Raw genomic sequence first — 115,343 nt, 5'->3', positions numbered from 1 at the left:
TAAGATAACACTTAGCATTAATATAGGTTTGTATGCTCTCTTATGGGTTTCACCACAGATAGCACGAACGGTCGTTACAATATAACCATTATGCGGTAAAGAATCCAAACCACCTGAAGCTAATGCTGAAACACGGTGCATTGCTCCTGGATCTACTCCTTGCGCTAAATAAATGGGTGCAAGAATTGGTAGTGCAATTCCAAGTCCACCTGATGCAGACCCTGTAATACCACAAATAACGGTTACTCCAATTGCCAACCCTATTAAAGGGGGTCCTGGTATATTTACAAGACCATTAATTAGTGAATCGAAAGCGGAAACCTGTGCCGCTACACTTCCAAAACCAACTACTGCACACGTATTAGCTAATGCTACAAGTGCATTTTGCGCACCAGTTGCAAGTGCATCCCAAAACTCCTTAAGAAATCTCAACATGCTTAAACATGCAACAGCAATCCCAATAGTCAAAGCAATTAAGAGTGCTACAGTAGGGGTCAAAAACTGACCAAGAATATTAAGTATCACGATAACTAATACAAGAGGAAGAATAGCTAAAAGGGTATTGGGAAGATCACCTTTACTTTGTTCTGGCTGTTCTTCTGCAACTAAACTAGCTGCCGTTTCCTCATTTCCTTGCTTCGGTAAGGAGAAAACTTCACCATTAGCAGAAGCTTTTCTTACCATTGAACCTAACCATAATCCACCAACAATCATAATCAATAATGCACTTAAAACTCCAATCCAACCACCTGCAGTTGGAGTTGTCCCAAAGAACTCTGTTGGAATAATGTTTTGAATTTCTGGTGAACCAGGTGAAGTCATGGTAAAAGAAATAGATCCGAATACTAATGCTGCCGGGATGAATCGGTGTGGTAAATTAGCAGAACGGAATAAGGAAACTGCGATTGGATAAACAGCAAAACCAACTACGAATAAACTTACACCACCATAAGTCATAATTGCTGCAGCTGCCACTACCGCAAATACAGCACGTTTAGCCCCAAACTTATTTTTAATCCAATTTGCAATACTATCTGCAGACTTTGTTTCTTGCATCACTTTTCCAAAGATAGCCCCTAGCAAGAATACCAAGAACCATGAAGCAAAATACCCCGTAAACCCTGTCATATAATTGTCCATTAATGCTGTATCTAACCGTAGTCCCCCAGTAATAGCAACAACAACGGAACTAAGTAGGGCCGCGATAATAATATTAACGCCCTTCATCGTAAGGTAAATTAATAAAATAAGTGACCCTAACAGACCAATCATCCCAAGAAATGCCACTATTTTCTCCCCCCTTTTTTAGTTTAAGAATAAATTGATTTCTCAGATGAAAAATCATAGCTATAGCAAACCCGATATAATTCCTCTATCTCTTTCTTAGAAGGAACTCTTGGATTATTTTGTGGGCTTCCGCTATTTAAGGCATCATCAGCCATTTTGCTAATTGCTTGCTCAAATTTGTTTTCATCAATCCCAAACCCTTTTAAGTTAGGTATATTTAAATCTAAACAAAGTCTTTTCACGGAAGATACAGCCATTTCTGCGGCTTCTTCATTTGATAGACTGTTAGCGTCCTTGTTAAATAATCTTCCAAGGTCTGCTAATCTCTCGATGCATGCCTCTTTACTAAATTCAAGGACGGCAGGTAGTAACATAGCATTGGAGAATCCATGCGGAACATGAAATAATGCACCGATTGGTCTAGACATTCCATGCACTAAACATACAGAAGCATTCGTAAATGCCATTCCAGCTTGTAAAGCCCCCACTGCCATTTCTTCTCTTGCATCCATATTATTACCATCTTCATATGCTGGTTTTAAATTCCCAACTATCTTCTCCATCGCTGATAGAGCTAGCATATCTGTCATCGGCTGCTTCTTTCTTGAAATATAGGCTTCTATTGCATGACTTAGTGCATCCACACCAGTAGCAGCTGTCACTGATTTTGGTGAAGATACTGTCAATAACGGATCAACAATAGCAACATCAGGCATAAATGAAGGTTGTTTTATCATCATTTTGACATCATTACTTGTATTATTAATAACCGTAGCATCTGTAGCCTCAGAACCTGTGCCTGCTGTTGTTGGGATTGCAATATGGGGAATAGGTTTTTTCTCTGCTATTTTTTTGCCTCCCATATATTCTCCAATATAACCACCATTTGTTGCGACGACAGCGATTGCTTTAGCAGTGTCTATACAGCTTCCCCCACCAAGAGAAATAACAACATTACATTGTTCTTTTTGGAAAATCTCAAGCGCCTCTGCAACATATTGATCTGTAGGCTCAGACTTAACCCCTAAATAGACAGTACTTTCTATATTTTCCTTTTGTAATACATCACGACACTCACTTACGTAACCAAGGTCATTCATGATTTGATCACTAATGATAAGAGCTTTACTTCCTCGACTTTCCGTTTCCTTTCCTACTTCTCTAAACGCCCCTCTACCATAATGAATGGTTTGTGGGGTACTAAATGTAGCAAACCTTTCCAACTCTATCTACCCCTTCCTAATTACCTTCGATTCCACATACGAAAGTCGCGCCAACTTTCATACACACGTAATGTAAGCGTTTTATTAAATGCATAAGTATAGATTAGCACAAATTTTCTGATTATCCAACCAAAAAGTGTGACAGTATCAAATACTCGAAGCCCCATTAGAAAAACAAATAATTCACTGACCACTTCCAAGTCTTCCAATTAGACTAGCAGTATACTATCTGTAATTCTTTAATTTTTATCCCACCTCAAGCTTCTTGTAAAACAAAAAGGTAAGTGGGAGATCAACTGCCAATTAAGGTCCGATAAATGCAATAACCATTAGTTAGGAGATGAAGGAAAACCCCCACTGATGGAAGTCTTCTTTATAGTTAAATTTTCATATTGCAATGTAAGCTATTTCAGTGCTATGATTTTATTTATGATATGTAAATGAACTACTAGTCTAGATTGGAGGATAAAAATGAACCAAGAGTTTAATCATGAAGTACGTCCACCATATGGAATTATTGCAATATTAATGATCGGTGCTTTTATTTCTTTCTTAAACAATACATTATTAAATGTAGCCCTTCCTTCTATAATGGCAAATCTACAGGTTGATACAGCAACCGTCCAATGGTTAACTACGGGGTATATGCTAGTGAATGGTATTCTTATCCCAACAACAGCTTTTCTCATTCAGAAATTTTCTGTTCGTCGTTTATTTTTAATCGCAATGGGATTATTTTCGATAGGAACTATTATTGCAGGAACAGCAACGATATTTCCAGTTTTATTAGGGGCGAGAATGGTTCAAGCATCAGGTTCTGCGATTATGATGCCACTTCTTATGAACGTAATGCTTGTAAGCTTTCCGGTTGCCAAACGTGGTACAGCAATGGGAGTATTTGGTCTCATTCTAATGTTTGCACCAGCAATCGGACCAACTTTATCTGGCTGGATATTAGAACATTATGAATGGAGAATGCTTTTCCATTTCATTACTCCAATTGCTATTGTCGTATGGATTCTTGGATTTATTTTATTAAAAGATAAAAAGGAAAAAGTCGATATCCATCTTGATGCTATATCTGTTTTATTATCAAGTATAGGCTTCGGAGGCCTACTTTACGGGTTTAGCTCTGCTGGAAGTAATGGTTGGAATAGTCCATCCGTCTATATGACCATTATCATTGGTGTTCTTTCCCTAATCACTTTTATTGTAAGACAATCGAAGTTAAACGACCCTATGCTTAATTTCAATGTTTATCGATATCCTATGTTTTCATTAGCATCTGTTATTACTATGGTCGTAAATATGGCGCTTTTCTCTGGATTTATGTTACTTCCTATTTATGCTCAAACCATTTTAGGAATTTCTCCAATGAAAGCAGGCCTAATGCTACTTCCAGGGGCGATTGTCAATGCCTTCATGTCCCCTATAACTGGTCGTTTATTTGATAAATATGGTGGTCGCATACTTGCAGTTATTGGACTGATTATTGTAACAGGGACTACTTTCCAATTAAGTCATTTATCATTTGAAACAACCTACTATTATTTAATGTTTATCCATGCTGTTCGCATGTTTGGTTTATCCATGGTCATGATGCCAATCACAACGAATGGATTAAATCAATTACCTAAACAGCTTTATCCACATGGAACTGCAATGAACAATACGTTAAACCAAGTTTCCGGTGCGATTGGAACAGCTTTTATTATCACAATCATGTCAACTCGCGAAGCAATGTACGAAAAACAATTAACGGCACAAGTTATCGGTCAACCAACGGCGGAAGCAAAACAACATATAACTTTAGAAGCAATGCTTGGTGGAATTAATGATGCCTTTTTAATCTCCACATTTTTCATCATTCTAGCGTTAGCATTAGCCTTATTTATAAAAAGAGCAACCCCAATGGGAGATAAACCGAAAAAATCTAAAAACCTATCAAAAGTACCAGGAAATTCTCGTGCTTTGTAGTGTGATAAATAAATAAAAAACGTCCCATCTCATACGAGTTGGGGCGTTTTCTATTTTACAAAGAATCCTTAATTACCTTCTTATAATACAGTACCGATAAAAGTCCAAATATGGAATAAAGCAATGTATACAATACCATCACAATAATCATCGGTGTCCAAAGTTCCGTTCCAAAGAAAAACCAACCAGATTTTACTGCAAAATAACTGTGACATAAACCTACTACTAATGGAATTCCAAAGTTAAACAGTTGCTTCACTCTAATCCCATTTAACAAATCCTTATTGGTAAAGCCCAGTTTCCGTAAAATCGTATACGTTCCTTTTTCTTCTTCACTTTCATCCATTTGTTTGAAGTAGAGAATACATCCTGAAGTGATCAAAAAGGTGAGACCAAAAAATCCAACAAGGAACATGGCTAGCCCCATCGTTATTTTGCCGGTAGAACTTACATAAAGCCGTGAACTATATCCGAAGTTCTCTTGGAAACCTAATTCTTGAAAAATTTTGTCCGCTTCCTCTATTTCCCCTTTATCCTTCACATCGACTCCCACATAAACAGTAGATTCTTTTTGAATCGATTCATCCATATCCTCTTTTAATTGCTGGTAGACACCCTGGTCAACAACTGCTACAGGAAAACCGCCTAACGTCAGAAGTGACGGTAAAACATTCCTGTCTTCAAGTCCTTTATAATTTAAAGTAACCGTTTGAGCTTGGCCTTTTAATGAAATCTGACCAGTTTCTTTCAGAGACATAAATTGCTGCAATGTGTCTGGGAAATTCACGATAATACTTTCATTACGGGACAAATCAATCCCTTCTACTGCTTCATCACTAATCACAACCATTGTTGCATCTCCGGGATTAAAACTCCCATTTTCTTCATCATACGTCTCCATAATCCTAGATAAATCAGCATGTACTTGATGAAAGTCGACTTTTTTCTCTGTATATTCAATTTTTGCTGCTTCCAATTCATCCATGAAGCGAGCCGCATCTGCTTCATTTGGAATCGAAAAATGATTTGGAAGCGATTCTTCAGCCGTCTTTTCTGTTGAATAATAAGATATATAAGTTAAAGACAACAAACCAATGGCTAATGCGGATACGGTTGTAATAATCGTTAACAAGATGGAATTCGACTTCATACGAAACATGATGGATGACAGGGAAAGCACTTTATTTATCGAAAGGTAGCCATTGTCCTTTTTACGAATCATATTAAAGATAAAACTAACAGAACCTTTATAAAACAAATATGTTCCCACAATGACAGAACCTAGAATGGTAAGCATTGCAAAATATAATGCATTCAATTCTGTAAAGTCTCCACTAAACAATCTAGTGGATAAGTAATATCCAAAGGCAATTAATCCTATCCCCAAAACTCCTATCAACATCCCAATAACGGAAACTCGATTTACTTTACCTTCTGTTTTGGATGTTACCTGAAACAAATGAAGAATTCGTTGCCTCTTAATAAACAAGGCATTCATTGCCATAATCACTACATAGATACATACAAATACAACTGCAGTTTGGATAAGTGCTTCAACAGAAAAACGTAAAGTTGCTACTTCATTAATACCCATAATCTTAATTAAAATCATCATAAGCAATTTAGATACGGAAAATCCAACAAAAATCCCAATTAACATGGAACCAAAATACAACATCATATTTTCAACGCTGAGAATTTGAAAGATTTTCCCCTTTGTTAAACCAACTAGTTGGAGTAAACCAATTTCTTTACTTCTGCGTTTAGTAAATAAGTTATTCGCATAAATCAAAAACACAATAATAATGGCTATTAACATAACTGCCCCGGCACGTAATGCTGCAGCACCCTTAATGGATCCTTCTACCTCATCCATAGAAGGATCATATTGTAGGGTGACAAAAGCAAAATATAAAGCAACACTAAAGACTAATGCAAAAACATAAAGATAATAATTCGATAGATTCTTTTTCAAATTACGAAAAATAAGTTGTTTAAAGCTCATGTTGCACCCCACCTAAAACACCTTGCGTTTTAATAATGTCATTAAAAAATGTTTGTCTGCTTTCATCACCTTTATTTAACTGAGTAAAGATTTGACCATCTTTTATAAAGATAACCCTACTACAATAGCTTGCCGCTAACGGGTCATGTGTTACCATTACAATCGTTGCTTTTCTTTTTTCATTTAGATCCCCTAGTTTATTTAATAAATCCGAAGCAGATTTCGAATCTAATGCTCCTGTAGGTTCGTCTGCAAAGATAATGCTTGGATCATGGATGAATGCACGGGCTGCAGATGTACGCTGTTTCTGACCACCAGATATTTCCCCAGGATATTTATCTTTCACCTCTAAGATACCTAATTCCTTTGCTACAGTAGCAAATTTATTTTGGGCCTCTTTTTTTGTTACTTTTTTGATAGTAAGTGGCAGTAGGATATTTTCCTTAACGCTCAATGTATCTAATAAGTTATACTCCTGAAAAATAAAACCTAAATGATTTTTTCGAAACTCAGCCAGCTGTTTTTCTTTCATCTTGGTAAATTCTTGACCCTCAATTTTAATAGATCCGTTAGTAACTTTATCAATTGAAGATAATACATTTAATAATGTTGTTTTCCCAGAGCCGGAAGGACCCATAATACCGACAAATTCACCTTTTTCTACTTCAATATCAATCCCTCTTAATACTTCTTGTTTATTCCATTTATTGCCGTAACTTTTATGAATTTTTCGTGCTTCTAAAATGCTCATATCCGTTCAACCCCTTTTTCTATTAAATTTCGATTAGAATCTTTCTTCTAGTTTCCTACAGTATAAAAAATATCGTTCTATTTTTCCTTCGAATTACCTAACAAAATCAATAAGCATGTGACAATCATGTCACATGCTCGTTATTTCTAGAAACGTATTCTTTTTAGCAAATGTTAATGTAAACGTCGTGCCCTTTCCAACCTTTGATTCTACATCGATATTAATTTTTAACGCGTTAGCCACTTTCTTCGTTAAATAAAGTCCCATTCCTGTTGCTTTATAGTCTTGGTGGTTTCTCGTTGAGGTAAAACCTTTATCAAAAATACGAGATAAATCTTTCACAGGGATTCCCCTACCCGAATCCTTTATGATCAATTGGACGACACCATCATCATCAATACTACTTATGACTACATCTGAGTTTTCACTGTACTTTACAGCGTTTGTTAATAGCTGACGAATAATAAAACTGAACCACTTTGCATCTGTAAGAACTTCTGTTATTTCTAAATTCACATCAAATCCGATTCCCTTTTGCATACACCACGTTCGTAGGTCCTTTATTTCCCTATAGATTAAAGGCTTAAGAGCTACTTTTTCAATATAGAGGTCATTTTTCATAGAGGCCATACGCCTTTGATGTAATTGTTGGTCAAGAAGTAAATGAATTCTCAACCATTCGTACTGCAACTGGGATTTTAATTGATCATCTTCAAGCCTTTCTATCATAAGTTGCATAGCGGTGAGTGGTGTTTTTACTTCATGAATCCATGAAAGCAAATCATCCTTTTCCTGTTCTAACTGTTTTATATTATCATTTAATTCCCTTTTATAATGCTCTACTTGTTCCCTAACCACTTTTTCAGAAATCTTTTCAAACGGTTTGTCCGCTTCTTTTAAGTATCCAAGGTCATCACTCGGGTTCCAGTTCTTCAACACTCTATAATATGCCGACTCTTTTTGATATCGAATGATTATAAAAAGAATAAAAATCACAAAGGATAGAAATGTAACATATAAAACGGATTGAAAATTAATAGAAGCATCAAGATAGGCAACAAATAATACCAAAAATTGTAAAATGATGAATAAATAAATCCAACTTTGCCTTTCGCGTAAGTATTCCCTAATCATGGAGTTCTTCCTTCGCCACATAACCTTGTCCAACCTTTGTTTCAATCCACTTTCCTAAATCTAGTTCTCCTAGACTTTTTCTTAAACGATTAACATTAACTGTTAACGTATTATCACTTACAAAACGTTCATCATCCCAAAGACTTCTCATCATTTTCTCACGACTAACAATTTGATTTTTATTTTCAACTAAAGTCTTTAATATGAACATTTCATTTTTCGTCAGTTCCACTTCACCAGTCTTGGTACTAACGGTGTTTTTTAAAAAGTCAATTGTCGCCCCGTTCCACACTAGAATATTGGTTTGTTGTTCCGTACTATAATCATAAACCCGTCTTAATATCGCATGGATTTTAGCTATTAACACCTCAAAGTGAAATGGCTTTTGAATGAAATCATCAGCCCCTAGTTGCATGGACATAACCATATCCATCGGGTGATCACGAGAGGAAAGAAAAACAATTGGAACATTGGAATGCGAACGAATCAATCTGCACCAATGAAACCCATCAAACTTCGGTAATTGTATATCAATCACAACTAAATCTGGCATGACTTGTGTATATTCTTCCATCACTTTATTAAAATCATGAATACCATATACATCATAGGACCACTGTGAAAGTCGATCCTTTATCTCGTTAAATAATGTTTTGTCATCCTCAATTAATAAAATTTTAAACATCAAATCCACCCCGCCCCTTATGGTGTTTCCTTAGTATTTAAGTATATCACTTCAGTAAATTTATACCTATTCATTTTAGTATGGAAAGTTAACTTTACATACTTATTAGCATAGTATATAATAATGGAAAGTAAACTTTCCATCAAGGAGAAACATAAAAAGTGAAAAATAGATTAGAAGAAATACGAAAAAAACATGGAATTAAGCAAGAAGAACTAGCCAATGCATTAGAGGTAACGAGGCAAACCATTGGCTCCCTCGAAAATGGGAGATATAATCCATCCATCATTTTGGCATTTAAGATTGCAAGATATTTTGATATGAACATTGAAGATATTTTCATTTATGAGGAGGAGAATAATGAAAGGGAAAATTAGGTTACTACGATCTTTAGAAGTGGTTGGAATCTTACTTCTACTATTAGGTTTTTCCCTAGGTTTCATTGGTGTTGAATTTCTAAAAGTAGCATTTATTAGACCGGATCTAGTCCCCATTACGGTTGGATTTCTTGGAGTTTTATTATTTCTAGTTGCCAGTTCTGCAATTGGTTACGAAAAAAACAAGACAAGAGAACAACAAATTGAAGAAAAAGATGAACGAGTGATCCATATCTATGAAAATTCAAAATCGAAAGCATTTGATCTAATGACCACCATTATACCTTTAGGTCTTCTAACATTCGTTATGCTTGGTTATATGAATAAGGTATCCTTTTTCTTTCTTGCAGGGCTTTATCTTATTTGTATTTGTTACTACTATTATCATCTTCTATTAAATAAAAAGAAAATGTAAGGGGGAGTATCCATGATCAATAGACTGCTTACTACTTTAAGTGTTGCATTGTATGCGTTTGTCGTAAGTTATCTGGTAGCATCTGTATTTGATAAATATGGAATAGAAACGAATACTATATTAAATTCGGTTTTCATTCTTTTAACCACTATTGTTATTATTATATTAACCGTTATATTGATTGTAGCAATTAATCGATTTCTTGTTTCGAGGCAAGGAACGGATAATTAAACTTACCTGCCACCAATCCATTTCAACTACTTACACACATTAAAAAACGTCCTGCTTTTCAATCGCAGGACGTTACATCATTCATTGATTTCATTTTTTGTACTATATAATTTTTCGCGTGTTTGAATATTCCATGTTAAAACGTTTTATAGAATAAAAGGATGGTGTGCTGAACACACATTTCCTTACGGTAACTTCATCGCTCGAAACGAGAGTTGCTCTTATAGTTTGTGAGAAGAACTACCCTTGCTTTTGGTCGAGCATTCTCGGGTGGTCTTCTTTTTGGACTTTTTTTAGAAATATAAAGTACAATGTATAGCATACAGTATGTAGTTCTTTTCCACATTACTCCTTATGAGAAATGTCCCCTTCAACTAACAGCTTTCTTTCTCCATCTTTTATTTCTATGATGGTAAGGCTCGTCCCTTCAATTTCTGGTGGTTCCCATATTTTATCGATAGAATAGTTTTTACAAATCAACTGTAAAACTTTTATAACAACGCCATGTGTGATGATGAGGTGATTCCCAGTTTGATATTTTTCCTCTGTATCTTTCAAAAAATCTTTTACCCTTGTCACAACGTCTGTTAAATTTTCAGCCTCTTTTTCTTCACGATAATATTGATTAGGATGTTTTGCATAATTTTCAAACCTATCTGGGTCCATTTCCTTAATTTCCTCAAACGTTTTCCCTTGCCAACTTCCTAGATTTATTTCTTTCAACCGCTTATCCGTTTCAATCGCAAGCGTTTGGTTTCCTCTTATTATTCTAGCAGTGTGCATAGCCCTTTCACTTGGACTAGAAATAATGGAAGCAAAACAAGTAGATTTAAGTCTCTTACTCAATAATTCTGCATGATGGATTCCATTAACTGTTAAAGGGGAATCTAAATGTCCTTGTAATCTCTTTTGTGCGTTCCATTCTGTTTCACCATGTCTTACAACAAATAACTTCAAACTTCTCCCTCCCAAAGCCTATGGAAATTCTTATCTGCTACCTTTCGTAATTCGGATTCCTTCCCCTTAGAGTACTTCACTAAAATAGATGTAGATGGCCCACCTGACTTTTCTAAATCTAGTTTAGTGCAATTTTTTACCATGCCATTATCTAAGGAAGGTACCATTCTTCTTAATTCATGCAATACTCCCTTTGAACCAACAGGCCAAACTTGGACATCTCTCATTCTGCAAATATCTTTCACTACAGAAAGGGGAACAACATCATCTTCTTGTGTTATAACTTCTTCACCAACTAATGGCAAACCGATTAAAGCAACACGATTGGAATCGGAAGTCTTCATGTTCATTTCACTCAAGATTTGCCTCTTACTAATAATGGTAACTCCAATTGCAGATTGACTTAAAGAAAAATTACTTTCCGTACTTCCCATTAGTGTAATATTTTCCATTCCAAGTTCAGCTAATCCTCTCTGAATTCCAGTGTTTAAATTACTCCATGCTTCGTCCCCACAAAAGTTTTGCAGGACGATGGAGACTGGTATTGCACCTGAGGATAAGGCTTCTACTATAGCGACGCGAAAAGAATAGTAACTTACGATTTCGTATGGAACTTTTACAGCATCCGCTTCTTTTAATCCGATTGCACCACTATTGTCAGTCGTCATAACTAATTCTTCTTGTTCATTAAACGGAATAATTAGCGCATCTCTCATCCCTTCGCTTCTCCTCTCTGATATGCCCCTTGAAAAACAGTAACTAAGCGTGGAATCATCAACCAGGCAATTAGGACATTCAATAAAGATCCGACAAATAAGGAAGGGACTAATGCGATGTAGAATGCTATATCAAGAATAAATATAAAAGGTAATGGAGCAATGAATGTATTACCTAGAACGAATACGATATATGCCAATGTTCTTTTCCCATGTTGAAACAATTTGGCGAATATATAAATGAGCAAAGCCATGCTAATTGCCACGATAAAGTGAAGGGGACCAAGAGGCATTCCTCCAATAAGTGCGGATACCATATGACCAAAACCACCTACTATTGCCCCTGGTACCGCTCCAAAAAATGCTCCGGCAAGTATCGCGGGAAAGACATCTAATGCAATACTTCCGATAATAGCGGGGATTTTAATAGCCGCTCCGATAACAGATAGGGCAATAAATAAGGCAATTAAGCTCATTTTTCTTATATTCATTTCCCTCACTCCCCCATTTTAATAGTTTGATTTATTCCATACCAAATAACATCCACCCGTTTACTTCTTCTCGCTAAATCTTGATAAAACCAACCTGTCAAATCACGCCAATCTCTTTCTTCCTTTTGCATTGGAACGATTCCCTTCATGATGTCTGCTCCAATTATAATCATGCTTCTATTGGCCTTAGCATTTTCCCATTCCAACCATTGATCAAGACAATTTCTTAAATGCGCTCGGGCTTCATCGATAGTCATTTTCTCCAAGCTTTCTTTTGTCCAACGTTCCACTCCTTCAAACACAATACGTTGGCTAGAAGAATTTTCCAAAGTCTTTGGTAACTTGTCTCCATCATAGAAGGATATCCATTTAGCGCAAGCATAATTATCTTTTACCCAAGCCTTTTTCCCGTTAAAGGCACCTCCTGTAACGAAATGCATGGTTCTCCCCTCCTTAAATCTGTTTTACGAAACTTCAAAACATATCCGGTCCCATGTTCTATTTTCCAATCCCAAAATTCCTTCTTTTCTTCACTATAACGAGTCAGTAAATATCGAATGACCCCACCATGTGTAACGATAAATACATTTTTAGCATGATTTCTGAATATCATGTCCACAACTCGATTCCATCCTTTATCCACTCTATATGTAAACCATTGAAATGACTCCCCACCAGGAATGACTTCCTTAAACGGTTGATTTATCCATCGCTGATAATTCATGTCATCCTTTAAATCCGCATATGTTTTCCCTTCAAAGATACCAAAATTCATTTCTCTTAATTCGGCTAATTTGATAGGCTTTATGTTTGGAAATAATAGATTCATGGTAGTTACACAACGATTAAGGTCACTGGAAATAAATAAATCATAGTCCTTTGCCTGAAGTCTAATGGAAGATAGTGCCAGTCTCGCTTCTTCTGTTAGCACGGAATCGGTCCAACCTACGTAAGCTTGTCGCTTATTTTCTTCCGTTAAACCATGGCGAAATAATGTAATAGCCACAACGTCATCCATAATATATTTTCAGTCCCTTCTCCTGAAGCACCAAGAATATCACCTGTAATTCCCCCAAAATGTTTTACTGTCTTTTGGCGAATAAAGAAATAACATCCCACCGTAACTAGGACAAATAAAAGTACCGGGAGAATAAACGTAAGATCAATCATACATATAAGTGCAAATAAGACAATGATATAAATGGGATATATATATAATGTATTTTTCTTTGCCGCATTTTTAAAAAAAGAAGCCAAACCTTCCTTCTTCGCTGCTGGAATAAGCAGTAACACCAATCCCATCACTATTTTACTTAGAAAAGGAATAAGAATGATGAGAAGGAATGTGTATAGCTTTGCAAATTGGATCACTTCATAAATAAATAAAAGTCGACTGCTTAGTAAAACTAGTAGAGACATGACTCCAAATGCACCAGTCCTTGGATCTTTCATTATCTCTAGTCTTTTTTCTTTATCTTGATAAGAGAAATAGGCATCACTCATGTCCATCCAACCATCTAAATGAATACCACCAGTGATGAGGATGGTAGCAAGCCAAATAATAAAGGCAATTGCTAATGTTGAAAAAGGAGTCCATTCCAAAAGAAAATATAATAGAGCACTATAAAGGATTCCTTGAAATAACCCTAGCAATGGGAAGGACTGAATACTTTTTTCAATATAATCCTTCTCCATCGGTAATGATTTCTTTATTGGTAGAGCTGTTAAAAATTGAATCGTTATAAGAAAACCTGTAATAAATTTCCTCATTCCCCGTTCCATCCGTTCAAAATGTCTTTTACTTTTTCCCAATTAAGATGTCTTTTTACTTCGAATGCTAGAGAATCATATTGTTCTTCCTTAACCCGCACCGCTTGGTCCAGCCTTTGTGAAGCTAATGAATCTTCTTTAGGAATGCCATGATCCATCATGTATGGAAGGACACCAAGAACGGGAACCCCAGTCTTCTCTTCTAACCATTGTACACCATCTTCAAAAAGTGAAATGTCCCCGCGAAATTTATTAATCATAATCCCTTGTATACGTTTCCTTTCCATAGGGGAAAGTAGCTCTAATGTTCCTACAATATTAGCAAAGACTCCACCACGTTCAATGTCTGCTATTAAAAGTACGGGGACATCAGCTAATTCCGCAATCTTCATATTAACTAATTCTCGATCATTCAAGTTTATTTCCACCGGACTTCCTGCACCTTCAATTACGACAACATCAAATTCCCCTTGTAAATGGCTTAAAGAGGTTCGAACCGCTTCTAATCCCCTATCATAAAATTGATTTCGGTAATCCTTTCCGGAAAGTGTTTCTACTGTTTCTCCAAGTAATATGATTTCTGATTGTGTATCAGAGTTAGGTTTTAATAATATTGGATTCATCCAAATGGAAGCCTCTGTCCTTGCAGCCTCTGCTTGAACACCTTGAGCAAGTCCTATTTCCTTTCCACCCGGAAGTATATAGGAATAATTAGACATGTTTTGAGATTTAAATGGTGCAACCTTCAAACCCTCTTGTGCAAATAAACGGCAGAGAGCAGTAGTAATGAGGCTTTTTCCAACATCCGAAGCGGTTCCTTGTATCATGATTCCTTTCATACCTTTTTCTCCTTTCAATGGTTGTTTAAAAAGTCCGTTATTATCCTCCCTTTTGAACATGCATTTTCATTAGTAAAGGTACTCCTGCTTCTACTAAATAAGCACTTTCTGCGTAACGAACTATTTTTTGATGTAATTTCCCGAGTAGTTCACTATAGGTCACCAATAATTCATTGGGAAGGATAGGCTCATTTAATACTTCATTACTAACAAGGACCACTTGATTGCTATAATCTGCTATTTCCTTTATCCCTTGCCAAATTCTTTGGAAAACCTCTTTTTTCTCCAAACGCTGCTCCACCCAATCAGCTTCATGAGCAAATAATTCATTCGATAACATCGTCGTCAAACAATCTAACAAAATGACATCTTTCTTATTAAATTCTGTAGCTAGGGTGGAAATATTTGTTTCCTTTTCCCACGTTTTCCATGAATGACCACTTTTATTTCTATCTTCCTGATGTCGTTTAATTCTTAGTCTCATTTCAGAATCTGTTGCTCTACCGGTAGCGATATAATGTAAGGAACCGCCTATTTCCTCTGCCTTTTGAATGGCTATTCTTTCTGCAAAACTGCTTTTGCCACTTCGAACGCCACCGGTAATAAACGTTATGGAAGTTGTTGTTTCCATTCTTTTAGCGCCTCCATAAGTTGATTATTTTCCTCTATACTTTTAATCGCAAATCTTAGCCATTTTCCCTCTATTCCAGGAAAATTGCATGTATGTCTAGGTACAATCCCCTTTTTTAAAAGGTAAGCAAATAATTCCCCCATATAATCCTTCTTCGGTTCTTTCAATAAATAAAAGTTAACCTTAGAAGGTGAATATACAAAGCTTTCCTTGTCAAAAAACGCAAATAGTCTTGTTCGCTCTTTCTTTATATACTGAACCGTTCTATGTACAAATGATTCGTCTTGTAAACATAATTCCCCTGCTGTCATCGCTAATGCATTAACATTCCAGTGGGATTGGTAAACCGATATTTCCTCCACAACCGATGGATGAGCCATCATATATCCTAATCTCAGGCCCGGAATGGCAAACATTTTTGTCATGGAGCGAAGAATGACTAAATTTTTATAATCATTAATCAGAGCCGCAATTGGAGTATATTCCTCCACAAAATCGTAAAATGCCTCATCGACTATAAGTAACGCATTCGCCTTCTTGCATTCTTCTAATAATTGGACAATGGTGTCATAAGAATAAAAAACACCAGTTGGGTTCGTCGGATTACATAAGAATACAGCATCTATTGCCTCTAGCTTTTCCTTTATTTCATGGATATGTAATTCCCAATGAGGCTCTTTTAAGTAGTGGTAATAAATTCGACAATCATTGGCCTGACAAGCCTTTTCATATTCAGAAAATCCTGGCTCGGTAATAAGAACGTTTTTTTCCAATAACAATCTACCCACTAGAGAAATCAATTCAGCTCCGCCATTTCCTATTAAAACGGAGTCCATATTTATCTCATTTTTTTCCGAAATCATCGTCTTCAATGAAAGAGAGTAAGGATCTGGGTAATCATTAATCTTTTGAAAAAAACTCATCCAATTTTGCTCCAAATGCTTAGGTGGACCTAACGGATTAATATTTGCGCTTAAATCCATGATTTGATCCGGTTTTTCTATTCCCATTTCTTGATATACATATTGGGGATTAGAACCATGTTGCGGTAAGTTCAATGACGCCCCCTCCAATCCATAAAACAACTAAAAAAACAATAGTCGTTCGAGTTAAGATTTTATTGGTTTCTATAATATGATCTTTATGCAAAGGGATAATCGGCTCTCCCATTTTCGCTCTATTAGAAATGACACCCTTATAATAATTGATGCCGCCAAGTTGCACACCCAATAACGCAGCTACCGAGGCCTCAAGCCATCCACTATTTGGACTTGGGTGTTTTCTTGAATCACGAAATAGTATTTCCCATGCTTTTGTTACTTTCATATGTGCTGGTTGGTGAGCAATCAATATAAGAAAACCGGTCAACCGACTTGGTATCCAATTTACCACATCATCTAGTTTTGCTGACGCCCAACCGAACTCCCCGTATTTTTCATTTTTATAACCTACCATAGAATCACATGTATTGATAGCACGGTAAACTAGAGCGAGTGGTGCACCGCCAATTAATGCCCAGAACAATGGTGCAGTCACCCCATCACTTATGTTTTCTGCTACCGTCTCCACGGTACCTCTAACCATTTCTTCTTCTCCCAAAGTTTCCGTGTCTCTACCAACAATGTACGATAATTTTAATCTTGCTTCCTTAAAATTGCCCATTTTAAGAGGTACATAGACTTCTAAAGCCGCATCTTTCAACCCCTTTCGAGCAATTGTTGTGGAAATAAGAATACTTTCTAACAAAATACCGGCAATAACGTGAATATGATAGAAGCCCCAAACTAGTAGAAACGTTATAAAGAAATTCACTGTTATCATCATTAATACCATGATGATTCCTTTTAATTTTCGTGACTTCCCCCGGTTCCATTTCTTCTCCATTCTAGAAATTCCACTTCCCATCCATTTCACAGGATGTGGCCATGAGGGTGGATCACCTATAATGGAATCGATAAGAATTGCTAATGTTATGGCTATCAAATGATACACAATCATTCCTATTTCCTCTTTTGACTTTTTTGAATAGATTCTCTTGTACACCAATAAACTGCTTTACTAATTAACTTACCTAATGCGGTGATGGTACCTGCAAAGTCATGCTGTTCCCCTCTTTGGGTTGCAGCTATTAAAATACTATCTGTGGACGTTCCGGTTGCATAGGTTCCCGTAACAGAATCGATTACTTTTTGATCCTCAAGGGCCCTAACCTTTGCTTCCGTTGCCGTTACCATCCCTTGAATAAAGGCTTCTTCCGTTATTTTTGCGTTAATAAAAATCCATGTATTAATCGTTCCAGGAATAAACTCGGATGAATGGCTTTCACTATGTGTAGCATCCACCGCATTACCAACACCAGCAGTGACAACGACAAAAATGGATAGCCCACCGTGTTCCATCCATTTATAAGACACGTCATCTAAAACAACAGCAGTCATCATCCCTACTGTTTCAAGCGGATCAAAACCTTTTTCACGTAAATAATTCATCATTTCTTCTCGGTGATTACTACAACTGTAACCTTTGTCCACATGACGATTAACAAATGTCTGATTCCATCCTAATCCTGATCCAACTACACCAGATGACATGGTTTTTAGGGGAATTGGTGACCGGAGTACTATATGATGTTTACGATGTTGTAGCATGTCAGCAGTAATGTTCACTGCTTCTACTTCTTCCTTTTCCCATTTAGGGAGTAATGTAATTTGTGGAGCTGGTACTCTTGGGTGGGCGAATTTTTTAATATCTGTTTGATACACATCTTGGATTCGATCCTCTTTCAACACTTCATTTGTCTTATTCTGAATATTAATCATCCCTTTTTCAAGCAGCAAAAGACGATCACAATAAAGCCCAGCTAGATTTAAATCGTGGAAAATGGAAATAACCGTAAGCATTCCATCCCTTGTCCATGTTTTCAAAATATCTAATAATTCTTTTTGATAAGAAAGGTCTAGATGGTTCGTCGGCTCATCTAATAATAAAATTTCTGGTTCTTGCGCAAGAGCCTGAGCAAGATTGACCCTTTGACGCTCCCCCCCTGAAAGTTGCCCAAGATTTTTGTTTTGCAAAACATCTACCCCTGTTTGCTTCATTACTTCTTGAACAATTTTCTCATCGGTCTCTGTCCACATTTGAAGAAAACCACTTTGGTGTGCATAGCGCCCTAGAGAAACTGTCTCTTTAACCGTATAAGAAAAGGCATGTTCAGAATGCTGTGGAAGAACAGCAACAATTTTAGCCAATTCCTTTTGCGAATACTGTGATAGTTTCTTATCCTTTATAAAAATACTACCTTCTTTAAAAGGTAGTAATCCACTAATCATTTTAAGTAAAGTCGTTTTTCCACTTCCATTCGGTCCTAAGATGCCAAAGAGCTCCCCTTTAGCAACATGAAAAGATATATCTTTTAAAACCGATTCACTCGAATATCCACCTGATATTTGCTGTACTTCAAGCATTGTAACCCTTCTTTCTATCGTTGTCTCCGTTTGAGAAGTTGTTCAAAAAGTCCGGTGAAAATGACACTTCGCATTTCTTCGTTGGCTTGCTTTTCCGGTACTCACGTATTAACTGCATACGTTCCGTTCCTCAAAGCTAAGCCGCCTCGAACTACTCGGTCCTTTTCATCCTCCTTTTTGAACACGTCGTTTGATTAAAATAACAGCAAACGCTGGAGCGCCAATTAATGCTGTTATGACCCCTATTGGTAATTCCGTCGGGGAAATGATGGTCCTTGCAATCAAATCTGTCAAAATTAGAAAGCCGCTTCCTGTTAACATGGATAATGGAAGTAAGTGCGTATGATCAGGTCCCCATAAGCTCCGAGTTAAATGTGGAATGACTAACCCTACAAAACCAATTGTTCCTGATACGGCAACTGCTGCTCCTGTTAAAATCGATCCAGCCGTTAAAATTACTAGTTTTCTTTTCTTTACATCTACCCCTAGATATTGTGCTCGATCCTCACCGAATGACATCGCATTTAATTCTCTACCATTCGCCATTAATAACACAGAACCTAGTACAAAAAATGGCAAAATAATTTTAATATAATCCCATCCCCGCATGGAGACACTCCCTAAAAGCCAGCCAATAATTTGCTTTAATTCATTACCAGTGAGTGATATCATGAGCGAAATAAAGGCACCTAAAAAGGAACTAAAAATAACACCTGTTAATATAATCGTTTCCACTCTCATCGAACGATCAATTTTACGAGCAAATGTTAAAACGAGAAAAATAGTAATAAAGGCAAAAACAACGCTTAAAAATGGTAAGGTGAATGCTCCAATATATGGCAGGGAAATACCAAAAAAGATGGTGACAACTGCACCCACTGAGGCACCTGAAGAAACCCCTAATGTATAAGGATCTGCTAATGGGTTTCTAAGTAGACCTTGAAAGGCAGCACCAGCAATGGCTAGTGCCGCCCCAACAAGTCCTGCTAAGATGACTCTTGGCAATCGAATATTTAATACAATACTTTGATACATCGGGTCAATATGATCAATAGAATAATGAAAGATTTCTGCACCAATAATTTGAACGATGTCTACTATTGGTACAGAAACCGTACCGATAGATATCCCCAATAATAAAGAAAGAATCGTAAATATAGTTGCTAATGTATAGGCAAGAATCTTATTCTTCGCTAAATATTTCAGGGTAAACTGCTTTCGCAACTTCTTTAACTCCTTCAACAAGTCTTGGGCCTGGACGACTTACAAGATCAGTTTGGACATCAAATACTTGGTCTTCCTTAACTGCAGTGACATCTTCCCAACCTTTTCTTTCCTTCACTTGGTCTATAGCATCTTCTGTATACTCACCATACGTCGTAATGATGACATCAGGATTATAGCCTAACAATGTTTCTTCATCTACTTTAGGCCAACCTTCCTCCTCTATAGCGTTATCTGCATTTATTGTGGCTAATATCTCATCCATAAATGTATTTTTTCCACCTACATAAATTTCTGGCGCAGGGGAAATTTCAAAAATAACAGATTTCTTATCTGCCACTTCTTCTGCTTTTGCTTGAATATCATCAAATTCATTCTTCATATCGGTTATGATTGTTTCCGCTTCTTCCTCGGTACCAGTTACTTGACCAATCATTTGAATCGTATCATATACTTGATTGAAATTTGTTGCATCATTTACAACAAGAACTGGGATACCAGAATCTCTTAATTGTTGAAATCCCTCTTCAGAACTTCCCATACTAGAAGCATGTGCTAATACTAAATCAGGCTCTAAAGATATAATTTTTTCAATATTAAATTCCATTCCACCAATTTTTTCAATATCCGCAACTTCTTCCGGATAATTATCGTTGTCAGATACTCCAACTACCTTATCACCTAAGCCTAATGCAAAGGCAATTTCTGTATTACTTGGAATTAGAGAAACGATTTTTTCAGGCTCTTTCTCAATCGTTACTTCTTGGTCTGTTGCATCCGTAATGGTTACTGGGAATGCTTGATCTCCTGCTTGTTCCGCTTGTTCTGTATTTTCAGCATTATTATCAGTGTTTGCATCCTTTGGTTCTTCACTACCACAACCAGCAATCATTCCAATTGCGAAAAACATTAAAAATAAAAGCGACATTAACTTTTTCATTCTTTACAAATCCCCCTTAGAAAACTTGGCATTCTCCATACTTTTGGATGAATGCCTTAGTTGCACTCATGAAAATCTTTACGGTGGGGCGAGTAATCGGATCCCCAGATGGAAAAGATTTTTATGCTTTCCTAACTGCTAAATACTTTTGTAAAACAAAAAACATCTCTACAGATGAACGTAAAGATGCAGATAATTCCAGATAGTATAATCCTGTCACCACCTTCCTCCCATCCTCGTAGGTACTAGTGCGTTGAATTAGGCAGGTATCCTGGCTCATGATCATTGCTTACTACACCTTCCCATACATAACGTATAGTGGTATTTGTAGTTCGCTCCCATTTACAGTGGCGGGACCGCGTTGGGTTTGCACCAACTTCCCTTTTAAGAGGTTGTTCAAAAAGTCCGGTGAAAATGACACTTCGCATTTCGCATGAATGCTTGCTTTTCCGTTCCTCACGTATTTACTGCATACGTTCCGGTAACGAAAGCTACACCGCCTCGAACTGCGACGCACAGGACGTGCTAGTATCGGCGTTGCAAAAGGACGTTGCGCAGTTAGCCGACCTCGGTCCTTTTCATCTCCCTTTTTGAACACTCACTTTCAGTCTATATTAGACACCTAATTCCATTTCGTATATAATTTTCCATTACTATTTTATCATACTACTAAATACGCAAAATGAAAACAAAGCATACTCTTTTTATAGCAAATCATGCAGAATTATGACATATTAAGATTAATTTTGGAACGTGAATCAAATGGTTCGTATACTTTTTTCTCCAAATATAGAAAACTAATGATAAAATATTACTATTAATAGTTTCTTTACAGAAATAGGAGTGTTTGAATTGAATAAATCTAACTTTGCAAGCACAACCATGGAAACCGTTCAATGGTTCGTTTTCTTACTTGCAAGCTCTGTTGCTATGCCCATTGTAATTGGAGCCATTTACCAGATGGATTTTATCGAAGTATCTGGGTTAATGCAGCGTTCCTTTTTTGCCATAGGCGTTGCTTCTTTACTTCAAGTTTTATTTGGCCATAAACTTCCAATTATGGAGGGTCCAGCGGGAATTTGGATTAGTATTTTTTCTGTCATGGCCGTAACGGGGTTACAAAATGGAAACTCTTTAGCCGATACATTACGTTCATTAGAAACCCTTATGCTCTTAACAGGGCTCTTTTTATTTTTATTCGGTTTCTTAAAACTCGCACAGAAAATCTTACCTGTTTTCACACCGTTAGTTACAGGAACCTTTTTCCTACTATTAACGGTTCAATTAAGTGGTACCTTTTTGGGCGGGATGTTAGGCCTACAAGGGGATTCCAATACCATTCAGTTAACAGAAGCAATCCTTGCATTTATTACCTTCTTTACCATTCTAGGATTATCAACCTTCGCTAAAGGTTGGTTAAGCAGTTATGCAGTTTTCATTGGAATTGTTATTGGTTGGGTAGGCTATGCCATAGTTATCGGAACAGAAAACCATCCGGGAAATGTCTCATGGTTTTCATTCCCTGAACTATTTGCCTTTGGAACACCAATTTTCGATATAAGTCTAATTCCAATCGCCTTTTTTACAGCAGTCATTGTTATTTCTAATACAGTTGCTTCCATTGTGGCAGCCAATCAAATACTAGGTCGACAACCGAAAGACAGTAATACAGAAATAAACAAAGGAACAATGTTTTCTGGTATTAGTCATGGATTAGCTGGAGGGTTTGCCGGAATCGCAAATGTGCCATTAGCTACTACTTCTGGCTTTATGGCTTTAACCGGTCAAAAACGTAGGAAACCTTTTGTTTACGCTACGATACTGTTAATTATCTTTACGTTTTTCCCACCGGTCATTTCACTTATATCTAGCCTTCCGGGTCCGATTGCGAATGCAGCAATAATGGCCTCTTTCGTTCAATTAGTTGGGTTAGCAGTGAAAAATTTAACATCAGTAAAATTGGACTCAAGAAAAATAACTATACTTGGGGTCTCCTATTTAATCGGAATGGGAATTATGTTCTTACCAACTGAAGTATTTGCTGATTTACCAATGATCGTGCAAAACGTAATGGGTAACGGATTAATTGTCGGAACAGGTTTAGTCATCATTATTGAACAACTATGGAGAACGAAAAATAACGTGGATTAACATTTAGAATCCGCATTGCGTGAATGGGATATCAGTATTTAAAGAGAAATCCGAACTAACTCAAATTCTAATGGAAGATTTTTGATCATAGTTCGGATTTTTTCAGACTAATATTTTTTTTCTAGCTTCTCCATCATTTTATAGATACTTCTTTCATCGCTTCATTTACCTGTATATTAGCTTTTTCACTAATTATTTCTGTTAACTTATCTTTCATTTCATCTGACATGACAACACAACTTGTTGATCTGAACCTACCCTTTACCTTTAATTCATACCCGTTATTCACTTCCTTATTAAATCCATAAAATCTATGATTCATATCAATCGGAATGAATTGAACATCTTTTATTTTATTCCAGGAAATAAACCGGTTTCCTGATAATATGCCGTCATCCACGATTGCGAATAAATTCAAAATATCATCGGAGTATGTCAAAGGAAGTAAAAACATGACATTTAACAGCCAATTTATACTATCTTCTTCTCGGAAAAAAAATAATAAGAAAAACATGGTAACAATAAAAAGAAGCAAACAAGAATAGAAAATAATTCCTCTTTTTTGCCGAGAAAATATTGGATGATAAATTAGCTTATCTGGATGTTTTCGAATCCCTAATAGTTCCTTTTCCGATATAGGTAAAACAACGTGATGACCTAATCGAAATAACACTTGAACAAATTGATAAATATAGTATCCGATTGCTAGAAAAAATATCAGTTCTAAAAATAAGACCAAGTGACGTTCCTCCTTTATTACAGAATAATACTTGTTACCATCCTTACGGGTTTCATGAAGAAAAGTTTCAGTTATTTGATCATTTTTCTAGGCTTTGGCCCATATTTCTTACCTACCATAACTATAAAAGGTGTTCCAATGATGGTCGGTAAAAACCAGAAAATAAGAACAGGAAATTCATTTAAGTATGGAATCTTATGTATATTAACTACTAACGTTGCTGTAACTATTCCAATATAAGAACCTAGCATTCCACCTAAATGTATCGATAACCATTTTTTCGATTTCTTCTTTTTAACAGACAGGAAACCCATTAAAGCTAAACTATAAGAAAACAAAGCAATGTAGAATAGATACTGGCTCTCTTCCCAGTTTATTATAGACATGAAAATAGCTGTTAAAAATACACCGATGTAGGACAAATGATAAATTTGTCCAAATCTCGTATGTTTTCCTCTTCTTTTTTTAGCAATCATGGCGAATACACCCGTTATTAAACAAAGAATACCAGTTAGAATATGGATGACTAGTAAAGTATCCATCATGCACATCACTTCCGATCATCTCTTTTTAAGGTGCAAATGATTATTTTAAACAATCATATCCTCCCTTATCTAACTTCCCAGTATTAATCTTGATTAATATGTTTTAAATTCCAATGGAAGGCAAGCCTAATCAGAAAACCAAAATGAAACCTTACAACTATCTCTTTGTTTTTGCTCATTTCATTCATCCCATTCATATAATTCTTTATTCACTCTCCACTAACAACATTCTAAACTTATTCGTCATCTTAGGAGAAGTATGATACACAACATCATCTGCTATGTAAACGAACGTGCTTACTTCATCTTCCTTTCCTAACCATAAATGCAAACCATGAGTTGGGAATTCACCGTTAGATGACTTATATTCAACCATTACATCATACTCAGGTTCAGAAACAACCTTCTCTCCCGGCTGCTCTACTGCAGTTCGAATAGCCGTTTCAAAGATATTCAAAGATTTTTGATCCTTAAACGAATATATAATATCCTCGTTCATACCACCTAACCCTTTTGATTCTGAGACCTTAACTTCTACAACTTTTTCATCTAATAAAGTCATCGTCTCATCATGTTGTGAGCTGCATCCCATTAATGATAAAAAGGATATAAAAATGATTGAAAAGATTGGCTTCAACATGCTTCCCCCTTAGAATCCATAATATTGCTTTGTGTTATTTAATACTTTTTCTGCAACTTCTATTTCTGAAAGACTTTTTAATCTTGCTATAGTGGATATAGATTGTTTGATCATAGTTGGCTCTGTTTTCTTATCTACGAATGGGCCTTCGAATTTCCAAGGACCATCTGTCTCCACCATCATTTGATCAATGGGATAAATTTGAACTAGCCTCTGAATTTTTTCTTTATATACGACCTCTGGAGTAACGGAGATATAGTAGCCATTTTCAATCATTCTAGCAATAGTAGCTTCATCCCCTTTAAACCAATGAAAATGTGCTTTGGTTACAGAATACTTCTCTAAAAGATCACAAACAATCGGAGCGTCGTCGTAAACAGCATGTATAACCATTGGCTTATCCCACTCTTTTGCCAGTTTAACAAATACTTCAAGCAATTCAGCATATAACTGAAATTCTTTTTCGGAAACTTTTCCTTCCTTACTCAAGTAATATGGCAGGCCTACCTCACCAATTGCAATCATTACATCTTTATGCTTCTTCATCCATTTAATTAAGCTCTCCAATTCTTGCTCATTTGGTGGCCGTTGCTCTGGATGAAACCCAAATGCAGCTTTCACTTTCCGATTATTCAAAGATAACTGGAGATTTTTCTTACATGAGTTAAGATTAGTAGATACGGATACCAATGCCTCTAAAAACTCTAGATTAAGTATTTGATTTATTTCATATTGATTATAGAAATCTAAGTGAATATGAGCATCGATGATCTTCAAACGTTTCACTTCCTATTTTCCATATTGTACCTATTATAATACTTTTTGGAATACTATTTACAATAGTTATAAAATAAGTAATATACATATAAGAGAATTTAATAGTTAAAGGAGACAAATATGAAGAACAACAAAAAGGGGTTTATATGGTCAAGGTTATTTGCCTTTCTCGCATTTATATTCTTATTAATTACGATTTACGGAAACTGGTTAGAACATAAGGAATTCATGGAAGAAGCAAATAACAACATCGTTGAAGTGAAGGTCATACGAAAATTTGCAGTAGTTAATCTTTTAGAGGGGCCAGAATTTTCCATTCAAATAGAAGCAATCCCTGAAAGCCATGTTCCCACAAAATACAATTCCTCCATGATAAGAGTAAGTCAGGATTTTTTTGAAAGAGCAGAGGTTGGCGATTCCATTGCTGGCTTTGAAGCGGATGGGGAGTTTTATTTAGAAAGCCATTTAAAAGAAGAGATTCATATATTTTACATTTTATTAATGATCTTTAGCCTTTATCCAGCTGGCTATATTCTATATTGGATGATGAAAATTAAGCCCATTCGAGAAGGATTCGGGATAATAGCTAAAGTATTACACTTAGAAAAGGTTGGAAATTTTATAATAACCTTTGTTATATTTGGAGGAATCGTTGCAACTTTGTTTTACTTCTCCTTTACTGAAGGAAAAGATGCATTGGAAAATGGCTACGAAAGATTTTTCGGAGACAATCATGCAGAAGCTAATGCACTTATATTGGATAAAGATGTTGATTTAAATTCGTCTTTACATGGAGACCATGAATATTACATTTCGTTAATGTATCGACCAGCTAATCAGGATGAAAGCATATTTATCGCTAAGGGAGTTACTTGGCCCACTTATAACAGATATACAGATTCTATACCAATCATTTATAACGTGGATAACCCGTACCAAGTTTTCGTTAAAGACATAACCTTTTGGGATATCGTGGAAATAATGATGACGGATACTGTCCTTATAGGCACTATTGCTATAATATTGGGTATTTTATTAAGTCTTATCCCCTATTTTTTATGGAGAAAAAAGAAATACGGGCATTATTAGATTAAACGCATAGCCTATTGTATCATGAAATCGAGTAGGAGGAGGCGACTAACCTCCGACCTCTCACACCACCGTACGTACGGTTCCGTATACGGCGGTTTCATTTAAGTCCAACGTAATGTTTGATATCGATAATATAGACTCTTCAGCCCTTGGTTTGACCAGTATCGGTCACCAAGGGCTTTATGCAAGATTGGGCTATTGGCTATTCGCCAATAGGCTTTCCTTGTGTTTGCCCATTCCCACGCTTTTCCCTTATTGATTCCTTGTTTCATTAAGTTCTTATACTTTGTTTTGACTTTCTTCCACTCCTTCCAACGTATCATTCGCAGCCTTCTTCGAATCCAGCTATCTAGACCTTTAAATATAGAAGGTGTATCTGCCAGTTGATAATAACCAAGCCAGCCCACTAGGTATCGATTTAACTTCTCAATCCTATCCTTCATGTTCATAGACTTCCTTCTAGAAGTTAGTTCTCTAATACGTTGTTTGAAACGTTGGACACTTTCTTTAGAAACCCGAATCTTCGGTTTTTCCTTATGGACAGTGAAAGAAAAGCCAAGGAATTTGCGTTTCCATGGACGGTCTACTGCACTTTTCTGTTCATTTACTTTTAATTTAAGTTTTCCTTCGATGAATTTAGTAATACTTTTCATCACTCGCAAACCGGCTCTTTTGGAGCGTACATAGATATTACAATCGTCCGCATAGCGGACGAAATGAAGTCCTCTTTTCTCCAGTTCCTTGTCTAACTCATCTAGGACAATATTTGAAAGTAGTGGACTTAATGGGCCACCTTGCGGCGCTCCTTCTGTGTTTGGACGCACTATCCCGTCCTCCATTACACCTGCTTGTAGATATCTGCGAATTAGTTTAAGCACTCTGGAATCATTAATCCTTTGGCTCAATGTACGCATTAATCTATCGTGATTAACTTTATCAAAGAATTTCTCTAAATCCATGTCGACGACCCAACGATATCCTTGTTTAATATAGTTTCTTGCTTCTCTTACAGCGTCATGACCTCGCCTTTTAGGACGAAATCCATAGCTATGTTGAGAGAATGTTGGGTCATAAATATCTGTTAGGACTTGTGCAATTGCTTGTTGGAGGAATCGGTCCATCACAGTAGGAATCCCCAACTTCCTCTTCCCGCCGTTTGGTTTCGGGATTTCGACACGACGAACGGGTTGAGGATAGTAGGTTCCCTTTTCGAGTTGTCCTCGAATGGTAGTCCAGTGTTCCAAGATATGCGCTCGTAGGTTTTGTACGGGCATTTCATCTACACCGTGACTTCCTTTATTTCCTTCTACGCGTGTTAGCGCTTGTATTAAGTTTTCCCGTGATAGTATTCTCTCCAACATGGTATCTAACTCCTACGTGAATTGTCCGTCCTTCTTGTGTGGCAACTACTTTCAGCCCTTCTAATGTCCCCCACGGATTCACCGTTTCCTCCATTAGGAAGGAATAAATGTTTCTGCTTCATTAAGTGTTGCGTACGTAAAGTGGCAATTCTCCTTAAATGATTCAGCCCTTCCTAGATATTCTAGAAGTATCTAGTACTATGGCTTCTGCTGATTTCTGATAGTTCAGCGAACATTCGCATGTTCGGTTACGCAATGTGTTGCGCATTTCTAACAGACCTCCCCGGGTAAGGATGCAATCTTTCCTTCCACCTATCTGCTTCATTTACTCTGTATCACCTTCGACAGAAAGGACTTTGTTTTGTTTTGCAAACTCATCCAATGATACCTAGCCTTATATGAAGTTTGTGTTCCTCAGACCGGAAGTTTGCCGCCCGCTTCCTTCAGATTCCGCGTCACCACGGACACCCTTGCGTTGAGCTAACCGCTACTTCTGTCTTCACGGCTCGGGACTTTCACCCTAGAGATTGCACCCATGCCGGGCGCACAAATATTGTCGACATTTCCCGGGAAATGTCGACATTGGAATAAAAAAAGGTATTAGCTTTTATATCAGCTAACACCTTTTTTTATTCTTTATTGATTTCCTTTTTTAACCCATTCTGCAATAGTTACCGTACGCTTCGCTTGATGTTTAACAGCAGCTTCTACATCTTCCACCATTTTACCATCTTGATCGACTGTTACGCTTGTTCCGTATGGATTACCACCAGCACCAAACAATACAGGATCTGTATATCCAGGTGTCGCTATAATAGCTCCCCAATGCATCATAGAAGTGTAAAGAGATAGCAAGGTTGCTTCTTGACCACCATGTGGGTTCTGTGCAGAAGTCATCGCACTTACCACTTTATTTACTGTCTTCCCGTTTGCCCAAAGTCCGCCTTGAAGATCAATGAATTGTTTCATTTGAGATGCCATATTTCCAAATCGTGTAGGTACACTAAAGATGATTGCATCTGCCCATTCCAAGTCTTCTGAAGTTGCTACTGGCACATCTTTTGTAGCTTCTACTGTAGCTTTCCAACCTTCATTTGCTTCCACTACAGAATCTGGTGCTAACTCTTCAACTTTTAATAAACGAACTTCTGCACCTGTTGCTTCTGCTTCCTCTTTAGCCCATTTCGCCATTTGAAAGTTTGTTCCACCCATTGAATAAAATACTACTGCTAACTTAACATTTGACATATTTTCCATCTCCTTATCATTTTTTCTGAGAAATTTATCTAAAAATCCCATATTTACACCATCCTACCTATAATCAGATACGCTTTCGTTATCTTTAATTAACATATTATCATTTCATAAATACTTAATTCAACATATATGCTCATAAAAGAAGATTTCCATTAGTGGGGATTTATTCCTTCACTCCCACTGATGGTTATCGGACCTTTACAGGCAATAAGACTCCTACCTACCTTCTTTGTTTCCTCAGAAGCTTGAGGTGGGAGTATTCTTTCGATCCCCAACTCAAATATTCGTAGTGGAGAGCTCAAAGACTTTTCTTATTCTGTAGCTGCTTACGAAACTGGATAAGCCTAACCAATTTAATTGACGTACAAATTATTCTTGACCAGGGAAATAAATACCGATATAGTTATATACATAACTATATAACCATATTATCGTAAACAATAAGAAGGAATAGTAGGCGATAATCTTGAGAAAAACGTTTAATCAAGACAAACCAATTTATTTACAAGTGCGTGAACAAATTGAAGATCAAATTCTGAAACATCAACTAAAAGAAGGAGAACAAGCACCTTCAACCAATCAACTCGTTAACTTTTACAAAATTAACCACGTTACCGTATCAAAAGGTGTGAACCAGTTAGTTGATGAAGGTATTCTTTATAAAAAGAGAGGAATCGGTATGTTTGTAGCAGAAGGAGCGAGAGAAATGCTTATCCAAAAACGAAAAGAATCTTTTATGGAAGATTATGTGGTGAAGTTAGTTCATGAAGCGAATAAATTGGAAATCACAGAAAATGAAATCATTCAATTTATAAAAAATGTAAAGGAGCGTGAGGCGGAATGAATATAAAAGTGGATCAATTAAGTTTACATTTTGAAAATCATAAGGCATTGGAGGATATAACATTTGAAATAAATGAAAAGAAATTATACGGATTACTTGGTCGAAATGGTGCAGGTAAAACATCTCTTCTATCTATTATTGCTTCCTTTCGTGAACCAACATCGGGATCGGTTACAATCAATGGGGAAGTTCCTTTTGAAAATGCCAAAATCATGCAGCATGTTGCCTTTCTTTATGATAAGGATTATAAAGATGAATCAGACAATATAAAAGAGTTGTTACAAGGTATACAGCGATACCGACCTAATTTTGATATGCAATATGCAGAGTATTTAATCCAACAATTTAAACTTGATACGAAAAAGCCTATTAACAAGTTTTCCAAAGGTATGCAATCTGCTGTTAATGTCGTCGTCGGGTTAGCAAGTAGAACTCCAATAACGATATTTGATGAAGTCTACCTTGGTATGGATGCTCCGGCAAGAGATATCTTTTATAAGGAATTATTAAAAGACCAGGAAAATCATCCAAGAATTATTATCCTATCTACACACCTTGTCTCTGAAATGGATTACTTATTTGATGAAGTGATTTTCATAAACAAAGGAAAAATTTTATTACAAGAGGATTATGACTCACTCCTTTCAAAAGGGGCTACGATTACCGGAGATAGGGATTTAGTGGAGACATTTGTCCAATCGAAAATGCAACTTAACGAAGAACAATTAGGTCATACAAAGTCCGTCATGATATATGGTGAACTAACTAACCAGGAGAGAAAAATGGCAATGGAACAAGGTCTTGAAGTTGGACCAATATCCCTGCAAGATTTGTTCATTCATTTAACAGAGGAGGAAAACATCGATGAAAAACTTTCCTAAAGTGGCACGTGACATGTTTTGGGCGCAAATGATATGGACATTCGGATTTTTAGGTGTCATGTTTATCATTAACATTGTTAAAATCGTAATTAATCTTGTCCGGGGAACTGAAGCGGACGGCTATTATGCATCCGTGTTAATTGCTTCTAATATTTTTATGATTATCATTGGACTGCTAGCCATATACTTTCTTCCTTATTATGTAGAAAACGGGGTTACTAGAAAGGATTATTTTAAAGGGGCGCTTCTCGCTTCCGTTGGATTATCTCTTGCAATTCCGATTATCACAGCAATTATATCTATAGTTGAACAGTTTATTGTAACGACTTTACTAAACATAAACTTCCGTGGAATAGATATTATTAATGAAGTTGTATCGGATGTAGATGGTAATATTATTGGGGATTTGGTGCTGTCTGTTATTTTAACCCCATATGTAGATCCCGGAAGTAACTGGATTTTGGCTATAGGTGTTTTCAGTTTGCAACTCTTTATCTTTTACCTAATTGGTTGGTTCATTAGTGCAAGTTTCTACCGATTTGGTACCGTTACTGGTCTACTGTTTATTCTAGTAGCTATTATGATTAACTTGTTAAAAGATTATTTCCTTAGAATTTCACTAGGTTTACCTTTGTCTGATCGCTTTTCAACGTTGGACTCTCTTCCACAAGGGGTGACCGTCCTAGGATTATTGTTATTAATTGTTTTCACCGTCTGGATCATTCGTTTATTGACGAGAAAAGTTGCGATTAAAATGTAAGTCTTATTAGAAAAACAAATAGGAGCAACGAATACGTTGCTCCTTATTATTTGAACTTCTACCCTTTGATGGAAAACGTAATACAGCGTTTATTCCATTATATTACTACACAGAACAGACCCTAACTCCGCACAAAAATGATGAACGAAATCAGGGTCAGTCTATTAGAAATATAAAAAGTAAATAACAATTACTAAAATAATTCGATAAATCGCAAACGGAACTAATTTAACTTTATTAATTAATTTTAAGAAAAAGCGAATGGATACTAAGGCGAACACAAATGCACTAATAAACCCAACGATGAAAAATGGTAATGCCTCCAGTGTAAAGTATTCCCAGTTTTTTAATAATGACAAGAAACTTGCTCCAGCCATAATCGGAACAGCCATAATAAAAGTAAAATCAGATGCCGTACGGTGATTCATACCTAATAATACCCCACCAGAAATCGTTGCACCTGATCTAGAAAATCCAGGCCACAATGATAAACATTGAATCAACCCTACTGAAAAGGCTTGCTTATAACTAATTTGATCGACGGAAACGACCTTTGGATTTTTAGAACGAAATAAATCCGCTACAATCATAAAAATCGCACCGATAAGTAAACCAACTAAAACCGTTTTCGTCGTAAATAAATACTCATCAATGTAATCTTCAAATAGTAATCCAAAAATTCCTGCAGGTAACAAACCAACTATAATGTGTGTAAGTTTTAAATGTGGACCACTTTTAGCCTGTTCTTTTTTATTAAAAACCCGATTGAGTCCAAGTAAATCAATAAATCTATCTTTAAATACAACCACCACGGCTAAAATGGAACCGAGCTGGATAACAATTTTAAATGTATTAGCTGCATATTTCCCTAAAAAATCGGTAGACTTTAACCACATATCATCCACTAAAATCATATGACCGGTAGAGGACACTGGGGCAAATTCTGTTAATCCTTCCACCAACCCAAGTATGATGGCTTTTAGTAGTTCAATAAATTCCATGTTTAATCTCCTTACCTACATGTTTAATTCTTTAAATGCATGTTTCATAGTAAACGTTTATTCTAGTTTTGTAAATACCCTCTTCTTATACAATCTAAGTTACCAAATAGATTCCCTAAATTGTCTACCCGCTGCTTGCCTTCTATATGTTACTCAAATTAAGGTGCTCTCCAACGGGAGTAGCACCTTCATCCTCTACTTATTTTTTACTTCATTTGTCAATTCAATAAATTCCTCAACATCTTTTGCTGCTAGCTGAATTCCTGCTTCCCAGAAATCCCGTTTGGTTAGGTCAACACCCAAATGTTTTTCCGCCAAATCTTCCACCTTCATCGATCCTGTATCCCTTAATAAGGCGATATATTTATCCTCAAATCCTTCTGGTTGTTCTAAGTATTTCGCATAAATTCCCAAACTAAATAGATAACCAAATGTATACGGAAAATTGTAAAAAGGTACGTCATCAATAAAGAAGTGAAGCTTACTACACCAAAAATGGGGATGATAACTTGATAAACGATCACCATACGCTTCTTTTTGTGCTTGAACCATTAATTCATTTAGTCTTTTTTCAGAAACAATTCCTTTGGAGCGCTCCTCATAGAACGCATTTTCAAACAGGAACCTAGCATGGATATTCAAAAACATTGCCGTAGCATTTTCTAACTTAGAATTTAACAGGGAAATCTTTTCTACATCATTTTTGGCATTCTTTATCGTCGCATTCCCAATGATGGTTTCCGCAAATGTACTTGCCGTTTCTGCCACATTCATCGCATATTGACGATTTAAACTTGGAATATCCTTCATGACATCACTGTGGAAGGCATGTCCTAATTCATGAGCAAGGGTGCTCGTATCTGCTGGAGTCCCTGAGAATGTCATAAAAATCCGAGACTCTTCAAACTCTGGAAGACTCGTGCAATAACCTCCAGGACGTTTATTTGGCCTATCCTCTGCTTCTACCCAACGGCTTTCTAAAGCATGTTTCGCAAAACGAGATAGCTTAGGACCAAAGGATGCAAAGTTAGTAATAACAAACTCACATGCCTCATCATACGTAAAACGAGTTGGTTTCGCATCTTCAAGCGTAACCGGTGCATCCACATCCTGCCATCCTAATTTGTCCATCCCGAACAGAGTTGCCTTTTGGTTTAAAAAGTCGAGGAACGGTTGTTTATTATTAGCAACAGCAGACCACATCGCGTCTAAGGTTTCTTTAGACATCCGATTATACTCTAATGGCTCCTCTAGATGATCCTTTCGCCCATGTGCTTTTTGTAACGTTATTCGATAACCATCCAAATGATTAATCGTATCCGCAAAAATTGGAGCATACTTCGTCCAAGCAAGTTCCCATTCCTCGAAAATCTGCTTTCTTACTTGAGGATCGGGATCTGCATACATTCGATTCATAGCTTGTCCAACAGATAATTCCGTTACTTTTCCATCTTCATCTTTATAGGGAATTGTCATAATAGACACGGCCGTATCATAAAGACGACTCCAAGCTGCTAAACCATCTTTATTTAATTCAGCAATAATTTTTTCCTCTTCTTCTGATAAAAGGCGTTTTCCTTCATCACGCATTTCATTTAAGGTAAAGGATATTTCCTTTAACTCTTTATCATTCAAAAGCTTCTGCCAATCCTCATCTGAAATGTTTACCAGTTTTTTAGTAAAGGTTGTTGATAACTTTTGCACTTCACTAAACAAATCCATGATTTGTCCCATTACCACATTAGCATGTTCATCATCCATGTATGCGTCATGTGTCATTTGTACAAAGGTAGAAGATTGACCTAATCCCTTAGCAATCTTTTCACGTTTATTTAAAATATTTTTAAAGGTTGTAACGGACGGATCTTCTTGAAAATCCCAATCCCTTAATAACGTTTGATAAGCTTGAATATCTGTTTCAACCGATTTTATTTTTTTCTGCAATTCTTCTGATTTCGTACCACCAGGAAAAATACTTTCCAAATCCCATGTATCTGCGTATTTCATTTTTTCCTCTCCTTTCGTTTTATACCTTTGCCAGTTCATAAATAGCCTGTGCATAAATAGCTGTTGCTTTTAATAAATCATCCACGATGGCGTATTCATCTTTTTGGTGCATCACATCTTCACGTCCAGGAAATAATGCACCAAAGGCAACACCATGATCCAAGGCACGTGAATAAGTTCCTCCACCAATAGCAAGAAGTTCTGCTTTTTCCCCTGTTTGTTCCTCGTATACCCTCTGTAATGTTTGAATAAGTGGATCATCCTTCTTCACATAAGTTGGCTTAGAATCTGTAAAGTTTTCCATTTTTAGTTCATTTTTCTTTAAGGTTTCTTCTATTTTCGCTTTTCCTTTTTCTATATCAAATGTTACAGGATAGCGCATATTTAATCCAATATGGCCGCCCTTTTCTTTTGTATAATTCATGATTCCAACATTGATGGTTAACTCTCCCGATTCTTCATCTTGATAAGAAATGCCAAAAACTTCCCCACGCGATTGATTAAAGAAGGAAGAAATAGTTTCTACAAACTTTTTCCCTTGTGCGTCCAATCCTAAGCTTCGTAAAAATTTAGCCAAGAAAATACCAGCATTTTTCCCATTTCGTGGTTCAGCACCATGCGCACTTTTACCAACTAATGTCAAAGTGAGTTCATTCCCATTTGCAGAAACGTCTCCTTCTAACTCCCACTCCCTGAGATAGTTTCGATATTCCTGATCGATTTTTCCTAAATCAGAGTTCATTTGTACATGAACCTCTGCAAAATCTGGCACCATATTGTATCTACGGCCGGATTGAAATGATAGCAATTTAAAGTCGGCATTTGGAGTACTAGTACCGATATCTTGGACAATGTCATAATCAGAAATTCCCTTTTCCGCAAATATGATAGGAAAATCCGCATCAGGCACAAAGCCCATATCTGGCATTTCTTCTTCTGCAAAATAATGTTCCACACATCTCCAGTCACTTTCCTCATCTGTTCCAACAATTAAACGAACTCTTTTGTCCAGTGGCAGACCTAATTCTTTTACAATTTTCATTCCATAATATGCTGCAATCGTTGGTCCTTTATCATCACTAGAGCCTCGCGCATAAATCTTTCCATCTTTTATCACTGCACCATACGGATCGACACTCCAGCCATCTCCTTCTGGTACCACATCAACATGCCCTAAAATACCAATAAGTTTATCTCCTTGTCCCATTTCAAGATGACCTGCCAAATTGCCAACATTCTTTGTGATAAATCCATCTTTATTCCCCATATTCAGCATATATTCCAAAGCATCCTTAATCCCTTGCCCTAAAGGTGCTTCAGGGTTTTTATCGTTTTCATTCAACACACTTTTGATTCGTAAAAGTCCTTGTAAATCCTTTATAAAATCTTCTTTTCTTTTCAGCACTTCTTCCATCCAATTGATATGATTCATTTATCGTTCACTCCTTTGTTTCGACATTCAACTCCATTAGTTAAGTTTACCAAAAACAATGTTATTATAAGAGTTTACAATCTTCACTACTTTTTGTTAGAGAATAAGTTAAGTCATTCCGACCGTATCATTTATCAAGTTTCAGAACGTTGGTTATACTAAAATTATATATCAAAATAAGTTGAGGTAATGATAGTGAAATGGATAAAAAAACTATTCAAACTAGGAATCGCCCTTGTCATTCTTTTTGTAATAGCAATCGGTTTAATAGGTTACTTTCAATACAAAGAAGCTATTTCCGAAATACCTATCTCAGAAAAAGTAGAATCGGTTAAAAAAGTTGACAGCTTTGTACCATTGGGTGAAATTTCTCCTGATTTCACAGATGCGGTTGTCGCTGTAGAGGATCATCGTTTCTATGAACATGGTGCCTTTGATTTTATTTCACTCGTTCGCGCAGCCCTTGTCAATTTAAAAGCAAAGGAAATTAAAGAGGGTGGTAGCTCATTAACACAGCAAGTTGCTAAGAATCTTTACTTTAGTAATGAACAACATTTTATCCGTAAAGTAGCGGAACTTTTTGTTGCTTTTGACCTAGAAAGAATCTATAGCAAGGATGATATTTTAGAACTATACGTTAATATCATCTATTATGGAGAAGGTAATTACGGAATAAAAGAAGCAAGTACCTACTATTTTGGTAAATTACCTGTTGAACTTGATTATGATGAAGCAACTTTCTTGGCAGGTTTACCACAATCACCTAGTGTGTACGGTGCCAATATTAATTTGGCGAAACGGAGACAATCGGAAGTAATGGAGGCATTGTCTAATTATCGAATGGGAAAATAAGTGTTTCGTAAAAATACACTCATAATTTACTTCATTATAGTAGATAGTAAACATATCCTAACGCTTACAGGAGGATTTAAATGAATGGTGAAATGAATGCAAAGCTAACCTCTGCCGAAATTGCTTCACTTTGGACTGGGTACATGAATGATAGCATGGAAAAATGTATTTTAGGATTTATGCTAAAGCATATAGAAGATCCAGATATAAAACCTGTTGTTCAATATGCTTATGATATATCATCGAGTCATTTAAAACAGCTAGTTACCATTTTTAATAAAGAAGAATATGCTCTTCCTAATGGTTTTACCGAAGAAAAGGACGTTAACATGGATGCTCCTTGGCTCTATACTGGTTTATTTTGTTTAAGCTACGTGAACCATATGGCAAAAGTGGGCATGAAGGCTTATAGTGATTTTATTTCCTTGAGTTATAGAAAGGACATACGTAATTATTTTATAAAGGCATTATCAGAAATCACTACTCTCTTCGAACAATCGATTGATACTAGTCTTTTAAAAGGATTAAATGCTAGACATCCGTATATTCAAGTTCCAAAAGAAGTTGACTACATCGATAGTAAGAAGTATTTTAGTGGGTTAAATCCTTTTAGTGAAAAAAGGCCTCTAAATGCTGTTGAAATTACTTATTTGTATCAAAATGTTACAACTAACTCCGTAGGTATGAAACTATGCCTTTCTTTTGCTCAAACGTCGCCATTAAAAGAAGTACAGGATTTTATGATACGAGGAAGAGATATTTCGAAAAAACACATTAAGATTTTTGTAGATACATTAATGAAGGACGATATTGAAGCAGCACAGGTACCTGATGTAGGAATCAGCGACTCAACAACGCAAACATTCTCAGACAGATTAACGATGTTTCAAATGTCTCTTCTCATGTCTTCCGGAATAGGAAATTACGTCACTTCTACAGCCAAAAGCCAACGCAGTGACTTAGTGGTAAACTATGAACGTTTGTCCCTAGAAGTGTCTCGCTTTGCCAAAAGTGGAGCCGACATCATGATTGCAAACAATTGGTTAGAACAACCACCAGGAACTAAAAATAGAAATAAATTAGCAACCGACAAAGAATAAGGCTGTATCCATGATCAGTCTTATTTTTTGTTTAAATATGATGAGAACTTGCGTCTGGCCTCTAATATAAACGTCGAGTGCTGATATAATACCAGCTTTTGCTGATATCCCTCGCCGTGTGCTGATATAGTATCAAATTTTACTGATATCTCACGCCGTGTGCTGATATAGCTCCTACTTTTACTGATATCTCACGCCCGTGCTGATATAGCTCCTACTTTTACTGATATCTCTACCGAATACTGATATAGCTCCAACTTTTGCTGATATCCCATGCCATGTGCTGATATGGCTTCAACTTTTACTGATATCTCACGCCCGAGCGCTGATATAGCTCCAATTTTTGCTGATATCCCATGCCATGTGCTGATATAGCTTCAACTTTTACTGATATCTCACGCCCGAGCGCTGATATAGCTCCAATTTTTGCTGATATCCCATGCCATGTGCTGATATAGCTTCAACTTTTACTGATATCTCACGCCCGGGTGCTGATAAAACGCCCTCTCTATCTATGCGTAATATTAAACGCAGAAATCTTAGAGAACATTCACCCATTTGTCTAATGAATGACCATTCAAGATTAGAAATACTAGAGACCAAAAAGAGGTTGGAACATAACGAAATGTTTAACTCAAAAGACGAACAATCCCGCAGAATTTCCGGAGCAGTTTATCCACTCCAAACTTCTGCAAAGTTCGGATTTCCCTTTTGATAAACATTTTTGTCCCAACCTCTTTATTCTAATCATTAGCTAATATGCATCTTTGAAGTTTTTCCTCAACAAGTAACTACCATCAAAATTGGATACTTTTTATTATAAAGCAACAACTTATATAAACCTTTTTAGTCTTGATTAAACCAAAGTGGATCATTGTTATCAACTTCACCGTTATAATTGATTAGAATCTCGTCCCCTGCTTTTATATCTGTGTAAGCATAAAAATTAAATGTGTGGTTGTCAAAGTTAATCTCATAAGTTGCATTTGGTTCATAAGAATGGTTAAACAACATTCCATAACCAAGAAGGATAGCAGTGTGATTGATCCCATACTCAAAGGCGTAATCAGCTAGCAACGTTTTCTCAATGTGTTGATGCTGATCGTTTGGATAAGCGATAACAGGTGCTTCATGTAATAGCTCTCCTTTTTTGAAATCACATGTAGCAAATACCCCTCTATTAAATTCTCCATCACTTAGCGGAGATGTCTTTACTTCAATCATGTTGTTCACCTACTCACTTTTAAAATATTCTCTCCAACTGTAACATTAATTTCAACAAGAAGCACTCTTTATCTTTATTTGGATTGATTTCGTTCATCATGCAAATTTATCCACTCTGCATGCGTACTTGATAATTACTTTCATTTCTTTATTAGATTAGGCGTGATTATTAACGTTGCGTATTTAACTACAAATCACCTAATGCAACAATTTCTCCGTTTGATCCATTCACTCCATATTCACAGTCAATCTTTCCGCAAAGAACATACTGCTCGCAATCAAAGTCATAAACATAATAGGGATTTATTTCGAATTTATCTTTTATTTTCTCATACGCTTCTTCTCTTGTTATAGTAACCTCTTCTGGTGGGGAAAAATGATCAAACATCTCCAGCATCGGTTTGTTATCCACATAATTTACTGCTTGGAATGATTTTGGATCAATGATGATGACAAGTTTTCTTTTAAACACACGGTTAGTCTGATTACTCATTCTTAATATGGCGTTTATATATCCGTTTTCACGATGAAGTGTTTTAAGAATCCATTTTCCTGTATCTTTTGGATAGTCTTGTCGCAATAATTCCCGTACTGTTAATAGGCATTTCTCTTTTTCCACCTTTGTAATTGGAAAAGAATCAGGAGACGGCTCCAAGGTAAAGGCTTGTTCTACCGTGGCTTCCTCCAACCAATGAACCTCTTTCCGATCAAAAGGTTTATCAACCGGTTCATCCCAATGAATGGTTTCTCCTATTTTTTGATACGACCTTACATCTTCAATAAATTCAAAGGATATTAAAGATGTATTCTCATTTGCAACATAGACCTCTTCAACGGCATAAACAGGAAATAACTTCTCCTGTTCAAATGAAGGAAATTCAACCAATTTCAGTTGTTCCTTTGCTAGATGTTCGACACTTTCAAAAGTAAGTGTATATTTTTCAGCCTTTACCATTTCTTTAGAAGGAAATTGACCAAGTACGGAGAAAAAGGTTAACCTACCTTCATTATCTAATTTAATTTCAATGGACCCTGAAGGTGATACTGCGATACCATCCATACATTCATTGAAAAGAAGTCTGCCTTCCTCTTCTTTATGTAACTGAAATTGTTTACCATAGGTTAATCCGGTTTCCCGCTCAATCCATTTTATCATGTCGTTTCTATCCAAGCCTGCGAATGTAACCCCATTATTTACGTACGTCTTACCCATGACAAAGATAACACTTTCGTATTTTCGAGTAGTTACATTTATATCAATTACCGCTGTACCTTCTGGATTGGAATCATCATCTTCAGGTACGGTGACATGGTTTGGAAACCACTCCATCGATAATGTGTAAATCGTCTCATTAAAAATATTTACATTTCTTCTGAGACTATGTCTTTGTAAGAAGTAATTATCTAGGCCGAATTTCGTTTTCGTTAGATTAACTAATTCTGTTATTCTTCTATCCATCATTTTTTCTCCACACCTTTTAGTATAGCTTAATCAATACATGCTTCTAATTTTGAAACCAATTCTTTGTATTTAGCAAAAAAATCCCTAATCGGAATAACAGAAAAATAAGAAGTGATTTGGGAATTTGCCAATAGACATTCGTCATAAATTAAACTAATATTCAATAGCCTTTGTGGTTTTACTCCTTTTTGAATGAGCAAATTGGCCAATTCTGTATATAATTGTTGCCCTATTTCATCAACAGATTTTTCTACTGAAATATGACCCGCGAAGCTATGCCACCATACGTTGAATGATTTATATATTTGATTAAATGCCTTTGAACTATTTTCATTAATCACAAATAGCTTTTCATAATACAAATCTTTATCTTCATAAAATGGAATGACACCGTTTTTATTGTCTTCGGCTATTTGTTGAAATATTTCATTCCATAGTTCTTTAAACTTTATTTCAAAGTCATCTTTAAACACCACTGTTATTGGTAAATAAGGAAACCTTAATTTTTCTTCATTTTGATCTTGATTTAGATAAATGTTTTGTATGTAAATCAAAAAGTTCAAAGCAAAAGATGTATCAGTCCCAATCTCTAATGAATTTTTCATACGCCTGCTCCTTTTTACTTTTCTTCCGTTCATTCTTTATATTAAAGATCCCTATCGTTCCACAAACCAATACACCTAATACTAAAATACCTGTAAGAATCCAACTTTTACCCCAACTTGTAATTGCACTTAACAAACAACTTAACGCAATGACTAACACCCCATATTTTTCCCGCCATTTTGTAAACTTTGAAGTACCTTCATTACTCAAAAAACTCAACCCCTTAAGGTAGGTAACTTAGATTACCTTTGTCACCAATAATCATTCATCAATGTATCAGGGAATAGGTTGTACAATTCCAATGTTTTGCACCTGTCTTTCTTATCCCTTCCCATCTTTTTTTCTGTAATTCTTTTGCTATTAACATATTAAAAAAGCCATGTCCTACTAATACTACCGATTTATACCTTTCTGCATACTCAATTAATTGCTCTGAAGCCTTTACCGCCCTTATCTTTGCATCTCTTAAAGACTCGCATCCGTTAGAATAACCACAAAACCATAATAACCTTAAAAAAAAACGTCCAAGTGCTCGGTCTTAATTTCACATATTTTATGGATGCAATTGGTAATTCTACTTCTCGAAATAAGGAGTCGGAGATTGTTTGAACTTCCGGTTTTAGTAGTTTAGCTGACTGAACAGCCCTTTCTAAATTACTTGTCACAACTATTTTGGCGTTTTCTACTTTCTCTCTCGTCTCAAGAGGATAGGTTAACTCTTTAAATACACCATTGGAATCATATTTTTCTACCCATTTCTTAAACTCTGAACAAATCACCTTGTCATTTTCATTGAGTTGTGACCTTCCGTGTCTAATCAATGATATTTCCATAACTAATCTCCTTGAACTATCTATAATGGTTTATTTCTTCAAAATTTAATGTTCTCTTGTTTAATACACTGCTACAAATCATTTTTGAAATCTCTTCGCTAACGTTAAGAACAGAAATAAAAGAAGCAGTGAATAAATGATAATCCATAAAAATGGAAATAAAGAAAGATCCAAGATACTTTCACCATTCCAATTAAATAATATAGGTTGTGTACTAGCTGCCGGGGGAATTATCCAAGTTATGTTCTTAAGATATAATGGAAGGGCATCATATATTCCTAAAGCTGCTAAAGATATGACGATAGCAAGAGATAATCCCCCATAAGAATTAACGGCGCTTTCCGTTATCACTTTACTAAATAAACTTGCAACACTTATTCCTAGTATCGATAGAAAAACAAGGTTCACAATGGAAACTAGGCCAATTTTTAAAGTTACTGGTTCCTCAAACATACCAAAAATAATTGGATAGATAAATGCATAGAGAATTAGTATCAAAGAAATGATCCAAACGGCAATTAATTTGGATAGATAATATCGATTCCTACCACCTAGATGAAGAATCATCACTTGCCTTTGAACAGGTGAATCAAGTGATAAAACACTCATACATAACCAGGCGGATATAATATATACAATCAATGCCGATATAGCATAACTATCAATTACTGGATTTTGGGTGTAAGAATAATAGACAAAAATCAAAATAATGAATGTTGAAATAGGTGGAAAATACTTATGGGAACGAAGATAATCGTGTAAAGTATATTTTATTAATGCTTTCATAACGATCTCTCCATATCATTTAATGTTACCGTTGATACCGCCTCAATACTTCCATTTAATTGAAGAACTCTAGATAAAATAACATCGCTCTCTTTTACTGGAACATAAAGATATAATTGTTGGTCCTTTTCTTCCAACTCAAGTATCTCGCCCCACTCTTTAACAAATGATTTGTCTACATTTCGAACTACCAATAATTTTATAGATTGTTTTTCAATAGATTCCGTTACTGAAATACTTCCATTATGTAATAAAAAAGTGTTATCTACTATTGATTCAAAAATATGAGACTCATGATACGTTATCAATACGGTGGTTCCTTGCCTTTTCAATTCCCCTATGATTTTCACTAATTCTTCCTGCGATTCGAAATCAAGACCGGATAATGGCTCATCCAAAATTAATAGGTTGGGCTTCTGCATAATTGCCTGGATAAGTCCAACTTTTTGAATATTACCTTTTGATAGTTCCATGATTCGATGGTTATCCAGTCCTTCTAGCTGAAATCGGTGTAATAAGTTCTTGATTCTTTTCGTTAAGTAATCCTTTGAGATTCCACTCATCTCCCCCATGTAACGTAAATATTCACTTGGGGTGAATCGAATATTTTTAGGAAATCTTTCGGGCACATATCCGATTTTGATGTTTTTGTTAAGGTAATGGACCTTTCCAGAACTTGGTCGTTCAATACCCGCTAGGATCCGTAGTAAAGTGCTTTTTCCCGTCCCATTTCCACCTAAAATTGCAATGGCTTGATTCTCATTTATCGATAATGAAATATTACGTAAAACATTTTTATTCGTATAGATTTTACTAATATTTTCAAGTTCAACAAGTTTGTCCATAAAACGCTCCATTCTGAGTGATCAAGTATAACTACTTATACTTACGAAAAAATCACGTTGAAGTTTCAATATTTTCTTCATTTATTATAAGTTAAACTCTACTATAGATGGGAAAAAAATTTTATTTAGGTGTATACATTTATGATTACTTACTCGTTGTATAAGTATAGGGAGGACAAATTATGAAAAAGGAAGTCTTGTAGAACTTTTTGCTGCAAAGTAATTTCCAGTTTTATAAAGGATTCCTTATATCAAACCTGAGAAATAAGCGGACAAGAGACACAAGGATAGGTATCTCTCCACATGGTTTATACTTAGACTAGGAGAATAAACTGCCCTTGTGTCGCCCATATATGCTAAATTTGCGTTTCAGTTCAATTTATCCTCACCAAAATACCTTTTTCCTTTAAGTAAAACTCAATTTCTTACCAATACCATATCCTCCATTTTCAAATTTAACTAGTTGTTTATTTTTGAAAATTCAACAATAATGATGGAAATTGCAGATTAATCGAATATAATAAAGAAAAGAGGTATTTGGTGTGTCAAAAGTAAATAAATCGGGAAAGATTAATAACGAACATGATGTCGGATATAAATACTTATTAACCACAAAACAAGTATTTATCCAGTTGCTCCAATCGTTTGTAGACAAAGATTGGGTAGACCAAATTGATGAAGCAAATACGGAACTGATAGACAAATCGTTTATATTACCAGATTTCCAGGAAAAAGAAGCTGATTTGGTATATAAAATGAAACTTAAAGAGCAAGAAGTCATTTTTTACACGCTAATGGAATTACAATCAACCGTAGATCATCAAATGCCCTATCGCTTATTACTTTACATGGTTGAACTCTGGCGTGAAATTGTAAAAAGTAGTGATGACCGTAAAGTGAACCAAAAGGATTTTCACCTTCCTGTTATCGTACCAATTGTACTATACAATGGTGCGGGAAATTGGACGGTTCCACTGGAGTTCAAACAAACACTTGGCAAAGCAACTATGTTTGGAGACCAAACACTTAATTTTAAATACATTCTACTCGACGTGAATCGATATACTGATATTGAATTACTTGAGTTATCTAATTTAATTTCTTCTATATTTTATTTGGATCAAAAAAACAAGAATCCTAAAGAACTTTACAAAAAATTAAAAGCGCTGACTGGCGCATTACAAAACTTAACGCAAAAGGAATTCACATTATTTCAGAATTGGTTTAAACAGATTGTTATGAAACGTTTCCCCGAAGATCAACATATGAAAATGGAACAAACCATTGATAGAGCAAATCCAAAGGAGGTTAACCAAATGATTTCGAACTTGGGAGAAGACTTAAAACGGTTTTACGATGAAGCGCAGGCAAGGGGTTTAAAAAAAGGGATGGAAAAAGGATTGGAAAAGGGGATAGAGAAAGGTAACAAAGAAAAGGCAATCAAAGTAGCCGAACATCTACTATTAAAAGGAATGTCATTAGCAGACATTGCTGAAGTTACGGAATTAAGCATAGAGGAAGTAGAAGATTTAAAAAGCAATCGAAATTAATTGGATTAACTTAATCATAGCAACTATTCAGCACTGAAATCAGAAACATACCTAAGTAATCCTTTCTCTTTAGAAAGGGTTACTTTTTTGCACTATATAAGGAAGGTGAAAAGCTAGTTATATGGAGGGGTAAATACGAGATGAAGATTATTAAAAAAGGACAGGCCGATCCCGTTTCCTCCCTTTAAACGTATTTAATTACTAGTTCAAAGTTGGAAAACATAGTCTCATCGAATGTGTCATTTTTTAATAATCCTCATAAGTCAAATTAATGAATATTGTGCTTTTTAAAATTACCACCTTTAACTTCTGCCACATCATATACCGTAACAAAAGCAAATTTGTCAATTTCATAAATGATTTCTTTCATTTTACTGTCCTCTAAACGGTTAATAACACAAGTTATTTCCTTGAATTTCTCATTTGAATAACCGCCTTCAACTTCATTAAACGTAGCGCTTCGACCTAGGCGATCACGTATGGTTTCTACCATTAATTCAGGTTGATTGGTTATGATTTTAAAGGTTTTCGAGCCACTTAAACCTTCTTCAACGGTATGAATTACTTTTGAGGCAATAAAATAAGCGATTCCCGATAAGAAAGCTCCTTGTAGACCAAAGACCGTTGAAACAACAATAAACACAAACAAGTTTAAGAATAAAATTAAATCACTCGTTCCAAAAGGCAATTTCCGGGATAGTAATACGGCTAACATATCAATACCGTCTAATGCTCCGCCATTTCTTAATGCCAACCCCATACCAAAACCAATAATAATACCACCAATAACGGTTACTAGTAACGTATCTCCTTGAATAATGGTTGGTATATGGTGCATAATGCTAGTCCCAAATGCTAGTGAAGCAATACCTATAACGGAATAAATAGCGAAACTTTTCCCAATCTGTTTATATCCTAAAAATACAAATGGGATATTTAGTAGTGCAATTAGAACCCCTAAAGGTAATCCAATTAATTGTGAACCAACGATACTTAGACCTGTAACACCGCCATCTGATACGTTGTTTGGAATTAATATTGCCTCTAAACCATATGCAGTTATAAATGCCCCGATAATAATTGATAATCCTCGTAATACTATTCTAAGTTTACTGGTCTTTTTTTGCTTCGTAATTGTACTCATTTCATTCCTCTTTCCAACTATTTCTCTTGTTGTAAAACTCTCCATTATCCGGACTTCTGTCTTCCTGTTGCTAGTATTCTTCATTCAAAGAAAATAATACTTAATTTAGACGGGAAATAGCAGATTATGTCATCCTTCGATGGATTCTTATTGGCATTGCCTTTACCTTTAAATCCGAAAATATTCTTAGCAATCATTCCCTTCCATCCAAAATAATTAAATGACATCCTATCATTCAGTCTCTTCCCTGCAAATGTTAAAGTCCGTAATAATCAGCTCTATTGTCAAGGTAGCTAAATATTTTATTTTCTAATATAAAGGACAGGGACTTTCGTTCGATAGGTTGCTGTATAAAAAGGGTACAACAAATTGAAAAAAATAGGAAGTAAGATAAAATACTGTCCTAGATCTTGACTTACTATGACAGATATAGTAATTTATATTTACAGTAATTTATTTATAACAGTATTGTGAGTGGAGGTATCACGATGAAAGGAAAAGTATCCGCTGATTTACTTCGTGGTCATACAGATACAATTGTCCTCGGTATTTTAATGAAGAGCGATAGCTATGGGTATGAAATATATAATACTATTTTGGAAAAAACGGGAGGGCTCTATCAGTTAAAAGAAGCTACTCTTTATTCAAGTTATAAAAGACTGGAAAAGGAAGAATGCATTATCGGCTATTGGGGAGATGAGACACAAGGTGGGCGACGTAAATATTATAGAATCACTGACAAAGGAAAAAACCGTTACCGTCAAAATAAAGTAGATTGGGAATTTACTCAACAAATACTAAATCAGTTATTGGAGGAGGAGTAAAATGAATATAACTATTAAGAAGTATGTAGATGACCTATTCCACGGATATGAAGAAACGCCCGAGCTTAGAGATTTTAAAGAAGAGATTACTTCTAACTTACATGCTAGAATTTCTAATCTTGAGGAAAAGGGCATGCAGTCAAATGACGCTTTCACAAAGGCCGTGGCTGAACTAGGCGATATTACAACAATTGCCGATGAGATTAGCAAGCAGAAACGAAATGAATTGATCGGGGAAATGTATATACAACAAGGCAATAAAGTGGGGGTAAAACATGCAATTGGTTATACAGTTGCGGGAAGTGTTCTCTTATTTGGATTAATAACAAGCCTTATCACCTACTTCTCCACTAATAATATATTTTATGGAATCTCCGCCCTATTACCTTTTGTTGTTCCAACAGGAGCTGCTTTTGTTTTCCTTGGACTTACTCAGGAAACAGCAAGAAATTACCCAATGTCATGGATACGTGCACTGATTTACGCATTGGCGGTTGGATCTATTTTATTTGGTATTACTATTTCTACATCTCAATATTATCTAGATGGAAATACTTGGGTTGAAATACTTGGCATATTAATTCCGTTTGCTATCCCAGCACTGGCTATCCTTGCATTCTTACTTCTTACGGAGAAAAAGCGCTATAAACCTTGGGTTGTGGAAGAACAAAGAATCATAATGGAAGATTATTATCAAAGATATAGTGATCCTGAACTAACTGCAAAAAGAGGCTTGCTCTCCGGCGCTCTTTGGGTTGGAGCTTTGGGCCTTTTCGGTTTAATATGGCTATTAACTTCTGTAATATATGCACTATTCGTTATTATATTGGCTGTTGTTTGTGAAATGCTAATTGAATATAAGATGCATAAAAAAAGCAAAGTATGAGCAGCAATTTGTAACTTTAAAATAAAAGAGGACTAGTAAGCAATTTTCTAGTCCCCTTTTATTTTACCCACAACTTAATTAATTCATTTGATAATAGTCGTTTTTTGCTTGAACAAACTGTTTGGTATATTGATTAAATTGTTGTATAATCTCACCCATTTCTTGACTATGTTCATTTATATCATTAATCTGCTCATCTAGTTTTTTTAAATCAAAATTTTCATCTTCCATATATTCATAGAATCTGTGCTGTATTTCTAAATTTTCATGGTAGTCTTTAAAAAAGGTATCCATCAATTTTTTCCGTTCGTTCATAATCGTTATTAGCTTTGATGCTTGTTTTCTTTGCTTCTCGTCTTTGATCTTTTTAATATTTTCCTCAATGGTTACAGACTCCTTATAAGCCTTTTGAAAGTTTTCTTCCGCTTCCACTAATAGCGCTTGTTGTTTTTTCATGTATGTATTGGCTTCTTCTATCTTTTGCTTAATGATGTCCTTATCATTGATATCGAGACTAATCAAATCATTGTATACCAACTGTGCATTTTTTCTAGTTTCATTTAGTTCTTTTTCATTAGCGGCGAAATCTTTTTCAAACTCAGCAGATTCCTCCATTATTTTGTGGATGTTGGTAGCCTGTCTTTCATCGGAAGAACATCCAGTTAGAAAAAATGAGAAAAATAAAACAATCGTTAATACTATTAATCTATTCACCCAAAGTTACCTCCTGCTGCTAAACTGGAATTAGTGTATGGTATGACAACGTCCGTTACACGAAAATGTTAATGGTGCCATATCGTTAGTGAGTATTTCCGTTTGATAGCCTTGTTTCTTAATAAAAGATAATAGTTTGGGTAAATGTTTTATTGTCTCTTGTTTATCATGAAGAAGGACTACCGGAGTTTCACCTGCTTGCTCCATATTTTTTATTTCTTGGATTGTATGTTGAACATATCGTTCATTTTTAAATTTCCAGTCTAGACTATCTACATTCCAATCCCAAACCTTAAAATCATTTTGGTCTAATAAATAGCGCATAGCTTCCGTTAGATATGGAATACTTCCATAGGGTAAACGGACAATGTTAGAACGTACACCTATTATGTTTTCCAATATCTCCCGATTCTCTATCATTTCTTCTGACGGAGAGGATTTACTACTATAAACTTTACCTACATCATGAGTAATACTATGTAGTCCAAGTCCAAATCCCTCTTTATGCATTCGCTTTACAACTTCAGGATGTTCTTTTATCTTTAGACCCACCATGAAAAAGGTTGCCTTCATCTGATATTTGTCTAAGACATCAAGTAATTGGCCTGAAATATCTGATGGCCCATCATCAAATGTTAGATAGATGGCTTTTTCTTGTTGATCTATCTTATTTTGCTTCTCGACCTCTTTTTTTCGGGCTGATTCTCTTTTTTTATTTTCCCTATCAATGATAGATTGACTTAATGTAGAATCGGAAAAAGCTAATACTGGCTCAGAAGAAAATGATAACATTTCGTGTGAATTCTCTATATTCGTGTCATTTTCTTTTGCAGCATTCATTTTATCATTACCAACCAACCCAGTTAATAGTAGAATCATAATGGTTAATAGAATGAAAACCACAATCTTCCCTCTGGTGTTTAACCTTCTACGCCTAAACACTTTAATACCTCCCTTTGCTAGATTAAATTTTTCTACAAATAGAAACACACATCAACAAAATTCGCAATAACGACATATTTACACTAACTTATTTAAAAATCGTTTTACGTTCAAAAATCATTTTCTACTATATACGATAGCATAATTGGATGTTTATTTGAACAGAATATTTTAAGTAAAAAACTTTAATTTCCCTTTTTAAGCAATTCACTTTCTTCCGTTCAATTGTTAATGTTTATTTATATATTTTTTTGAGATAAAATATGCAATTGTAACAGAAATGAGTCCAATTAATAATGTTAATAACAATGAAGGATGACTACCTTTAATAACAACTTCTTGAGTTAGATTAGGACTAAGATTCCAAGCCTCCATCATGTCTGGAGTATATGTATATGTAAGAAGTATTCCTGACAGAACTTGGATTAATGAAAATACCAATAAAAAACTAACTACAAAAATAATATACTTTTTCACTTGCTACACTCCCTACCATTTTGTCTTTATACTTTACGTACGAATGGAAATGGAAAAAGTTCCATTATTCCACTAAAATAAAATGCCACATTATAATAATTAAGAGTGCCTTCCTTACTTTGGAAGGCGCCCTTAATGCAATAACTATTTCAAAACTTTTTTTCTCCTATCCATTATAAGAAATATAATATGGAAAACTGTAATTATTACTGCCATTTGAAGGGCCCTTTTCAAACCCACCCCTACAAAATACCTAGAAGTATACCAGCAAAAAAAATTGTAATATTTACAGTAAACCTACCCATAATTTCTACATCCCCTCCAACATCTTCGCCCCATCATACATAATGTTCATATTCATTATTTCCCCAATCAATCCCGCAAAAAACATACTGTGGATAAGTACAAAATGGTGGCAGTTTCCAATATATAAGCATAGTAGCATTGACTTGGCAAATAATAATCCTACTGAATATGTGGATGGTTATTTATGAAAAAAACACTTACCTTATTAATCTTTTTATTAAATAGCTAATTCATTTTAATTGGTATTCTGGAAATATGATTTTCTGATAAAAGATAATGAACATTGAATTTGCAGTATGGGGTGTTTTTGGAAAGCACCCTATACTGCATTAACTTGATTACCAAAATAAGTTTTTTAATAATAAGCGATACTCACTAACCATTATCCCAACAATGAACCTAATAAAAAAGGTGATACGATTAGTAATATAGAAATCGAAATTAATATGAAAGAAATATGCTTTGGAAGTTTTATTCCGCCTTTTCCTTTATACCAACCTGAGAATTGAAACTTATTTCTGTACAATACAAACAGTAATAATAAAATGGCTATTGCTCCTAGCCAAGAATAATTTTCAGTCGCTTCATTGACAGTATAAATATTTTCTTTAACTTCCTTTATCCCAGATATATAATTTGGATCGTCTTCACTTATCGTATGCCCCTTTACAAGAGAGATATCGTATTCTCCGTTAGAAAGCTTTATGTAATTTGAATCCTATTTATTCTTTTCGAAAAAAATGGTGTATTTATTCTTATCTCTTGTATTTAGCTCCCAACTAGCGCCTACCGTCATTGAAACATTGTCTGATATTCTACTTGCGTAATATCCCTCCTTGTCTTCTACTAATTCCCCAACAAAATATGTATTCTTGCTTGACTGAACTACTAATAACTGTTCATCTTTTTCCGTTGTAATTATTAACTCCTCGTATACTGGCATAATTTTTTGAACTCATTTTTACGTTTAGAACAATGGATCATTTCTGACTTAACCAATTAAAAATCCTTACCCCATTCATTATCTAAAATTTCACCACTTTCAGCGATATACTCTATAATAACCGAACCATGTTGCAATTTATCTTCGTTTCTTAAGAAAGATATGAATTCATCAACAAGTTTTTCATCACCGTCACTATTTTTACGTGGAACAGTAATACGGATGGTAGGTTTAACATCAAACTCTTTATAACTTGTAAGATTAATAGGATCAATACCCAGTTCTTGCCCAATTGTATCATTAAAGAAAATGAAGATATTAGTTGTTTCTCCAAAATTCTCTTTAATAAAAGGACGTATTTCAGATTCTAAATCCTTTGCCCATTTATCTGCAATATACGTATCCACCATTCGTTTTGTTTCATCATCATAATAAACTAAAAATTGCGTATTCGTTTTCTTATCCCTAACCTTAGCAGCATATTCAAATCCAAAGTTCCCCATATTATCATACAAAGTATCATATATCTCGAAATTATCATTAAAATTATCTTCTAAATACGCATCAGCTTGACTCCATATCTTTTCTTCTTCATCTTTATCAGGCTTCATTTCTAATATAAAGGTGACTACAAGTAATCCTATTGCTAACAATAGCGCACCGAGAACACCAAGTATGATTTTTAGATATTTATTCAAATCTGCCCCTCCCTCAATTAGTGATTCACCATAGAAAACCACATTCACTATATTAAAAAAACATTCGATTTGTAATATATGATAGTAAAGAAGAGTAGCTTAAAACTACTCCTGGTTGTCCTTATTTTGTTTTAAGAAAAAGTTAAATCCATACCAAAAAATGACGGCGATTGCGATAGTTATCAATGTACCTGGTCTTTTTCTTTTGATCTACCAAGAGGAACACCTCCTAATATATATTTTTTAATATAAAGAAGACTTTCATCAGTAGAGGTTTTCCTTCATTCCCCAATTATTACAATCCACACCCCATTTTTATCACATCATTTTGATTATAAACTTTTCTATTGCACAGGATAATGATAAATTATTCCTATTCAAAAAAGAAGGTGATGGAAATTCAACAGGAACTTACGTTGATTAGTATTGTTGTCGTCATTGCACTTGGTATGTTTTCACAATGGTTAGCGTGGAGGATTCAGTGGCCTTCTATCGTGATCATGACGATTGCTGGACTCTTGATTGGTCCAATATTTGGTTTAATCAATCCACAGGAAGGACTAGGAGAACTTTATAGTCCCATTATCTCCCTTGCCGTTGCATTGATTTTATTTGAAGGTAGTACAAGCCTTGATATCCGTGAATTGAAAGGTATCTCTAAGTCCGTCTTTCGTATCGTGACCTTTGGTGCCCTTATAGCTTGGATTGGTGGCTCATTAGCTGCACATTTTGTTGCTGGGCTTAGTCTCGAGATTTCTTTTATCATTGGTGGGTTATTTGTTGTGACAGGTCCTACTGTTATTATTCCACACTAGCGTTGCATAAAAAATAATTATAGAAGTCAACCATTTAATTTGTGTCTTTGATTTGAATGTTGAAATTTTCTGATATATATTATATTTAATTTATGAAAAAAAGATAACAGGGATCTAAAGGTAGTCCTTCATCCATTTTTTGAATATTATATAATATTTTTAAATAATCGGGTCATAGGTTAAATCGTCTAAGAGCAAAACATCTCCTAATTCGTATTGTGCAACAGTTACTTGAAAGACCTTTTCGTGATCAAGCCTTCGTCGGCCACGGGATGATCGCTCAGGTTCCTTGAATACTTTAGAGATAAGGGTTGTGATGGAGTGAGAACAGAAATCCCGTATCCAACGCAACATTTCCAGCAAGGTCCCTTTATAGCCAATTTTGTTTTTCATTAAAAGGGTTAAACAGAAAGAAATCATTGCCAAATAGATTTGATTATATACCGCATTTTCGCTTTTTCCATATAGTTTTTTAATAACCATATGCTGCTTGACCCATTTGAAAAATAATTCTATCTGCCAGCGGTTGCGGTAGAGATCACTCATTTCCTGTGCACTGACTTTAGCATCATTACACACAATTCGAATCTGATTTCCTTTACTGTCTACAGTTTCAACGAGTTGCAGCGGGTTCTTCATCTTTCCGATCTTTACTACCGCATGACGGGTGATCGGTGAAGAGGAATCAATCGGTAATTCCTCGATGACATGTACGACCGTGTTCGTTTTAATTCGTGTGACAAATCGAATACCTTCTGCACAGTAGGTATCAAACTTTTTAAAATTGAAATAGCCTCGGTCAAATACATGAAGAACGTTTTTATCTAATACGATTAATGAATCTAGCTGTGTTTCATCTGCAGGTCTTGCAGGTGTGAGAATGACTTCATTTGGGTAAGAAATGCCCTCGCAAAAAGTAATGGAAGTATGCATTTTCACACCCGATTTTGTATCTCGAAAATCTGCCCATTCATATTGACTAAGGCACATCGAAATCGTTGATGAATCAATCAGATGAAGCTTTCCAAGTGCTTTGCCTGCCGTTTTTGGTCCAAGTATATGGTGAAGTTTTTGAATTAAATGATGTAGGATAACCTGGAAAATCTCGGATGGTATATCCCCATTTTTTCGGGAAAGCTGTGATTTACTAATGCTTTCTATGCCAACTAATCTTTGGACAGTTTTCTTGCGTTTTATCGTGTCACTTATCCGCTGAAGGTTATCTAGTTGCTTCAACTGCGCATAAATAAATGTATTCATAAATGTAAGTACATCAAGCTTTTTGACATATTTATCAATTTGAGCGTGATCAAGCATTTTTTGTATTACTTTCGAATCTAATGGATGAATGTATTCCTTGAATACAGTTTTTATGGTATGATTGTCCATGTGAGCTCCTTATAGTTAGGGATTTGGACAGGACTACTATACCCTAATTATAAGGTTTTTTTATGGATTTTTATAGTGAAAATTCCTATTATTAATAATATTGACACAAAAGGTTTCGCTTGACTTTTTCCTGAAAACTTTATGCAACACTAGTGATTATTCCACTACTTAGGCAAGCAAAATTAACCCCTCGAGTCGCTTCGGTATTGAAATGGGAAGGCATTATTGTTGATCCAATTGGTCCGTTGCTAGCTCTATTTGCTTATGAGATTATCAAAATAACCTCGGAGGAATCGTTTCTACTTAGTGATTTCATTCCGTTTTTTGTAGAATCCATCTTGGCAATTTTAGTTGGCTATGCTATTGGTATGCTCGTTAGTCTTTTAGTTAGTAAAGGATTATTCCCTGAGTACTTAAAATCTCCAATTATTTTTTGCTTTGTCTTAATTTGTTTCGCATCTGGTGAAGTCATCATGCACGAAACGGGGATGCTTTCTGTAACCGTCATGGGGCTAACATTAGCTCGTTCCAAGAAATATGTCCATTCCATTGGAAGTATTGGTCATTTCATGGAAAATATTTCGGTTATGCTTACGTCTACCGTTTTTATTTTGTTGACGGCATCACTTACAAGGGATACGATTATGGATGTTTTCACTTGGCCGATTATTTTATTTGTCATCATCATGCTTTTCCTTGTACGCCCGTTGTCTATTTGGATATCAACAATTGGAACAGAACTGACTTTACAAGAAAAAACACTTGTAGGTTGGATTGCGCCAAGGGGAGTCGTTGCATTGACGGTTTCAGGGTATTTTGCCGGTTTATTAATAGAAGATGGCTATCCAAATGCCTCCATTTTAACACCACTTACGTTAGCTTTAGTTTTTATTACCGTTTGTGCTCATGGTTTTTCTATCGGTCCCATTGCTCGAAAGCTGGGTTTGGCTAATACCAACTCTTCAGGTGTTGTGATGGTGGGTGCTAGTAGTTTTTCGATTGCTTTTGCACAGCATTTAAAAGATATGGGGGCTTCGGTCTTGATTACCGATACATCCGATGATCAATTGTACCGGGCAAGAAAATTTGGTATTCCTACTTATCATGGAGAAATTCTCTCGGAGCATAGTGATTTCGAAGTAGACATGACCCCTTATGACACCATTTTAGCTATGAAGGGAGATGCAGCGTATAATGCACTTGTTTGCCAAACCTACATCCCTGAATTCGGTTATCACAACACGTTCTCCCTGCCAATTGGAACGAGTCAAGTCGAACATAGAGAAATCCCATCTGCTCTTAAAGCGAATTTGTTATTTGAAGAAGGTGCAACATTTACAGAGCTAAATAAAAAAGTCAACATTGGTTATACCTTTCATACTATTGAAATTAATAGCAAACAAACTCTACTGAAAGAAAAACGGAAGTCGAAAGGAATACCGTTATGTATTAAACGTAAAAACGGGAATCTGGTCTTTGTCACTTTTAAGGAAAAACCCTTACTTGACGAGGGAGATCAACTTGTGGTACTCGAGCTGGAGAAATAATTCTTCAGCTCTTTTAATTTTAATGGAGTATTATACTTTTAGCATGAATGCAGACTTTAAATACGGATTCGAAATACTTTTTTGGTAAATGGATATAAAAATTTAACCCCATTTTTCGTTAGCATATCTCCTACAATATGTGATAAATAAGCTATCGTGGAAATAAGAGCCAGGCCGTCTACTTCAATGTTAATTTCCAATAAATGTGACATATACCACCAGTAAATCAATGCCCAAATAGTGTGAGTTGGTCCTCGGTGTGCAAACCAACCAACTCCACCAATGTATAAGGCGAACATCACCAGCCACCACAACTCATTCGTTGCAGCATAATAAAGAAGGAATACACCTATGATACTCATAATTATATTTTTTAAAGTTTCCTGACTCCTGAAGGATAAACCTAAAATTACCGCTCCCCATCCAAAAAGTAGAAGCCTATTTTGTTGCTCAAACCATCTTTCGTCTAGGAAAGATAAGAATTCTACATCTACAAAGAATGTAACCAAAGACAGTACCATCATTGTCACAGCGACAAATACACCAATTTTTTTAATTAATTTAGCTGTTTTAGTTACACGTCTATTTAACAAATTATTACCATCTAAATCAGGAGCAAGGGAAGATATACCTGATGCAATTAAAACGACAGGTATCATTTCAAGCGATTGATTAACGGACGCCACTGCACCTATTCCTAGTCCCACTGTTAAATGCGTTCGACCTTTCATGTTGTCACCTCTTTTGTTGCTGTCTTTTGATTTATAATAGTGCCATTATACAACAAGTATATTATATTTTTCTGTAAAATTTGGTGAAAAGGGTATTAATCTATAGAGTAAAGTAAATAATAGTATCATAGCACAATGGAGGTTTTATCTATGGAAAATGATACCCATCAAGAGGAATTAACTGCAGCAGAGATTTCAGCCCTTTGGACATCGTATCTAAATGACACCATGATGGATTGTGGATTACGTCATTTTTTAACAAATGTTGCCGATGAAGATATCCGTTCCATACTTGAACAATACTTAGCAATATCAAAAAAACACCAAAAAAAGTTAACTGAAATTTTTAACGCTGAAAACTATCCAGTTCCTCAAGGATTTACGGAACAAGATGTTAATTTGGATGCACCGAGGCTTTTTTCTGATCGTATATACCTTGAATTAATGTTAAATGTAGCTAATTTTAGTTTAGCTATTTACGGATTAGCCTTGTCCCAGGTCGAACGAGATGATATTATTCAGTTTTATACTGAAGCTCTAGACGAGTCACAAAGAATGCACAAAATAACAAAAGATACAGCCAAAGCAAAAGGCTATTACATACGTTATCCGCAAATTCCTAAACCGAAGCAAGTCGACTTTGTAACGGATAATAGTTTTTTGGCGGGATGGTTTGGAAAGAGAAGACCATTACTAGGTGTTGAAATTGCAGCACTTGTGTTAAACACTAAGCGTAATGCACTTGGTCAAGCACTTATTACTGGATTCGCTCAGGTTGCACAGTCAAAAGAGGTTAAAAAGTATTTTGAACAAGGGCGTGACATTGCTGGAAAACAGTTAGATGTTTTTTCATCCATCTTAAAAGAAGAATATATCTCTGATGGAGCTCGTATTTTGACATCAGAAGTAACCGATTCAACGAACCCGCCTTTTTCAGATAAATTAATGATGTTTCTTGTTACAACACTTATTGCTTCTGGGATGAGCCAATACGGGACCTCTATGTCTATCAGTCCAAGACATGATTTAGGTGTTCATTATACCCGTTTAATGGCGGAGATAGGCAAGTATTCCAATCAGGGAGCGAATATTTTGATTAAAAATGCTTGGATGGAGCAACCGCCAATTGCAGCTGACAGAGAAAATCTAGGGAAATAGGGGCTATTTACAACTACCGATGTATTCTTATAAATAAAATAGTGGGGGGAATAGTCTTCTCTCCCACTATTTTATTTATTTCCCCACCGTATTGAATCAGTTTTTGGATATTTCCATGGATTGGTAGGGTAACCATTCACCGGAAACGACCTGCATAGCGTTCGCTTCGATAATAATAAATACATACTAAATACTCATAAAGAGTTAACTATGTATAAACATCTAAACAATATCAAAGGTTACTTGAAGGAAAATTATATGTAGTGGGTGAAAAGATTCGGGAAAAGAAAAATATTGACTGTGGATTAATTAAACTTCATCGCTCATTTATTGTCCCGCAATATCACGTTTCGTAAAGACAACCCCAAGAAATAATTAAAAATACAATGTAATAAGCAAGAATACGATGATAAAGAATGTTATGTCATCCCTTCCATAAAAGGTTCACTGCCTTTTGCATACTAGCTTAATTCGGTGAAATAATTCTGACTTTGTATAAATTTTTTATAACTGCAGAGTCTAAAAAATGGAAGGGAGGGATCAATAAGTGATTGTACGCTTGGTCCGAATAGGATTCATTTTATCATGGATAACTTTGTTTTTTATTCCGAAAAAATCGGTCAAAAGATATCTCCCTGCCTCTACATTGTCAGCATTATTAGTTATGACAACTGTTTTTATCGGGACTCATTTTAAATCATGGAAAGTAAAAGGTGGTAAAAAAACTCGAATCTATAACATTTTAAGTGTTATTTTAGGTCCTTTTTCAGTAGGGGACTTTATGGATTTTCCATTTAACTTACGGTAAGTTTTGGTTATATTTGTTAACAAATTTCCTGCAAAATTTAATTTACGCATTTCCAATATTAAATTTATTAGAGAAAATTAACTTTATAAAATATGTTAAATTCACACGAATCCATCATCTTATTGCATCAATGTCATTTGCCGTTATATATGGCTTCCAATCTTTTCTTGAAAAACCACTTTTAACTTGTATGCGATTGTGTAATAAACGAGGTCTCTAAATGAGAACTCGTTTATTTCATTAAAAGAAAGAAGCTGTCAATCGGTTTTTTATTGGACTATGGATTATTTTCCAGCTAATTCCTACTTACAAATGACTTTATGTATCATTTGCCGAATCAAAAAGACATTTGGCATTTATGTACTCCATTCCAATTCGGATGTATGGTGATCATAAAAGCCTTTTAGCTTTGATCATAAGTCCTTGCACTGGTAGAGGCTACGTATCTTATTTTATATTTACTGTCCAATTCTTGTTTAACTTTTTCCGCTAAAGCAAGTCCCCTTTGATTAAATCTTTCTTCCAGTTCAACCCCATTAGGAACCAATTTGTCTAAATCCCAATCAATCCATTCTCCATACTTTGCTTTCCAATAAGACAATTCCTCTACTAATCTAGCAGATATTGGAATGTCTTCTATGTTAAGATTACAACCGCACCTATTACACCAAATTGGATCTGCTCCTACATCACCTTCGATTTTTAAATCGTTTGTTTTTCCACTATCACAGCAACAGTTCAAAGATGTGCCTCCTTTTTGAATAAAGATTGGTGCTTTCTTAATCGTCAACAAACATCCTTCTTGTATCATTAGCTACTATTTACCTTATTATTTACCTTACTATTTACAACTACCAATGTATTCTTATAAATAAATGGGAGAAAATAGTCTTTTCCCATTTATTTATTTTCTCACTGTATATTTAAAACTAAGTGACCACAAATACCGAAGATAATTCCCCATAAACCGATATCAAAGGTTACCCAGATTACATAGTACTAGATATCATATACTGCATGGCTATACTTCTTATATCCATCCATACTTTTCACCTTATAACTTAATTATGGACATTAAAAGATAGGCCTAAAGCGGATACCGTTTAAAGACGGTGGAGTTAGACCACGCATTTGGAAATAAAGGATACTGTTACATTGTACTAAAAAGTTCAATCCACGCACTCATGTAGAGTGCGACCATGCGACAGATAATGCAGCAACGAGCCATGGTGATTTCAATCCACGCACTCATGTAGAGTGCGACTGGAAAATTTGGCATTTTACGAGATAGACTGAATATTTCAATCCACGCACTCATGTAGAGTGCGACAAGTATGGATGGAGTTTGGATGCATGATATAATGTATTTCAATCCACGCACTCATGTAGAGTGCGACGGGTGAATGCGAACCTTTCGACCTTTTAGTTTAATTTCAATCCACGCACTCATGTAGAGTGCGACTAAAATTTGAAGTGATGAGCGATAACAGAACTGAGATTTCAATCCACGCACTCATGTAGAGTGCGACAAAAAAGGCGATTGATCTAGGCGCTGAATTACAGATTTCAATCCACGCACTCATGTAGAGTGCGACCAATGTTGGATTTTTACCATGTGTTTTGATTTCAAATTTCAATCCACGCACTCATGTAGAGTGCGACATCCATATTGGTGTTCAATGCCTGCTAGTTTATAAATTTCAATCCACGCACTCATGTAGAGTGCGACCATTTGATTTCCTCCTATCTCATAAATAAATTTTCTAATTTCAATCCACGCACTCATGTAGAGTGCGACGATGTAATCCCCGCGCATAAAATGATCCATAGCTTGCATTTCAATCCACGCACTCATGTAGAGTGCGACCATGCACCTATTGAGTATCATACTTATAATGACAAATTTCAATCCACGCACTCATGTAGAGTGCGACCATTGCCATCCGTATTTAGGTTCAATGGATTCGGATTTCAATCCACGCACTCATGTAGAGTGCGACTTAATCCAGGAGATGACGTAATACTTGATGATGGCATTTCAATCCACGCACTCATGTAGAGTGCGACGGTGATAACAACGAATATCATTATATAATTACTATTTCAATCCACGCACTCATGTAGAGTGCGACTATATAAGGAGTGATAACACTATGTATAATTTAATTTCAATCCACGCACTCATGTAGAGTGCGACGTAAGGGATAATGATTCTCCCTCCGTCTCTAATATTTCAATCCACGCACTCATGTAGAGTGCGACAGAAAAGGAGGATTAACATGAATCATCCATTAATTATTTCAATCCACGCACTCATGTAGAGTGCGACGTAAAACGGCGATGAAATTTAAATTAGATTATATATTTCAATCCACGCACTCATGTAGAGTGCGACATTTTCATTCCGTGTTCGTCATACATCATTTTTGCATTTCAATCCACGCACTCATGTAGAGTGCGACTATTGCTGTTGAAGCCTTAAATAAAACTCAAATAAAATTTCAATCCACGCACTCATGTAGAGTGCGACTAAGAAAAGTAATTTTAAGGTTACTGTAGATTACATTTCAATCCACGCACTCATGTAGAGTGCGACCTTCTTCCGTTTCTGTGGTGTCTAAATATACTTCTTGATTTCAATCCACGCACTCATGTAGAGTGCGACAATAAGGTAGTTCGATATTTGTGCAAAACGAGTAATTTCAATCCACGCACTCATGTAGAGTGCGACAAGGCGTAACGTAATAACTCCATTAAAGCGAATGTTATTTCAATCCACGCACTCATGTAGAGTGCGACTATTAAAGAATACGGTCTTGTATGACTATCAAAAATTTCAATCCACGCACTCATGTAGAGTGCGACTCGCTTTTATTATTTGTGAGGTGACATAACATGGCATTTCAATCCACGCACTCATGTAGAGTGCGACACTTATACTAAGGGTTGGGAGTACAACCTAAACGATTTCAATCCACGCACTCATGTAGAGTGCGACGTCAATCCTACTGGGTTTAATAACACGACAAGAATTTCAATCCACGCACTCATGTAGAGTGCGACCGCCTATAGAGGGGTGGTTTTTAGTTTAAGTGGTATTTCAATCCACGCACTCATGTAGAGTGCGACAGTTCACTTATATATTTGACCATCCTGTTAAAGATTTCAATCCACGCACTCATGTAGAGTGCGACCGATTGTGCAGGAATTGGAAAGAAAACGGGGTTCTTATTTCAATCCACGCACTCATGTAGAGTGCGACTATTAGTACCACTCCCTTCGGATAATTTTTCTTAATTTCAATCCACGCACTCATGTAGAGTGCGACTAGTTGGTTAATGTTATCGGTGTAAGCGACCTGTATTTCAATCCACGCACTCATGTAGAGTGCGACTGTCATGTCTCTTTCTTACGTTATGTGGGCAATGATTTCAATCCACGCACTCATGTAGAGTGCGACTCGTTATCGCCTTAATGCCTCTAATATTGTTCAAATTTCAATCCACGCACTCATGTAGAGTGCGACGGTGGAGAGGATTGGAAAAACGCTAAGTTGATTGATATTTCAATCCACGCACTCATGTAGAGTGCGACTTTGCATCGGGCAATTCTTTAACTGTCGCTAAACATTTCAATCCACGCACTCATGTAGAGTGCGACTGTTCCAGCCAACATACTCCCTTGCCAATGGAAAATTTCAATCCACGCACTCATGTAGAGTGCGACGGTGACTTGCATACGAGACATATGCTTTATTTATTATTTCAATCCACGCACTCATGTAGAGTGCGACGACTTGATATAGCCGTAGAAGAGGTAATCCCTGCTATTTCAATCCACGCACTCATGTAGAGTGCGACAATCAACTGTTGCAAGAAGTAAATATATTCGGATTATTTCAATCCACGCACTCATGTAGAGTGCGACCATGATTCCGATTAGTCGCAAGGAATTGATCGAAGAATTTCAATCCACGCACTCATGTAGAGTGCGACCATTTGGAACTTTGTTCAATTGACGTTTTTTGGATTTCAATCCACGCACTCATGTAGAGTGCGACCTAACAGATTAGTTATATTACTAATAGCAGTTCGTATTTCAATCCACGCACTCATGTAGAGTGCGACGATATCTGCGTTTGGGTCAACCGCCCCGCGATAAAAATTTCAATCCACGCACTCATGTAGAGTGCGACCATGGAGAATCCAGCCTTCGCAATATCACCTATATTTCAATCCACGCACTCATGTAGAGTGCGACCCGTCTCACCAAAGTCAGCCACAGTAAATTCTGTATTTCAATCCACGCACTCATGTAGAGTGCGACATCTGATTTACAAGTGGCGGTTGAACAATTTAAATTTCAATCCACGCACTCATGTAGAGTGCGACGTACTTGGTTAATAATAGATCCCATTTCAGACATGATTTCAATCCACGCACTCATGTAGAGTGCGACTTTTTGAAGTAACTGCATTAATATTTTATTTTGTTATTTCAATCCACGCACTCATGTAGAGTGCGACATTATATAGAGACGGCGTTTACCATGGATTTGTTATTTCAATCCACGCACTCATGTAGAGTGCGACTTGTTCTGGTGGATCGTTTTTAATTTTAGGTACTATTTCAATCCACGCACTCATGTAGAGTGCGACAACATTATCTTGTCCTTTTTGTCGTGGCTTCAAGTATTTCAATCCACGCACTCATGTAGAGTGCGACATTGGAAGAAGGTAACACTAGCACGGATTACGAGATTTCAATCCACGCACTCATGTAGAGTGCGACAGCACCTACCCGTTTGAGTAAGTGCTTAACCGGAATTTCAATCCACGCACTCATGTAGAGTGCGACCTTCTTAGGGCGTATTCAAGATTAGAGCCACCGTATTTCAATCCACGCACTCATGTAGAGTGCGACCTTCTTAGGGCGTATTCAAGATTAGAGCCACCGTATTTCAATCCACGCACTCATGTAGAGTGCGACCGTCTAGGACATCATTTTTGGCTTTAATAACATAATTTCAATCCACGCACTCATGTAGAGTGCGACAGAAGCAGTGGATGGAGTTGGGAGGTATTTCGATTATTTCAATCCACGCACTCATGTAGAGTGCGACTATATAAGGGGGGCATAATTAAAACTTAAAGTTAATTTCAATCCACGCACTCATGTAGAGTGCGACGATGGAGGTGCGGTACTAATTAAAAAGGTTGAGGAGATTTCAATCCACGCACTCATGTAGAGTGCGACCGCAATATCAAGACATTACATTTGCTGATTTTGGTATTTCAATCCACGCACTCATGTAGAGTGCGACATTCCGTTGTTGTCTCCGATTCTTAGTGGTTCACTTATTTCAATCCACGCACTCATGTAGAGTGCGACCCCAACATTGTTTTCCCTAAATCACTACCAATAAATTTCAATCCACGCACTCATGTAGAGTGCGACATGGGAAGGTACTGTTACTATTGTAGCTGCACAAATTTCAATCCACGCACTCATGTAGAGTGCGACTTACAAAGTCGACAATAGCTTTTATTACGGTTTTATTTCAATCCACGCACTCATGTAGAGTGCGACCCCCTGGATGTCCTTTCGTCCCTTTCTTGTATTTAGATTTCAATCCACGCACTCATGTAGAGTGCGACATGAGTGCGTAAGGGATTCTCTACTTGTAATAGAATTTCAATCCACGCACTCATGTAGAGTGCGACTCGCAACCTTATTAATGATGTTCTGCATAGTTGGAATTTCAATCCACGCACTCATGTAGAGTGCGACTTCCCGTGGGTGCGGCGACTGAGCCGCCGTCAAAATTTCAATCCACGCACTCATGTAGAGTGCGACATAAAATGTCTAATAAACGTGGACTAAAAAACAATTTCAATCCACGCACTCATGTAGAGTGCGACCGTATTGGAGGAGGTATCCTTCAATCATTAAACGATTTCAATCCACGCACTCATGTAGAGTGCGACTTAGTTGGATTGTTGATTAAATCGGTTTATAAATTATTTCAATCCACGCACTCATGTAGAGTGCGACCCCTCCGGTATCGGCAAAGTGTGACCTTCTAATTATTTCAATCCACGCACTCATGTAGAGTGCGACTTGATAGGCGGAGCATGTCTTAAACCTACGGCTGATTTCAATCCACGCACTCATGTAGAGTGCGACTTTGATTCATGCATTTTTGGGGATATTCGGAAGGATTTCAATCCACGCACTCATGTAGAGTGCGACGGCAAATCCAATAGCGTATCGGTATCCGGTGATAAATTTCAATCCACGCACTCATGTAGAGTGCGACAGCGAATTCCTTTAAAAAACAAGAACATATATTCCAAAAGAATACTATTCTTCTAAAAATATACTATATCACATAACTTATTCTTACTATTTTCCAGTTTTTTATCTATTAGTAGTCTATTTTCTGGTGCTAACCCCCTATGCATTTCATGTGCGCTTAGGGTTAGCACCATTAACTAAAATAATAATGGCTCTTCTAAATCTATAGATTCTTTTATTCCAATATGATCCACTTTCGCTTTATGATTATTACCTAAATTATAAAATCGAAGACTATCTTTTGTAGGGTCAATAAGTTTCTCTAATTCATGTTTTAATATTGTATATTGTGTAGCGTCTACAATACATTCAAAAACAGAGTTTTGTACTCGTTGACCGTAATTTTGGCATGCCTTCGAAACTTTTCTAAGCCTTTTTGTTCCTCCATTGCTTGACGTACTAACATCATATGTGATTATTACTAGCATCACTTCACCTACTTCCATAAAAATGGTGGATATTCATCCAAATCACCACGTAAGTATCGAGCTAGTAATAATGCTTGTGCATAAGGTACCAGTCCCCATGTTATTTTTTCTGAGAGAAATGGATGTGTTATCTTTTCTTGTTTCTTTAATTGCCAGGCCTTTAAAAATTTCTTTCTTGCCTCATCTGTCATTAATACAGCACCATTTTCCTTTTTTAGAAAATCGTTCCTTGTTAGCTCTTTGCGATTTATTAGGGATAATACAAATTTATCAGCGAAAACTCCTCTTAATTCTTCCATCAAATCAAGGGCAAGGGAGACGCGACCTGGTCTATCCCGATGCATAAAACCAACATAAGCATCTAAACCGACAGTTTCCAATGCAGCTGCAGTATCATTTGCAAGAAGTGTATAGGCAAAAGAAAGCATTGCATTTACATTGTCTTTCGGTGGTCTTCTTGAGCGTTGAAGAAAGTAAAAATCATCTTTTTGTTGTAGAATCATAGAATTAAAGACTTTATTATAACTAATTGCAGCCTGTCCTTCCCATCCACGTAGGCTATCTAATTCTTCACACTTCCTTACTTCTTGGAGAATCGAAGTAAGGTGTTTAGATATTTCCTTAAATTGCTCTACATCAATACGCAATGGGTAATTTCTTGTCATTCGTTCAAGTATCCATTTATTATTATAAATTTTGCCAACAATAAAATTACGTGCTATTTTTGCTGATGTATGCTCATCATCTGATAGACGATATTGTTTCTTCCTTAAAGTTACATTTCCTCTACTTTGACCAATTACTCGTGCCAAAAATCTTCCGTTCTTTGTTAAAAAGGCAATTGATATATTCCGTTCAGCACAATATCCCATTAGCGCTGGACTAGCTCCTGTGTAACCAAAACTAACGATACTTTCTAAATTATGTAATGGAAGTCTCCCGAGTTGTTCCTGATCTTTACGCAACACAATATTATCCCCATCTAATGACAAGTAAACATCCGGTTGGGTAACAAATAACGTGTTTAACATTTTTTTCACTCGTTCAACCTTCCTTCTATATAACTTCTTACAGAACGCCTTTTCATAAGTTTTGGTAAACAAATATGTTGTAATGAACAGCTTTTACAATGTTGACCGGTTTTAACCTTAGGTGTCTGACGATTATCATAATAATGATGCATTTCCTTCGCCATTTCTATCACTTTATTTCTTAACGTTTCAGTTATAGGCACTTCCACACGATGTTTTATTTCATTGTAATAAAGAAATCCTTTATCTACTTCACATAGAAGCATTTCTTCCAAACACATTGCTTGAGCTACTAGTTGAATAACATCTTCATCACCTTTTTTAGGTTTACCACGTTTATATTCAACCGGATAGGCTAAATAACGACCATTAATCCCCGCTAATTCTATCCCATCTGGACTTTTTATAAACTCAACAACATCGCAGATACCAGTCAATTTTAATTGATGAGATTGTATTGGCATCGCTCGCACAATCAGCTTTTCTCCCCTTTTCTCACGGATAAATGGCTGATCGGCTTTTTGATGCAGATGCTGCCCTTCAATCGTTTTAACATTTTCTTCCCACTGTTGCTCAACGTGAATTAACGCCCATTGTCGGCGGCAAAACTGAAAATGCTGTAAGCCTGACAACATTAAATAATGTTCTTCATTATTGTCCATCGAATACTTCCACCGCTAACCCATCTAAGTCATGTAATTCAACGGTATAATTTTCTTCGTTAAAAGCTTTTGGAGCATCCGTTTTAGCTTCAATATTTAAAGATCGATGCACTTTTGCAGATGAATATTGGCCGAGTTTAGAAGAATGCTCCCACCAATACACTTTATGAACTTCCATACTGCCTTCAGGTCGCGCAGATGAACTATCATTCTCAAATAGTGTAATTAGAGCTTGCTTGATTTTTTCTGCATCTTCATTGGTAAATCCTGTTTTTTCAGCAAGTTGTGTATTGATACTTCCTTTGAACACGTAAACCCCAAAGTCTACACGGTGCTTCATCCCCATTGTGTCAGAACCTTTGGAATCACTAGTAACGGAGTTTACACTTTTAGTAATCTGTAAGCTCGTGATATCAATCGGATCAACACTGGTTGCCGTTTGAACAGACACAGGACCACGGACACCTACAGAAAGATTAGATCCTTTGAATGCAAACACTTGTCCAAAACTGCGGACATCCAACCATTTTTCACAAGCAATAGAGGCAAAATCATCACCTGAAGCTTTCTTATCCTTTAACATTTTGGCTAGAGTTTCATCGGATTCTGCCCTTTCTTTTAAACTTTTAAAACCATCTATTTTACGATCATCCGATTGAACAAAGATGTCTTCCCCCATGTCTTGCAATCGGTTACGAATTTTTCGTTTAATAGCAACGTCTGAAATTTCTCCATGTCCATCGTAATTCTGGCGTGGTCGGTTTCCATTTAGTGGATCCCCATTCGGATTAGCTTTTGAAACAGATAATACTACAGCAAAATCAATTTTGTGGTCAAGTATACTCATTTATTCGTCTCCTCACTCTCAATATTTATTTCTTTTTTCTTATAAAGTTCTCGACGTTGACTGTAAAAACCTAATAAATATTTTTCAGATAGTGGTTTATTGTTAAAATCCTCAACGGCAAATTGATCACTTATTTCATCTATTATTTTTGATAAATAGTTCGCTTTTGTTCCAAGCCTTGCTTGATATGGTTGTAAACTCGCTTGAAGAGTCATCCATGTACGACTTGGCTTTTGTGAAAAAGAATTCATATACCGTATAGCATTAGTAGCTCTCGTTTCTTCCTTACCAAGTGCGCCTCTTTCTAGCACATCTGCAACTGCTAACAATCTACCAAATAGATAACTACGATCAGTAATAGTTTTGTCTAATGCCACATCCCATTCCTCCTTTTTTTCAATTAATGATTTTCGTATCAATGCACAAGCGATACTAAGGGTTTTCTCCCACTCCCAGCGCTCCATCGCAACTGGATTAGATGCTCGCTGAAAGGCACTTTTCACAATATCCTTTGGAATAATTCGTCCATCTATAATACAAGGAAGCATTCTTTCCATTAATCCTTTTACAATTTTGTCACTCGCCCTAGGCCCATATGCTGCAAAAGCAATATCTCTCGTTGCAGGAGCACCATAAAATTTCACAAATTTCTCTTCGTTTTTACGGTACCGATGTTCCCAGCTGCACTGTGAATGCCAATCTTTCAAACTATTAAGATATATTTCTTTATTCATATTTCGGTAATAAAGGACAGCCATTCTTCCCGTTGTTGCTGAATCAAGCACAAGTATGTTAACTTCAGAGTCATAATTAATATCATTTCGATATCCATCAATGGCTCTTTTTACTTCTTCTGCAAAAGGCTTGTCTGTATCCGGTTCTTCTTCTATCTTTCGATTTGCATGATACAAAATATCCAATGCATCTTCCCCTGGGTCAGGGACATTTTTATCGTCATTCCCCCAAACTAGAAACACGCGATTATCAATTGTCTTCCCTTGACGATGAATCAACCATTTTAGTGCATTGTGCGCCTTTTGCGATACTTCATAGCTAATACCAGCAGCTTCCTTACTCGTCTTAAATCTTCCACGGAAAGTAAAACCAGAAGTATCATTCGCTGAAATTAACTTTGCCTTATCAGCTGCATGGCGAATTTTATTGGCATGTCGTTCCGTACTTGGAGCTAATTCACCAGTTATAAAGTCAACATCCTCATCACCTAATCTCTCATTATAAAAATCAATAAAAGATTGGTACATCTCCCTATCCTTCCACACATCTACAGTAGATGTTCGTGAATAAACATTAAATCGAACAAAAGCACTTACCTGATCTGTCGTACCACTAGAAAAGATTAGTGGCTTTTCACCTAGTGATTCTTCATATTTCTTATTCCATTTCTCAATTAATTGCTGATTTTCATCCAGCACAAGAACCTTATATTTAACCAAATCCTCAATCAATCTACCTTTGCTTAGATACTTATAAATGCTTTTTACTTTATCTATAGCATATGGTGATTCAGCCCATTCCTTCAAGTTCTGGATATATGCGTCAAAAGGAACATCATCTTGATTTTTTATCTTACCACCATATTTTACAAAATCACCTGCTACATAACTTAACTTGTCATGCAATGGATATGGTGCAATCTTTGATCCTGCGCGACTAGCTGATTCCTCAGTACAAGGGATAATAGTATTCTCTTTTTCTAGTACGGTTGCTTGCAAAATATCTCCATCTTCGTCAATTGTAACTTCGATATGAGCATTTTGTGTTGTATGAGAAATTGGTAATAATGTGTATTCCTTGTCATTACGTTTTTTTACTGTTTTTCCAATTTGCTCTGTATTCATTTCATAGGTTTTATATAAATTATACAACCAACTCAACTTATTCACCTCCTAATGAACGAGCTAATGCTTCAGCAGATTCAACATTGTCTTCATTAAAGAATTTTGCTTCCATTTCTTTAATCGGTCTTGTAATCCTACATTCTTCTGGTCTAGGAAACTTAATATATCCCTTTTCCATTACTGGACGCCATAACCTAACTTCTAATTGATTTCTTCCAGTCTCATCTGGATAATTAAAACCGTGTACCATTGTCCCTAATGGATAGTCTGCGTCTACTTCGTCATAGAATCCTTTACCACTTCCAAACTCGCAAGGTTCCACATACCCCTGACATTCTCTTGTACCAAGGAATATATCTCTCCTACCTCCAGCTTTCAATGATCGCTGAAGAATGCTAAAATGCTTTCCTTCATTCCGATCAAATTCCATATCAGGGCGGCTCATATTAAATTCAAAGTGGGCTTTTACCTGGTAATGCACATCCTTCAAATAGGTATAATTCGCAAGTGTATTTCCGCCGCCATACTCAATTGGCCGAATTCCTTTGGATTCCATCTGAATTGGTTTCATAACACGAAGTTCATCAATAATAAACATGATTGTTGGTTTCCAGTAAATAGATTCTACTATTCCTTTTAAAGCTTGGTAGGTTGGCACACTATAGGAAAGCTTCTCACCTCCAATTTTAGTAAGTGGGTCTGTGAAAAGGGCATAATCGCCAAATAACTCAAATTGGATTTCGTTTTTCATGGTTGGTTTCACCTCCTTTAAAGTGCATAGCTAGTCAATTTTCTATCTACTACTAAAATATGATTTATCAGTAGGATTTGTATAAATCCTACTGAAATATTTTTATTTAGGATTTCTATCCTTCCAAACTACTTGCCTTAATTGCATTAATTCAACTCTTATTAATCTAACTTGTTCTTCTAATCTTTGTAACTCCAATTTAGTACTCTCCAATATTTACGCACCCCTATCTTTTTTAGAATCATTGTAATTTATATAATACTCTAAAATCACTTTCAAATCAAGATTGGTTTTAATATTTTATATTATAATGAACTAATATTTTTCTTTAATATTTTGTTATAATATATATATATATATATATCGCTTTTTTAAGCGCGGATTGAAAAATTTGAATATACAATTGGAAACCTATCTGCAATAGATAGGTTTTTAATTCTAAAATGACATGAACCCCATCTCACCTTCCCCTTTCAAATCAACACCATAATCCTCACTGTACCAATTCTCCCTTAGCTCATAAATCATTCCTTCTAGATGCGGAACAATGGCATTATCCTGTTTTAATTGCCTTAATGCTTGTGAATATAAATTAACCGTGTATTGTTGCGCTTGCTTTAACAATTTTGATAAATCTTCTATTCTCTCAACACTATTTAACTTTGCGATAATTTCTTTTCCTTCGCCATAAGGTACAATTACAGAAGTTGTCTGTTGATCAATAACTTGGAAATGGTCAGCTGCCGTTTTATAACTTCCGGTTAAAGCTAATGGAAATTTTGTTTTATATTTCTTCTCATACGCTTTAAAGTAATCGCTTTCCCTTCGAGTAGTCATCAACAATTTCGTCATATCTTTTTCTACCTTAGGAATATAATAGTTTAAATCTGCTTCCATTTTTTTATAATAATGCTGAAAGTACTCATCCATCGCGGTTTGCGATAATAAGCTTTTGTCGTATTCATCAGCCTTCTTTTTATATCTCGCAAGAACATTACCTGTTATTTCCTTACCAGTTTTAATCTCTTTCAATTTCGAAAGTTTCTCATCAACATGATCAATCACATAAACATCTTGAACATCATCTTCTCCATGTCTATTACATCTTCCAGCTGCTTGAGCAATGGAATCAAGTCCTGCCAATGATCGAATCACACATTTAAAGCTTATATCAACACCAGCTTCAATCAATTGAGTTGTCACGCATATAAAAGGGGTTTTATTTTCCAGTAACTCCCTAATTTCGTTTAAAATATCTTTCCGATGTGCAGCACACATGGATGTACTTAAATGATAAACTGGCAATGGACTATTCTTTAATGCTTCGTATAGTTCCTTAACAACTGACTTTGTATTTAAAATAACAAGTGTACTTTGCCATGATTCTGCATTAGTATGAACCCAATCGGCTAACTGATTGTTATTCATCTGTTTACCTGTTCGATCAATAACTTCAACCCTTTTAAATGCTCTTGAAACCTCAGATAGATTTTGAACAATTTCTCCATCCCTATTTTTTAAAAGAAAATGATTTACATGCTCCAATGTTGGTTGAGTTGCAGTGCAAAGTAGAATGCTAGAGTGAGCATCTTTTTTTAAAAAGTTTAGCGCTTCATTAAAAAGAGATACACTTTTTGTCGGAACCTTTTGTACTTCGTCAAAGATAAGTACCGAATGACTTAAATTATGTAATCGTCGTGTATTTCTATTTCCTTTGGCATAAAATACATTTAAAAATTGGACCATTGTGGTAAAGATAACTGGACTATCCCAGTTATCACGTGCAAGCTTCAGTCTTTCCCTCTTTGTAATTAGACCATCTGAGAGTTCATCTTCTTCCTCTACTTCATCAATAACATTGGAATGATGCTCTAATATATGTATATCATCTTCCAATATCGTTCTAACTTCTTCCGCATTTTGTTCAATTATCGTTGTGAATGGTACAACATAGATAATCCGCTGCTTATTAAATTTTTGTGCATGTTTAAGCGCATATCGAAGGCTAGCTAGTGTTTTTCCTCCTCCTGTTGGAATTGACAAAGTATAAATACCAGAGGGTTTATCAGCAAATAAGTCACATTGCTCTGACATTTCTTGACGCAATTTGTTGATTTGCTCATTACTACTTTTATCCTTTTTAAAGGAATTGAGCTTATTCATTAATTTTTGATAGTATGAAGCAAACAAATTTTCGTTTTGTGAATCCTGTACTTCTCTTAATTTTTCTTCAAATTGCCTTGTATCTGTTCGATCGGCATCGACTAAACAGCTGAATATATATTTTGTTAGAAAGAAAATTTGTGTGGGGCTAGAATCCATAAAATGCATTAACTCATCCAAGGCATTGGATACATATTGTTTAAAGTCTTTCTCCGTTATGACCTCTTCGAAAAAGCGTTCAACAGCTAGTGAATATCCATCTAAATCTTTATCTCTTACACGTCTTAAAAAGTCAGAATTGATATCTGGGGAAATATAATCATGTAAGTTACTGTGGTGTGAAATAATAGCATTTCCGACTATTTCAGTTAATAGTTTTTCATATGGTGTATTTTTTTCATTATGGAACATGGAGAACAACAATTTTCCTCCGGCTGTCGAATGATCAACTTCTCCACGTTTTATTTCAGCGGTTTCTGGGTGAAAAGCTACTTGTTTTATGTATTTTTGAAAAATATCTGTATACTTTCCCAAGTCATGAAGCAGGCCTGCTAAACCAGCAACATGTGTAAGTCCTAACTTTCCGCCAAATACCTCAGCTAAATGTTTAACACCATTTAAATGCTCGGAAACGGTTTGAATTTCCTTATCACTTTCACGCACATGGGCAATATAGACCATTTTAAACCTCCTTTAATAATTCCATAAATAAATAGTACCACTAAATGGATAAATTAACAGTATTTGGTTACTAAATTTTCACATTATCGTATTTTAATCTATTCCTATGAAATGCTAATAGTATGTTTGTATAATTTTGCTAGGGAGGTCGTTATTATTTTAGTTATGGTGCTAACCCTAAGCACACATAAAATCATTAATAGGTTAGCACCAAAAATAGCCTCGTTATATGTATTTCTTTGTGATATGATGTGTTTATATTATAAAAAGTTACATATTTTTGTTTAGAATATGTCTTTTTCAAAATGCATGTTCGCATTTTGGGCGAAATTCGCTGTCGCACTCTATATGGGTGCGTGGATTGAAATATCAATGTTTCAACCAAGAAAAATTCATCTTCGAGTCGCACTCTATATGGGTGCGTGGATTGAAATCAAAACGGATAAAGGAATTAAGAAGGAACAAGAAAGGTCGCACTCTATATGGGTGCGTGGATTGAAATTCTTTTATATCCTGCAGGATCATAGTCACCGCCGTCGCACTCTATATGGGTGCGTGGATTGAAATAACGATGGTTCCGATTGGTTCACGGTCACATACGTCGCACTCTATATGGGTGCGTGGATTGAAATGCCGACTTCTCGAGGACAATCCCAATGTCCTTCATGTCGCACTCTATATGGGTGCGTGGATTGAAATCAATTCTAAGTTTTAATTATGCCCCCCTATATGCAGTCGCACTCTATATGGGTGCGTGGATTGAAATTATCTATTACAATACATCTTATCCGTATTATATCGTCGCACTCTATATGGGTGCGTGGATTGAAATTTATTATTAAGTGCCACACCTTCCAGTAATGGTTGTCGCACTCTATATGGGTGCGTGGATTGAAATAAGTCCCTTGTCGTAGGAGAACTTAATCCGAACTAGTCGCACTCTATATGGGTGCGTGGATTGAAATTTCCAAGCCAAGCAATACAACGCGGTCCTCAAGTGTCGCACTCTATATGGGTGCGTGGATTGAAATAGTAGGTGCATATACTTTACTAATCCCATTACCAAGTCGCACTCTATATGGGTGCGTGGATTGAAATTTCGATGCTCCACCAGAAAAAGTATTAGGTAAACCGTCGCACTCTATATGGGTGCGTGGATTGAAATTAGGGTGCAATTTTGAATGACCTAGTTCGTGGGCGTCGCACTCTATATGGGTGCGTGGATTGAAATTGCTATTGCGGGGTATTCACGGCCTGTTAAATCTGTCGCACTCTATATGGGTGCGTGGATTGAAATAGACGTACCGACTATCTTGGGTCTTAACAAATATGTCGCACTCTATATGGGTGCGTGGATTGAAATAGCATGTTCAATAGCATAAGTTAATCCACCATAAAGTCGCACTCTATATGGGTGCGTGGATTGAAATTCCATTTTTGTTGTCCCCGTCTACGTACCATTGAGTCGCACTCTATATGGGTGCGTGGATTGAAATTCCATTTTTGTTGTCCCCGTCTACGTACCATTGAGTCGCACTCTATATGGGTGCGTGGATTGAAATTTTAACTAAATGGATCCATTCGTTCATAGGTTTCGTCGCACTCTATATGGGTGCGTGGATTGAAATGATAATCATCTTAGGTGGCATGATGACGAACGGCTCGTCGCACTCTATATGGGTGCGTGGATTGAAATTACGGTCACATGACGTTCCGGAGGAGTTTCTAGGTCGCACTCTATATGGGTGCGTGGATTGAAATCGAACTCTAACGCCTTACCCAAATCCGACATGTAAAGTCGCACTCTATATGGGTGCGTGGATTGAAATACTAAGGAGATAGGTAGTAGAAATTTAGGGAATCGTCGCACTCTATATGGGTGCGTGGATTGAAATTCCAGATGATTTCCAAGCAGAAAACATTAATCAAGTCGCACTCTATATGGGTGCGTGGATTGAAATTAATTGTCGTTTCTAATGATTGTACTTCCGCTGTAGTCGCACTCTATATGGGTGCGTGGATTGAAATAGATTATAAAGAGCAAGATGAACTCAAAAAAATCTAGTCGCACTCTATATGGGTGCGTGGATTGAAATGGTCACTATCCTATTTTAATTTGGTACACTTTGTGTCGCACTCTATATGGGTGCGTGGATTGAAATTCGTTTCTAATGTTAAGCAAGGTTGGTCGAATATGGTCGCACTCTATATGGGTGCGTGGATTGAAATTCATCAAGCATGAGAAGTTCTACCACAAAGCGGGTCGCACTCTTTATGAGTGCGTGGATTGAAATGGCGTGTGCCCGATAGCAACGTATCGATAGATAAATATGATTTTTCAAAAAACGTCAATGGTATACTGAGGCCACTAAAAAGTGTCTTCCTTTAAAAACTACCTAACACTTTTTTAGTGGCCTTTGGTATTTGATATTCCTTTTCACAACATTCATCCTACAGACAGTATATTTTCATTATAAAAACCTCGTGTAACTCGGGATATAAGAGATAACTAAAAGCATATTATCCTTCATCAAAGGTTAAAAGTTGAAGAAATAATATTCACCTATTTGATTACTTTTATCGTGGATTCATAACCTAATATACTAAGCCAATAAACATATATAGCAAAAATTGACCGATGTAATGGGTCCATTTCATTACCGCATTCACATCAGCCAATTAACTACTTAATTAACCTCTAACTTTCTTACCTTAAATTTGAACAGTACTATTCCCTCGTCTCAACATTCCTTCCTTCAAAGTTATCAAGCAATGCACGCACTTCATCCGTTGTCTCTGTGCTCATTAATTGATTTCTTAATTCACCCGCTCCTCGTATCCCGCGAACATATATCTTAAAAAAGCGGCGAAGAGGTTTGAAGGAACGTGGTTCTAATTTTGAATATTTATCAAAAAGATCCAGATGCAACCTTAAGAGATCCAGTAATTCCTCACTACTGTGCTCTCTTGGCTCCTTTTCAAAAGCAAATGGATTTTTAAAAATACCACGACCAATCATCACGCCATCCACTCCAAATTCTTGAACGAGCTTCAAACCCGTTTGACGGTCAGGAATATCTCCATTAATTGTCAAAAGTGTATCTGGAGCTACCTCATCACGAAGTTTCTTAATTTCTGAGATTAACTCCCAATGAGCATCTACTTTACTCATTTCTTTTCTAGTACGCAGATGAATGGAAAGATTTGCAATATCTTGTTCGAATACATGTGTCAGCCAGTCGCGCCATTCTTCTATATTCGTGTAACCGAGCCTTGTCTTTACACTAACAGGCAATCCTCCTGCTTTTGCTGCTTGAATTAACTCCGCTGCAACTTCTGGACGACGAATAAGGCCACTTCCCTTTCCCTTTGTTGCCACATTAGGTACAGGGCATCCCATATTAATATCTACGCCCTGATAACCCATTTCAGCCATTCCAATACTCATTTGTCGAAAGTGTTCAGGCTTATCTCCCCATATATGAGCTACAATTGGTTGTTCATCCTCTGTAAAGGTCAAGCGCCCACGCACACTATATATTCCCTCTGGGTGGCAATAACTCTCCGTGTTTGTAAATTCTGTAAAAAACACATCAGGTCTGGCTGCTTCACTTACTACATGACGAAAAACAACATCCGTCACATCTTCCATTGGTGCCAATATAAAAAACGGTCGTGGTAAATCACGCCAAAAATTATCAGTCATAATCCAATCAAAATCCTTTCATAATGGGATAGCCTGTCCAAACCTTATCCCAAAATTAAAAAGCAAAATGTCCCTGCTTCCTTTACACTTATACCATGCTTAGGCACTTTTTATCAATGGATTGTTCATAAAAACTGGATATGAATCGGAAAAGTTTATTTTAATTAACATAATATAATAGTACACGGAAAAAGAACCATTTTAAGATCTTCCTTGTACACTTTCTATTAGCACAGCGTTCACCATATATTACTCCAATTTCATTAATATCATGTTTAGTTCAAAAAATGATTGAGGGAACTTATTGGGAGAAAAATGAAAAAATAGAAAGAGGGAAAGCACCTTGAAAAACTTTATCGATATAGGGATTGGAAGACTATTGAACAAAAGAAAACAGACTGAATCACTACTGGACCCAGTCGAAATTTTGATTGACTTTTGATTAGAAGAATACCTGGTATTATTTCTCACACCGTTCTATTCTCAGCAACATTTACTTCCACTTTACGTATGATAATCTCTGAAATCAACAAAAGAAACGGAAGAGCTATTAAGGAATATAGGAAAAATAATGGTAGATCCCCATTTACAAATTGAACAAATAATGTAATTGCATCCTTTTATATCTCCACCACGCTTCACTCCCCCAGAGATCAATAATTTAGATTTCCTCTTCAAAAGACAAGTTTAATGGTTCATCCAATAATTCCGATTGTATCTCCAAATTTGTTGTTTCCACATCTTTACCCACTTCTTCAAATGTAAACTGATCTACCCACACGTGACCACGACCCGATAAAATAATACCAAATGATATAGTAGAACTGCCTGAAGGAACATCTAAAACAATAGAGTAACGGTTCCAGTTCGTATCCCCTTTGATTGGGCGATTGCTCATGTTGTCGAACTGTAATACATCATCAAAAGCATTATCCACTCTCATCCACATACTAGAAAAGTACTCTACGTCTTTTGTCTTTAAAAAACAAGAAAGTCTGATTCGCTTCCCAATAAACTTGTCTGCTTTAAATTGCTGCATCATCGTGGCAAAGTTTGCGGAATCAAGCACGGTTTTAGACTTTAAATAACCTGATGCCTTCCCCTGATGAACTACCGCACGATCAATCCCCATTTCATAATTAAATAGATCTGAGCCACTTAAAAACCAACCTTTTACTTGTTTCTCCATATAAGATTCCTCCTTATTTTTTAGCATACCTGACATTAACCTTCGATATTGTCCAGGTGGCAAATGATAATATTTTTTGAATGCCCTTGTGAAAGCTTCCTGGGACTCAAAATGATAATAAAATGCAATATCAAGAATCCTTTTATTCGTATAGAGTAAAGCCGTTGAAGCATTTGCCAAACGTCTCATCCGAACATACTCGGTTATAGACATGCCAACTGCTGTACGGAAAATTCGATGGAAATGAAATTTAGAGAAGCCTGCTTGCTCCGCTATATCATCCATCGTTAGTGATTCATGCAGATGTTCTTCAATATAGTTTATCGTTTTATTAATTATCCCTTCATATTGAATGACTGCTTCCTCCCTTCATTAATAGAATATCAAATATCAAAAGGAGATTTTTTGATTATTCTTGCGGATATTTAATTTTTAATTAGGATGAATCTTAACCGGACGCCAAATGATATATATATCGACATAAAAAGATACATTTCTTTTTTATAGGCTATGATAGAATTGTCTTGCAATATAATTTCTTATCCTTTCCTTATTTACTGTTCCAACTGTTACACAGAAATAACCTCTTGCCCATTAATGCTGTCCAACATTTCTTCTTTAGTTTAGGAAATTGATTCAGAGGTAGATTTGGTATAAAATATTTGACAAAATAATTATTCTATGCTATAATTGACGAAATATATAGATTGAATTATAATGAGATTCTCCTGGCCAGGGGAATCTCATTTTTCTATTGAAGGAGGACACTTGCATGAAACAAGATAAGTCCAGTTTAACTTCATTAATATCTGCTTTTGGTCGTGCATATCATAGTCAATTTGATACACCAAAGATCTTTAACGACCATATCGCTAACGATTTAATAACGCAAAAAGAGTTTGATGACATTAAAACGAATATGGTTCAAGGGATAGGATTCTTCAACAAAGAAAAAGCACAACTTTTAAATGGAGATAAGGATGAAATATTAAAATGGATCACACAAGTCCAACTTTCACCAACCCCTTTAGCACGCGCTGCATTTTGTGAGAAAGTGTTGCTTCATGAAATTAAGTTAGGGGTGAAACAATACGTTATACTTGGAGCTGGACTAGATACCTTTTGTTTTCGTCACCCAGAACTGAAAAATAGCATCGAAATATTTGAAATCGATCATCCAGCGACACAAGCATTTAAGATAAAACGATTGTCAAACGCTCATTTAGAAATACCACACAATCTCCATTTTATTTCGATGGACTTCACCAAAGAATTTACTTACCGAAATCTAATAAATAAGGGTTTTAGCAACCATAAAACATTCTTTAGTCTTTTAGGAGTTTCCTATTATTTAACGAAAGAGGAAAACTCAAGATTACTGAAAAACTTATTTGCTGAAGTTCCAATAGGTAGTTCTATCGTTTTTGATTATGCTGATGAAACCCTATTTAATGTGAACGGAAAATCAAATAGGGTTTCAAACATGGTAAAAATGGCATCAGCAAGTGGGGAACCAATGAAGTCTGGTTTTTCATATAATGAAGTTGAAAATATGTTAGAAAGAGCAGGATTACTTATTTATGAACATTTATCGCCAAGCGAAATTGATAAAACATACTTCGCCAATCGAAGCGACTACCTTTCTGCCTTTGAAACGATTCATTATATACATGCTGTAAAGAAATAACTTATCGTAAAGCTGCCGTCCACTTAATCGTTAAAGTCCGGACGGCTTTTTTATTACTAATGGAAATTCTAGTTTCGATCCGAACTAACCATTCACACCTGTTTATGTTAGTACGTAAGGAAAGCAACAGGTTACCTTTTCCCAATTTTATTTCAACCTTTTAACCTCACACTATAAAAACGCATCTGTTCAAGACTACCTTTCGACTCAAATACTCCAGCTTCAATCAGCTTTCTAATTCGATATTCGAGAAACGTATCCCCTATGTATTGGTCTAAATGCCCCAGTACCTCACCGATTACCCTTGCTGATTTTATAAATTCCTTTGTCACTTGTTTACCATGCAGCTTTTTAACTTTCTTTATAATAATTCCATCATAATAGTCTTCAGAAACACTCTGTATCCTTCCATTTCTCCAAATTCTTAATGTTTCTTGACTTTCTGAAAGGGCTAACCATTCATTTTCTAAGTCCTCTCTATCATGATCTGTAAGAAGCTTCCCATAATCCTGTTCATAAATAACCTGTAGCTTCTCAGGAGGAATTTCACCTGTGTGGAGTAGCGTATATTTAGCTTTTTTCACCCTAAAAAGCTCTTCATATGCTTTTGTTGTGTTAATAATAGTGATGTCAATATTTTTTTCCTTTAAAAGATGCATAATAAATCGTAGTCCTGTCTGTTCATGTGCGTTATTAGATGCCCAAATGGTTACATGAACTCCTTCAGGTATAGAGTTAATTCGATTCATTGCCTTTTCAAAGCAGTGAGTATAATCGGCATATTCACCAAACTCTTCACTCATACACTTCTCCATCCAACCAAATCTGAATTTAACTCCAGCTTCCTCATGCAACTTCCAGACTGGACCAACAGAGAAAGTGTCCCAAAAAGAAATGATCCTTTCCTTTTTATCAAGACCCATTTCTTTTAACGCAGCTTTCAAACAACCTGAAGCTGATGCACTCGATAGAATATGTATCATCCTTTATTTTCTCCTTTTTGACCATTCGGAATCGCCCCAGTTTATCTAAACTTGGTATGGCCTTTTTAATTCCATTCAATTGTTTAGTTAATACTACATTGTATCTCAAATACCATGATCACGCCGAATTTCCGAAAAAGCCTTTGCAACTGATTTTGTATCTCCTTGTATGAAATCCGTATATCCTTTTTCCAACTCAGCATTCACCTCTGATTCTGTGACATCCTCTCGGCATTAAAATACCGAGCTTCCAAAGTGGAAACCTCTTAAAAGGAGGCGGAAGCGGTTCACTAGGGTGGGAGCTTGTCTCACGACAATCCCATGTTGTTCCATTTCTGACCCACCTTCCAACATGACCGCCATACCCCATGCCACTTGGGGCTCCTAGGTTGGATTGTACCAACTAGGCACTTGGTCTATAACACGAACCTATCTCACGACTGTTCCGTGTTACCCCGCCAAGCTTGTGCTACGTGCAATATTATTTGCAGCATTCAAATCAGCATGACACGTATAATTACATTTTACGCAGTGGAATTTAATACCATTGCGATTTTTCCTTTCTGCATGACCGCAACATCCGCAAATTTGGCCTGTTTGATAAGGGTTAATATCTACAACTGGGATATTGTATTTTGAAGCCTTTTCTTTGATGAACTGTTTTAATTGATAGAAAGACCACGAATGAATGGTTTTATCTGCTCTCTTCATGCTACGACATGTTTTTCAAATATCGTCTAATGCTTCCATTTTTATGATTGGGTTATCAAATTGTAGAGAGAGATCTACTATATCTTTGGCTAGTTTTCGGTTATAATCTTTCATCCACTGTCTTTCTTTTTTACCTATACGTTTCATGACGCGCAGCGCCTTTGCTTTACCTAACGAACGTCGTAGGGAACGAAAATGACGTCGCATATAACCGACTTCTTTACCAGAGAAAAATTGTCTTCTACCACTAAGAAGCTCAGAGACGACCGCAATATGTCGCAACCCTAAGTCCACACCAATAGATGTATAGTTTTCAAAGATGCGTTTATGTTTCTTTCCAAAGTCTAGTTCTGAACTTATTTGTATTGGAATCGCCACATACCAATGTTTCCCTTTACGTAACAATTCCATGGTTCCACGAAATCCTTTCCTTTTTTGCGTTAAAAATGAAAAAAACGTTTGTACATCTTTTGTTTCTACTACTGGCAGTGCCTTTTTCCCCATATTTGAGGTAAAGGCAATGTACCATCTTCCGTTTTTCTCTATGGAATTCCAATTTTGATTATTTATTTTCACGCCAAGTGATTCTTTAAAAACAGGAATCGTCGCTGCTCTCCCCTTTTTATAATCAGAAACAGCTTTTTTTGCGCGTCGTAGCCATATTTTCACCTCCATATGGGAAATTTTACCAAACACACGTTCGGTTATCAACCTAAAAGGCCTTGGATAACAAAGTTGTTCAAAAAATAAACTTGGCATTCATCCCCTCATTAAAATAAGGGGCGTTCTGCCAAGTTCGTAAACTAGAAACTCCAACAGCTTTTGTAGCAGGAATCTTAAACGACCACCTGCTAAAGCAGATGTAATACGTCATAGACGAAAATTCCATTGTTGCTAAATTCCATTGTTGCTAAATTCCACGCTTGTCCATGTCGAATCATATAGTTGATTCATAAACTATTATATATTCACAGGAAGGAGGGGGTTCTATGGGCTACGAAGGTGGCGGATATGGTATGGGAGCAGGATTTGCATTGATCGTTGTACTTTTCATCCTGCTTATCATTGTTGGTGCTTCATATGTTGGGGGTGGATATTAATCCTTAAAGAGAAGTGTTTATCGCACTTCTCACCTTATTTATTTTTTCATCGTTTTAGAACCCTGAGTGGCAATATATCTTTCATCTTCTATTTATAATCACAACTCACTATTCTTACTAATCAATCCTATAAATATATGCACCAATTACTCGAGTACATTAGGTCGCTAGGACTCTTTATACGTAACTAAAAAAGGGGTAAACAAAGAGCCGATTATAAAAATAAAAAAAGCTATACCAAGTGTCACAATAATATTGCTAAAAGGGGACAGGAAGTGACCAAAGATTAGCATTGGAAGAATAGTGAAAGAGACAAAAATGAACCTACTAGGAATCGTTATCTTATGTATCGTATTGCATTCGTTACATTTAATAGGTTTATAATTCCAAAACAAAGATTTATAGATTCTACTCCAGCTAAATTCTGCATTACAGTTCTCACAACTTTGCAAAACATAACACCTCAATTTCACTTTCTAATTTTCCCCATTGACCATATTCTGCCTTTATTAATTTGCAATTGTTAGGGAGGCAGTAACTTGCTCTCCTTTTTAATTCTCTAATATATGCTGCCGTTTTCAAAGTAACGTCCCCTTTAGTTTTAGCACGCTTTTTTTCACAACATAACCTACAACTTATAACAACGCTTCTATTGGAAATGCAATTACTATTCCTAATGGTATGGATAACCACATGATATTAATGGATGTATGAAATTTTCTAGGAAAGAGAAAGAGAAACAGCACACCAACTAACCATATTGCTAAAACAAAGAAGAAGAATGGAGCTACAAATGTGTCATCCGTATAATTCTCCGCAATTGTTCCAGAAGCGAAAAATGTAGATACAAAAAGTGCAATAATTCCACTAAAAACAGTATGGAAAACAATAGTCGTCTTGTTAATTTTCAAAAATAAATCAATCCTTTTCTTTTATTTGCTTTAGTAATTCAATTATTTCTTGTTGTTGTTTATATCGTTTTCTAAGCTGCCCTTCTATTGATAAAAGAGTCATAACTATTACGATAAAACCTAAAAGTACCAAACTACAACGCCCTCCACTCTCACTCTTTCTTTTCAACCCTACCTTCACTGTCCATCACATTAAGTACAATTGAACCTAAAAAAACGTTTCATGACTAGAACAATACTGCACTTAACACAACAAGTAAACTCGACAACCCCCTGTCCATCCATTGCGCCTAATAGTTGAGCAAAAAACTATTTCGACTCCATTGAAAAAGTTTCTTCTTTTCCTTTCCCCCATTCTATCGTCACTTGGATAGGTGTGTCTGTATCCGTAATCGCACAACCTGAGCATTTAGATGGAAACTTAACAGTTGCACCTTTGTATTCACTTTCATTTAAGACCGTTTCACCATCATTTATAACAATTTTTAAATTCTCAATTACCATATCTTTTTTTGCCTTTTTATATCCAAAAACATATTCCCCAATTTCTGTTGAGGTTCATACAACTAATCCCCCTTTAAATTCTTGAGTTATCCTTATTCAACAACTGCCCAACAGATTGATAACTCATTTTTAGTGAGACATTATCCCACATTATATTTATTTAGATCATCCACAATGATTGAAAGCATTATTTTATTCCGCTATTTGGTAATCCTTTATCCTATTACTTTGCCATTATATGTTACTACGGATTGGGAAAAGTAAAGTTTCACTATATCTGGGCTGGTCAAGAATTGAAAAAAATATTGAACCAATAAAAAGGGCTGAACCCTTATATATAGGATTCAGCCTAAAATCTTGATTGGTTTTCTAAATCTGGTCTTATTAAGCAATTACAATATTTTGATATACCCTTCTGTTCCATTCACAAGAATTCGTTGCCCATCTTTTATCTGTTTTGTAGCATTTTCCACGCCAACAACTGCAGGTAAGCCATATTCGCGTGCAATAACTGCTCCGTGGGTCATCAGTCCGCCAACCTCAGTGACGAGACCTTTTATCGATACAAACAATGGTGTCCAGCTAGGGTCAGTAAAGGCAGTAACTAATATATCTCCCTCTTCTAAATCAGCTTCTTCCATGTTTAAGATGACTCGAGCACGTTCCTCTATAACTCCTGAAGAGACAGGTAGACCCACTTTTGCTTCGTCTGGGAGATTTTCTCGTTTATACTTACCTGTAATGATTTCACCATCAGAGGTGATCACACGCGGAGGAGTTAGTTTTTCATATAATTTGTAATCGTCTTTTCGCTTGTTGATGATCTGGTAATCCAGTTTATTCGTGCGTACGACTTCATGAAGTTCTTCAAAAGTGAGATAGTATATATCTTCTTTTTCATGAATAATGTCCGCTTGTACGAGTTGTTCGGCTTCTTTCAGTAATGCCTGCTTATAAACAAAGTAACGACTAATCATACCGTATTTCGGATATTCACGATATCCGATGAAATTCCGGATGAGGTCAATCATCCGCTTTGTTTCTGTCGCTTTTTGTTCACCATCCGGTAATTGTTTCAATTGGTCTAATAACTCTTGTTCCTTTTTCAAAGCCTCTTGTCGCCCTTGCTCAAATTTCCGTTTGCTGGCATTAGGCTCAAAGTTTTTGATATTACTAAGAATCATGGAGATAAGTGTAATTGGTTTTTCGCTCCAACGGGTTTTCGTCATATCGATTTCGCCGACACATCGCATTCCGTATTTGTTCAGGTAAGCTGTTATCGCATCTTGGGCTTCCTGTCCACCTTCAAACTTTACCAGCTCATCCAAAAAGTTATCATTTTTTACACCCTGTAAATAAGCTATTAATTCTGGATAAGGACGAATTACATCTGCGACATCCAATAGTGCTAGACCCATTTCCGAAGTAATATTATTTGGTACAGATTGAGAAAGTGTGTCCGCTGCATTTTTTCCCCTAACCATTCGTTCATTTTTTCATTTATCCATGTTGAAGCATTCATAGCTGCCATAAATACCGCTGAACTTTGTGGGTCAAACAACAACTTCTTTAATTCCTGAATATCCTCAAGAATAAAATCAAATAAATTTGTTCCTGACTTCGTTCGGATGTTCTGTTTTAACTGTTTTATCGATTCTTGACTATGCTTAATCAAATCAGACACGATAGATGGATTGTTTTCGATTTGTGCCTGCATATCTATATTGCCTCTTGTGGGACTCGGTGCTTTATGATCATTTGGTAACCATTTTATAAAGTTTTCCCGTTCAATGATGTTCATGAGTGCGTCTTTCATAAGCGGATCATGCTGTCCCATGCCATTTAATAACATGTTTCTACTGACAGGGGAAGCAAGCTGATCTGTAACATCAACAAACAACCTTCCACCAGCTTTACGCATTGGCGCAGGAGTTGTTAATAGCCAAAAAGATAATCCCAACGGCTTCATGGGGTCAGTCATCATTTGTTGATGACCGACAGATACGTAAACACGTTTTTCATCATCATTCGTTTCAGGGATAGGGAAAAGCCTTGTGATTGGGCGACTCTGAACAATAAAAAATGTGCCATCGACCAAAGATCATTCGATATCTTGTGGAAAACCAAAATAAGCCTCGATCTGTCTTCCGATGCGTGCCAATTGTAAAATCTGTCCGTTAGTAAGTGATATTGTATCTATAAAGTAGACAATTTTAGAAAGTGTCCTATTCATTTGATAATCTTATATATAGAATTAGATAGAAAATAGGGGATGAATATGACAAGACAACTAAAAAGATACAGTTATGAATTAAAGAAAAAAGTGGTTGAAAAGTATTTTGAGGGGTATGCAATCCGAGATTTGATAAAGGAATATAACATTAGTGCACCTCGAGTAGCGAATCGGTGGGTTAATAAGGTACGTGAAGGAGGTTATGAAGCGTTAAAAGATACAAGAGGTATGAAAAGCATAGGTAAACAGAAACGAAAAGAAGAGGAAACCAAAGATGAGCTTATCGAACGACAAGCATTACAAATCGAATATTTAAAAAAGCTTTTGGAGCTGGAAAGGATGTGAGAAAGCAGAAAGAGGTACAATTTGCCTTTATAGAAGCAAATGAGAAAGATTATCCTGTTACGATGTTAGTGCAACTGACTGATGTATCACGATCTGGTTATTACAAATGGAAAAAACGTGGAGGGGGTAGTGTGCAGGCACAAAAGGACGAAGAATTATACAACTATATCATCCAATTACATCATAAACACCGTGGTACATTGGGAAGAAAAAGAATGAAAATGGCATTAAAGGAGGAATATGACATTGAGGTTGGAGAGATGCGTGTCTCTAAAATCATGCGGAAATATGGTATTCGTTGTAAGATCCGCCAAAGGCGCTTTGTTAAGCGTAACGAGATAAATAAAAAAGTACCGAATATATTAAATCGAAACTTTCAAGCAAAGAAACCCGGAATGAAGTTTGCGATTGATATTACCTATTTACCAGTGATAGAGGGGCCAAACAAGAATCTTTATTTGTGTGCGATTAAAGATTTATTTCATGACGAGATTGTGGCGTATTCTATTAGTCAACGTCAGGATATAGAGCTTGTATACGAAGCGTTAGATCGTTTAAAAGAAAAAAAGTTTGTGAAAGGTGCCATTTTACATAGTGATCAAGGCACACAGTTCACAAACGCTGGTTATCAAATGCGTGTCAAAGAGATGGGCCTCACCCCATCCATGTCCCGCAGAGGCAACTGCTGGGACAACGCATGCATTGAAAACTTCTTTAGTCATTACAAGTGTGAAATAGAATGTTTTTTTGAAAACACAGAGACTGTATTCGAAGTTCAAAATGCGGCAAACCAATATATCCATTACTTTAATCATAATCGAATCAACACAAAATTACAAACGAGTCCTGTAAAATATATCAAGCGTTACGCAAGCTAAAAATGCACCGCAGGGAACCACAGCGGAGCTGCTTGCCCTTGCCTGGCATGCCTCTTCTTAGTGATTCGGTGTGTTGGGGATAGGGGCCCCCGACCAGCGAGAACTTAGAAGAGATGGTTCGTGGTACGCTCTGTGTGCGAATAGGGAGCTTTAATAGCTTTATTTTTCCCGATTCGCCACTTTATTCACCACCACGAACCCAAATGCCTGGCAAGGGTGGCGTATATGATCATAGCTCAAACTATCGGAAACAAAGGTATTGTGAAAAGTTTTTTGAGACACTTTGGTACTGTCTACTTGACAGAAGCAGGTGTAAAGTGTTTGAGACCTTTGCTTATCCGGATCGATCTGCTCGGTCTTCGTTCCTCCTTCTTTTCGTCCATAGGTAGCTAATTCTTTAGTTGCTATCCTCTTATCAATAATTCTATTTGCTTTAACTTTATAACAATCAGCAGTGACCAAACCTGAGACTAGTGCTTCTCCAAGTCCAAAACTGGCATCGATTGATAGTATCTTTCGGTTATGGGTAATCGGATCAGCAGTGAATAAAATTCCTGAAGCCTGTGGAAACACCATCCGTTGAACAATAACAGATAAATATACTTGTCTGTGGTCAAATCCGTTTTGCATACGATAAATCACTGCACGATCAGTAAATAGAGAAGCCCAGCATTTACTGATATGTTGTAAAATTTCATTTTTACCGATGATATTTAAATAGGTGTCTTGTTGGCCAGCAAAAGAGGCATATGGTAGATCTTCAGCAGTTGCACTAGAACGCACTGCATAAGCCTGTTCCTCACCAAACCTGGAGAGATAATGGTCAACTGCTTTCACAACATCGGAAGGAATTTCTACTTCCATAATAGTTTGTCGAATCCTCTGACAGATGACACTAATTTTGTCACGTTCCTCTGCTTTTACTAGATTTAGTTGATCCAACAATGCGTGGAAGTCTACGTTATGTTTGAGGACTTTTTGATAAACCTCTGACGTAACACAAAATCCTTCCGGTACCTGAATTCCCTGGATTTTGGATAACTTCCTTAAATTTAACGCCTTTCCTCCAACAAGCAAAAGCTGTGAATTTTCTATTTCCTTTAAACCGAGAACCAAAGAACTCATCCAATCTCCCCTATCCATTAATGTATTGTTGATTCTAACAGTAGGGAATGAAAATAAATAGTCTATATTTGCTATTTTTTATATGCTATAATTTAATTAGGGAAAGATTAACTTAACACAACATAAGCTGATTCACCGGTTCATTTTAATCTTTAATTACCACCGAATTCCATTCACAAACGATAGATAATTGTCCATCACTTAACTGTCCCATAATTGTTCCATTCATTTTTTCCATAAAGCTCTTCACAATCGACAAGCCTAGTCCAGTACTTTTGCCAGAACGTGATTGATCTGCCCTATAAAACCGGTCGAACATGAAGTCCACATCCTGTTCAGTCAAGGAATGTGCATCATTTTTTACAACTAGTGCAACCATAAAATCTCGTTCCTCAAGACTTATAATAATATTTCCATCTGAGTGAGAAATGGCGTTGGAAATTAGATTTTCAATGACTCTCGTAACTGCTGACTCATCAGCCATTATAAATACATCGCTTTCAGGTATGTGAATGGTGGGTTCCATATTCCTCTCATAAAAACGGTCATAAAAACTCATCAAGACATCTATTGTTATGCTCCTCAGATTGATTCGTTCAGACTTTAGTTGATGATCTGTAGACTCGATAATACTCAACTCAAAAAAGTCCTTTAACAACATCTCCAGCCTTTTTGCTCGTTTGTTTGCAATAGATAATAATTCTTTTCTCTCAGCAGCTGTAACATCATCTTCCTCAGCCATCTGAATATATCCTAAAATAGAAGTTAATGGAGTTCTCAAGTCATGGGATATATTAGCAATTGCTTGTTTCTGTTCCCTTTCAAATCTGACTCTCTTTCTATTCTCAGACATGTATAAATCAATAAGTTTATTAATTTCCAACCCTAGACTTTCCACATCTTTATCCAAAAGAGCCATATGTATTTTTTTGTTAGTTTTTCGATCATTATAGATTTTTAACTGCTTACTTATGTTTTTCACTTCTTTTTTTAAAGCAAATAAGCGAGTGAGTAAAAAAACTGTTATTAAGAATATGAATATGACTACATAAAACATGGTTCCCACCCGCTTACCTATATATTATTTAATTTCTTTTCTATTAAAATAGAATACTCCACATAAAGTAACAATTATTATCGTTACTACCCCAATAAGCATGGACTTTATGATTTCACCTTTTGTCATGGTGTATTTAAATACTTCGCTAAATTGCTGAAAGATAGAATTCTCATATACCATCTCAATCAACGGCGGCTTAGAAAGTTTTTCAACTGCATACATCACGATTGTGAATAAAATAGAGATAATAATTGTTTTTCCACTATCATCCGTAATAATGGATAATAACATAATAATAGCAGTATAACCTAGAAATTGAAGTGTAAATAACCCATAAGCTCTCCCTAAATACATCAAATTAGAACTATCTATTATATCTCCGTGTCCAGTTAAGATGACCAAAATGATAGCTGTTACTAATGGAATCAGTATTGTAACAACGATGGCGCCCAGTGAAAAGATAAAAGACTTTGCCATAAAAATAGTTGATCTTTTATTACCGCTTATTACCTGATTTTTAATTACACCGCTTTGTGAGAATTCGATTGAGATAAAAAATCCAGCGAGTGTGCTGACAATTAAGTTGAAAAATAGAGGGACTGTAAAGATTGATAAAGCATTTAATTCGCTTAATCCAGCAGTATCAAATGAAGTTTCATTAATTTGCCACCAGTCAATTATAATGAGGTAATGTAACAAAGTACTTAATACTATTATGGTTAGTAATAAAACCCAAAATGTCTTATTCCGTTGTAATTTGAACATTTCGGCTCTAATAAGATTAGTCATTCCTTATGGCCCCCTACTAATTTTGAAAAATAACTTTCAAGACTATCACCATTTTGCGAGAGATGTTCGATAACAAGACCATGATTTGTTAGTGCACGTGAAACGTTACGTACATCATCGAGATACTTGTAAAGTTTTAATGTACCATCTTGCATCACTTCAAAATCAGTCGTTGATAGATTCTGTTCCAGTACGGTTGCACCCATTATCGGATCATCAACCTTTATTCTTAAATGTTGTCTGCATTTTTCATCCAGTTCTTTAGCAGTAAGCTCTTCAAGTAGTTTACCTTTATGAATGATTCCGAAACTGGTTGCGAGAAGATGGAGTTCACTTAATATATGGCTTGATATTAAAACGGTTAATCCCTTTTCACGGTTTAACTTTTTTATTAATTCCCTCAACTCAACAATTCCCATTGGGTCCAATCCATTTGTTGGCTCATCAAGAATTAAGAATTCAGGATCGCTTAATAAGGCAATCGCAAGACCAAGCCTTTGCTTCATTCCAAGTGAAAAATTTTTTGCCTTTTTCTTTCCAGTATTAGAAAGTCCGACAAGCTCCAATGTTTCTTGGATACAAACACTTCCAGGAATGCCTTTTTGTAATCGATGGACTTCTAAATTTTCATAGGCACTCATATTCGGAAAAAGAGCAGGATTCTCGATAATGGCGCCCATTCTTTTTTGTGCATTAATTAGCTCATTTCGATTATCATTTCCAAATAACTCTATTGAACCGCTTGTTGGGAAGGCAAGCCCCGTTATTAAACGTAGCATCGTTGATTTACCTGCACCATTTTTACCAATGAATCCGTAAATTTCACCTTTTTTAATGGAGATATTAACCTTTTCAAGGGCAAAATCATTTGTATACTTTTTTGTTAGCTTATTCGTTCTTAGAATATATTCATCCATTAATTTATCCCTCCATAATTGTTCACCAGTCCAGTATGGTCTCTAAAACTTAAGAAAGGATTAAGACAAATCTTAAGAAAAACTTAAGTTTTCATACGATATCCCATCCCCCATATCGTTTCTATATATTCTTTATTCGGATTTGCCTTTAAGAGCTTATTTCGCAAATTACTCATGTGAACGTTAACCGTGTTGTCATCCCCATGAAAAGGCTCGTCCCATACACTTTCGAATAAATTAGATTTAGAAAAGACTTTTTTAGGTGTAGTCATTAGAAGCTTTAATATCTTGTATTCTCGAACGGTTAACGTGATTTCTCCCCCTTCTACATAAACGGCCTTTGTTTCCAAATCAAGATGAATACCATTGTGAGTTAATACTTGTTTAGGAGTTTCATTCGTACGTCTATATCTACGAAGGAGCGAATCAATGCGAGCAGATACCTCATCAACATCAAAAGGTTTAGAAATAAAGTCATCCGCACCTGATCTTAAACTATTAATTTTTGTTTCCTTTTCACTTTTTGCTGAAATAATAATAACTGGAATCGAACCTTTTTCTGTTATTTTTTCAAGAATTTGTTCACCGGCCATACCTGGAAGCATTAAATCAAGTAAAATTAAGTCCCAATTCTGTTTATCTAAATAAATCAGAGCCTCTGTACCAGAATAAGCAGGTTGTGGATGATACTGGCTCTTTTTTACAATTCGGCATAATAATTGGTTAATATCATTGTCATCTTCAACAACTAAAATATTGATCGTCTGATTCACTTTAACTTCTTCCTTTTCGTTTAATTTATTAGAAGATGGATCACAATTCGGCTGGTATATACTGAACAGGAATAGGCAATTTATTCCCTTCCTCTTTACTAGCATAAGCCCTTAAATTTCCTTTATACACCAGTTGCAATTCAGTTACTTCTTGAAATTCATCTGGCGCTATTAGTGATAGTGGCTTTTCAAAATCAATGATGTTACATTCTTTTAGCACTGAAGCAACAAACTGAGAACAGAATAATGCTTTTTCTCTTTCTATTGGGTTTTTACATATAAACCCGAATAAACCTAAAAAGTTATAGCGATAGTATTCCTTATGTCCTTCGATCTCCTGTATATAACGCTTCATGTTTTGCATTTGAATTTCTGTAACTGTAAGGGAATAAACCGCACAATCTGCTTCTTTAAATATACCTTGTCTCACATCTTCTTTTACAACCCCCCCATTGAATGGGTTGCAAACCTTTTTTCTTCCAAAACTATATACTTCTGATAATTCAGAGTCAAAAGATATTGATGCATGGTTATAAGGTTTCTTTGTATATAGCTTTATCAACTTTGTAAAAAATGTACCAGTATCCGTTAAAAGAATATACACCTTTCTCTCTGTCATAATCATTCCCCTTGTCTGTTACCATAGAAATAATTGATATGTTCAATTTACATACCAAAACATAAGAAGACCTTAATAGATTCCTTAAGAAAACCTTAAGTTTTTTAGAATAGTCATGTAGGGGATATTAGAGAACGTAGGGAATACCTTGATGTATATACAGTGGGATTATAAAGGAATAGAATAAAGGATGATTTGATAAAATGTTAAAAACCTTATTGGGGAAGGATTGGAAGGAATGGAAGGAATGCATAACGCTACAAGGATAAACATCTAATATTTTAACATATGCCCTTACATTTATTGAGGTAACAAAGAAAAGTATTTCGCCTCATAGAATGAGTATTGTCTACACACTTGGACACGAAAGAGCGAAACAATACGAATATACACTCAATTAAGTGAAAAATTAGACTATGATTCTACAACAAATCTTTTTGATGGGAAAGAGAGTAACGATAATGTCTCGTTACTTTCTTTTAATAACCCCCCCTTTAACACGGTAAGCGACTTCCTTACGCACAGCATCCTCCTTGTCCGGCAACCGCATCTGTTAACTTACAATTTTCTACTAAGCACAACAATAAATAGCTTTATCAAAAGCATCTTCCGGTATATATATGATTCCATCTCTTATCTCATATGGTATATCATTATTTTCTAACAGTTCAGCAACATTGCCATTTGTCTTTTCTCCCCACTCTATGTATTCTTCAGTATATTCTTTTTGGCACGCAGCTAAAGTCGCGAAAAGAATAATATAGCAAAGTATTAATACTAGAACCTTCTTCAAATTATCTCCCCCCTGAATATTTTTATATACAAATTAAATTCGAAACAACTAAACGTTCCTTTTTTTAAAGAAATTAGAAATAAGGAGTAGAATAATCCCTATTATGGTTGATGGTAATGCAAAAGGATAGAAGGTTTCTGGAATATCTTCTGCCAACACACCACTCTCACTAAAAAAGAATAATCCTGATATAAAATTAGAAAACCTAACCAATAAATTACCTTTCCAAATGTGGTATATTTCTTCGTCATGTTTAATCCCATCCCATTTCATTTCAATTAAATAAAATCAACATTTTATAATTGAACTAGTCATTTTTCAGAAACCGGCATATATTTTGTAAAATAAGCACCTAAAATTAGCAAAATCATAGAAATAGACCAATTCAATATTCCCATAAAGTTAAACCAATAGGCTAAAAGGTTTGTAATACCAATAATATAAAAACAAATTGGAGTTAAAGCACTTTTTATCCCTGTTATACCAGCCCTTTTTCTTTTTCGGACCACAAGAATTATGGAAAAAATCAGTACTAGTATTAGTATTATAGATAAAATAATCGGTATCATTTTATTTCCCCTTTTCCTATTTTCTATAGACATCAAATAGATCGGCAATAAGTTGAAAGTCACTTAGCCCAATCAGGCACTGTCTCCCCTTCCTTCCACCACCTCACCCGAAATTGTCCTTGTTCCCCATTAATAGCTTGAACAACAATATATTTTGTTGCTGTTTTTTTAAAATCCACGCTTGATACATCGTCATTTTCTTCATTCATTCCTGCATAATCGCCATTTTCATCATAAAGAGACATGCCATAGCTATTTCCATTTTTAAAATGATGTTCTACGTCAAAGTAAATTCGTTCACCTTGTTCTCCATGAATAGGTATCAAGTGCTCCCCATTAAAATATTCGTATTCCACCTCTACAAATGTATCTCCTGTCACTTCATTCCACCCGACTTTACTTGTATGATCCATAGGAATCATCACCAAACAAACAAGCGGTATAACAATTACAATCCAGCTATACCACTTTAAAGGCTTTAACTTTTCTTTACCAAATAAAAAGAGAAGAGAGAAAAAGCCACCAATTGTTCCAGCGATTAACGCGTATTCTATTGGCATCAAAACCAAGAAAAGGGGATATCCAATCAAAAAATAAAGCAAAATTTGTTTACCTGTAAAATTGGGTATGAATTTCCCAATAACATCTATGAAAATGGAACTAATTATTCCGTAGCCAAAAAATAAAGCCCAAATCGCCGGTATTGTAATCAGTTCATGGAATTCAAAAAAATTAAATCCACTACTGCTAATTATGACGATAAAAAAGATTGATATTGAAAAGCTCGCCCCTATAATCCTTTCTAATAAGCGATTCTTAATAAAATGTTTTCCCAAATATGTTCAACTCCAATAAAAGAATCTCACCGAACACATTCCTTTAGACAAAATGCTTGAACCCACTACTTTGGAAGAGTAAGGTTAAAGTTTTTATATCAAACACCACGTTTATTTCCCCATAAATAGGTGTGAAGTTGCGGCAATACCCGAACATCGTTCAATTCTGAACTATTCATTACAAGATCAACCAATCGTTCGTATTTTTCAAGCAGATAGGCTAACAACTTCTCCTGTTCTCCCGTTTCTAAATCATCATTACCCACTTGCAAAAACAATTTTACATCAGGATACCTTTTGTGTATGTTGATGGCATATTGCAAATCTTTTTTCCCAAAGACGACTACCTTTAAACTGAAATCCCCCTGTTGTTTTTCCTTTAATGAACGGATGATAAAATCCAATGTTTCAAAATTTGTAGTCATTCCAGAGCTTGGCGGCTTAGGCGAAATCGTTAGATCATCTATCTTTGTAAACCATTCCTGCCATCTGCTACCTTGTGTTTCCAATGCAACCTTCACCTGATTTTCATGAAGTAAATCTACCAATGCATTCAATTGAGCCAATAATCCTGGATTTCCTCCAGAGATGGTAACATGTTGAAATCGTCCGCCTCCCTTTTCATATAATGCTTCCACTATTTCCTGCGGTTCCATCATTTGAATCGATTCCTTTTCTGAACCGTCCCAGGTGAATTTCGAATCACACCAGGAACAGGAATAATCACAGCCGGCCGTTCTGACAAACATTGTTTTTTGGCCAATGACCATTCCCTCCCCTTGAATAGTTGGGCCAAATATTTCAAGTACAGGTATTTTTCTCATAATGTTTTCTCCTTTGGTCGGTAAATACAATAGCTCGTAGGCGTTTCCCTTAAATATACCTGAACACAAGTTGGCTTATTCTGTAGGGTGTTTAGGTATTCCTGAATGATTTCATAGATAGTCCGGGCAACCACTTCTGTTGTCGGAAAGTATTCAGCGTCTTGGTCGGAGAATTTGGTGTCTTCATTCATCACATGATGATCAAATCTCTTGTGAATTAAGTCTTTTATTTTTTTAAAATTAACTAAAAAACCTGTGTGATCAAGTTCGTTTCCAGCAATGGTGATATTGGTAAAATAGGTGTGCCCATGCATATTTTGACATTTCCCAGCATCCTCATGTGGTACATAATGAGCTGCAGCAAATTGAAAATCTTTATTTAGTTCATATGCATAGGGATGTTCTGTAACCGGATAAATCTGTTGCATCATGAATCATCACTCCTTCGTTTATTTTGTATCTTTGGGAGCTTGTATCCATCCAATAAAGAAAAGCGTAAGCGCCCGTTTAGCGACGTACGGACTGGACTGAGCCGTAGGAGATAAAGGAAACACGACGAACGGAGTGAGTCGATGTTGACTTATCGTACGGAGGTGAGGGAAGTCTCGCTAGTCGCTGGGCGCTGGAGCTAGACAAAAAAGACAACACTAAAGAAGGTGCTGTCCTAGCTCCTTAGTTTTTTATAGAGGGATGGAATTTCGAACCTCTCCTGCCAATACGCAGATTCTATTATTCACTTACAATATTACTTTACCATATCTTTTGTTTTAGATTAAAGAATATATGTCAACATAAAAAATGAATATAAACGTTTCCAAAAGAAGAGAACATAATACGGGTAAAAAGCTGAAGACTACTTGTTCTTCCTTTATTAAACTTGCTTTCATAGAAAAAATGCTTCAGTTATTGAAGAAAACTGCCCTATATAATAACATCGTATTTGTTTATTTACTACTGCTAATTCTCAAATTAACAATTAGCCACACACCTTGAATAATCGTTGGTATTATAAACGCAATCAATAAGACTATAAATGCCAATAATTTAAGCTCAGGTGTTTGAGTAACCCCAGCACCATCGACCTCTCTTAACCAAATAATAGCTAATCCAATTACAAAAATGATAATCCAAAATATGTTACCAATCCACCAGAAATACCATCGTTTTTTCACCTTATTTCTCTCTCCATTCTCCAACCGAAATAAATTTCATTTAACTATACTGCCAATTACTAAAAAATCATCGCCACTTTTTTGAAATAACGTACCCGGAAACAGAACTAAAACAGCAAGCTTTGAAAAAGTGTAATGGTTATAACTAATGCAGATAAAGATCCAGCAGACAGTAATGTTATCATTTTTCGCCAGTTTATCTTTTTTGAAGGTTTTACAGCCTCTCGAGAAACCGTAATCCATATAGCCATAGATGCTATAACTAAGATGAAAATAACTTCTTTAGACACATTTGACACCTCCATCATTTACAATAATCACATAACCTTATGTACGGATTAGAAAAATAAAAGTTTCATTAAGGAATGACCTTTTTAATTGAACAATTTGACACTTATTTTTTAGGCATAGTGTATATCACAGATACACCACTGTTTTCTTCAATCTTCGTAAAAATTTCATGAAAAGTTTCTATTGCTCTTTCAATTAATTCGTACCTTTCCAAAATTTCACTACAGTAACCACCCATCAGAATCACTATTACTTGCACCACAATCTAACTCTTTCTCCACCCTCTTCTTTCCACTCTAGATACCAGACTTTAAAGCAGGTGTTTCAAACTTTTTTAACATAGGGAAAAGAATTTCATCAGTTCAATAACTAATGAATAGAGTCATATGCCAAAAATATGCTGTTGAAAAAGCTACTCATTTATTGAATTTACCCAATATAGTATATGGATTCTACTCACTTGAATATATCATTTTTCTTCTTCAAACTAGCGTTCAACGATGCTTCCACCTTTTTGTAATATAGATAATACCCCATCCAAAAAACAGCATAAACAAATATAAAAACCAGAAAACTTATTAAAATTGCTGCTAAGCTAAATGGAATCCAGTCAGCAATAAACAAGGCGATTGTAAAGTAAACAGCTATCGACAAGCAGAAATGAATAGCGGTTTTTTTCAGGTAACTCCAGCCATTATCCTCAAACAAAAACGAGGCCAATCCAAAATAAATACCAAGAATAAAAGAACAGAGCATATAAATCCATATTTGTGAGATAGCAGCGTCCGTGCTGGTAAACATTACAACAGTAAGGGCAATAAATGTAAAAATACCACCTAGAGCTATCCCCATCATACTTCTTTTAACTGCTTCAACAATCATCTGACTGCCCTCCCATAACCAATCTATCTTTGATTGATTTCACATATTTTCGTGTAATAAACTCTTTATTTCCAGAATGAAAATAAACACAGAGATTTCCATTAAATGATAACTCAAAACGTTCAATATGATTAAGATTGCCGATGACTGATTTTGAAAAACGCATAAAGCCATAAGGAGCTAAAACATCTTCTATTTCATAGAGCTTCATCCTTACTTCAATATTCCGTTTACCAATGCATGCAAGAATTTTTCTTTTTTCAGCATATACAAATTCTACCTGATTGGGGTCAAGTAGTACCGTTTGATCTGACTCAATCCCAAGTATACGCTTTCGATTTTTCCGTTTAATAATTGCAACTATTTCTTCCAGTTCATCGGACCATTCATTTGTCTGAATGGTTATGGATGGTTCTGCATGCTTATCGTCAATTTCGATGTTCACCTTCATCATCATGCCCCCAAACTATCCTTTTTCTTTAGAAACGTGGTAACATACAATAACTTCTATTAACCGCCAGACCAAATCTTAAAATCCTTGAAAACTTATAAATAATAAGAAACAAGGTCAAATCCCACATAAGTTACAATACTAATCGCTACATACAAATAACAATACTCATTGTCATCCATAAGGTAACTTAAATACGATTTCTTGTAAATGAGCAGGCAATATCTTTAGATTTCCTTTTGTTTTTTCGATAGACTTGTATAAAACAAAATTTGCTATAAGGGCTTTCAAAAAGTAATCACGATCGGCATGGTTAATTATCTTCATTTTCTTTTATATTGTTATCCCATTTCCTCGTAACTGCTGAAAGTATAAGCCAAGGTTCAATGAATAAGTTTATCAATATATGAGCTACAATTGGTGCAAGTATATTACGATCAGCTATAATATACAGAATAGCTAGTAAACCACCAAGAATTGTAGTGGAGAGTATCACTGGAAGTGCTATTCTCAACTCTCCTCCAAGAAATACCCATGCCCCATGTGCTAATCCAAAGATAAAAGCCGAAACTAATACTTGTATAAGTATTGAATAATCTAAACCCATTAGCCAATCCATCAATACTTGCCGAAACAAAATCTCTTCTACAATGCTAGAAACGAATGCAGCCCAAACACCAATCACTTTAAGCCATGAAAATGTAAATAAATGATCACGTACAAAAGGAATTACTTTAGCTGTGTACAATATATATCCAAATGCAATTATAATTGTTAATATCCAAACAATAGGGTTATTAAATGCTTCTGCATTAACACCTAATCTATGCTCGATAAATTTTTGTGGATCTCCAAAATACCAAAAGATAATACTTCCAGTTAAAGCAATAGATAGACTGCCCAACACTAAACCTGTGATAATTTCATCTTTACGATTATACATATCAACACCTCCTGTATTGCTAATTAACTATATTCCAGAGTTTTAACATATTCTTTATAAGCGTATGTACCCATGCCACTAACAATTTCATTAGATACCTAAATTAAAACAATTCACATTCAATCCGTTTCTATCATGCTATTAATGGAAGTTTAATAAAATATCCTACTCTAAAAATCTATTCTAAACCCAGGCAATAATTGTTGTTCTACAACTATTAAATATATTTAGCCCTCTCGCTTTCTTACTTGATTATGGCAAATAATACCTTTCTTGTAGTTACAAAATGTATAACACGTCAGGTTTGATGAATGACATCACAATAATAATGCACGTAATTAGAAGTGAGAAGATAAGAAAACAAAATTCGATTGAATCCGTGTTGGATAAAAGATTGAAGGATTATTTGGAAAAGTAAAAGACTGAACCACTATTGATTCAGCCTTAATTGGTGTAGTTTCGAATTAAGTTAAATACAGTCACCGTTTCTCCCCAGCTTCTTTCTAGTTTGGATACCAACTATAAAGCAGGGGGAGGGGAAGCGGATTTTGACAGGTGTATAATTATTTACTCATTACTTAATAACTTCATATTAGATTTTATCTCCTCAATCATTTTTGCTGGATTATCTGCCCTGAATATAACAGTTTTAACATATTTTTTTCTCCCATATGAGCTTTCCATTAGAGCAGGTTCTTTTAAAAAGATTTCATACTGTGGAGAATCCATATTCAACATGGCATAGTATGTTTCTTTAGGTGCCTTTTCCCCAATTCCACCTTTATCTTTAGCTTTTTTAATACAGTCTATATTCCTGATATCCAATTTAATACTGCTTTGATATCCAAAGCGAATGATAAGTTGGTCAAAAGAAACAACATGAGGTAAAAATCTCACAGAATTATATAGCCCTATCATATAAAGCAAGGCGTAAATATTTAGGATCGTAAAAACCCATGCGGCAACATCACTCCATAACAGGATAAGAAAGTGGAATAATATTCCTTCCAATATTATTAGGATCGAAAATACGACTATAATAATGTTTACCTGTGAAGTCTTATGATAGGAATAAACCCTTTCATTATTGTTCACAGTTGACTCTTTAAACCATCCTATAATTGAGTAATAGAAGACGCTTAGTTCTGTTAAAATTGCACCTAAAACAAACCCATCTCCCAATTTGGGCTCAAGTGACATTCTCGTTATTTCAAGTAAGTCTTTTCCTTTAGTTTTACTACTTGCCCTATAGCGAATAATGCTTTTAATGATACTATAGAAAACTGCAATTACGATAGTTATTTCCAGGATGGGTAGAATCCAAATCAATATTTGATTAAAAAATCCCTTGTGCGAATGAGGGATTATCAAATAAGAGATTCCTAAACAAATAATAAATGAAAGATATACCAATAATTTTGGCATTGACCTCGGTCGTATCAGTAACCAATAGATGCTTATTGGAGGTAAAATTAGTAATGTCAACGTTACTAAAATGACGATAACATTACTAATATTATTTAATCTTAAAATAAAGTAACTCCCTCCCATAAAACTTACCAATATCACGAGCAAAATGGATAAATAGTATTTTTTTATTAAAAACACCCCCTAAATAGTTACCGTGGTACCTTGTACTTCTATTGCATATTTCCCATTTCGGACTGCACCATATAATAATCAATAGCCTGAGTCATTTCTGCTCATCTTCAGTAAAGGGGGAAGGAGTCATTTCTTCGAGTTCTTGTAGACCCTGTTTTTCCACGTTTACATTGGCTAACTTTTGCATTACATCCTCACCAAGAAATGAAAGAGTTTCTTCTATATACGATTCAACCATTTCTTGTACTTCTGGGTCTTTAATTGGTTTACCATACAATTGTTTTACTTTTTTAGACATTTCTACAAAGGTTTTATCTAAATTCATGCTCTCTTCAACTGATTTCTTTGACAACTCTTCCACAACATCCGTTAATTTATGGCGCTCCAACCAATCCTTTTGTAAATCTTCAGTTGGTAAACCCAAAATAAGGCTAAATAATAAAGTGCTATCCACTTCTCCTTCTTCTTTTAGTAAATGGATAACCCTTTTTATCGTATTCATTGATTTTTCTATCAGTTTTTTTTTGCTCTTCTAAGGCTTTTAAGTGGAGAGATAATGTTTCATTCAAATCAGTGATTTTATCCAAGCTGTATCCTAGAAATTTTAAACTGAGAATCTTTTGCAGGGTTAAAACGTCTTTATCGTTATACATACGATGCCCTGATGTAGGGTGCTTCTCTGGTACTAAGAGACCTATCTCATCATAGTAACGTAAATTTCGGATCGATATTCCTGTCTTTCTTGAAAATTCCCCAATGGAAAACATATTATGTCTTTCCATCAAAATTCCTCCCATCCGAAGGTATAAATTCATTATAAAACATCCAGTAACTGGAGGTTCAAGTGGTATTTTAAATTAACAGGGGGATAAAAAATAAAACAAGGAGAAAAAAGTATAAAAGAAGTTTCCCCTGCTCCTCATTATTACATTAGCTTTTTATCTTTCATAACATAAACACAATCAGCCACTCTTTCAATAAAAGTGCGATCATGCGATACAAGGAGAACAGTTCCTTCATATCCTTTTAAAAATCGTTCCAATGCTTCAATACAGAAAACATCCAAAAAGTTTGTTGGCTCGTCCAAAACTAGCACATTATATCTTCCTAAGAATAGCTGACACAATATAAATTCATTTGTATCCTTTAATAATTCGCTAATTTTTGATATAATTGTATTCATGAAAAGGCCTCTTTCTAATGTATTTGCCGGCTAAGCATACATTTATGATAGAGCGCCTTTTCTTTTTTTCTAGAATTTTGTTTCAAATTCCCGGGAACTATTTTACACATAGAACTTTGGAGGCACACCACTGCAATGAGACTTATCCTGCCAAGGACATATTATAAAACAGTGCTTTAATAAAGGGGTTGTATAAAATGAATGAAAATAAAGGTACAGAAATAAAACGCTCTTCAAAAGTAGAAAACATTCTCCCTCAGATCAATAGTAAAACTAAGCTAGGCGACTTACGAAAAATCGCGAAAGAAATTAAAAAAGATCACGAACTAGCTATGGAACTTTGGTCAACCGAAGAGTTTTTGCCCAGACTATTAGCAATCTTAATTATGGACAAAAAACTTCTTTCACAAGATGTGCTAAATAAGCTTGATAAGGATATGCAGACTCACACTTTTGATGAGCGAAATAAATTAATGGATTGGTTAATGGCTAATCAGCTCACCAAAGACAAGAAAAAAATTGCATTGATGGAGTCATGGGAAAATAGTCCTTCTGCTCTTCAAAGGCGAGCTTTCTGGTATTACCAAGGACGCTTGAGATGGACTGGACAAACACCGCCTGATAACACCGCAGACTTGCTATCTGCATTAGAAGCTAATATTACGCAGGAAGAACCGGAAGTTCAATGGGCTATGAATTTCACCGCAGGATGGATAGGCGTTTATGATGAAGAGAATCGCGAACGTTGTATTAAACTTGGTGAGAAAACAGGTCTTTACAAAGATGAAATAGTAGCAAAAGGATGTACTCCCAGCTATTTGCCGGAGTTCATTACGATTGAAGTTAACAAACGACATAATAAGTAGTTACCTCTGAAAAATTTAATAGAGTTTAATCCGAAAAATAAAGGAATTCCAAGCCTCAATATGAAAATTGTAATAGGCTTGGACCAAAAAATAAAGAAAACAACGCGTTTTGGCAGCTAGTTAGTGAAATTACAAGGAAGATGTAAAGGATTAACTCACTATCTCTTTTTGATCTGTAGGGCGCTTTTCTTTCATAAGAAAGCGTCTTTTTGCATGGACAACACATTTAATCTTGAGTAACATTTCAGATGTCGTCGGAGTTTTAGAATCTAATCTAGAGTCCTCACCTAATGATGCGTTACTTAAAAATCTGCTATCGTGGGTTCTACAATATCCTTGCTTCGATAAACATTTAAAATTAGCCCTAAAACAGCAGCATAAAAGACGATCGTACTTCCTCCATAACTAATAAATGGCAGGGAAACTTCCATAATTGGCACGATCCCAAAGCCCATCAAGATGTTCCAAGCAGTAGGGACGGAAAATAATACAGCACCACCAATTACAATCAACCTCCCATAAAGGTCCTTTGTTTTAAACGCATTTTTTGAGATTCTTGAAATAAATATCAGTAGGATCAAACAAAGAACGATTCCAAACCCCCAACCAAGTGAATAGACGAGGAAGGGAAAAGCAAAATCTGTATGTGTTCCTGGTAACAATTGTAAATTTAGATTATTATAAAGTCCGTTACCGAACCATCCTGCTTCTGCAAGGATATTCCTTACGACCATATACATATATCCTGCTCCAGTTGGATCGGCATCTGGGTTCATAAAAACAGATAATCTAGTAAACAAATAACCTTGGCGCGGGGTCATGATCATCATAATCATGAAGATGGCACCAGCCATTAGATTTGCAATGACTAGTTTGATAGCCAATTTCTTATGGGCTTGGGCAAATGTAAACATTCCTAGCACACAGAAGAAATAAATGATACCGACCATAAAGTTTGGCACCATCATATAGAGCAAGATGGGAGTCCAAAATAAAACAAGAAGAAAGCCTTGTTTTTTCCAACTATGAAACTCATTTATTTTGTTAAAAATACCCGCCCAAGCAATAAAAAAGAAAAATAAGCTCATTATAGTGCCATCAAGCGTTAGGCCCGGAAGAAGAACCCACCTTTTTGCTCCGTTGATCATATATCCAAAGAAATGGAGATATAAGTGGATCAACAAGCCGATAGCATAAAAGTACATCCACCAGTTCTTGAATTTTTGGTAATCAAAGAAAAGGAACCCAATAATTACAGGAACAGCTAGGAAGTACCAGATAGCCTGTCTCCTCATAAAATAAGTGCTTGATAAGGAAGTTTCAGGAATACCACCAACTAATGGGAGAAAACTAATACTAGCAAAAATAACAAATAAAACGATAAGAACCCAATCCATTTTTGGTTTATGAAGAGGATTTAATTTCTCTCCTACAGTAAATGGATTACCCATTTCTTGAATGGCCTTTTCATCTGAATCCTCTTCAGAAAATCCCCTTTTTTTATAAGCTTGACTTAACTCTTGAAGATGATGAGTAAGCTCTTTTTTTATCATGTTGTGGGCTTCCTTAGATTTCACTTTGGAAGTGACTTTACTTAAATATTCCTCAAATTTGGGAGAACTCATAAGGAAGCCTCCTGTATTAAGTGTTTAAGGGATAACTTTTGTTTTGAGGTATCCTGTTTATAAGTGGCTAAGTATTTTTTTCCTTTGGAATCTAAGGAATAATATTTCTTATTATTTATCCAATTTGAAGTAAGGATTTCTTTATTTTCTAATAGATGTAAAAGTGTATAAAGCTGCCCTTCATTTTCTTGGAAAGTACGTTCATTTTTTTGAAAAAGTTGGATGGAAATATTGTAGCCATCCTTTGATTCATGTTGAACAGATTCTAATATAGCTATAATAGTTTCTATATTCCAATTATGAATTTGTGATTGTTGATTCGTACGAATGGCTTCTTGCACAGCTTTTTTCCTTTCATTTGAGAAAGAAAGATCCTTAAAAACTGTTTTTTTCATCGAACTCTTTAGGTTCATAAATGGATCATTCATCACCTAATCCTCCTCTACAATCTTATCTTTTAATAATTCTTTCGCACGGTTTAATCTCGTTTTTATTGTATTTATATTTACTGTAGTAATCTTGCTTATTTCTCTTAAAGACATTTCTTCATAATAATGCAGAAATACGACCTCTCTATACTTTAGAGGTAAATTCATGACAGCGTTCGTTAATCTGTTTTCTTCACTATTCGTGATAACCTCCTCTTCCACCTGTTTTGACTTGGAAGGAATATAATCCAATATTTTATTGCTAAGCATTATTTTGCGATAATACCAGCTTCTTAAATAGTCCTTGCAATGATTACTCGCAATGCGATATAGCCAAGTTTTTATTGTTGCCTGCTCATTAAACTGATGTAATTTCTCATAGCACTTTATAAATATCTCTTGCGTTAAATCTTCTGCTGTGGCTTGGTTTTTAACATATGTATATACCAGATGCAGGATATCATCACTATATTCATCCATTAATTGATCAATGATTTGCTCTTTCTCATCCAGCATCATTTCATCTGTCACCGCCAATTGATTTAGTTCATTCATCTAGTTGTCACCCCCTCATATATCCTAGACGAAGCTACCCTTCATTTGGTTTGAAAAAAATGAAGATTTTTTATGACCACCTATAATCTAGGGTATAATTGGTAAAAGGAACAACCTGTTATTAGAACTTTTAAGGGTAATCTTTTTCATCCTAATATAAGGAGATTTATTCTCGTTATCACCATCAACCATTCTTACTGTAATTTGAGTTGGTCCCCATTTACTAACGTTTTCAATCCCAATATTCTTCAATAAATCATTGACAGTACACCCTATACATTGTATATTTTAATTAACAAATCCCACAGGCCTCTGTCCTAGACATGCACACTAGATGGGCTTTTTTTATTTTAAGGAGATAATAATGGCTAAAACAAAACCATTTCTATAAATTGAGGAACAAATAGAATTACTCCGTTCACGTAAATTCATAATAACAGATGATGAATACGTCAGGGCAAAGGAGTTTTTACTAAATAACAACTATTATCGTGTTAGTGGCTATACACTCACATTACGTCATAACGACATGTTCTCTGAAGGCGCTTCATTAGATAGATTAATTCAAATATATGAAGCAGATCGGCGAATGCGTCATACAATGCTTTCGATTATAGAAGTTATTGAAGTACGCTTAAAGTCCATGCTTGCCTACTTTCATTGTGAAAAATACGGTCCTACTGGTTACTTAGATATCAATAACTTTTATTGTGTACACAAAAATAAGATTAATATTAAAGTAGTGGATAACTATCTCTACATAACAAGAAAAGCAGCATCTCAAAAAAACGCAATGACTGATTCTGAACCTTTTATCAAACATCATAAAGAAAAGAAAAATGATATTCTTCCCTTTTGGGTCTATGTTGAAATCCTGACATTGTCTAATTCTAGATGAAGAATTAAAAAAGAAAATAGCTTTTCAACTTGGTTTTAAGTATTCAAATGGTCATAAAATACTTGAGAATCTATTACACTGTATAACGATACTTAGAAATATATGTGCGCATGGTGGCCGTTTGTATAACAGACTTTTTACAAGAAAACCCCGACTTTCAAGAAAAGAGAAATCCTTACTTTTAACTGAAAATGAGAATTTAATAAATAATAAACTTTTTTCTTATATTTTGGTGCTTAAATCACTTTCTAATTCAAATGATTTTCATTTAGTTAAAGAGCATCTTATTCTTATTTACGAAGGTTACCCACTTATTGACCTATCCCATTATGGTTTTCCTGAAAATTGGAGAGAGGTACTGTAATAAAAAAGGATTATCCGAGCATACTATTAAATAATAGATCCTACGAGCTTGAGAATGCGCAATACTGTAGGCCAAACAACCCACTTAGTAAATTCTAAGTGGGTTCTACTCACTTGCCTAAGTAAAGTGTTAATCGGTCTAAGGCTTTGTTCTATTTTTGTAGGTAGAGGATTTCTCTTTAACAATTTGAAATCCGTATAAAGTAAGTGCTAATATCATAAAAACATACATTAACTGGATTTTTTTCATACGCACCAATGATGCAATACCAAACTTTTTAAGGATAGGTTCTCCAACGTACGTAAAAGCTAAATGCCATATTAAATTCAACCCAATATATCTTTTAAAATTGCCATAAGTATATTTCATAATCCATAAAGAACTGGCAAAGAATGAACCCCATGTAAAAGGAAATGACGCCAAAACGGAAGGTTGTCTTTTTCCATACCACAGCCACCACCTTCTCTTTTTCGCTATAAACTGAACCAATGTCACTACAATAGCCATAAAAAGAGATACAGGAAGAAATCGTTTAATGGATTTCTTGCCCGCAAAAGCAAGTGAAAACCAAGAAAGAACCGTCATTAAAATCAAAAATGGTTTCACTTTTTTCATACTAACTACCTCCCTTACTATCTTTGGGAGTTAATTTACTGTTTATGGCAAACTAAAAATGTAGGTTATGGCACTTCTTTTATGCATGGCCTATAGGGCTATGCATAAAAGAAAAAGCCACTTGCTAACAACTCAATAATTAACTACACTTCCTGTTGGACCCATTATTCTGGCAGGAGGTAGATTAGGAGTGTTAGAAGTGACTGAAATTAATTATATCAGACAACAAGTGAACGGAAAAGGGCATACATATGCAGAGGTTGCGAGAAGAACAAATAGAGACCCAAGAACCGTACAGAAATATGCGGATCTAGATGAATTCCAACCTGAATTGAAAGGAAGGAAACATCAACCCTCTCCGGTTATGGATCCGGTGAAAGAGATTGTGGATCAGTGGTTGAGGGAAGATTTGAAGAAGAAAAAGAAATATCGGAGAACTGCGAAGCGTATTTGGGAGTTATTAAAGGAAGAGTGTGGATTTAAAGGTTCAGACCGAACGGTGAGAGCATATGTCTCTAAGCGGAAAATAGAATTACTTGAAGAGATGGAAGCAAACGATGAGGCAGCTCTTCCGTTAGAAGCAAGTCCAGGGGATGCCCAGGTAGACTTTGGGGAGGCACCGTTTAAGGTAGAGGGAGAAGTCATAGAACTTCCGTATCTGGTTATGTCTTTCCCGTACAGTAATGCATTTCTGGTTCAGGTGTTTGAGTCCCAGAATCAAGACTGTTTCTTGGAAGGCATGAAACGATTCTTTCATCACCTTGGGGGTGTACCTAGAAGAGTTCGTTTTGATAACTTATCACCTGCGGTGAAAAAGATTCTTCCTCATGGAAGACGTGAACTGACGGAGGGATTTGAAAGGTTTGTCTTACACTACGGTTTCGAATATGAATTTTGTAATCCAGGTTCAGGGAATGAAAAAGGTCATGTGGAAGCAATGGTTAAGTATGTTCGTAATAATTTCTTTTTACCAGAACGAAGAGTATTTCAATTAGACGAATTCAATACCAAGTTGTGGGGAGAAGCTGAAAAAGATCGTCATCGCCAACATTATGAGAAAAAGGAAGAAATCAGTAAATTATTCGAAGAAGATAAGCATGCATTTTTACACTTACCGGCCAAGGAGTATAGTTGTGTACGCTATGAAACTTTGAAAGCTGATAAATATGGGTTTGTCCAAGTGGATACAAAAAAATACTCCACTTCCCCACGTTACGCAAAACAAAAAGTCTTGGTGGCAATCACATATGATCAAGTTACTATCCTTTCGGATAGATACGAAAAAATTGTAAGACATAACCGAATCTACGGAAATGCATCAAAATCAATGGTATGGCAACCCTACCTATCTCTTATGGCCACAAGGCCAACAGCTTTGAAATATACGACGTTCTATGGCCAATTACCGGAACGCTGGCGAAGCTATTTGAATGAATGCACCGTTGAGGAGAAGAAAGAAGCTCTCAAACTATTATCAACATTACTGAAAGAACATAGTTTAGAAAAGGCAACAGAAGCGTTGGAGATAGCTTCTAAAAGGAGCCATCCATCTTCCGAATCAATCAAACAGGTTTTCCATCAACTTATTCACGGGCGAGGTTATCGCGATACGTTGGAGATGAAGCCTAGCATCCCAGTCATGCCAGTCGCTGAGCGAGGGATTAAGAAATATGATGTCTTCTTTTCCTCTGAAAGGAGGCAGGCATAATGCATGAAATGATTCAGGAGTACGCAAAGCGATTAAAACTCAGCTGGATTCGTGAGAATTTCCATACGGTGAACATAGAAGATCCTCAACAATACTTATTAACACTTTTTGAAAAGGAAGTGGAACAGCGTGAGGAGCGTAAGATAAACCTATTATTCAAAACGGCAACGCTGCCGAACGTGTCTGGCAATCCTTTTGATTGGACAGATATTCAATTGGGTCAAGGGTTAAGTCAAGAATGGGTATTAGAAGGAGAATTTATCGAGGCAAAGGAAAATATGATTTTTTATGGTGGAGTAGGTGCAGGTAAAACCTACCTCTCTACGCTCATAGGAATCAATGCCATACAGAAGTATGGCAAGCGAGTGAAGTTCTATACCGTTGCTTCATTGGCAAATGAGCTGTTGGAAGCGAATGAAAAAGGTACGTTGACCAGGCTGTTTAACAGAATAGATAAGCTTGATCTATTAATATTAGATGAGCTAGGCTATATTCCATTGCATAAGCAAGGTGCAGAACTACTGTTTCAAGTGATATCTATGTGTTATGAAAAACGGAGCATTATCATTACTACCAATCTTCAATTCGGACAGTGGAACCATGTCTTTGGCGATCCAATTCTAACGGAAGCCGTAGTGGATCGCCTAATCCACCACTCCCACCTCATTCTGTTTGGGGGTGAAAGTAAACGAATGAAAGAGTCTATGATGATGAAAAATTAGAGGTTGGCAAGTGGTTTACAAAAAGGGCTGCCGTTTCATACATTTTACACTTGCCAAATACATTAATTTACCCCAGTTATAGGGAATTTATGTTTAACACAGCACTAACTATCAATAAAAATACTTCTATAGACTGTGGTAAAGAAGTAGTTAAAGCAATCGTTAACAATTAGTTCTGGTCTTTTGCGAAGATGCTATAGCCTTTTTAAAGTATATTTTCCTCCTCCAGATTACGTATTCGTCTTTGAAGGTCACGCTCCACCTTCCTACAAAAGCAGTTTCACTACCTGATTGAATTTCTTAACCTAGTTATGTAGCGTTTGTTCGGAAAAAAGATAGTGGAAAAAGAGGGCTAGAGGAAAGATAAAAATATTGGATAAGTATTGAATTATTTATTGAAATGAATCATGGTTAGATATTCAATAAACACAGTAATGACAATGGTTTTAACCATAATTCACTTATGAAAAAACTATTGAAAAGATATTGATTGGTATTGAAAAAGGCATAAAAATCCCGGGTTCCTGTTAAAAGAAAACCAGGAAATTATTGGTTCCAATTTCAAAATTGGTAAAGTTTATTTTAACAAAATAGAGATTGAAATCGGAAATGTTTATTTTTACTGAGAGATATTTATTTTAGTTAGACATAGTAGATTGAAGACCCATAGATATAAGAAAGACTATTATGCAATATTCAATTTATTATTTAGGACTGAAATTCTATCTCTAAATATTCTAGTGTTATTTGGATTACCGTATTAGTTTAAACAGAAGTAAACTCCACCTTCTTCCACCGTTCTATCCATCGTTATATCACAAAAACCATCCCCATCAACCATATTATATTTCCATCAGATAAAGTTCGGGCGTTCGGTTCGTTCTAGAAATTCCGAGAGCTTATTTAATATCCATAAATATTTTGTTTGAAATATTTTATCAAGTAATTGAATTATTGCCATTTTCTGTTATTATTTAATGGTAATCAGTAAAAGGTGGTGTTGCATTGATAAAATAAGTACCAATTTATTAGTTGCTAGGTAATTAAGTCTCAAAACTAGAAGGTATTAAAGAAATGGACAAGATTAGAAGATATCAATTATTTTTATTACTTCCTCTAATTATCCTATTCATCATTCTAATAATGAATAGGAATGAAGTTGGTAGCTTTAATGAGGAAGAAGCGGAATCAAAAGGTAAGATTAAAAATTGGGCTCTTGACTATGTTGGAGTTGATTTTCAGAAAGAAACTGCACCTGTAAAAATTGCAATACTGGATAGTGGTATTAATAAGCAACATAAAGAATTTGAAGATTTAACTTTTAAAGAATATAATGCGGTTACGCCAGGAGAAAAAATAGTAGATGATTTTGGCCACGGCACAGCGATAGCGGGGATTATTGCGGCAAGAGGGATTGAGACCACCGGTGTGATACAGAATGTAATCATTTATGACGTAAAAGTACTAAATGATAAAGGCGAAGGAAAAATTGAGTCTGTAATTGACGGAATAGAGTGGAGCATAAATCAAGATGTAGACATTATTAATATTAGCTTTGGTTTTACGAGTGATAAAGAGGGATTAAAAGAATCAATTGATAGAGCAGTAAAGGATAATATTATTATCACTGCTGCCGCTGGAAATACACTCGGACTGACAGTAGATTATCCGGCTCAATATGAAAATGTCCTTTCAATATCTTCCTTTGACAAAAATTTTCAACTTGACCCTTATTCAGCTATTGGAAAAATAGATTATACAGCCCCAGGTGTCGATATTATATCTACAAATAATAAAGGCAAGTATTCTACTTTTTCAGGTACCTCTTTCTCTACTGGTTATGCCACCGGTGCAATTGCCTCGATTATAAATAAGGAAGACGATGAAAACAGAGTGCATAATATTAAAAATAAAATTTCTGATTACGTTTTACAGATAGGAGATAATGAGAAGTTTGGACATGGACTTATAACGTTGAAAAAAGAAAAGTTAAAGGAGAAAATAAGTGAAAAAGAAATTTATTAAGCTACTTGTAGCTATATACTTGTTTAGTAGTCTTGTAGGGTATGCTCCAAATGTATTTGCGGAAGATAACACAGATTTAACTTTTACTCAAGAGGTTCTCACGGAAAACCCAGAACAAATTAATTTAGATTTTGATCATACAATTGAAGAAAAATCTACTAATGATAATAACGTTGTATATGAAGTAAACGTAGAAGAAGAATTTGGAATTAATAATGATAATTTCGAAATGATAGTAGAAGAAAACTCAAAAGAGGAAATGACTGTAAATACCGAATTTGAAACAAATGATCTCTCAATTAATTCAGAGCTATACATAAATATTGATACTGGTCAATTTTATGTTACAGAAGAAACAACTTCTGAAACAGGTGAGGTAACCGAAACAATATATGATGTCTTCCTTTACGAAATAGAGGGTGAGGAATTTAAGGGGCATTTAATAGATAGAAGTAACGGAGAATTATATGAAATAAATACTATTGATGCACAGGCATCAATCATCCCTGTTATTGGGCTAGTCGTTAAACAAGGTGTAAAATGGGCAGTTAAAAAATATGGAAAGAAAGCGTTAGTTAGTGCTTTTGGGAAAGCTGCATTAAGTAATGCAATAAAGAAGGTAGCTAAATTTTCAGTGTCAAAAAAACATTTGAGCAATGCAGGCGGTAATTATAGAAAGTTTAATACAACAAGTCAGTCTACTGTCAGATCTTGGGTGAAGCAAGCGTTACAAAAAAATCCTACTATTTCATTTAATGAAAACTATGATAAATTATCGTTTACCATAACTGCGAACGTTGGGAAAAAGGTTGGAACTAAAGGGGAAACTAAAATAAAAGTCGTATTTGACTATACAGGTAAAGTATGGACAGCTTATCCAGTCAAATAAATTTCAACTACGAATTTACAAGCGGCAAGGATTGTATTTCTTATAAAAAGAGAAGGGATGTTAATTCAATCCTAAATGTCTCTGCAAGATTTACAATCAAAATAAACAATAAAATTTATTTTGATCAAGAAGAGTTTCCCATCCTAGAGTTCTATAAATACTTATATAATTGGGTAAATGCCAATAAAAAGTACAATATCACCCAAGAGTTTCATTATTATACATTAGAATATGACGAATATGATGAAGGGGCTATTATTTCACTAATCCCATTTGGTGGAAATATGGCCAGAGTAAAATCAATTTGGGCAGAACAAGAACTATATAACGTTTTTAATTTAGAATATATAGTAAATGAATTTACTAACTTAGAAAGAAATTTAAAACGAGATATAGAGGAATACTTTGATATTAGACTAACTGATTTTAACAAACATATACCTTCGAGACAATTCGAATGGAAAAAGGATTAACAATAGTCAAGAGATTTACTTTTAGTAGATCTCTTGACCATTTATAAAAGTATAATTAAAAATAGAAGCAACCATCAAACAAAATAAATCTCTAACTTGTTTAAGAAGACCTCCGAAATAGCAAAAGTTTATTTTAATTGCCAAATTTATATTTTAATTAGATAATTTCTGTACAACTAAAAAATACATCTCCCAACCCCCACCCCTCTAACCCGCATTCCACCGTTTCAGTTAAAATAAAGTTTTGCTACGGAACCCCCATTTTCACACTTTTTCTGTTCAAAAATGACCGTTTTTCGAACCTTTTTCGGCTGTTTTTTCACCTTTTTTTCGAAATTAAAATAAAGTTTTGCGAAAATAGTGGAGTTAAAAAAAAGAGTTGGATGCTAGAAAGAAGAAAGAGAAAAGAAGAATAAATATTGCAAAGTATTGAATGATTTATTGAAATTAATCATGAATGAAATATTGAATAAACCCTGTAATGGCAAGGGTTAGGGCGATAATTATTTTATGAAAAAGCTATTGGAATAATATTGATTTGTATTGATAAAGGAATAAAAAATCCCGGGTTCCTATTGGAAAAAACCCGAGAAATTATTGGTTCCAACTCCGAAATCGGTAAAGTTTATTTTAACGGAAATGGCGTCGGAATCGGTAATGTTTATTTTAATTAGGAATTGTTTATTTTAGTTAGACAACTTCTGTACCATAAGAATAATCATCTGCTAAAACCCCACCCCTCCAACCCGCATTCCACCGTTCGAGTCATAATAAAGTTTTGCTACGGAACCCCTATTTTCACACTTTCTTGGTTCAAAAATGACCGTTTTTCCGGCCTTTTTCGGCTGTTTTTTCATGGTTTTTTCGAAGTTGGAATAAAGTTTTGGGAATGGAATGAAGAAAAATAATGGAAAAAAGAGATCAAGAGAAAAGAGAAAAGTATTGAATGAGTATTGATTTATTATTGAATTGGATATTGGATAAACCCAGTAATGACAGGATTTAGGAACATAACTGTATTGAAATGATATTGAAAAAGGCATGAAAAAACTCGGGCTCCTGTTGAGGAAAGCCCGA

The 115,343-nt window shown here is 35.6% G+C and carries 108 protein-coding genes, 6 pseudogenes, 2 CRISPR repeat arrays and 2 riboswitches (1 of these 118 cut by a window edge); of the genes and pseudogenes, 30 read left to right on the top strand and 84 right to left on the bottom strand.

Translation table 11 applies throughout. From position 1 onward, the window contains the following. Positions 1 to 1,272: the 5' portion of a GntP family permease gene (locus tag MHI02_RS05085; RefSeq protein WP_047184393.1), read on the bottom strand. 48 nt of this gene lie to the left of the window's left edge; 1,272 of the gene's 1,320 nt are visible here — the first part of the coding sequence; its start codon is at positions 1,270 to 1,272; its stop codon lies beyond the left edge, outside the window. Positions 1,273 to 1,310: 38 nt separating this feature from the next. Beyond that, positions 1,311 to 2,510, bottom strand: a complete 1,200-nt coding sequence (locus MHI02_RS05080) for an iron-containing alcohol dehydrogenase (protein ID WP_047184336.1) — start codon at positions 2,508 to 2,510, stop codon at positions 1,311 to 1,313. Between the two features lie 471 nt (positions 2,511 to 2,981). Here MHI02_RS05080 and MHI02_RS05075 point away from each other — a divergent pair, with 471 nt between their 5' ends. Then, positions 2,982 to 4,487: a DHA2 family efflux MFS transporter permease subunit gene (locus tag MHI02_RS05075; protein ID WP_060668924.1), complete on the top strand. Its 1,506-nt coding sequence runs from the start codon at positions 2,982 to 2,984 to the stop codon at positions 4,485 to 4,487. 55 nt (positions 4,488 to 4,542) lie between these two features. Here MHI02_RS05075 and MHI02_RS05070 read toward each other — a convergent pair whose 3' ends face one another. The 4 genes from MHI02_RS05070 to MHI02_RS05055 all read right to left on the bottom strand — a co-directional run bounded on the left by MHI02_RS05070 (position 4,543) and on the right by MHI02_RS05055 (position 9,062). Continuing rightward, positions 4,543 to 6,492: an ABC transporter permease gene (locus tag MHI02_RS05070; RefSeq protein ID WP_047184338.1), complete on the bottom strand. Its 1,950-nt coding sequence runs from the start codon at positions 6,490 to 6,492 to the stop codon at positions 4,543 to 4,545. Then, positions 6,482 to 7,243: an ABC transporter ATP-binding protein gene (locus MHI02_RS05065; protein ID WP_047184339.1), complete on the bottom strand. Its 762-nt coding sequence runs from the start codon at positions 7,241 to 7,243 to the stop codon at positions 6,482 to 6,484. Before MHI02_RS05065 ends, MHI02_RS05070 begins: the two co-directional genes overlap by 11 nt. 129 nt (positions 7,244 to 7,372) lie before the next feature. Next, positions 7,373 to 8,377, bottom strand: a complete 1,005-nt coding sequence (locus MHI02_RS05060) for a sensor histidine kinase (RefSeq protein ID WP_047184340.1) — start codon at positions 8,375 to 8,377, stop codon at positions 7,373 to 7,375. Continuing rightward, entirely contained in the window at positions 8,370 to 9,062 is a 693-nt protein-coding gene (locus MHI02_RS05055) for a response regulator transcription factor (RefSeq protein ID WP_047184341.1), read from the bottom strand. The genes MHI02_RS05060 and MHI02_RS05055 overlap by 8 nt, the downstream gene beginning before the upstream one ends. 161 nt (positions 9,063 to 9,223) lie before the next feature. On the opposite strand from MHI02_RS05055, the gene MHI02_RS05050 reads away from it, so the two are divergent. From MHI02_RS05050 to MHI02_RS05040, 3 genes are read left to right on the top strand one after another with little or no spacing between them, the layout of a single operon-like run. Then, the gene (locus MHI02_RS05050; protein ID WP_047184342.1) at positions 9,224 to 9,439 is read left to right on the top strand and encodes a helix-turn-helix transcriptional regulator; all 216 of its coding nucleotides are present in this window, start codon (positions 9,224 to 9,226) and stop codon (positions 9,437 to 9,439) included. Beyond that, positions 9,423 to 9,854 (top strand): hypothetical protein, encoded by a 432-nt coding sequence (locus MHI02_RS05045; RefSeq protein WP_052771653.1) that lies wholly within the window; start codon positions 9,423 to 9,425, stop codon positions 9,852 to 9,854. The genes MHI02_RS05050 and MHI02_RS05045 overlap by 17 nt, the downstream gene beginning before the upstream one ends. A 12-nt stretch (positions 9,855 to 9,866) precedes the next feature. Next, the gene (locus MHI02_RS05040) at positions 9,867 to 10,085 is read left to right on the top strand and encodes a hypothetical protein (RefSeq protein ID WP_047184343.1); all 219 of its coding nucleotides are present in this window, start codon (positions 9,867 to 9,869) and stop codon (positions 10,083 to 10,085) included. A 345-nt stretch (positions 10,086 to 10,430) separates the two neighbouring features. Here the strand turns inward: MHI02_RS05040 and MHI02_RS05035 are convergent, their stop codons facing one another. The 13 genes from MHI02_RS05035 to MHI02_RS04975 form a co-directional block, all read right to left on the bottom strand. Next, a complete protein-coding gene (locus MHI02_RS05035) occupies positions 10,431 to 11,042 on the bottom strand; it encodes a histidine phosphatase family protein (protein WP_047184344.1) in 612 nt (203 codons plus the stop codon). Next, positions 11,039 to 11,758, bottom strand: a complete 720-nt coding sequence (locus MHI02_RS05030) for a hypothetical protein (RefSeq protein WP_060668772.1) — start codon at positions 11,756 to 11,758, stop codon at positions 11,039 to 11,041. The genes MHI02_RS05035 and MHI02_RS05030 overlap by 4 nt, the downstream gene beginning before the upstream one ends. After that, complete coding sequence (locus MHI02_RS05025) at positions 11,755 to 12,249, bottom strand: ECF transporter S component (RefSeq protein ID WP_047184346.1); 495 nt, start codon at positions 12,247 to 12,249, stop codon at positions 11,755 to 11,757. Before MHI02_RS05025 ends, MHI02_RS05030 begins: the two co-directional genes overlap by 4 nt. Before the next feature lie 5 nt (positions 12,250 to 12,254). Then, positions 12,255 to 12,689, bottom strand: a complete 435-nt coding sequence (locus tag MHI02_RS05020; protein ID WP_047184347.1) for a bifunctional adenosylcobinamide kinase/adenosylcobinamide-phosphate guanylyltransferase — start codon at positions 12,687 to 12,689, stop codon at positions 12,255 to 12,257. Further along, on the bottom strand, positions 12,641 to 13,255 hold the full coding sequence (locus MHI02_RS05015) for a histidine phosphatase family protein (RefSeq protein ID WP_240473257.1): 615 nt from the start codon (positions 13,253 to 13,255) through the stop codon (positions 12,641 to 12,643). The genes MHI02_RS05020 and MHI02_RS05015 overlap by 49 nt, the downstream gene beginning before the upstream one ends. Continuing rightward, positions 13,225 to 14,019 carry an adenosylcobinamide-GDP ribazoletransferase gene (cobS, locus tag MHI02_RS05010; protein WP_047184349.1) on the bottom strand — a complete coding sequence of 265 codons (795 nt, stop codon included), beginning with the start codon at positions 14,017 to 14,019 and terminating at the stop codon, positions 13,225 to 13,227. Before cobS ends, MHI02_RS05015 begins: the two co-directional genes overlap by 31 nt. Next, positions 14,016 to 14,858 carry a cobyric acid synthase gene (locus tag MHI02_RS05005; protein ID WP_083452585.1) on the bottom strand — a complete coding sequence of 281 codons (843 nt, stop codon included), beginning with the start codon at positions 14,856 to 14,858 and terminating at the stop codon, positions 14,016 to 14,018. The genes cobS and MHI02_RS05005 overlap by 4 nt, the downstream gene beginning before the upstream one ends. Positions 14,859 to 14,898: 40 nt before the next feature. Next, on the bottom strand, positions 14,899 to 15,489 hold the full coding sequence (locus MHI02_RS05000; protein WP_047184350.1) for a bifunctional adenosylcobinamide kinase/adenosylcobinamide-phosphate guanylyltransferase: 591 nt from the start codon (positions 15,487 to 15,489) through the stop codon (positions 14,899 to 14,901). Beyond that, complete coding sequence (gene cobD, locus MHI02_RS04995; protein WP_083452582.1) at positions 15,468 to 16,547, bottom strand: threonine-phosphate decarboxylase CobD; 1,080 nt, start codon at positions 16,545 to 16,547, stop codon at positions 15,468 to 15,470. Before cobD ends, MHI02_RS05000 begins: the two co-directional genes overlap by 22 nt. Then, positions 16,522 to 17,487 (bottom strand): adenosylcobinamide-phosphate synthase CbiB, encoded by a 966-nt coding sequence (cbiB, locus tag MHI02_RS04990; RefSeq protein WP_341165705.1) that lies wholly within the window; start codon positions 17,485 to 17,487, stop codon positions 16,522 to 16,524. The genes cobD and cbiB overlap by 26 nt, the downstream gene beginning before the upstream one ends. Before the next feature lie 2 nt (positions 17,488 to 17,489). After that, the gene (locus MHI02_RS04985; RefSeq protein ID WP_047184352.1) at positions 17,490 to 18,953 is read right to left on the bottom strand and encodes an adenosylcobinamide amidohydrolase; all 1,464 of its coding nucleotides are present in this window, start codon (positions 18,951 to 18,953) and stop codon (positions 17,490 to 17,492) included. A 165-nt stretch (positions 18,954 to 19,118) separates the two neighbouring features. Continuing rightward, positions 19,119 to 20,177, bottom strand: a complete 1,059-nt coding sequence (locus MHI02_RS04980; RefSeq protein WP_047184353.1) for a FecCD family ABC transporter permease — start codon at positions 20,175 to 20,177, stop codon at positions 19,119 to 19,121. Further along, the gene (locus tag MHI02_RS04975; protein WP_047184354.1) at positions 20,137 to 21,117 is read right to left on the bottom strand and encodes an ABC transporter substrate-binding protein; all 981 of its coding nucleotides are present in this window, start codon (positions 21,115 to 21,117) and stop codon (positions 20,137 to 20,139) included. The genes MHI02_RS04980 and MHI02_RS04975 overlap by 41 nt, the downstream gene beginning before the upstream one ends. Positions 21,118 to 21,361: 244 nt before the next feature. Beyond that, positions 21,362 to 21,557: riboswitch (cobalamin riboswitch) on the bottom strand. 412 nt (positions 21,558 to 21,969) lie between these two features. Here MHI02_RS04975 and MHI02_RS04970 point away from each other — a divergent pair. Next, positions 21,970 to 23,268 (top strand): purine/pyrimidine permease, encoded by a 1,299-nt coding sequence (locus MHI02_RS04970; RefSeq protein WP_047184355.1) that lies wholly within the window; start codon positions 21,970 to 21,972, stop codon positions 23,266 to 23,268. 133 nt (positions 23,269 to 23,401) lie between these two features. On the opposite strand, the gene MHI02_RS04965 is transcribed toward MHI02_RS04970, so the two are convergent. The 4 genes from MHI02_RS04965 to MHI02_RS04950 all read right to left on the bottom strand — a co-directional run bounded on the left by MHI02_RS04965 (position 23,402) and on the right by MHI02_RS04950 (position 25,969). Further along, on the bottom strand, positions 23,402 to 24,007 hold the full coding sequence (locus tag MHI02_RS04965; RefSeq protein ID WP_060668766.1) for a hypothetical protein: 606 nt from the start codon (positions 24,005 to 24,007) through the stop codon (positions 23,402 to 23,404). Between the two features lie 71 nt (positions 24,008 to 24,078). Continuing rightward, a complete protein-coding gene (locus MHI02_RS04960; protein ID WP_047184357.1) occupies positions 24,079 to 24,558 on the bottom strand; it encodes a DUF2306 domain-containing protein in 480 nt (159 codons plus the stop codon). A gap of 199 nt (positions 24,559 to 24,757) precedes the next feature. After that, positions 24,758 to 25,189, bottom strand: a complete 432-nt coding sequence (locus tag MHI02_RS04955) for a hypothetical protein (RefSeq protein ID WP_047184358.1) — start codon at positions 25,187 to 25,189, stop codon at positions 24,758 to 24,760. 12 nt (positions 25,190 to 25,201) lie between these two features. Further along, on the bottom strand, positions 25,202 to 25,969 hold the full coding sequence (locus MHI02_RS04950) for a TatD family hydrolase (protein WP_047184359.1): 768 nt from the start codon (positions 25,967 to 25,969) through the stop codon (positions 25,202 to 25,204). Between the two features lie 120 nt (positions 25,970 to 26,089). Between MHI02_RS04950 and MHI02_RS04945 the strand changes: the two genes are divergently transcribed. Further along, positions 26,090 to 27,058, top strand: coding sequence for a hypothetical protein (locus MHI02_RS04945; protein WP_047184360.1), 969 nt, complete (start codon positions 26,090 to 26,092; stop codon positions 27,056 to 27,058). A gap of 104 nt (positions 27,059 to 27,162) precedes the next feature. Here the strand turns inward: MHI02_RS04945 and ltrA are convergent, their stop codons facing one another. Beyond that, positions 27,163 to 28,422: a group II intron reverse transcriptase/maturase gene (gene ltrA / locus MHI02_RS04940; RefSeq protein ID WP_047183676.1), complete on the bottom strand. Its 1,260-nt coding sequence runs from the start codon at positions 28,420 to 28,422 to the stop codon at positions 27,163 to 27,165. Positions 28,423 to 29,058: 636 nt separating this feature from the next. Next, on the bottom strand, positions 29,059 to 29,670 hold the full coding sequence (gene wrbA, locus MHI02_RS04935) for an NAD(P)H:quinone oxidoreductase type IV (protein WP_047184397.1): 612 nt from the start codon (positions 29,668 to 29,670) through the stop codon (positions 29,059 to 29,061). A 475-nt stretch (positions 29,671 to 30,145) separates the two neighbouring features. Here wrbA and MHI02_RS04930 point away from each other — a divergent pair, with 475 nt between their 5' ends. Genes MHI02_RS04930 through MHI02_RS04920 form a run of 3 tightly spaced genes read left to right on the top strand, consistent with a single transcriptional unit; the run spans position 30,146 to position 32,164 of the window. Next, on the top strand, positions 30,146 to 30,523 hold the full coding sequence (locus MHI02_RS04930) for a GntR family transcriptional regulator (protein WP_047184361.1): 378 nt from the start codon (positions 30,146 to 30,148) through the stop codon (positions 30,521 to 30,523). Beyond that, positions 30,520 to 31,404 carry an ATP-binding cassette domain-containing protein gene (locus tag MHI02_RS04925; protein ID WP_204798355.1) on the top strand — a complete coding sequence of 295 codons (885 nt, stop codon included), beginning with the start codon at positions 30,520 to 30,522 and terminating at the stop codon, positions 31,402 to 31,404. The genes MHI02_RS04930 and MHI02_RS04925 overlap by 4 nt, the downstream gene beginning before the upstream one ends. Further along, the gene (locus tag MHI02_RS04920; protein WP_047184363.1) at positions 31,388 to 32,164 is read left to right on the top strand and encodes a hypothetical protein; all 777 of its coding nucleotides are present in this window, start codon (positions 31,388 to 31,390) and stop codon (positions 32,162 to 32,164) included. The genes MHI02_RS04925 and MHI02_RS04920 overlap by 17 nt, the downstream gene beginning before the upstream one ends. Before the next feature lie 164 nt (positions 32,165 to 32,328). Here the strand turns inward: MHI02_RS04920 and MHI02_RS04915 are convergent, their stop codons facing one another. From MHI02_RS04915 to pepV, 3 genes are all read right to left on the bottom strand, one after another. After that, a complete protein-coding gene (locus tag MHI02_RS04915) occupies positions 32,329 to 33,165 on the bottom strand; it encodes an undecaprenyl-diphosphate phosphatase (protein WP_047184364.1) in 837 nt (278 codons plus the stop codon). A 195-nt stretch (positions 33,166 to 33,360) separates the two neighbouring features. Further along, positions 33,361 to 35,172, bottom strand: a complete 1,812-nt coding sequence (locus MHI02_RS04910; RefSeq protein ID WP_047184365.1) for a M3 family oligoendopeptidase — start codon at positions 35,170 to 35,172, stop codon at positions 33,361 to 33,363. 19 nt (positions 35,173 to 35,191) lie between these two features. Next, entirely contained in the window at positions 35,192 to 36,604 is a 1,413-nt protein-coding gene (gene pepV, locus MHI02_RS04905) for a dipeptidase PepV (protein WP_060668764.1), read from the bottom strand. A gap of 189 nt (positions 36,605 to 36,793) precedes the next feature. Between pepV and MHI02_RS04900 the strand changes: the two genes are divergently transcribed. Then, positions 36,794 to 37,456 (top strand): biosynthetic peptidoglycan transglycosylase, encoded by a 663-nt coding sequence (locus MHI02_RS04900; protein WP_047184367.1) that lies wholly within the window; start codon positions 36,794 to 36,796, stop codon positions 37,454 to 37,456. Positions 37,457 to 37,536: 80 nt separating this feature from the next. Beyond that, positions 37,537 to 38,556, top strand: a complete 1,020-nt coding sequence (locus tag MHI02_RS04895; protein WP_145523722.1) for a DUF3231 family protein — start codon at positions 37,537 to 37,539, stop codon at positions 38,554 to 38,556. Between the two features lie 846 nt (positions 38,557 to 39,402). On the opposite strand, the gene MHI02_RS04890 is transcribed toward MHI02_RS04895, so the two are convergent. From MHI02_RS04890 to MHI02_RS04860, 7 genes are all read right to left on the bottom strand, one after another. Then, a complete protein-coding gene (locus tag MHI02_RS04890; protein WP_047184369.1) occupies positions 39,403 to 39,780 on the bottom strand; it encodes an SET domain-containing protein in 378 nt (125 codons plus the stop codon). Between the two features lie 187 nt (positions 39,781 to 39,967). Continuing rightward, positions 39,968 to 41,239 (bottom strand): hypothetical protein, encoded by a 1,272-nt coding sequence (locus MHI02_RS04885; protein WP_047184370.1) that lies wholly within the window; start codon positions 41,237 to 41,239, stop codon positions 39,968 to 39,970. 29 nt (positions 41,240 to 41,268) lie between these two features. After that, a complete protein-coding gene (locus tag MHI02_RS04880; protein WP_341165704.1) occupies positions 41,269 to 41,847 on the bottom strand; it encodes a hypothetical protein in 579 nt (192 codons plus the stop codon). After that, the gene (locus MHI02_RS04875) at positions 41,819 to 42,058 is read right to left on the bottom strand and encodes a hypothetical protein (RefSeq protein WP_047184372.1); all 240 of its coding nucleotides are present in this window, start codon (positions 42,056 to 42,058) and stop codon (positions 41,819 to 41,821) included. The genes MHI02_RS04880 and MHI02_RS04875 overlap by 29 nt, the downstream gene beginning before the upstream one ends. 272 nt (positions 42,059 to 42,330) lie before the next feature. Then, positions 42,331 to 42,681, bottom strand: coding sequence for a hypothetical protein (locus MHI02_RS04870; RefSeq protein ID WP_341165703.1), 351 nt, complete (start codon positions 42,679 to 42,681; stop codon positions 42,331 to 42,333). Between the two features lie 78 nt (positions 42,682 to 42,759). Then, positions 42,760 to 43,467 (bottom strand): hypothetical protein, encoded by a 708-nt coding sequence (locus MHI02_RS04865; protein WP_204798350.1) that lies wholly within the window; start codon positions 43,465 to 43,467, stop codon positions 42,760 to 42,762. Beyond that, positions 43,464 to 44,312, bottom strand: a complete 849-nt coding sequence (locus MHI02_RS04860; protein ID WP_204798348.1) for an ABC transporter ATP-binding protein — start codon at positions 44,310 to 44,312, stop codon at positions 43,464 to 43,466. Before MHI02_RS04860 ends, MHI02_RS04865 begins: the two co-directional genes overlap by 4 nt. A gap of 542 nt (positions 44,313 to 44,854) precedes the next feature. Here MHI02_RS04860 and MHI02_RS04855 point away from each other — a divergent pair. Then, entirely contained in the window at positions 44,855 to 45,862 is a 1,008-nt protein-coding gene (locus tag MHI02_RS04855) for an Rpn family recombination-promoting nuclease/putative transposase (protein ID WP_060669144.1), read from the top strand. A 268-nt stretch (positions 45,863 to 46,130) separates the two neighbouring features. Here MHI02_RS04855 and MHI02_RS04850 read toward each other — a convergent pair whose 3' ends face one another. Continuing rightward, positions 46,131 to 47,006: a YitT family protein gene (locus MHI02_RS04850; RefSeq protein ID WP_047184399.1), complete on the bottom strand. Its 876-nt coding sequence runs from the start codon at positions 47,004 to 47,006 to the stop codon at positions 46,131 to 46,133. Positions 47,007 to 47,494: 488 nt separating this feature from the next. On the opposite strand from MHI02_RS04850, the gene MHI02_RS04845 reads away from it, so the two are divergent. Continuing rightward, on the top strand, positions 47,495 to 47,830 hold the full coding sequence (locus MHI02_RS04845; protein ID WP_047184375.1) for a PadR family transcriptional regulator: 336 nt from the start codon (positions 47,495 to 47,497) through the stop codon (positions 47,828 to 47,830). 1 nt (position 47,831) lies between these two features. Then, on the top strand, positions 47,832 to 48,716 hold the full coding sequence (locus tag MHI02_RS04840; protein WP_047184376.1) for a permease prefix domain 1-containing protein: 885 nt from the start codon (positions 47,832 to 47,834) through the stop codon (positions 48,714 to 48,716). 78 nt (positions 48,717 to 48,794) lie between these two features. On the opposite strand, the gene MHI02_RS04835 is transcribed toward MHI02_RS04840, so the two are convergent. The 5 genes from MHI02_RS04835 to MHI02_RS04815 form a co-directional block, all read right to left on the bottom strand. Beyond that, complete coding sequence (locus MHI02_RS04835; protein ID WP_047184377.1) at positions 48,795 to 49,430, bottom strand: YkyA family protein; 636 nt, start codon at positions 49,428 to 49,430, stop codon at positions 48,795 to 48,797. Positions 49,431 to 49,460: 30 nt separating this feature from the next. Continuing rightward, a complete protein-coding gene (locus MHI02_RS04830) occupies positions 49,461 to 50,372 on the bottom strand; it encodes a polysaccharide deacetylase family protein (RefSeq protein ID WP_257457812.1) in 912 nt (303 codons plus the stop codon). 228 nt (positions 50,373 to 50,600) lie between these two features. After that, on the bottom strand, positions 50,601 to 50,849 hold the full coding sequence (locus MHI02_RS04825; protein WP_047184378.1) for a hypothetical protein: 249 nt from the start codon (positions 50,847 to 50,849) through the stop codon (positions 50,601 to 50,603). Between the two features lie 1,024 nt (positions 50,850 to 51,873). Next, positions 51,874 to 52,098, bottom strand: a complete 225-nt coding sequence (locus MHI02_RS04820; protein ID WP_047184379.1) for a hypothetical protein — start codon at positions 52,096 to 52,098, stop codon at positions 51,874 to 51,876. A 56-nt stretch (positions 52,099 to 52,154) separates the two neighbouring features. Next, complete coding sequence (locus tag MHI02_RS04815; RefSeq protein ID WP_047184380.1) at positions 52,155 to 52,796, bottom strand: hypothetical protein; 642 nt, start codon at positions 52,794 to 52,796, stop codon at positions 52,155 to 52,157. A gap of 392 nt (positions 52,797 to 53,188) precedes the next feature. On the opposite strand from MHI02_RS04815, the pseudogene MHI02_RS04810 reads away from it, so the two are divergent. Beyond that, a pseudogene (locus tag MHI02_RS04810) lies at positions 53,189 to 53,605 on the top strand (cation:proton antiporter domain-containing protein); the annotation flags it as partial. Between the two features lie 165 nt (positions 53,606 to 53,770). Here the strand turns inward: MHI02_RS04810 and MHI02_RS04805 are convergent. After that, positions 53,771 to 55,000: an IS4 family transposase gene (locus tag MHI02_RS04805; protein ID WP_047185988.1), complete on the bottom strand. Its 1,230-nt coding sequence runs from the start codon at positions 54,998 to 55,000 to the stop codon at positions 53,771 to 53,773. Positions 55,001 to 55,152: 152 nt separating this feature from the next. Here MHI02_RS04805 and MHI02_RS04800 point away from each other — a divergent pair, with 152 nt between their 5' ends. Continuing rightward, positions 55,153 to 56,547 carry a cation:proton antiporter gene (locus tag MHI02_RS04800; RefSeq protein ID WP_341165702.1) on the top strand — a complete coding sequence of 465 codons (1,395 nt, stop codon included), beginning with the start codon at positions 55,153 to 55,155 and terminating at the stop codon, positions 56,545 to 56,547. Positions 56,548 to 56,603: 56 nt separating this feature from the next. Here MHI02_RS04800 and MHI02_RS04795 read toward each other — a convergent pair whose 3' ends face one another. Continuing rightward, positions 56,604 to 57,278, bottom strand: coding sequence for a metal-dependent hydrolase (locus tag MHI02_RS04795; protein ID WP_257457659.1), 675 nt, complete (start codon positions 57,276 to 57,278; stop codon positions 56,604 to 56,606). A 150-nt stretch (positions 57,279 to 57,428) separates the two neighbouring features. Between MHI02_RS04795 and MHI02_RS04790 the strand changes: the two genes are divergently transcribed. After that, positions 57,429 to 58,436 carry a DUF3231 family protein gene (locus MHI02_RS04790; protein WP_047184383.1) on the top strand — a complete coding sequence of 336 codons (1,008 nt, stop codon included), beginning with the start codon at positions 57,429 to 57,431 and terminating at the stop codon, positions 58,434 to 58,436. A 547-nt stretch (positions 58,437 to 58,983) separates the two neighbouring features. After that, positions 58,984 to 59,244 carry a hypothetical protein gene (locus MHI02_RS04785; protein WP_052771655.1) on the top strand — a complete coding sequence of 87 codons (261 nt, stop codon included), beginning with the start codon at positions 58,984 to 58,986 and terminating at the stop codon, positions 59,242 to 59,244. Between the two features lie 403 nt (positions 59,245 to 59,647). On the opposite strand, the gene MHI02_RS04780 is transcribed toward MHI02_RS04785, so the two are convergent. From MHI02_RS04780 to MHI02_RS18535, 11 genes and pseudogenes are all read right to left on the bottom strand, one after another. After that, positions 59,648 to 60,034 (bottom strand): hypothetical protein, encoded by a 387-nt coding sequence (locus MHI02_RS04780; RefSeq protein WP_240473281.1) that lies wholly within the window; start codon positions 60,032 to 60,034, stop codon positions 59,648 to 59,650. A 376-nt stretch (positions 60,035 to 60,410) separates the two neighbouring features. Further along, positions 60,411 to 65,562: direct repeats of the CRISPR family, unit length 32 nt; unit sequence ATTTCAATCCACGCACTCATGTAGAGTGCGAC. Between the two features lie 175 nt (positions 65,563 to 65,737). Then, positions 65,738 to 66,028 carry a CRISPR-associated endonuclease Cas2 gene (cas2, locus tag MHI02_RS04775; protein WP_047184402.1) on the bottom strand — a complete coding sequence of 97 codons (291 nt, stop codon included), beginning with the start codon at positions 66,026 to 66,028 and terminating at the stop codon, positions 65,738 to 65,740. Between the two features lie 8 nt (positions 66,029 to 66,036). Then, the gene (gene cas1c, locus MHI02_RS04770; protein WP_341165701.1) at positions 66,037 to 67,068 is read right to left on the bottom strand and encodes a type I-C CRISPR-associated endonuclease Cas1c; all 1,032 of its coding nucleotides are present in this window, start codon (positions 67,066 to 67,068) and stop codon (positions 66,037 to 66,039) included. Continuing rightward, positions 67,065 to 67,721, bottom strand: coding sequence for a CRISPR-associated protein Cas4 (gene cas4 / locus MHI02_RS04765; RefSeq protein ID WP_341165700.1), 657 nt, complete (start codon positions 67,719 to 67,721; stop codon positions 67,065 to 67,067). Before cas4 ends, cas1c begins: the two co-directional genes overlap by 4 nt. Beyond that, entirely contained in the window at positions 67,711 to 68,568 is an 858-nt protein-coding gene (gene cas7c, locus MHI02_RS04760) for a type I-C CRISPR-associated protein Cas7/Csd2 (RefSeq protein WP_047186534.1), read from the bottom strand. Before cas7c ends, cas4 begins: the two co-directional genes overlap by 11 nt. After that, positions 68,565 to 70,463 (bottom strand): type I-C CRISPR-associated protein Cas8c/Csd1, encoded by a 1,899-nt coding sequence (gene cas8c / locus MHI02_RS04755; RefSeq protein ID WP_341165699.1) that lies wholly within the window; start codon positions 70,461 to 70,463, stop codon positions 68,565 to 68,567. Before cas8c ends, cas7c begins: the two co-directional genes overlap by 4 nt. A gap of 1 nt (position 70,464) precedes the next feature. Beyond that, a complete protein-coding gene (gene cas5c / locus MHI02_RS04750) occupies positions 70,465 to 71,178 on the bottom strand; it encodes a type I-C CRISPR-associated protein Cas5c (RefSeq protein ID WP_341165698.1) in 714 nt (237 codons plus the stop codon). Between the two features lie 438 nt (positions 71,179 to 71,616). Then, a complete protein-coding gene (gene cas3 / locus MHI02_RS04745; protein WP_341165697.1) occupies positions 71,617 to 74,022 on the bottom strand; it encodes a CRISPR-associated helicase Cas3' in 2,406 nt (801 codons plus the stop codon). A 336-nt stretch (positions 74,023 to 74,358) separates the two neighbouring features. Continuing rightward, positions 74,359 to 76,316: direct repeats of the CRISPR family, unit length 32 nt; unit sequence GTCGCACTCTATATGGGTGCGTGGATTGAAAT. A gap of 434 nt (positions 76,317 to 76,750) precedes the next feature. Further along, positions 76,751 to 77,728 carry a tRNA dihydrouridine synthase gene (locus MHI02_RS04740; RefSeq protein WP_060669332.1) on the bottom strand — a complete coding sequence of 326 codons (978 nt, stop codon included), beginning with the start codon at positions 77,726 to 77,728 and terminating at the stop codon, positions 76,751 to 76,753. Between the two features lie 661 nt (positions 77,729 to 78,389). Then, positions 78,390 to 79,271: a helix-turn-helix domain-containing protein gene (locus MHI02_RS04735; protein WP_341166100.1), complete on the bottom strand. Its 882-nt coding sequence runs from the start codon at positions 79,269 to 79,271 to the stop codon at positions 78,390 to 78,392. A 147-nt stretch (positions 79,272 to 79,418) separates the two neighbouring features. Next, positions 79,419 to 79,502 (bottom strand): annotated as a pseudogene (locus tag MHI02_RS18535) (hypothetical protein); the annotation flags it as partial. A 187-nt stretch (positions 79,503 to 79,689) separates the two neighbouring features. Between MHI02_RS18535 and MHI02_RS04730 the strand changes: the two are divergent. Beyond that, positions 79,690 to 80,604 carry a class I SAM-dependent methyltransferase gene (locus MHI02_RS04730; RefSeq protein ID WP_341165696.1) on the top strand — a complete coding sequence of 305 codons (915 nt, stop codon included), beginning with the start codon at positions 79,690 to 79,692 and terminating at the stop codon, positions 80,602 to 80,604. A gap of 152 nt (positions 80,605 to 80,756) precedes the next feature. Here MHI02_RS04730 and MHI02_RS04725 read toward each other — a convergent pair whose 3' ends face one another. The 3 genes from MHI02_RS04725 to MHI02_RS04715 form a co-directional block, all read right to left on the bottom strand. Further along, positions 80,757 to 81,587, bottom strand: a complete 831-nt coding sequence (locus MHI02_RS04725; RefSeq protein WP_204798327.1) for a DUF1835 domain-containing protein — start codon at positions 81,585 to 81,587, stop codon at positions 80,757 to 80,759. A 450-nt stretch (positions 81,588 to 82,037) separates the two neighbouring features. Further along, complete coding sequence (locus tag MHI02_RS04720) at positions 82,038 to 82,298, bottom strand: zinc ribbon domain-containing protein (protein WP_204798326.1); 261 nt, start codon at positions 82,296 to 82,298, stop codon at positions 82,038 to 82,040. A 15-nt stretch (positions 82,299 to 82,313) separates the two neighbouring features. Continuing rightward, positions 82,314 to 83,057: a hypothetical protein gene (locus MHI02_RS04715; protein ID WP_341165695.1), complete on the bottom strand. Its 744-nt coding sequence runs from the start codon at positions 83,055 to 83,057 to the stop codon at positions 82,314 to 82,316. A 257-nt stretch (positions 83,058 to 83,314) separates the two neighbouring features. Here MHI02_RS04715 and MHI02_RS04710 point away from each other — a divergent pair, with 257 nt between their 5' ends. Continuing rightward, the gene (locus MHI02_RS04710; RefSeq protein ID WP_379566416.1) at positions 83,315 to 83,398 is read left to right on the top strand and encodes a YjcZ family sporulation protein; all 84 of its coding nucleotides are present in this window, start codon (positions 83,315 to 83,317) and stop codon (positions 83,396 to 83,398) included. A gap of 167 nt (positions 83,399 to 83,565) precedes the next feature. Here the strand turns inward: MHI02_RS04710 and MHI02_RS18530 are convergent, their stop codons facing one another. The 4 genes and pseudogenes from MHI02_RS18530 to ppsA all read right to left on the bottom strand — a co-directional run. Beyond that, on the bottom strand, positions 83,566 to 83,871 hold the full coding sequence (locus tag MHI02_RS18530) for a TIGR04104 family putative zinc finger protein (RefSeq protein ID WP_083452578.1): 306 nt from the start codon (positions 83,869 to 83,871) through the stop codon (positions 83,566 to 83,568). Between the two features lie 162 nt (positions 83,872 to 84,033). Next, complete coding sequence (locus MHI02_RS04705) at positions 84,034 to 84,309, bottom strand: hypothetical protein (protein ID WP_060668753.1); 276 nt, start codon at positions 84,307 to 84,309, stop codon at positions 84,034 to 84,036. 309 nt (positions 84,310 to 84,618) lie between these two features. Next, positions 84,619 to 84,813, bottom strand: coding sequence for a hypothetical protein (locus MHI02_RS04700; protein WP_060668752.1), 195 nt, complete (start codon positions 84,811 to 84,813; stop codon positions 84,619 to 84,621). A gap of 392 nt (positions 84,814 to 85,205) precedes the next feature. Next, a pseudogene (ppsA, locus tag MHI02_RS04695) lies at positions 85,206 to 87,001 on the bottom strand (phosphoenolpyruvate synthase); the annotation flags it as partial. Between the two features lie 90 nt (positions 87,002 to 87,091). Here ppsA and MHI02_RS04690 point away from each other — a divergent pair. Together MHI02_RS04690 and MHI02_RS04685 are read left to right on the top strand one after the other, a co-directional pair. Next, on the top strand, positions 87,092 to 87,391 hold the full coding sequence (locus MHI02_RS04690; RefSeq protein WP_052771789.1) for a helix-turn-helix domain-containing protein: 300 nt from the start codon (positions 87,092 to 87,094) through the stop codon (positions 87,389 to 87,391). Further along, positions 87,388 to 88,269 carry an IS3 family transposase gene (locus MHI02_RS04685; RefSeq protein WP_052771790.1) on the top strand — a complete coding sequence of 294 codons (882 nt, stop codon included), beginning with the start codon at positions 87,388 to 87,390 and terminating at the stop codon, positions 88,267 to 88,269. Before MHI02_RS04690 ends, MHI02_RS04685 begins: the two co-directional genes overlap by 4 nt. Before the next feature lie 315 nt (positions 88,270 to 88,584). Here MHI02_RS04685 and MHI02_RS04680 read toward each other — a convergent pair. The 19 genes and pseudogenes from MHI02_RS04680 to MHI02_RS04590 form a co-directional block, all read right to left on the bottom strand. After that, positions 88,585 to 89,394, bottom strand: a pseudogene (locus tag MHI02_RS04680) (PEP/pyruvate-binding domain-containing protein); the annotation flags it as partial. Between the two features lie 145 nt (positions 89,395 to 89,539). Then, positions 89,540 to 90,451 (bottom strand): sensor histidine kinase, encoded by a 912-nt coding sequence (locus MHI02_RS04675; RefSeq protein WP_047184032.1) that lies wholly within the window; start codon positions 90,449 to 90,451, stop codon positions 89,540 to 89,542. A gap of 24 nt (positions 90,452 to 90,475) precedes the next feature. After that, a complete protein-coding gene (locus MHI02_RS04670) occupies positions 90,476 to 91,243 on the bottom strand; it encodes an ABC transporter permease (RefSeq protein ID WP_047184033.1) in 768 nt (255 codons plus the stop codon). Next, positions 91,240 to 92,160 carry an ATP-binding cassette domain-containing protein gene (locus MHI02_RS04665; protein WP_204798457.1) on the bottom strand — a complete coding sequence of 307 codons (921 nt, stop codon included), beginning with the start codon at positions 92,158 to 92,160 and terminating at the stop codon, positions 91,240 to 91,242. Before MHI02_RS04665 ends, MHI02_RS04670 begins: the two co-directional genes overlap by 4 nt. 83 nt (positions 92,161 to 92,243) lie before the next feature. Beyond that, entirely contained in the window at positions 92,244 to 92,933 is a 690-nt protein-coding gene (locus tag MHI02_RS04660) for a response regulator transcription factor (RefSeq protein ID WP_047184035.1), read from the bottom strand. Between the two features lie 40 nt (positions 92,934 to 92,973). Beyond that, positions 92,974 to 93,552, bottom strand: a complete 579-nt coding sequence (locus tag MHI02_RS04655) for a hypothetical protein (RefSeq protein ID WP_341165694.1) — start codon at positions 93,550 to 93,552, stop codon at positions 92,974 to 92,976. A gap of 571 nt (positions 93,553 to 94,123) precedes the next feature. Next, a complete protein-coding gene (locus MHI02_RS04650; RefSeq protein ID WP_047184037.1) occupies positions 94,124 to 94,345 on the bottom strand; it encodes a hypothetical protein in 222 nt (73 codons plus the stop codon). Between the two features lie 311 nt (positions 94,346 to 94,656). Then, entirely contained in the window at positions 94,657 to 94,914 is a 258-nt protein-coding gene (locus MHI02_RS04645) for a hypothetical protein (protein ID WP_047184038.1), read from the bottom strand. A gap of 59 nt (positions 94,915 to 94,973) precedes the next feature. Further along, on the bottom strand, positions 94,974 to 95,750 hold the full coding sequence (locus tag MHI02_RS04640) for a hypothetical protein (RefSeq protein WP_060668749.1): 777 nt from the start codon (positions 95,748 to 95,750) through the stop codon (positions 94,974 to 94,976). 98 nt (positions 95,751 to 95,848) lie between these two features. Next, positions 95,849 to 96,577 carry a 7-carboxy-7-deazaguanine synthase QueE gene (gene queE / locus MHI02_RS04635; RefSeq protein WP_257455672.1) on the bottom strand — a complete coding sequence of 243 codons (729 nt, stop codon included), beginning with the start codon at positions 96,575 to 96,577 and terminating at the stop codon, positions 95,849 to 95,851. Beyond that, positions 96,571 to 97,005 carry a 6-carboxytetrahydropterin synthase QueD gene (gene queD, locus MHI02_RS04630; RefSeq protein ID WP_047184042.1) on the bottom strand — a complete coding sequence of 145 codons (435 nt, stop codon included), beginning with the start codon at positions 97,003 to 97,005 and terminating at the stop codon, positions 96,571 to 96,573. Before queD ends, queE begins: the two co-directional genes overlap by 7 nt. Positions 97,006 to 97,240: 235 nt before the next feature. Beyond that, positions 97,241 to 97,287, bottom strand: a riboswitch (PreQ1 riboswitch). Between the two features lie 231 nt (positions 97,288 to 97,518). Beyond that, positions 97,519 to 97,746 carry a DUF3923 family protein gene (locus tag MHI02_RS04625; RefSeq protein WP_047184043.1) on the bottom strand — a complete coding sequence of 76 codons (228 nt, stop codon included), beginning with the start codon at positions 97,744 to 97,746 and terminating at the stop codon, positions 97,519 to 97,521. 107 nt (positions 97,747 to 97,853) lie between these two features. Beyond that, entirely contained in the window at positions 97,854 to 98,036 is a 183-nt protein-coding gene (locus MHI02_RS04620; RefSeq protein ID WP_047184044.1) for a hypothetical protein, read from the bottom strand. Positions 98,037 to 98,493: 457 nt separating this feature from the next. Continuing rightward, complete coding sequence (locus MHI02_RS04615; RefSeq protein WP_060668748.1) at positions 98,494 to 98,919, bottom strand: DUF3021 domain-containing protein; 426 nt, start codon at positions 98,917 to 98,919, stop codon at positions 98,494 to 98,496. Further along, a complete protein-coding gene (locus MHI02_RS04610; RefSeq protein WP_047184046.1) occupies positions 98,909 to 99,370 on the bottom strand; it encodes a LytTR family DNA-binding domain-containing protein in 462 nt (153 codons plus the stop codon). The genes MHI02_RS04615 and MHI02_RS04610 overlap by 11 nt, the downstream gene beginning before the upstream one ends. A 313-nt stretch (positions 99,371 to 99,683) precedes the next feature. Beyond that, complete coding sequence (locus MHI02_RS04605) at positions 99,684 to 100,313, bottom strand: CPBP family intramembrane glutamic endopeptidase (RefSeq protein ID WP_341165693.1); 630 nt, start codon at positions 100,311 to 100,313, stop codon at positions 99,684 to 99,686. Between the two features lie 567 nt (positions 100,314 to 100,880). Beyond that, positions 100,881 to 101,684 carry a hypothetical protein gene (locus MHI02_RS04600; RefSeq protein ID WP_341165692.1) on the bottom strand — a complete coding sequence of 268 codons (804 nt, stop codon included), beginning with the start codon at positions 101,682 to 101,684 and terminating at the stop codon, positions 100,881 to 100,883. 269 nt (positions 101,685 to 101,953) lie between these two features. Further along, positions 101,954 to 102,697, bottom strand: a pseudogene (locus MHI02_RS04595) (MerR family transcriptional regulator). A 143-nt stretch (positions 102,698 to 102,840) separates the two neighbouring features. After that, positions 102,841 to 103,044, bottom strand: a pseudogene (locus tag MHI02_RS04590) (ABC-F type ribosomal protection protein); the annotation flags it as partial. Positions 103,045 to 103,295: 251 nt separating this feature from the next. On the opposite strand from MHI02_RS04590, the gene MHI02_RS04585 reads away from it, so the two are divergent. Next, a complete protein-coding gene (locus MHI02_RS04585; RefSeq protein WP_060668746.1) occupies positions 103,296 to 103,964 on the top strand; it encodes a DNA alkylation repair protein in 669 nt (222 codons plus the stop codon). 302 nt (positions 103,965 to 104,266) lie between these two features. Here MHI02_RS04585 and MHI02_RS04580 read toward each other — a convergent pair whose 3' ends face one another. From MHI02_RS04580 to MHI02_RS04570, 3 genes are read right to left on the bottom strand one after another with little or no spacing between them, the layout of a single operon-like run. Further along, positions 104,267 to 105,589 carry an FtsW/RodA/SpoVE family cell cycle protein gene (locus MHI02_RS04580; RefSeq protein WP_341165691.1) on the bottom strand — a complete coding sequence of 441 codons (1,323 nt, stop codon included), beginning with the start codon at positions 105,587 to 105,589 and terminating at the stop codon, positions 104,267 to 104,269. Beyond that, a complete protein-coding gene (locus MHI02_RS04575; protein WP_060668744.1) occupies positions 105,586 to 106,017 on the bottom strand; it encodes a PadR family transcriptional regulator in 432 nt (143 codons plus the stop codon). The genes MHI02_RS04580 and MHI02_RS04575 overlap by 4 nt, the downstream gene beginning before the upstream one ends. Positions 106,018 to 106,020: 3 nt before the next feature. Next, positions 106,021 to 106,572 (bottom strand): sigma-70 family RNA polymerase sigma factor, encoded by a 552-nt coding sequence (locus MHI02_RS04570; RefSeq protein WP_060668743.1) that lies wholly within the window; start codon positions 106,570 to 106,572, stop codon positions 106,021 to 106,023. A 391-nt stretch (positions 106,573 to 106,963) separates the two neighbouring features. On the opposite strand from MHI02_RS04570, the gene MHI02_RS04565 reads away from it, so the two are divergent. Together MHI02_RS04565 and MHI02_RS18525 are read left to right on the top strand one after the other, a co-directional pair. Next, the gene (locus MHI02_RS04565; RefSeq protein WP_205625413.1) at positions 106,964 to 107,470 is read left to right on the top strand and encodes an Abi family protein; all 507 of its coding nucleotides are present in this window, start codon (positions 106,964 to 106,966) and stop codon (positions 107,468 to 107,470) included. Next, positions 107,460 to 107,834 (top strand): Abi family protein, encoded by a 375-nt coding sequence (locus MHI02_RS18525; RefSeq protein ID WP_216883730.1) that lies wholly within the window; start codon positions 107,460 to 107,462, stop codon positions 107,832 to 107,834. Before MHI02_RS04565 ends, MHI02_RS18525 begins: the two co-directional genes overlap by 11 nt. Positions 107,835 to 107,972: 138 nt before the next feature. Here MHI02_RS18525 and MHI02_RS04560 read toward each other — a convergent pair whose 3' ends face one another. After that, positions 107,973 to 108,449, bottom strand: coding sequence for a hypothetical protein (locus tag MHI02_RS04560; RefSeq protein WP_257455469.1), 477 nt, complete (start codon positions 108,447 to 108,449; stop codon positions 107,973 to 107,975). A 190-nt stretch (positions 108,450 to 108,639) separates the two neighbouring features. Here MHI02_RS04560 and istA point away from each other — a divergent pair, with 190 nt between their 5' ends. The 5 genes from istA (at position 108,640) to MHI02_RS04535 (ending at position 114,266) form a co-directional block, all read left to right on the top strand. Then, positions 108,640 to 110,157, top strand: a complete 1,518-nt coding sequence (gene istA / locus MHI02_RS04555) for an IS21 family transposase (RefSeq protein WP_047186307.1) — start codon at positions 108,640 to 108,642, stop codon at positions 110,155 to 110,157. After that, entirely contained in the window at positions 110,157 to 110,879 is a 723-nt protein-coding gene (gene istB, locus MHI02_RS04550) for an IS21-like element helper ATPase IstB (protein WP_047186308.1), read from the top strand. The genes istA and istB overlap by 1 nt, the downstream gene beginning before the upstream one ends. Positions 110,880 to 111,953: 1,074 nt before the next feature. Beyond that, a complete protein-coding gene (locus tag MHI02_RS04545; RefSeq protein ID WP_240473253.1) occupies positions 111,954 to 112,904 on the top strand; it encodes a S8 family peptidase in 951 nt (316 codons plus the stop codon). Continuing rightward, positions 112,885 to 113,793: an SAR2788 family putative toxin gene (locus MHI02_RS04540; protein ID WP_052771624.1), complete on the top strand. Its 909-nt coding sequence runs from the start codon at positions 112,885 to 112,887 to the stop codon at positions 113,791 to 113,793. The genes MHI02_RS04545 and MHI02_RS04540 overlap by 20 nt, the downstream gene beginning before the upstream one ends. Beyond that, complete coding sequence (locus MHI02_RS04535; RefSeq protein ID WP_047184047.1) at positions 113,769 to 114,266, top strand: DUF7878 domain-containing protein; 498 nt, start codon at positions 113,769 to 113,771, stop codon at positions 114,264 to 114,266. The genes MHI02_RS04540 and MHI02_RS04535 overlap by 25 nt, the downstream gene beginning before the upstream one ends. Positions 114,267 to 115,343 lie beyond the last annotated feature (1,077 nt).

It is taken from the genome of Oceanobacillus sp. FSL K6-0118, from assembly GCF_038006665.1.
GTDB lineage: Bacteria > Bacillota > Bacilli > Bacillales > Amphibacillaceae > Oceanobacillus > Oceanobacillus caeni.
The sequence above is the reverse complement of the archived record's forward strand: the minus strand, read 5'-3'. Positions and strand labels throughout refer to the sequence as shown.

Excerpts from the sequence above, each read along its gene's own strand:
- MHI02_RS04605 (WP_341165693.1), bottom strand. The coding sequence starts at position 100,313 with ATGTATAATCGTAAAGATGAAATTATCACAGGTTTAGTGTTGGGCAGT.
- MHI02_RS04860 (WP_204798348.1), bottom strand. The coding sequence starts at position 44,312 with ATGGACAAACTTGTTGAACTTGAAAATATTAGTAAAATCTATACGAAT.
- MHI02_RS05020 (WP_047184347.1), bottom strand. The coding sequence starts at position 12,689 with ATGCATTTCGTTACAGGAGGTGCCTTTAACGGGAAAAAGGCTTGGGTA.
- MHI02_RS04690 (WP_052771789.1), top strand. The coding sequence starts at position 87,092 with ATGACAAGACAACTAAAAAGATACAGTTATGAATTAAAGAAAAAAGTG.
- MHI02_RS04615 (WP_060668748.1), bottom strand. The coding sequence starts at position 98,919 with ATGATTGTTGAAGCAGTTAAAAGAAGTATGATGGGGATAGCTCTAGGT.
- MHI02_RS04725 (WP_204798327.1), bottom strand. The coding sequence starts at position 81,587 with ATGATACATATTCTATCGAGTGCATCAGCTTCAGGTTGTTTGAAAGCT.
- cas2 (WP_047184402.1), bottom strand. The coding sequence starts at position 66,028 with ATGCTAGTAATAATCACATATGATGTTAGTACGTCAAGCAATGGAGGA.
- MHI02_RS04535 (WP_047184047.1), top strand. The coding sequence starts at position 113,769 with ATGGACAGCTTATCCAGTCAAATAAATTTCAACTACGAATTTACAAGC.
- cas5c (WP_341165698.1), bottom strand. The coding sequence starts at position 71,178 with ATGAAAAACGAAATCCAATTTGAGTTATTTGGCGATTATGCCCTTTTC.
- MHI02_RS04885 (WP_047184370.1), bottom strand. The coding sequence starts at position 41,239 with ATGGATAGAAGAATAACAGAATTAGTTAATCTAACGAAAACGAAATTC.
- MHI02_RS04580 (WP_341165691.1), bottom strand. The coding sequence starts at position 105,589 with ATGAGTTCTCCCAAATTTGAGGAATATTTAAGTAAAGTCACTTCCAAA.
- MHI02_RS04805 (WP_047185988.1), bottom strand. The coding sequence starts at position 55,000 with ATGGACAATCATACCATAAAAACTGTATTCAAGGAATACATTCATCCA.
- MHI02_RS04570 (WP_060668743.1), bottom strand. The coding sequence starts at position 106,572 with ATGAATGAACTAAATCAATTGGCGGTGACAGATGAAATGATGCTGGAT.
- MHI02_RS04545 (WP_240473253.1), top strand. The coding sequence starts at position 111,954 with ATGGACAAGATTAGAAGATATCAATTATTTTTATTACTTCCTCTAATT.
- MHI02_RS04845 (WP_047184375.1), top strand. The coding sequence starts at position 47,495 with ATGAAAGGAAAAGTATCCGCTGATTTACTTCGTGGTCATACAGATACA.
- MHI02_RS05055 (WP_047184341.1), bottom strand. The coding sequence starts at position 9,062 with ATGTTTAAAATTTTATTAATTGAGGATGACAAAACATTATTTAACGAG.
- MHI02_RS04700 (WP_060668752.1), bottom strand. The coding sequence starts at position 84,813 with ATGGTAATTGAGAATTTAAAAATTGTTATAAATGATGGTGAAACGGTC.
- MHI02_RS04880 (WP_341165704.1), bottom strand. The coding sequence starts at position 41,847 with ATGAAAAATTCATTAGAGATTGGGACTGATACATCTTTTGCTTTGAAC.
- MHI02_RS05030 (WP_060668772.1), bottom strand. The coding sequence starts at position 11,758 with ATGAGAGATGCGCTAATTATTCCGTTTAATGAACAAGAAGAATTAGTT.
- MHI02_RS04730 (WP_341165696.1), top strand. The coding sequence starts at position 79,690 with ATGAAACAAGATAAGTCCAGTTTAACTTCATTAATATCTGCTTTTGGT.
- pepV (WP_060668764.1), bottom strand. The coding sequence starts at position 36,604 with ATGAATCATATCAATTGGATGGAAGAAGTGCTGAAAAGAAAAGAAGAT.
- MHI02_RS05045 (WP_052771653.1), top strand. The coding sequence starts at position 9,423 with ATGAAAGGGAAAATTAGGTTACTACGATCTTTAGAAGTGGTTGGAATC.
- MHI02_RS04675 (WP_047184032.1), bottom strand. The coding sequence starts at position 90,451 with ATGTTTTATGTAGTCATATTCATATTCTTAATAACAGTTTTTTTACTC.
- MHI02_RS04665 (WP_204798457.1), bottom strand. The coding sequence starts at position 92,160 with ATGGATGAATATATTCTAAGAACGAATAAGCTAACAAAAAAGTATACA.
- MHI02_RS04670 (WP_047184033.1), bottom strand. The coding sequence starts at position 91,243 with ATGACTAATCTTATTAGAGCCGAAATGTTCAAATTACAACGGAATAAG.
- MHI02_RS05070 (WP_047184338.1), bottom strand. The coding sequence starts at position 6,492 with ATGAGCTTTAAACAACTTATTTTTCGTAATTTGAAAAAGAATCTATCG.
- MHI02_RS05065 (WP_047184339.1), bottom strand. The coding sequence starts at position 7,243 with ATGAGCATTTTAGAAGCACGAAAAATTCATAAAAGTTACGGCAATAAA.
- MHI02_RS04850 (WP_047184399.1), bottom strand. The coding sequence starts at position 47,006 with ATGAGTACAATTACGAAGCAAAAAAAGACCAGTAAACTTAGAATAGTA.
- MHI02_RS04900 (WP_047184367.1), top strand. The coding sequence starts at position 36,794 with ATGATAGTGAAATGGATAAAAAAACTATTCAAACTAGGAATCGCCCTT.
- MHI02_RS05005 (WP_083452585.1), bottom strand. The coding sequence starts at position 14,858 with ATGAAAGGAATCATGATACAAGGAACCGCTTCGGATGTTGGAAAAAGC.
- cas4 (WP_341165700.1), bottom strand. The coding sequence starts at position 67,721 with ATGGACAATAATGAAGAACATTATTTAATGTTGTCAGGCTTACAGCAT.
- ltrA (WP_047183676.1), bottom strand. The coding sequence starts at position 28,422 with ATGTTGGAGAGAATACTATCACGGGAAAACTTAATACAAGCGCTAACA.
- queD (WP_047184042.1), bottom strand. The coding sequence starts at position 97,005 with ATGATGCAACAGATTTATCCGGTTACAGAACATCCCTATGCATATGAA.
- MHI02_RS04960 (WP_047184357.1), bottom strand. The coding sequence starts at position 24,558 with ATGTGCATGATGGATACTTTACTAGTCATCCATATTCTAACTGGTATT.
- MHI02_RS04865 (WP_204798350.1), bottom strand. The coding sequence starts at position 43,467 with ATGAAAGCATTAATAAAATATACTTTACACGATTATCTTCGTTCCCAT.
- MHI02_RS04790 (WP_047184383.1), top strand. The coding sequence starts at position 57,429 with ATGGAAAATGATACCCATCAAGAGGAATTAACTGCAGCAGAGATTTCA.
- MHI02_RS04895 (WP_145523722.1), top strand. The coding sequence starts at position 37,537 with ATGAATGGTGAAATGAATGCAAAGCTAACCTCTGCCGAAATTGCTTCA.
- MHI02_RS04910 (WP_047184365.1), bottom strand. The coding sequence starts at position 35,172 with ATGAAATACGCAGATACATGGGATTTGGAAAGTATTTTTCCTGGTGGT.
- MHI02_RS04610 (WP_047184046.1), bottom strand. The coding sequence starts at position 99,370 with ATGAAGGTGAACATCGAAATTGACGATAAGCATGCAGAACCATCCATA.
- MHI02_RS04985 (WP_047184352.1), bottom strand. The coding sequence starts at position 18,953 with ATGCTTGAAGTACAGCAAATATCAGGTGGATATTCGAGTGAATCGGTT.
- MHI02_RS04720 (WP_204798326.1), bottom strand. The coding sequence starts at position 82,298 with ATGAAGAGAGCAGATAAAACCATTCATTCGTGGTCTTTCTATCAATTA.
- MHI02_RS04915 (WP_047184364.1), bottom strand. The coding sequence starts at position 33,165 with ATGGAATTTATTGAACTACTAAAAGCCATCATACTTGGGTTGGTGGAA.
- MHI02_RS04655 (WP_341165694.1), bottom strand. The coding sequence starts at position 93,552 with ATGACAGAGAGAAAGGTGTATATTCTTTTAACGGATACTGGTACATTT.
- cas7c (WP_047186534.1), bottom strand. The coding sequence starts at position 68,568 with ATGAGTATACTTGACCACAAAATTGATTTTGCTGTAGTATTATCTGTT.
- MHI02_RS04945 (WP_047184360.1), top strand. The coding sequence starts at position 26,090 with ATGAAGAACAACAAAAAGGGGTTTATATGGTCAAGGTTATTTGCCTTT.
- MHI02_RS04925 (WP_204798355.1), top strand. The coding sequence starts at position 30,520 with ATGAATATAAAAGTGGATCAATTAAGTTTACATTTTGAAAATCATAAG.
- cobS (WP_047184349.1), bottom strand. The coding sequence starts at position 14,019 with ATGAGGAAATTTATTACAGGTTTTCTTATAACGATTCAATTTTTAACA.
- cbiB (WP_341165705.1), bottom strand. The coding sequence starts at position 17,487 with ATGATTGTGTATCATTTGATAGCCATAACATTAGCAATTCTTATCGAT.
- MHI02_RS04715 (WP_341165695.1), bottom strand. The coding sequence starts at position 83,057 with ATGCCAAGTTTATTTTTTGAACAACTTTGTTATCCAAGGCCTTTTAGG.
- MHI02_RS05040 (WP_047184343.1), top strand. The coding sequence starts at position 9,867 with ATGATCAATAGACTGCTTACTACTTTAAGTGTTGCATTGTATGCGTTT.
- cas3 (WP_341165697.1), bottom strand. The coding sequence starts at position 74,022 with ATGGTCTATATTGCCCATGTGCGTGAAAGTGATAAGGAAATTCAAACC.
- MHI02_RS05060 (WP_047184340.1), bottom strand. The coding sequence starts at position 8,377 with ATGATTAGGGAATACTTACGCGAAAGGCAAAGTTGGATTTATTTATTC.
- MHI02_RS04890 (WP_047184369.1), bottom strand. The coding sequence starts at position 39,780 with ATGATTGAAGTAAAGACATCTCCGCTAAGTGATGGAGAATTTAATAGA.
- MHI02_RS04575 (WP_060668744.1), bottom strand. The coding sequence starts at position 106,017 with ATGAATGATCCATTTATGAACCTAAAGAGTTCGATGAAAAAAACAGTT.
- MHI02_RS05025 (WP_047184346.1), bottom strand. The coding sequence starts at position 12,249 with ATGAATATAAGAAAAATGAGCTTAATTGCCTTATTTATTGCCCTATCT.
- MHI02_RS04920 (WP_047184363.1), top strand. The coding sequence starts at position 31,388 with ATGAAAAACTTTCCTAAAGTGGCACGTGACATGTTTTGGGCGCAAATG.
- MHI02_RS04710 (WP_379566416.1), top strand. The coding sequence starts at position 83,315 with ATGGGAGCAGGATTTGCATTGATCGTTGTACTTTTCATCCTGCTTATC.
- MHI02_RS04795 (WP_257457659.1), bottom strand. The coding sequence starts at position 57,278 with ATGAAAGGTCGAACGCATTTAACAGTGGGACTAGGAATAGGTGCAGTG.
- MHI02_RS04870 (WP_341165703.1), bottom strand. The coding sequence starts at position 42,681 with ATGGAAATATCATTGATTAGACACGGAAGGTCACAACTCAATGAAAAT.
- MHI02_RS04820 (WP_047184379.1), bottom strand. The coding sequence starts at position 52,098 with ATGCCAGTATACGAGGAGTTAATAATTACAACGGAAAAAGATGAACAG.
- MHI02_RS04975 (WP_047184354.1), bottom strand. The coding sequence starts at position 21,117 with ATGAAAAAGTTAATGTCGCTTTTATTTTTAATGTTTTTCGCAATTGGA.
- MHI02_RS04585 (WP_060668746.1), top strand. The coding sequence starts at position 103,296 with ATGAATGAAAATAAAGGTACAGAAATAAAACGCTCTTCAAAAGTAGAA.
- MHI02_RS04840 (WP_047184376.1), top strand. The coding sequence starts at position 47,832 with ATGAATATAACTATTAAGAAGTATGTAGATGACCTATTCCACGGATAT.
- MHI02_RS04560 (WP_257455469.1), bottom strand. The coding sequence starts at position 108,449 with ATGAAAAAAGTGAAACCATTTTTGATTTTAATGACGGTTCTTTCTTGG.
- istB (WP_047186308.1), top strand. The coding sequence starts at position 110,157 with ATGCATGAAATGATTCAGGAGTACGCAAAGCGATTAAAACTCAGCTGG.
- MHI02_RS05075 (WP_060668924.1), top strand. The coding sequence starts at position 2,982 with ATGAACCAAGAGTTTAATCATGAAGTACGTCCACCATATGGAATTATT.
- MHI02_RS05000 (WP_047184350.1), bottom strand. The coding sequence starts at position 15,489 with ATGGAAACAACAACTTCCATAACGTTTATTACCGGTGGCGTTCGAAGT.
- MHI02_RS04740 (WP_060669332.1), bottom strand. The coding sequence starts at position 77,728 with ATGACTGATAATTTTTGGCGTGATTTACCACGACCGTTTTTTATATTG.
- MHI02_RS04645 (WP_047184038.1), bottom strand. The coding sequence starts at position 94,914 with ATGATACCGATTATTTTATCTATAATACTAATACTAGTACTGATTTTT.
- wrbA (WP_047184397.1), bottom strand. The coding sequence starts at position 29,670 with ATGTCAAATGTTAAGTTAGCAGTAGTATTTTATTCAATGGGTGGAACA.